The following is a 115,343-nucleotide window of genomic DNA, read 5'->3' on the forward strand; positions in this document are numbered from 1 at the left end:
ATTACGTTATATGCATTCAACAGGGGCATCAGCCTTTTTTGTTGTGGTATATATGCACATGATGCGTGGCCTTATGTATGGTTCGTACCAAAAACCGCGTGAATTACTATGGATCTTCGGTATGTTGATCTTCTTAGTATTAATGGCCGAAGCATTCATGGGTTACTTATTACCTTGGGGTAATATGTCTTACTGGGGCGCTCAAGTAATTATTTCGCTGTTTGGTGCTGTACCGATTATTGGTGATGATTTAACGTTATGGATCCGTGGTGATTACGTCATCTCAGGTGCCACTTTAAACCGTTTCTTCGCATTACACGTTATTGCTATGCCGTTGGTATTGGTTATTTTAGTGTTCTTGCATATCCTTGCTTTACATGAAGTCGGTTCAAATAACCCTGAAGGTGTTGACATTAAGAAGCCTAAAGGCAGTGTTAAACCTGAAGAACTAAGTAAGTTTACTTTCCATAAACAATACAGTGAAAAATACGATATTGTTGATGCAGTGCCTTTCCACCCTTATTACTCGGTAAAAGATATTATGGGTGTTGCTGGTTTCTTATTCTTATTTTGTTGGGTTATGTTCTTTGCACCAGAGGGGGGTGGTTACTTCATGGAAGCGCCAAACTTTACTCCTGCAAACGGCTTGAAAACACCTGAGCATATTGCACCAGTATGGTACTTTGGTCCTTTCTACACTATTTTACGTGTTGTTCCTGATAAGTTATTAGGTGCGGTTGCCATGTTTGGCGCTATCGTAATGTTATTTGCATTACCATGGTTTGACCGTGGCACAGTTAAATCTGTTCGCTATCGTTCAAAGTTACATTTAGTTAACTTGATTCAATTCGCGATTTGTTTTGTTGTTCTAGGTGCTTTAGGTACTATGCCAGCAACACCAGTAGCTAATTTAATTGGTGTCATTGCTAGTTTTGGTTATTTTGGTTTCTTTATTGCTTTGTGGTTCTACAGCAAAAACGAAAATACTAAACCAGTTCCAGAGAGGATTGCAGACTAATGAAAAAATTAATTATAGCCGCTACTTTCGGCATACTTTTCAGCGTAACGGCACTCGTGTCGTTCAGCGCTGTTGCTGCAGGGCCAAGTATTGAATTAGACAAAGCGAATAATGATTTATCGGATAAGGAGTCTTTGAAAAAAGGTTTTAAAACGTATCTCAATTATTGTTTAGGCTGTCATCAGTTACAATATCAACGTTACAATCGTACGTTTGTCGATTTAGGTATTGAAGAAGCTGATGGTGTTGCAAACTTCATGCCTACAGGTGATAAAGTTGGTGGTCACATTCTAAATACCATGCCAGAAAAAGAAGCGGCAAAATGGTTTGGTAGCGCGCCACCAGATTTAACATTAGAAGCACGTTTACGTAGCCCTGATTGGATCTATACTTACTTACGTTCTTTCCATATTGATGAGTCGCGTCCATTTGGCGTGAACAACACAGTATTTAAAGATGTTGGTATGCCGCATGTGTTACAAAATTTACAAGGCGTTAGTACTTTAACGGTAAGTAAAAAGCTTGATTCACACGGCGAAGAGCATGAAGTATCTACTTTATCACCAGCAATGGGTGGCAGTTTAACTGCTGAAGAGTATGATGTAGTAGTGCGTGACTTAACAAACTTCTTAGAATATGTTGGTGAGCCAAATAAACTTGAGCGTAAAGCGCTTGGTTATTGGGTACTAGCTTTCTTATTCTTCTTCTTTATTCTTACTTATTTCCTTAAGAAAGAATATTGGAAAGACGTACACTAAGTGCAATAAATTTCAGGGGTATTTGATAGTAAAATATCGAATACCCCTTTGTTAGTTTTTTTAGGAGGCTTTATGGCCGTAGCAGCAAATAAACGCTCTGTGATGACGTTGTTCTCTCATGCTGATGATATGTATAGTCATCAGACACGCATTGTTTTAGCAGAAAAAGGTGTTGGTGTTGACATCAACTTAGTTGATTTAGCTAACTTGCCTGAAGACCTATTGGACTTGAATCCATATGGTACAGTACCGACTTTAATTGACCGTGAATTAGCGTTATATGAAGCTAAAATCATTGTTGAATATTTAGATGAGCGTTTCCCTCATCCACCATTGATGCCTGTATATCCGGTAGCACGTGGTCGTAGCCGTTTATTGATGCACCGTATGGAACAAGATTGGTATAGTCTAACTAAAATCATCATGACAGGCAGCGCTGATAAAGCCGCTAAAGCTCGTCAAGAATTGAAAGAAAGTTTATTAAGTATTGCACCAATTTTAAATGAAGCACCATACTTTATGAGCGAAGAATACAGCTTAGTTGATTGTTATTTAGCACCATTATTATGGCGTTTGCCTGTATTTGGTATTGAATTAGTTGGTCAAGGTTCAAAAGAACTTAAAACGTATATGTTACGTGTATTTGAACGTGAATCTTTCCAAGCATCATTGACTGAAGAAGAGCGTGAATTACGCTTTGGTCACCCTGCATAATGGAAGATGCAACACCTAGCTCTATGAGTTCGAATAAGCCTTATTTAGTTAAGGCTTTCTATGAGTGGATTTCAGACAATGACCTTACGCCATATATCATGGTTGACGTTAATGTTTACGGTGTATTAGTGCCAATGAATTATGTCGCTGATGGACAGATTGTGCTAAATGTTGCGAGTTCAGCAGTTGGTACTATCGCATTAGGTGATAAAGCCATTGAATTTAGCGCCCGTTTTGGCGGTAAGTTAGAGCACATTACCGTACCTTATGGTGCGATAGGTGCTATTTACGCTAAAGAAAATGGTGCTGGAACTTCATTGCCTATTGAACATCCTATTGTGGATGAAGATGAGATAGTTGATGTGGCTCCGACAAAGCCAAAATCTACTTTAAGTAGTGTTGCTTCAACGGGTAGTGAGACAGAAAAATCGAACAAGCCCAAAGGAAAGAGTAAAGCAAGTTTGAAAATCATCAAATAGCTTTCACTGTTTACTTATAGTTAAATGACAAAAAACCGGAAGATATCACTGATATCTTCCGGTTTTTTTTGTTCGAAAAGTCGCGTTTTAAATATATTCAAAAGCTTTAAATACACGGCTAACACCGTTGATATTACGGGTTATTTCTACCACAATATCGGCTTCTTTCTTGGTGACTAAACCGAGTAGAAACACTTCGGAATTTTCCGTAACAACTTTGATATCTTTTGCGTTAACTTCGCCATTAGCCAGCAGAGCTGATTTGACCTTAGATGTTAGCCATATATCATTACTTCTGGTGGTTATAGCGATAGTCGAGCTAATACGAATCTGGTTATGTATAGTAATAATGTCAGGAACATCCTGAATTATTTTTATAGCAAGATCTCTTAAATAGGTATTAGGAGCTTGGCCAATCACTAAAACGGTACCGTTCATGCTAACTATATGTAAGTTGGTGTTATCAGATAATGCCTTTTGTTTATTTAATTCATTATGCGCAATAAACTCAATACTTTGATCGTCTATTTGTTTAACAAAAGTACGCCTATCGGCAACCATAGTTGCACCAGCAGTAACGGCTACTACGGTAGCAACAGCACAACCTTGTAGCGCGGAAATTAGCATCAATATCCCCGCTAATTGCACAGATTTATTTTTGCTTAATGTTAAGGGGGCTTTTTTCAAGGTCAACATTTATGAATCATCCTGCGGAAATAAAGTCGTATCAATTATTTCACACAAACTATGTAAAACAATTAAATGCACTTCTTGAATTCTTGAGGTTCTCGCTGAGGGTACACGTATTTCAACATCCCCCTCACCTAATAGACCTGAAATATCGCCGCCGTCAAACCCTGTTAAGGCAATGATCGGAATATCACGAGATACTGCACTCTCAATGGCTTTAATGACATTACGTGAGTTACCACTGGTAGAAATAGCTAATAAAACATCGCCATTATGGCCCAATGCTCTTATTTGCTTTGAAAATACTTCATCATATTGGTAATCATTAGCGATAGAGGTAATGGTAGAAATATCACTGTTCAGGGAAATTGCTGGCAGGCTAGGGCGTTCAGTTTCATATTTGTTAAGCAGTTGCGCACAAAAGTGTTGAGCGTGTCCTGCAGAGCCACCATTGCCGCATGATATGATTTTATTACCGCCTAATAAACATTGAACCATCATCATACCTGCATGCTCTATAGATGGGCCTATCGACTCGCTAGCGGCAATTTGCGTTTGTATGCTTTCAGTGAAATTATTTTTGATCTGCTCTAGCATGTAAAGTTGACTCCGCGACTATAGTTGAATGATGAATGCTAACAGGTTAAAAGGCATTTTTTAACCAAGTTACTTGTGGTTGAGTAATATCGCCTTCAAGCGCTATTACATCTATACGACAGGCCGTATTATATTCATTTAAACCGGCTTGATGCAGGTAAAATGTAACGCAATGCTTAATTTTCTTTTGCTTACTCACTGGGATTGCTGCAATGGCACCACCAAACATTATGTTCTTACGGTACTTTACTTCGATAAAAACATAAGTATCGCCTTCAAGCATAATAAGATCTATTTCACCTTGGCGAGAGTGAAAGTTTCTTTCTATTAACGTTAAGCCCAGCTCAGTTAGGTACTGCTCAGCATAAAGTTCAGTGATTTTTCCTTTATCTGTACTGGTGGCCTTTTTAGCCGAGGCATTGTTATTCCATAGCAATAGATACTACCTTATTACGTTTGTAAGCACCCCAAAGTAAACTACGCGTGAGAATATTATTATCATCTAGCTTTAGTACACCTGTTTGCCCCCAGTGCTGAAGGTAAGGTGCTTGCTGCATCAAAGGAATTTTATTTATTAGTTGGTAGCTGTCATAACCCATAGCAAATAAACGCGATAAACCATCACTGCGTTTTGGCCAAAGCTGTTGGCTAAGTGCTGACAACTCAGCGTTTTGCTCACCAGCTAACAACCAAGGGATTTCTGTAAAGGTCAACCCTTGCAAATCACTATTACTGCTATAATCACTTTGAGTACTATGACTACGAGAGCTAGCAAATACAGGGATGACATCTGCAAATGGACTGATGTTAACTGCAATATAAGGTTTTACTAATCGTGTCTGTTCTGGGGTACCAACGAGATAGATCATATCAATATCACGACGATTTCTAGTTTGCGTTTTTATACTCTGATTAAGTCGACTTTTAAGTTTATCAATTCTAATTTTACTCTTATTCACTGATAAACTGGCTTTAATATTATCTTGCATTTGAGAGCCGGTGTCATAATCGACAACCTCAATAGTATCACCTGTAATTCGCTTCCACTGTTTGGCAAAGGCTTGAGCAATACGCTTGCTAACAATGTTCTTTTGGCTTAATACAACAGGGCGCTTAAAGTTTTGACGACTCAATGTTACAGCCGCTTGTCTTGCTTCATCCTCTGGGCGCATTGAAAACACGGTATGCTGACTTGTTAGCGAAGTCTTAGTTGGAATATTCAACAATAGGGTATCAATGCCGTTAGAATTACTAGGCGTTTGTAAATAACTGTTTATCGCTGATTCACTGTCAATAGCGGTAATATAATCAATTGATTTATTCTGGTTATTGGTTGAATTTTTGACAGACTCTTCGGATTTATTAATATCAAATAAATCGCTACTGGCATTAAGTAAGTAGTCATTTTGTGCTTGTGTTTGCGCACTTGTGTAGCTGATATATTTGTCTACATTGGATTTAAGCAATGGTCCAATAACATAATCAATTTTTAGTGTTGATAATTCATTGGTTAAGCCATACCAATTCACGGTATTACTATCAATAAAATGCAAGGCTTTCGTTTTTTCGTTAGCAAAGCTAGCCAAAATCCCTTGTTGAATTGCTCGGCCAGCCGTATTCTGTTTTCCACTTAAGGGAAGGATTACAGCAATGTTTTCAATGTTTTTCGGGATAATAGCTTGAGCAGTCAATTGGCTGGCTATAACATTAGCAGGGTGCAATTTAAATTTATTTTTCCAAATGCTCAGCTGATATTGCATTTTCTTTTGATCATCACCAAATCTATTCGCTAACGTTGTGAGTTGTAACCAACCTTTACTATCGGGTGCTTTATCCAAAGCTAAAAGGCTCAGTTGCCATTGAGATAAACTCTGCAGATTACGCCAAATACTGTCAATTTGTTGTTGGCTCTGTGATGATTTTTGTGTAAAAGAAAAAGCAAGTAATTGTGCATTTAACGCTGAAATAGGTCTTTTTTGCTCTTGAAATACAGTACTTAATAACCGGTAGTATGTCGCGGTAAGTAGGATGTTATTTTCATTAGCAAATTGTTCAAGTTGATTGAGTTGCAGATGACTTTCAGTATAAAAACCAAGTTTTTGTAAGCTACTCGCCTTAATTAGCACTAGTTGAACTTTCTCATGGGTGTTGTGAGAAACTTGCTCGTCCATTAACGGCATAATTTTGTCAGCAAGCCAAAGTGCTTTAGGGTAATTTTGTTGCTGATAAAATAGCTTAGTTGCAATAAGTAATTCACCTATGGCAGCGTTGGTTTCTAATGTTTGCGCAAGCTCAATATGATGTGCTGCCGAGAGCGTACCTAAATCTACCGCAATCTCTTCAATCCCGGTGTTTGGTACCGTCTGTGTTTTTGGTTCGGGAACTTGCTTAGTGCTACAGCTTGCAATTAATGTGAGCAACAGAGCGGGTAAAACTCGAGATTTAATATAGTGTAAATGCATTGAAAAGTAATCTAATCCTGTTGGCTTAATCTTACAAGTAAGGATGCTGTTTTTAGCACATGAATAAATCCGTGCGTATTGTTATCAGTATGGGGTTATAATAAACGCCTACGAAGTTAGTCACAACTAATAAATACCCATGTTACTTCAAATTCCTGACACACGATTTTTGAGGTATCATAGGTATATGCCAAATGAGTGAAGTAAGTCTACATGAGTGAAACAACCTTAACACCAGCTACCCTTTATATTGTGGCAACCCCTATCGGTAATTTAGGCGATATCAGCCAGAGGGCAATTGATGTATTAACACAAGTTGATGTTATTGCTTGTGAAGATACTCGCCATACCGGTAAGTTGCTATCTGCCTTTGCGATAAAAAATAAAACCATGTCATTGCACGACCATAATGAGCGTCAACGCCAAGAGCAAGTGGCGAAGATGTTACAAGAGGGCAAAACTATTGCCTTAGTATCAGATGCTGGAACGCCATTAATAAGTGATCCTGGTTTTCATTTAGTACGACATTGTCGAAGCCTAGGCCTAAATGTTTCTCCTATCCCAGGAGCCTGTGCAGCTATTTCAGCATTATCTGTTGCCGGACTACCGACTGATAGATTCAGCTTTGAAGGATTTTTACCCTCTAAGTCAGGCGCAAGACAAGCGACTTTACTTGCCTTGGTTGATGAACCTCGTACCATGGTTTTTTATGACGCGCCTCGCCGTGCAATAGATACCGTTCGAGATATTGTTACTACCCTGGGTGGTGAACGCTATATCGTCATCGCTAGAGAGTTAACTAAAACGTTTGAAACTATCCATAGTGATAGCGCTGAAAACTTTCTTACTTGGCTTGAAGAAGACGCTAATCAGCTTAAAGGTGAGATGGTCTTGATCATCGAAGGTTATAAAGCTAAAGAAAATGAAATATCAGCAGAAGTGATTAATACATTGAAATTATTACTGGCTGAAATGAAGCCAAAAAAAGCCTGCGCAATTGCTGCTGAAATCTATGGTGTGAAGAAAAATTCCTTATATGAAGTTGCTTTAAGTTTGAAATCAGAAAGTTAAATCGTACTGATTAAACAAAGGTCGTGGACATTTCCCGTGAATAAGGTAAAATGCGCGCCGAGTTGACCAGACAATCGCTGGCTAGTTTACGTAAGTATTTCTAGCGGGAGGAAAGTCCGGGCTCCAATGAACAGGGTGCCAGGTAACGCCTGGGCGGCGTGAGCCGACGACAAGTGCAGCAGAGAGAAGACCGCCGATGGTTTCCTTAGGGATTCACAGGTAAGGCTGAAAGGGTGCGGTAAGAGCGCACCGGATTGCTGGTAACAGTAATTGCAGGGTAAACTCCACCTGGAGCAAGACCAAATAGGGTTTCATGATTATTGTTACGCAAGTTTCGATAATATAAGCGTGGTTCGCGTGGAAACCGGGTAGGTTGCTTGAGCCTTAGAGCGATTTAAGGCCTAGACGAATGATTGTCAGTTCATTTACTTTTAGTAATTGAGCTACAAAACCCGGCTTATATAGTGTCAACTCACCTATTCCAAGAAAAAACCTCTGCAGTAATGTAGAGGTTTTTTTTTGACAAAAATTTAGCTTAATAAATAAGTTAATACTTTTTTGACGTGATGTTTCAACTTTTTATGGTAAATTAACTTGGCAATCATTAACGTGTTGTAGGTAAGTTTGGTGAATAAGCTTTGGCCGATAGGTACTTTTAACGGCCACGCTTAACTGTGACAATATGTGGTGATTTGAAGTTTTATTAGATACGTGTAACCACCACTCTTTATTACCTAAGTGAAAGGCGCTATCTAACATTTTTAAATTCAAATTTTGTGCTCTCAACTCGTAATCCAAACCAACTAATGAGCCTATCACTGCATCAACTCGACCACGATTAAACATTTTCACCGCTTGACTGTAGCTTTCTACAGACACTTTATTCAACGATTCATCTTGGTCAAATTTATGTTCAAATTGCGCATTACGAATAACAGCAATAGCGGTCAAATTCTTTAATTCGCTATATTCATGTATAGGCGCATCAATAGCGGTTAAAACAATCACTTTAGACAAAGAAACAGGACCCATATAATCTACACTATCCGCAAGGATATTATTTTTGAAAATAAGCGCAAGATCTAACGTGCCAATGTCTAGACTGCGAATAATTCTTGCGTAAGGCAAGGGAAGTATCTCAACGGGGTAGTGTATTTTCTTAGTAATATTGGCCAGTACGTTAACAGCCACTCCCTGACATTTTTCGTCATCAGTAACAAAATAAAAAGGAGCGAAAGAGGGGACACTTGCTGTTAGTTTATCTTTGACTGAAAAAGCGACAGGTGAAGTAAGAAAACAATATAAAAGGAATAGATAAATTGTATAGCGGAGACACATTGCTGAATTTACCCTTAAATTTATGAGTGCTATGTATCATTAGTGTAGACAGTAGTTTAACTTTTACAGGAATAATTAAGGTATTTAACTGATAGTTATGAAAGTATTTATGCCGTAACGTAGGGTAACAGACTAACTTGCTAAGTATACTGAATTTTAAATTTTACTATTGCACCCTGATCAAATTACATGATAGCTTATTGTATTCAATATACAGTTAGGTGGTTGGATAATCAGTATGAATAAAAATAAAGTATTACTTGGTGTAATCTGTGCAGCAATAGCTACGGGTTTTATTTATAACCAACAAGAGTCAGCAAATGAATCTCAGTTAGGTGTTAATAGTGAGGTCATTGAGCAATCGAGCAAGTCAAAGTTAACTAATGCACTGGACAGTACCACGAATAAAGAAAGCATCACTGATGGTACTTTGGTAACAGCAGTAGCATCGGAAGAGTTGCAAGATGATAACGCTACTAGCTTGATTATTCCCTCTATTAGTAGTCAACAAAAAGTCAGTGTTTTGTCCAAAGCGGATAATAAACCGTCCGATCATTTCAGTGAAAATCAACCTAAACATCATGGCCATGAACACGACCAGCAAAAAAGACATCCAGAAGATAACTCAATCATCCCTCCAGGCGAGCCAAAAAAGCCCCTTCCTGAACAACAAAGTAAAGGCTAGTTTTTACTCTGTTAGCCGATAAGGACGTCGGTTATCATTATTATTCCTTTCATCAGTTCATCGTTATCATCTCCCATTATTGTTATTTAACGTACAAATAATACTTCTCATCTTATTTTTCATGAAAAAATCACACGATGTAACATGTTAATAACAAACGATAAATGCTTTATTAATAAACTACGAAATAATTCTTATAAATATAACTCTTGAATATTGTATACAGAATACCGTATAAAGTATCTTGGGGTGTATTTGAAAATATATTTCAACGAGAAAGGGATGTGCGCTTTAGATGTAATTACGGCAACAAAAAATATAAGAAGCTTAAATTACAACACGGACGAATTACCTAATCGCTATAATAAGAATAGGCTTAAGAAATATGAAACTAACAGCAAAGAAAACATTACTCGCTAGCGCGATATTTTTATCGTTGAATATAGGAACCGCTCAAGCTGCAGACTGTGTTGGTACAACCATTGAGCGCCAAGGCGAAGTACCAGCAAACCAAGAACAATGCATGACTGATTATGGACTTTATCTTTATGTTAACGTTCCTTACGAAAATAGCGACGTTACTATCACTACTTCCGGTGGTAGTTTTGACGGTAGCGATGCCGACATTAAGTTATACGATGGTGATGATTGGAGTGGTAATGTTGAACTAAGTAGCATAACTGCAGGTACTAACGAAGAGAGTATTTCTTTTGTCTCTCGTGCCGGTGACCGTTACTTTAAAGTTGATGGAAAAATTGATAAAGTTAGTCTTAACGTCACGGTTTCAGGTGGTGATATTCCACCGCCAATGGGTGATTATATTGATGATTATAATATCAATATCCCAGTAATTGTTGGTGCTGCCCCTATTGCTTCTAAGGCTGAATACGGTTCAACAATTGCCGCTGTTTTAGCGGCTAGTTACAGTGATTTTGAAGGTATAGCTAGTGCAGCAACCGATCCTATTAACGACGTTTCTGCCGCTATTCATTATCTTGCTAAAGCTGATGATTTAGCCGATGCTGATCTTAACCAATTATTATACTTTTTAGCATCTTATAAATATTATGGCCCAGCGATGACAGAGGCTAAAGCTTCTGCATTAAGTACTGCATTATTAGCTGTTACTCAAATGACAGACTTTATTTCCCCTGCTGGCAGTGTTATTCAAGAAGGTTATGCTGCGGCGTTATCTAATTTTCAACGAGGTGCTGGTGCCGCATATTACCATGAACAATTACCGCATTTATTAGCCATCATTCAATACTATTCAATACAAACTAACCCCTTTGGCATCAGTAATGCGGGTGATACTACAATGGCATTATTAGGCGCAATTGGATCAGGTGCTTATTATGGTGATGCGTCAGTAAAAGCGGCCTTTAATGCCGACATGCTCAATGTATTATCGGTAATACGTTCTTTTGCTTTTAATGGTGAAACTTCGCTTGATATGCGTTGGTCAACTGAAGATGATAGAAAATGGATACTACCTCACTCATTTATTGCCTTAGGTAAAATCTCATCGATTGCCACAGACGAAGCTAAAACTCGTTTTGACAGCACAGTATTAGAAGTGCGCGGTAAAGTAATTAATGATATTTCTGTTGAAACCACTGAAACTATTATTACTAAAAACTATTTAGAATCGGCCGGTCGTGCGTGTGAAGAAGGCGATGCTTTATTTGGTAGCTGTGTAGTACCGCCTAAAGAAGAAGATATCTTAACGGTAAGTCATGATTGTACAAGTAACATTACTATTCGTGCGCAAGCGTCAATCAGTCAAGCAACGCTTGATCAATCATGTGCTGACATGGCATTACAAGAAACTGAATTTCATGCGTTTTTCAACACTGCAGGTACCCCTGTCGCAGGCGATTTAAATGAGCATATTGAAGTTATTGCTTTTGCTAGTCCTGCCGATTACGAAAAATATGCACCAGAATTTTTTGGTATTTCTACTGATAACGGCGGCATGTATTTAGAAGGTACGCCAACAGCCCAAGGTAACCAAGCACGCTTTATTGCCATGCAATGTCCAGATGACTGGTTAGGTGGCTCTTGTCAGTATATTGATCAAATTTATAATCTAAGACATGAATTTGTTCATTATCTTGATGGCCGTTATAACAAAGCAGGCTCATATGGTACATTTGATCCAAACGCTGCATGGGCTGAAGGTATGGCAGAGTACATGGCCATGGGTAAAGATCATACCCGCACATTAAAGACCTTAAAGGGTGAAACGATTCCACCATTGTATAACATTATCTTTATGGGTTATGAATTCGATAACTTATACCCTTGGGGTTACTTCGCCATGCGTTATTTAGGTGAAGAACATAAAAATGAAGTCGATCTTATTAGTGCTACGTTAAAAGCAGGCGATAACGATGCTTATAAAGCTGCGCTTAAAGGTGCTGTAGAACGTACCGGTGCAGGTTTTGAAGCCTATATGTTGGCAAACTCTGAAACAGTTGCGCAAGTAGCCGCACAAATTCCAGCTCAAAATACTATTGGTAGTTGTGATTTAGTACAGCAATATGCACGTTATTTTGATGCTGAAAAAACTGACTTTACCTTTACTAATACTACCGATACGCCAGTGTCATTATTCTGGGTAGACAGTACAAAGGGCGAAACTAATTTCGGCAAAAATTATAACACCTTAAACAATGGTGATACTTACACATCATCTAGTTGGACGGTAGGCGATCGCATGATGTTATCTGATAACAACATGAATTGTTTAGGTGTTGCGGTAATGGCTGATAATAATAATAGCTTTATTATTGACGCAGAATTAGTGAAAAATGTTGTTGCAGAAGTTATTCCAACACCTGATCAATTAGGTAGTTGTGCACTAGCACAACCTCATTTGATTGGTGAAGTATCACATGAATTTACTATCACTAATGAATCAGATACAGCGTTGCGTTTATTCAGAATCGACAATACCAAAGGTTCAATTATTACCACCAGCGGTGCCACTGACTTCACGCATGGTTACGGTGTTTTAGCGCCAGGCGCAAGTTATAGTAATGATATTTGGTTTGGTGACCGTCGCTTGATGGTAACTGATAGCAGCTTAAACTGTTTAACTGTTGGTGTATTAAATAATGCAGTAAGTAACTATATTGTTAGCCAAGAAGTTGCAAATAATGCAGCAGCGCCAGAAGTTATTCCAGCGGCAAATGCCATTGGTAGTTGTGATTTGAAAGCACCACATTTAACGGGTCCTTTTGAAGCAGACTTCTCATTTGTAAATAACAGCGATAAACCAGTACGTGTTTATCGTGTAGATAATGTAACGGGTGAACTAAGTGAAAGCTTTGGTTTTACTACATTGCAAAAAGATGAGACTTACGACAGTGTTGCTACTTGGAAATGGTTTGGTAATCGCCGCGCCGCTATCACTGATGAAAGTGGTACTTGTCTAGGTGTTGCAGTAATGACCGAAGAAGAAACCAGTAATGATTATGTGATTACTAATGACTTAACGGGCGAACCTACGGGACCTGTAGACAGTGACGGGGATGGCGTAATTGATAGCGAAGATGACTTCCCTAATGATCCGACAGAAACAGTTGACTCAGATGGTGATGGTGTTGGTAACAATGGCGATAAGTTCCCTAACGATGCAACAGAATGGTTAGATAGCGATAATGATGGCACTGGTGATAACAGCGATCCAACACCAAATGGTGATGTTGATACTGACGGCGATGGTCATTTAGATAGCGTTGATGTTTTCCCTAACGATGAAACTGAATGGTTAGACTCAGATGAAGATGGACATGGCGATAACTCAGATGTTTTCCCTAATGATGCAACTGAATGGGCAGATTCTGATAATGATGGTTTAGGTGATAATTCTGACCCTTATCCAAATGGCGGACCTATTGTTGACGTACCTGATTGTGGTGTGGCAACTATTTCTAGTGGTAAGTTAACCCTTGAAACAACAGAATGTGTAGCGGGTAATGGTGGTTCGTTCTATGTTTGGGTTGAAGATGACAAGACTGACTTATACTTAACTACTGCTGGTGGTAATGGTGATGTAGCTATTCATTTCAACGCTGATACCTGGGCATCTTCAACAAATGCAGAAGTATCTTCTACAGGCTCGGCAACAACGCAAAGCTTAAAAGTAACGGCTAATCGAGGCTGGCGCTATATTTCATTAGCAAGTTCAACGAGCTACTCTGATGTAAGCTTTAAAGTGAGTTTGACGGGTAGTGATACAATTCCACCAGTTGAACCACCAGTAGAGCCGCCAGTAACGGGTGATGTTGTTAACGCTTGTGAAACTGACAGTGCATTTACCTACGGAGGTATTGAATCAGGTAAGGCGCTATGTACAGGTAATGGTCATAACAGTTATTACATCTATTTAGATGGCAGTGTTAGTAGTATTGAAGTTAATACTGCTCATGGTACTGGTGATGTAGAACTTTATACGGGTACAAGCTGGCCAACAGCTGCTAGCCATAACAATAAATCAACAACTTCAGGTACTACAGTACAAAGTATCACTGTTAATAACCCACCTACAGGTTGGTTTTATATTGCGGTTGAAAGCACTGGGACTGATGTTTCAGTACAGGTTGATGTGAAATAACTAACTACTTTATTACTCATTAATAGTAAGTAATGAATGAGTTAAGTATTTAACACTCAAATAGTAGACAGATGTTAACTAATAAAACGGGCCTTAGGCCCGTTTTTTATATCAGCTACTTTATCTTAAAATACGTTAGTAAAAATTTTACTAGGGTGGTGAGTTAAACGGTTTGCGATCTTATGTACTTTAGTTATTTTATTGTTATAGTGTTGTTATTGTTTCATTAAAAACCATTGTCATACGGGAGTGTATGCTTAAATATCTATTCAGCTCATTGCTCTGTATTTACCTGTTATTCACTTCTCAGGCAGTGGCAGAAGAAGCTAAAGTGCGAGTAATGGTTTATGTGTATCACCTACAACCGCCTTTAATTATCGATCTAGCAAGCAAACGAGGTTTATATTTTGAGTTCGTGGAACGCTTAAATAAACTAAGTGATAAGTATGAGTTTGAAGTCGCTTATATTCCCAGGAAAAGAATTGAACGCATGTTAGATAGTCAATCAATGCGCGGTGTTTTACTCGGTGTTAACCCTGTATGGTTCAAAGATAAAGATGAAACTCGCTACTTATGGACTTCTTCAATCATTAATGATCGAGATGAAATTGTATCCCTTCGAACTAAATCGGTTGAATTTAGTGGACCTGACTCGTTAGCGGGCAAAATTATTGGTGGTGTTAGGGGATTTTATTATTACGGTATTAATGAATTGGTCTCTGCTAATAGAGCAAATCGTGTTGATACCGTTAGTGAGCCGGATTTACTTACTATGCTAATAAAACAGCGCGTTGAAATTGCTATTATAGGTTCATTAACCTTTGACTACATGATTAAAAAGAATAATTGGCAAGAGAAATTTTATTTGTCGAATACTCCTCACGATATTTTTGAACGAAAAATCCTTATTCCCCTTAATATGAATAATGTCCATCGACACCTTCAAAAACTTACCAGCATTATTAAGCAAGATGAAGCGTGGAAAGCGAGTATTGTTAGATACCGATAGCTTTCTTTATTTTACTGGCAACGACATTGTGATTTTTGCACCGTTATCAGTATTCTCTATATTGAATTTTCCACCATGGTTTCGGGTTATTTCCGCGCATAGTGACAAGCCAATACCTGAACCATGGCTCTTAGTGGTATAAAAAGGCGTTAAAGCGTTATCTAAATTACCAAATCCGGGTCCATTATCTGTAATTTCAATCACTTGTTCAGTTTTATAAGGCCCCTGTGAACTCTCTTGTGGATAAAAAAGATTCACGTCAATTTCACAGTGCTCTTTGTCACAAGCTTCTTGCGCATTCTTGAAAATATTAATCAATATTTGAGCCATTTGTTGAATGTCAGCAAAGCATTGCCTGTTGCCTTGAAAAGTAATAGTACAGGGCTCGGTGATCATGGCTTTAGCCTCATCAAGCACTTCTTTTAAATCAAACCAGCTCGATTTTGGCATGGGCAGATGGCTTAATTGACTATATTGCTCAATAAAGCTAAGTAAGCGGTTACTACGCTGTCTGATTCTGCTTAGCACTAAGCGCACTTGATCTTCGTTAAAACTATCATTGCATAATAGCGTGTCAGCCATTGATGCCATTGGCGTTAAAGAATTACGCAGTTCATGGGCTAATACGCGAATAAGGTTTTGCTGGGTAACGCTTTGCTGCTGATGCAAGGGCTGTGAAATATCTAAGGCAGAAAAAATATGACATTGCTTTTGTTGAAAGAGGTAGCTGATACTTTGACATTGCCACTGTTGATCAAATTGGCTGTGGCTTAAGTTACCGTTATTCATAACAAAACCTAAATCTTCAGCATCGGCGCCAATAAGCATAGGTTGTTGGATTTTTTCTTTCATGGCGATATTGCGATAACTTAGCTGATTATTTTCATCAAATAAGCACACTGGAATAGGCCAAGAATCGAGAATATGGCTGAGTACATTTTCAAGGGTCTGGTTTTGCTGTACTTTGTGCGCGTTTCCTATAGCTAAAGCAGATATCTCTTGCTGTAATTCAGCCAATAAATTGTCTTGATGTTGGGCTTTAAAGCGCAGGTTGGTTTCACCTTCACGGATAACTTGCGTATAGGTAGTTAATTGCATAATGGCCTGTCGCCAAAAATGATAACAACGCCAAGCAAGCCATATCAAAGGGTAAGATAGAAAAAAAATTAAAGTAGCCGACGCTAATTTACTCCAGCCGATGTTGTAAGTTAATGCTGTAACTAAAGCGAGTATAACCAATACTGTGCTAGCTAAACCTAAGATCAGCCAATGTTCATGACTGAGCTTTAGGCTTAACTTTAAATTTAAGGGGGGTGTGGGCTTATTCATATTGTTTAGCCTGTTATTCGGCATGTTGAATAGCGAATTTTTCTAAACGCCGATAAAGCGCATTACGAGAAATATCGAGTAATTTTGCTGCCTCTATTACTTGACCACCAGATACTGCCATCGCTTTTTCAATCAACTGTTTTTCTGCATGTTCAAGGGGCTGTAATATTATCGTGTCGTTTGTACTCTCGGTGCTTTCTAGTAAGAGCTGTTGTGCCGTAATTTCATCGCCAGCAGTCAGTAATACAGCACGTTCAATCATATGACTGAATTCGCGAATATTGCCTGGCCAATTATGTTGATTCAACTTACTTAGGGCACAAGCACTAATCGTTAACGCATTTTTACGGTACTTAACACTAAATTTAGTGATAAAGCTTATTGCCAAGGCTTCAATATCTTCAAGTCGTTCACGCAAAGGTGGAATGGTAATAACGAGAGTATTTAAACGGTATAATAAGTCTTGGCGAAAAGCTTGTTCACTGACCAATTGGTTTAAATCGGCATTGGTTGCACTAATTAAACGAACATCAGCGACTTGAGTTTGGCTTGAACCTAAAATTTCATATTGGCCTGTTTCTAAAACGCGTAACAATTTAGGTTGCAGCGTTAGTGGTAGCGAGCCTATTTCATCAAAAAACAAAGTACCTTTGTCAGCGAGCTGAAAGCGTCCAACGCGATTTTGTTTAGCATCAGTAAATGCACCTTTTTGATGGCCAAAGAGTTCACTTTCAAATAAATTTTCAGGGATCGCAGCCATGTTTACGGTGATGAGTGGTGCATGCTGGCGTGATGATAATTGATGAATACGCTCAGCAAGCAGTGATTTACCGGTACCATTTTCACCTAATATTAATATATTGGCATCCGTTGGTGCTATTTGCTCTATCAGGGTTTCAATAGCCTGCATGCTAGGTGATTGGCATACCCAGGTTTTTTTATTCTCAGGAGCGAGTAGTTGTCGATAACCTTGATTTTGTTCTTTTACCTGAGAAAAACTTAGTTGTTGTTTTATACTATTTAACAGTTTAAGTTTATTCCATGGCTTTTCTATAAAGTCACTAGCTCCTTTTTGTAACCCTTGTACCGCGAGTTCGATTGAGCCCCAAGCAGTCATGAGTATCACTGGGATATTTAACGGTTGTAACTGTTCTAAAATGGCTAATCCTTCTTGACCACTGGTGGTGTCTCGAGAAAAATTCATATCCAGTAGTACTAAATCGGGCTGCTGTCGGTTACTTTGAATGATAATTTCTTTAGCGTTAGCGGCTTCAATAATTTGGTAACCTTCGGCGCTTAGTAATAGGTTTAAAGCCAAACGAATATCTTCATCATCATCAGCAATTAAAATAGTGGCATTTGACATAAGGGTTTCCATAAATATTGAAGGGCTAGCTTTATTCAGATTAAAGCAAAAGAAATAAAAAGGAAACGAGGTCAGTCGTTTCCTTGGGTATATACCCAAGTAACTTGAAGATGCTAGTTTCAGGATGCCTGCGCTAATCATGTTCAAGACGTCTACTTTTATTAATGGTCATTTCCTTAAAAAAGGAGATAACGAAGTACATGGTTAGCTCAGACATCCCCGCAGGGCTGGTTTAAAAACGATTTATACAGCGTTATTGATTTCGACAATGGAACGACCATTCTCTTCAATCAAAGCCTTGCCTAAATACGTTTTTAATTCCAGCTGAATCCGGCATCTTCATGTTGCTTGGGTATATATGTTGATCTTAGTATGCCAATTACTCTAGTGGATTGGCTAGCAATAACGTAATAAAGGCCCTGTTTATCGGGCATTTATTACTTAGCTAACAATTATGCATTCACTATAATATTGCTTAGGTGATTATTCTGCACGTAGCGCCTGCATAGGATCGCTGCTAATCACTCGCCATGCGGGCATAATTACCGATAAAATAACAATAATGGTCAACGCTGCATCTAATAAAGCCATAGCTAACCAGTTAAAATCAGGTAACATCTCTAAGTTTTGTGATACTTGTTGATAACCAAAGACAGAGACAATAAAACCTAATCCCAAACCTATTACTAACATAGATAACGCATCTTTAAGAATAAAGTTAACTAATCTCGCTTGTTTAGCACCAGTTGCCATACGCACAGCCAGTTCATATTTTCTATGATTTGTGGTCATTTGTGTTAAACCTGCAACACCAATAGCCGCAAGGAAAAGTGTTAATCCCGTCATGGCGAGCACTATCCACAAGCTAAGACGTTGGTTTAATGTTTGTCTCTGTTTAATATCGGCTAATGATTCGATGGTTAAGTTAGTTAAACGCGGAAATTGACGTTTAAGCTCGCTTTCTAGCATCACTGGCGTAATGGTTTTTCCTGTTGGTAACATCACAGTAAATTGCATGGTAGTGCCAGGCCCTACTCGATGAGAGTATACTGAAGGTAAACCTAATGGCTCAGCAATACCTGTTTGGCTTAAGGTATTGGCAACTACACCGGTAACAATTGACGGCGGGGTGGAATCATCAGCACTCATTTGAATAGTTTTACCAATAACCTCTTGGTAGCTTAATGTTGAAAATAAGGTTTTGGCCATATTCTCATCAATAACAATTCTATCTTCATCATTATCAATCTGTGCTTGGCTTACATTTGCGCCCGCTAGCATAGGAATGTTAAAGGCAGAGAAATAATTTGGACCTAAAGTTTTTATTTGATGAATAACTCGCACACCAGATTCTTCATCAAGAAAGGCATTTACCCTTAAAGAATCTGATAGTGGGCCATAGTTAGGCACAATCACCTGGCTATCAGGTACTTGTTGTTCTATTAAGTTGGATAAGCCATCAAGTAATTGTTTCGCTTCGCTCTTGCCATAAGAGTCAAAAGTATTTAACTGGGTAACGTATTCTTCATCGCTAACCGTCATACCTATTTCATAACTATTACCGATATCGTAGCCAGTGTCTTGATATACCGCTTGATAACTTTGCATAGCGATCATCACCGAGGCAGTAAGTAGAACGGAGGCTATTGATAATTGCAAAACCATTAACACACGGCTCAACCACTGATTACTTTGTGCTTGAATACCTTTACCACTGCTATTTAAATTATTACCTAACGCCTGTTTATCAATATCAACTAATGCGAGGGAACTAAACAGTACACTTAGCGCTAATATGATGGTGATTGAAGCAAGTATGGTGGTGCTATTAATACCAATGTCATCCATCATAGGTAAGCTATCACCGGCAATTAGCGGTAAACTTCTTATTGCCCAACCGGTCACTAATAAACCGGTTAACGCCGCTAAAATAAAGCTAGGTAGGTTCTCAAGTAATACCAGTAATCTCACTTTTGTTAGGCTTGCACCTAAGCTTATTTGAATGGCAAACTCTTTAGTTCTGCCTTGGTAATGAGCGATAAATAAATTCAGTAAGTTAAGGGTCGCCATTAATAATAGCCCGATAACGGCTGCAAATAAGGCAGTAAGCAGACTTTCAGTTTCACCTAACATATTACTACGATAGCTACTGCTCTTCGCTTCTTTTTTGGTGTTGGTAATAAAATCCAAAAACATTTGTACTTGTTCACCATCGACATTTCGGGTGACATAATCTTCTAACCAAGCATCAACTTCTGCTTGAGATGGTAACTGTGCTTGGCCATTTGCAGACTTTAGCAGTAGGTTATCAATCTCATTACTAATATTGCCGACATTATCCGTTTGCGACTTTACTTTGGCTAAACTGGCAATAAACCAGACCTGTTGCGGTAAAATTGCTTGGTTACTTTTAATCGCCATAACATCTTCAATGACACCGGCAACGATATAATTTTTATTGGTAATAGTGACTTGTTTACCGATGACAGATTTAACGCCAGCAAAAGCACTTTGCCAAAAGCTTTGAGAAATCCACACATACTTTTCGGGTGATTCAACAGTGACATTATCACCCAGTATCAACTGACTGCCTAAAACCGAAAGAATGTTACTTGAAGCATCATAACGGGTAGTCGCAAACGTGGTGTTGTTTACTACAACATCTTGCTCAGAAGGAGCAATACCCGCCCATTCACCTAAGTCGCTAAAATGTTCACTAAAATCGACTAAGCGATTCATGTTCCAGTAAGAAACACTCAAGGTATCTGACATTTTAAAGCGATAGTCAAACGTTTGCAGTGAAGCCTCGTTTTTAACCCCTTGTAATGGTTGATACAGCAAGGTTGATGAAATTGAAATAACGCTAAGTACAGCACCTAAGGTTAAACCAAGGGTTAATATTAACGGTACACTTAAGCGAGGCAATAAAAATATCCGCGTTATGCCTTGAACTAAGGATTTTTTGAATAAACTCATGCAACCCCCTGCAATGTCTGTTCATTATGCTCAGCGCTTTGACTCGCGTTGATTTCGGAAACAATTTGACCATCAAGCAACTGAATTTGACGACTAGCGCAGCGTGAATAACGGCTATCATGGGTAACCATGACAATGGTTGAGCCGTTTTTGTTCAGTTGTTCTAACAATGACATGACTTGGTCGCCGTTTTTACTATCTAAGTTACCTGTCGGCTCATCAACTAATATCAAGTCAGGCTTGCCTACTAGAGCGCGAGCAATGGCAATACGTTGTTGCTGACCACCAGAAAGCTGATTAGGTCGGTAGTGTTGTCTATGTAGCATATCAACTTGTGTTAATACCGTTTCAACTCTGCTTTTAATCTCGCTTTTAGCACAGCCTCTGTGCTCGAGTGGTAATGCAACGTTTTCAAACACAGTTAAATTGTCTATTAAGTTGAACGATTGAAATACATAACCAATATGCTCATTACGAATTTGGGTGCGTTGGTCAACCTTTAAACCCGTGGTAGCAATGTTAGCCAGTTGATATTCGCCTTCACTGGCTGAGTCCATTAAGCCCATAATGGATAATAAAGTCGATTTACCACAACCAGAAGGACCCGTAATTGCAACAAATTCGCCTTGGTTTATTTCTAAACTAACACCTTGTAGGGCATGAGTTTCTATTTGTTGACCGTCGTAACGCTTGTGGATGTTTGACATGGTAACTATATTTTTCATGTTGTTTTCCTTAATTTGTTTAGCTGCGGCACTATAATTTAGTGCTGAGAATTATTTTTTTTATTCGGTTTTATTATTCGATAATCAAAAGTTGTGGGTATTTATTGTATTGTTGGGTATCACTACTGACTATCTGCTCGCCAGGTTGTAACCCTGCAGTGATAATTAATTTATTTTTTGATAATTCGCCAAAGGTGACTTCTCTTTGGATTAATGCGTTGTTAGTGTCGCGGACAAACAGACTTTGCTTGCTACGTGGTCTAAAGCCAGGTACTTGATCTATGTAGCTAATGCCTTGCTGGTGTTGAATAAATACTTGTGCTGATATTGATAACGCTGGGCGAGCATTGGAAGTTAATACTTCATCAATAACAGCTTCAGCAAGCACTGAACCGTTGCTAACAACACTTTCAATACGTGTGATGTGGGCTTTGATAATGCCTTTTTGCGTATCAATTAAAACAGGAGCGTTGATGTCTATTTGATCGGCTTGGTTTTGCGGTAACCGTAAACGGGCTATTAGTTCTTCATCACTACCTACTTTGGCTAATGACTCTCCAAGCTGAACACTTTGACCTAATTCAATCTCTAAGGTTTGCAGTGAACCGTTAATGCCTGCTTTTACCTTCATGTCGTCAAGTTGCTGTTCAAGTAAGCTAACTTGCGCGCGTTGTTGTGTGATGGTGATATCGCGCTGAGTAAGTTGATAGCCTTGCATCTCGATAAACTGTTTGTATTTTTTATTTTCAAAACCAAGCTTTCTACTTTCTTGTTTAACGGCTAACTTGGCGCGTTGTAACTCTATTTTTGAAGAAACCCCCAAATCCATCAGGTTTTTATTTACCGATAATTCAAGCTGTGCTTTTTCAATTTCAGCTTCAATGTCTGCAATGCGACCTTGATAATTTAAACGTTCACTTTGTTGTTCGTACTTAAAGGCTTCTCTTTGCGCTAACTGTTGAGCAAGTTGGCCATTGGCTGCATTTACTTCTTGTACTAACTTAGGGTTTGATAAGTGTAAAATGACGGTGTCAGGCGTTACTTTAGTGCCAGGGCGAACTAAAATCTCAGACACTTTGCCTAATGCCGGCGCTGTTAATAAGCGCTCTTTTGCTGAAGCGAATTCGCCATAGGCATTTGCATAAATATCTAAGTCGCCTTGAACTACCGTTTGAAAGCTTAATTGGCTTAAAGCAATAGATTTTGTTGCTTTACCACTGACGCTATAACCGGCATAACCCATTAAGAGGGTAAAGCTGGTGATAGCAGCCCACTTTTTCCACGGTTGTTTTTTAGTTAGTGCAATTTTCATAAATGTTCACTGTTATTTATACTTGATGACAGAAGTAATGAAACAATCATGCCAATATATTAATACTCATAAAATCAATATGTTGGTGTCTTAGTTGTTTTAATTAAGTAAAAGTCTGTTCGATTTTAAAAGTTAAATGTTCGAAAGTGATTTTTACGCTGGTTTTATGGAAGGCTGTTATAGCAAGTTATCTCTGACGGATAATTGTCTATTTATGAAAGCCTTAATAATGCTCTTTGTAAGGCGGTGTAATGTTATCTTTTTACTAGATGAAGTAACGTTACTTCAATGATATTGAGCGAACAAGCTGAAGTTTTGCTGCAACACGGTTATGATATGAGACACTGGAAATAGCGATTAAAATTGCACTTAAGTTAGGTTTAACGAGCAATTTTATTGGTTATAAGATGAAGAGCATAAAATATGACCGAAACGCTACCGATAACGATAAAAGTAAATAACGATTTATTCGATAAATTTTCCAAATTAAAATCCGTAAGCAATAAACTTGAAGCACAATTCAACTTTCAAACGCTAACGGCTAATTGGTATGGCGATGAAGATGATATTTTAATTATTCAATTATGCTTAGAAACACCAGAAAGTTTCAAACAACGCCAAGAAGAACTAGAGCAGTTATCGCCAAGTGAAGTGAGTATTAGTCATTTCTCTGATGATGTTGTTAGTTGTTTTAATAAAGACGAACAACAATTACTTTGCACCATAGCAATTACCAGCTCAGAGTTGGATTTATTAGTATTACAACCGAAATTATTAGCAGGGTTCATAGAAGCAAAGTTGCGTAAAGTACTTAACCTAATTGCACAACAGCAATCTTTGGCAAGTATTTAACTTCTAACGGCGTTGTTTAAAGGTAATGAAAAGTAATGGCTATTAATACTTCACGCTTAGATCGTTTGATTAGTGAACTATGTCAAATTAACAAAAAAAAAGTACGTTTGATTCTGGCGCAGCGGCGGATAACTGTTGATGGTGTAATCGCAGTTGATATTGATCAGATCGTTGACCAGTTTTCTCGTGTTGTTATGGACGACGAGGTACTGCAAGAAAATCAGCCACATTATATTATGCTGAATAAACCTATTGGCGTGGTTTGTGCGACCAAAGATGACAAACATAAAACGGTGATTGATTTACTCACTGGACAGTTTGACCAAGAAACTAGAGATAGTTTACATATTGTTGGACGACTTGATTTAAATACTTCAGGGCTGGTGTTACTCACCAATGATAGTCGGTGGTCTGAACGGCTAACATCACCTGAACATAAAGTATCAAAGTGCTATCAAGTGACGCTAGAAAACCCTTTAACAACAGAATATATAGATGCTTTTGCTCAAGGTATGTATTTTCCTTATGAAAAAATAACGACGAAACCAGCAATATTACGCATTGTTTCTACTTTTGAGGCTCAAGTCATCTTAACTGAAGGGCGTTACCATCAAATAAAGCGTATGTTTGGTCGTTTTCGTAACCCTGTGATTGGTTTACATCGTCACTCAATAGGGCAATTAACGTTAGATGAGACGCTTAAATGTGGTGAAAGCAGGCTTTTAAATGTATCTGAAGTGATTGATATAGGTAATTAATGTAAGTGATTAAAAAACAATCGAAAAAAACTGTTTTTTGTACTAACAAATTGATATTACTAAGAACAATTTAGGTACTCGCAATTTAGTGCTGCTTGGGTATAATGGTTTGCAGTAATAAGTTGTTTCTCAATGTAAATGGAATAGTTAACTAAATGAATAAATCAATACTTTTATCACTTTCAGTCGTCACACTTTTAGCCAGTTGTTCAAGTGTTGAAAATTCTTGTGAGGATGTCACCTTAGCCTCTGAGCAAATTCAAGAGTGCCAGACGCTACATAAACAAATTATTAATGCTAAAAGTGTGATTATCCGTACAGAATTAGACCGTCGTTATCAACAAGACTGTGTCGAAATACGTTATTACCGCGATGAAAAACAAGCAGCGATCTGTGGTAATAAACATAAGATTAAAGAAGTTATAAAGTCGGTTGAAGCCGAATCTAAGCAATAAATAATTAAACGGTATGATAACTTTGGAATCTGATAATCAAAAGGCTAACACTCTAAAAGGCCAAAAAAAGCATATACCTACCAATGAGGTAAGTGTTGCTGAGTTGACAGAGGAAATCGATTTTCTTGCACAGAAAAATACTGATTTACAGGCACGTTATACCGCATTATTTAAACTCAACCAGCTATCTCAAGAATGTAATGAGCTTGATAGCTTTTATCCGCAGGTCCATAAAACTATTGCTTCGTTAATGACTGCGGAAAATTTCTTCATTGTTCTTTATGATCAAACGTTTGAAACCTTAGAGTTTGTTTATTTTATTGATGAAAAAGATGAAAAGCCGTCCGGCATCATCGATTATCAAGATTACGAAGGCTCATTTACCAACTTAGTCATTGAATCAAAGCAACCTTTACTCTTAACACCAGAATTAGAAAAACAGCTTTTTGATAATTATAAAATCAAACAGTTTGGTGCCCGAGGCACTGACTGGCTAGGCGTGCCCTTACTGCAAAATGGGCTAGTGATCGGTATTATTACCATACAAAGTTATGATGAAAAAATTCGTTATAATGAAAATGATTTGAACCTACTGACCTTTGCCGCTCAGCATATTGTTGGTGCCATGGTGCGCTTACAAGATCAGCAACGTTTGAAAAATGCCGTTAATGCGCGTACTAAAGAGTTGATGGCGCAAATTCGTGAACGAGAAAAGTCTGAGTTATTACAAGAGTCTTTATATCGAATATCCGAATTGACCATGGATGTCGAGCTAGATATAGACACCTTCTATAGTAAAGTGCATAACATTATTGGTCAGCTGATCAATGCAAAGAACTTTTTTATTGCCAAGTATGAACAAGTAAGCAACACCTTAAATTTTTCCTATTATGTCGATGAACATTCGTCTGATTTAGTGACTGATTTACAGCCAAAAAATCTGTCCAATCTTTATTCAGAGTTAGTATTGCGACGTCGTGAAACTGTCTTACTTAGCTATCAAGAAATGATGAGTTTACATCTTGAAGGTGAAACGAGAAAACCACAAGACGACATACATTCTTGGTTAGGCGTACCATTGATTTACTCAGGCCAATTACTGGGCGTTATGGTTTTACAGAGTTATCATTATAAAACCACTTATAATCAACAAGACGCAGAGTTGCTTAACTTTGTTTCTAACCATGTTTCGGCTGCGATTAAACGTAGAGAGCTGGCTGACTTTGAACGACGAAGTCATGAGTTATTAGAGCAACAGGTTAAGTTACGAACACTGGCTCTTGAAGATGAGATTACCCATCGTAAACAAGCAGAGAAATTATTACAGCACACAGCAGCCCACGACAGTCTAACAGGGTTACCTAACAGAACTGTATTTCTTGATTTGCTCAATCATGCGATTGCCTGCGATAAACGTAAAGATGACTTCTCATTTGCGGTATTATTTTTAGACTTAGACCGCTTTAAAGTAGTTAATGATAGTTTAGGGCACCATGCGGGCGATGTATTATTGAAAATAATTGCCCGAGAATTATTATCAATTGTTCGCAATAAAGATACCGTTGCTCGCTTAGGTGGTGATGAGTTTGTTATTTTAATTGAAGATTTAGCTTCAAATGATGAAGCTTTTGAAGTTGCGCAGCGAATCACTGAATTTCTCGAGCAACCTTTTACTATTGATAACCAATTAGTGTATACCGGTACAAGTATTGGTATTTCATTTAGTAATCAACGCTATGATGATGCTAATACTATGCTCAGAGATGCTGATACAGCAATGTACCATGCCAAAGACAATGGTAGAGGGCGTTATGAAGTTTTTGACGATAGTATGCATCAGAAGGTACAAAATGCGTTAAGTCTTGAAGCTGATATTCGAGAGGCGATTGGTTGGCAGGAGTTTATTCCTTATTTCCAACCAATCCTTAAGCTGGATAACCAAGAGCTTAGAGGTTTTGAAGCCCTCGCTCGCTGGAAAAGTACCAAGCGTGGTTTTGTCTATCCGAATGACTTCATTCCGCTGGCTGAAGACACAGGCTTAATACAAGAAATTGATATGCAGATTATTGAGAAATCTTGTCAGCAGTTGAAAATTTGGCAAAACGAATTAGGCTGTGATGACCTTTATATCAGCTGTAATTTATTCTCCAAACAATTTTTTAGTACCACTTTACCGCAAGACATTGAAAAGATTTTAACAGATACTGGTTTAGCGCCTCATAACCTTCGGGTTGAGTTGACTGAACGCGCCTTGTTAGAAAACGCCGATATCGTGCTGACTAATATGCAAGCCTTGAAAAAAATGGGTGTTAAAATACTACTAGATGACTTTGGTACGGGTTACTCAAGTTTAGGTTACTTACATCGATTCCCCATTGATGTACTAAAAATAGATCGCTCTTTTATCAGTAATGTTCACGAACATGACAACCATAGGGCTATTATTAGGACTATTGTTGATTTAGCTAATAACTTACAAATGTCTACCGTTGGAGAAGGCATTGAGAATTTAGCCGATGCTGAGTTGTTACAACAAATGGACTGCGTATACGGGCAGGGCTATTACTTTGCCAAGCCTATGTCGTCTCAAGATACAACAGACTATATTATTGAACAAATAAATAAGTAATTACCTTGCCTAGCTATAGATAAGCCATTAAAAAACCAATATACAGTATATTATACTGACTTATTGGCTTTCTTCCGTATAAAAAACAATAAAAACCCAAAAATAACCAACACATTCTGTGGTTGTTCTCTTAGAATGCGCTTATAAATTTCATACTGTCATTTGCTAATAAAATTACTATTTATAGCGAATAATACTATAACTAAAGCAGGAAACAACCTGCTTGCATTTGAGGATATAGCCATGCTCTTTACTGGTTCATTAGTTACAGATTGCCCGATCAGACAAAAAATTCGTGAATTCTACCGTATTGACGAAAATGTTGCCGTTGACCACATATTACCTGCTGCGGAAGTAAACGTAAGTGCACGAAGTCGTGCCTGGGATCGAGCTCGTAAGATGGTATTACAAATTCGTCAAGACCAAGAAGGTAATGGCGCTATTGACTCACTACTTAATGAATATTCACTTTCTTCTGAAGAAGGTGTGGTATTGATGTGTTTAGCTGAAGCGTTATTGCGTGTGCCAGATAAACATACTCAAGATGAGCTTATTCGCGACAAAATATCTCAAGGTAAGTGGAGCTCGCATTTAGGTGCAAGTGACTCTATTTTTGTTAATGCCTCTTCATGGGGATTATTACTTACCGGCTCTATGGTTAATTACGCTGATAAACGTAAAAAAGAGCAATTCGGCTTATTGAAAAAAACGGTTGGTCGCTTAGGCGAGCCCGTTATCCGTAAATCAATGAACTACGCCATGAAAGTGATGGGCAAGCAGTTCGTTATGGGTGAAACCATCAAAGCCGCTACTGAACGTGCAGCGACTAAAGAGCAGCAAGGTTATGTGTACTCTTACGACATGTTAGGTGAAGGTGCACGTACTATGGCTGATGCCGATATGTACCTTAAAGCCTATGAAAATGCTATTACCGCTATCGGTGAAGTTGCTGTCGCTTCGGGTAAAAATGACCCGCGCAAAGTACCTGGTATTTCAATTAAGTTGTCTGCTATTCATCCTCGTTATGAGTTCTCTCATCAAGGTCGTGTAATGGCAGAAATAGTACCTAAATTAAAGGCACTATGTTTACAGGCTAAGCAATACAATATTGGCTTAACGGTTGATGCAGAAGAGTCTGAGCGTTTAGATATCTCACTAGATATTATTGAAGCGGTATTTACTGATACTGAGCTTGGTGATTGGCAAGGTTTTGGTATAGCGCTGCAAGCTTACCAAAAACGCGCCATTCATGTCGTTGATTGGTTGCGTGATCTAACATTGCGTACTGAACGAAAAATGATGGTACGTTTGGTTAAAGGCGCTTATTGGGACACAGAAATTAAAAATGCTCAAAAAGATGGCTTAAGTCATTTTCCTGTGTTTACCCGTAAGTCATCTACTGATGTGTCTTATCATGCTTGTGCAAATAAGTTATTAGAATATCGCGATACTATCTATCCACAATTTGCTACGCATAATGCTTATACGGCAGCCACTATTGTAGAGCTAGCAGGTGATGATAAAGCGGGTTTTGAATTCCAATGTTTACATGGCATGGGTGATTCTTTATATGACCAGATTGTTAAAGATGAAAGTATTCAATGTCGCATTTATGCACCAGTAGGTCATCATGAAGATTTACTTGCCTATTTAGTACGTCGTTTATTAGAAAATGGTGCTAACTCTTCATTTGTTAATGCCATTGTTGATGAATCACAGCCTGTTGAGTCATTACTAGAAGATCCGGTAGAAAAAACTCAACGCCTTAAGCTTAAGTACAATAATCAAATCATCAAACCTATTGATCTGTACCAAGGTGAAGGTGAGAAAGGGCGTGATAACTCTAAAGGTCTAGATTTAACTGATGTTAATGAAATTACACCATTAAAAACATCTTTAGATACTTGGTTTGTTGATCATTTATTAAATAAAAATGATGTGCCTGAAGGGGCTAACGCGGTAATGAACCCGGCGAATCGAAGTGAAATTATCGGTTACCATCGACATGCTAGTAAAGATGATATGTTGGCGATGATTGATAATGCTGAAGTAGCTTTTACTACGTGGTCGAAAACCCCCGTAGCAGAGCGTGCAGCATTACTTTGTCGTATCGGTGATATTTTAGAACGCCATATGGATGAGCTTATTGCGCTTTGTATCAAAGAAGCCGGTAAAGTTGCCCAAGATGGTATCGATGAAGTGCGTGAAGCGGTAGATTTCTGTCGTTATTATGCTGCTCGTGCTATCGAATTAAGTGAAGATGACAGACTTGAAGCACGTGGTGTGGTGTTATGTATTAGCCCATGGAACTTTCCGCTTGCTATATTCTTAGGTCAAGTTGCTGCGGCAATTGCTACCGGTAATACGGTATTAGCAAAACCAGCAGAACAAACCGGCTTAATTGCCCTGCGTGCTATTGAGTTGATGAAATCAGTAGGCTTACCTCAAAACGTAGTACAAGCCGTTATTGCACGCGGTAGTGCGGTAGGTAGTACCATTATTCCTGATTGCCGTATTCAAACGGTAATGTTTACCGGTTCAACCGAAACAGGCACACATATTTCACAAACCCTAGCCGAGCGTGGCGGCGATCAAGTACCATTCATCGCTGAAACGGGTGGTCAAAACTGTATGATTGTTGACTCAACGGCGTTGCCTGAACAAGTAGTTGATGATGTTATCTCATCGGGTTTCCAAAGTGCTGGTCAACGTTGTTCTGCTATGCGTGTACTCTTTTTACAAGAAGATATTGCAGATAATGTTATTGCTATGCTGCAAGGTGCATTGGCTGAATTGCATGTGGGTAATCCTGCAAAATTAAGTACCGATATTGGTCCTGTTATCGACCAAAAAGCACTTGATGCTTTAAATGCACATAGCGATTATATGAAATCACATGGCAAGTTATTATACCAATGTGAATTTTCTGACGATGTGGTAGATGAAGATGGTCATTTTTTCTTTGCACCTCGTTTGTATGAAATTGATGATATTAACGTATTACAAAAAGAAGTATTCGGTCCTTGCGTGCACATTGTTCGCTTTAAAGGTGATGAAATAGAAAGTGTTGTTGATAAAATTAACGGTACTGGTTTTGGTTTAACTATGGGTATTCATACTCGTATAGAACATCGAGCTTATGAGTTAGCAAGATTGTCACGCGCAGGTAATATTTATATTAACCGTAATATGATTGGCGCTATTGTTGGTGTTCAGCCCTTTGGTGGTCGAGGTCTTTCAGGAACAGGCCCTAAAGCCGGTGGTCCAAACTACTTAACGCGTTTAGTGAAAGAAAAATCTACACCTGATGAAGATAAATTCAATGCTACACCAGAAAAGTTAGCTACCTTAACAGGTAACGCAGCAGATAAGCATGAAGCAACACGCATCATGGATAAAGCACATTGGGCAGAAAAAGACTGGCGTTTAACAGAATTAAATACCCGTATTTCTTGTGTTCGTCAGTTACTGGCTAAAATTGCTCATGTTGGTATTGTTGAAGATTTAGCTGACGATTTAAATGTAACATTAGCCGCGGCACGTTCGCAGCTTATTGATATTGAAAAGCGTTTGAAAAAACCACAACAATTACCTGGTCCAACGGGTGAATCAAATATTATTTATTTGGAGAATCGCGGTAATATCATTTGTTATGCAGATGAAAATGTAAGTTTCCATTTCTGGGTACAGTCAATTGTAACCGCGCTTGCTACAGGTAATACTGTTATTGCCGTTGTGTCTGATTTATTTTATCAAGAATCATTGGTATTTAAAGATAAGTTTGTTGCCACAGGCGCAGATAAAGATGTTTTTCAAGTAGCGAGACAATGTCACTTAGAGACAATGTTAGCTCACCCAGCTTTATCTGGTGTTGTTGTAGATAGTGGTTGTGAGAGTAAGCATTATGTTAGTGATCAATTGGCACAACGTCATGGCGCTATCTTGCCGGTAATCAGCTCTGAATATTTTGATAACATGATACAACGTTTAGTGACTGAAAAGACGGTGAGCATCGACACAACCGCTTCAGGTGGTAATACTTCACTGATGACACTAGTAGAAGAAGATTAATGTACTTGGTATAACTAGTTGAATAAGTTGTTTAGTCATTAACTAAGCAGCTTGATTAAATAAAAACGCGAATGTATACCTTAAGGTAGCATTCGCGTTTTTTTTTGTTTTTTTTTGTTTTTTTTTACTATTTTTACTGCGTTTACTATGGCAGTATCCAATATCTTCCCTACTAAGTATTGTAATTATGGGTAATAACAAAACAAAACCCTTAGATCGTATTGATCTAATGATCCTTTCTACCTTACAAGCCGATGGCAGAATTTCAAATGTTGATTTGGCGCAAAAAGTAAGTCTAAGTGCTAGCCCCTGTTTAGATAGGGTAAAGCGTCTAGAAAATGAAGGCTATATTGAGCGCTATGGTGCTTTTTTAAATGCCAGAAAACTAAATTATGGTATGAGTGCTTTTGTGCAAGTTAATTTAAGCAAAACAACTTCTGATGCTTTTAAACGATTTAATAAAGAAGTCGTCACTATAAAAGAAGTTGCCGAATGTCATTTAGTGGCTGGTGGATATGATTATCTGCTCAAAATTCGCTTTGCGGATATTGAAAACTATCGGTTAGTGTTAGAAAAAATTGGTGGATTAACTGATATCGCGCAAACAACAACGTACATAGTAACCGAGCATATAAAGCAAGATGGTGGTGTACCGTTCAACTAATGTTCTTTTGGTAAGGTTTCAAGATAAAGCTTTTGTATTGAATAGTTTCATTAAAATTTAAATAGTATTGTTAAGCTGATAAGGTTTTGCTATATATTTAAATTATTTACATTTAATAAGCTGACTTTAAGAAACTTACTTTTAAGGCTGCTAATTCTGAGGATAACTATGAACGCACATGATTATGCATCACAAGCTAATGGCTCATTTGCTTTGCCAGATGCATGTTTTAAAGTAAAAGAATTAATGGCTGATGAAAGTTCTGAAATTTCTGATTTCGCCGGTGTTATTGGTATTGACCCTTCCATGACTTCGCGTTTGTTGCAAATAGCTAACAGTGCTATTTATAGCTTTCCCGGAGAGATTAGTACCATTTCTCGCGCTATCACCATCATCGGAACACAAGCCATTTATAATATGATGTTGGTTGATGTCGCCGCTTCTGCTTTTAAACACTTTGAAAATCAAGCCATAGACTTAAAGCGTTTTTGGCGTATGAGTGTTTATTGTGGTCTAGCTTCTAAGAACCTCGCTATTAGTGCTGGTATCCGTGATATAGAGCGTTTATTCGTGGCGGGTTTATTGCAAAATTTTGGTGAGTTATTAGTCGCTAAAATAAGTCCTGACGTTGCTCAGCATTGTGAAAAGTACGATAAAAGCCAGTTGCCTTGGCAGTTGCAAGAAAACACCTTAGGTTTTACCTACACGGACATTTCTGCTGATTTGTTAAAAATCTGGCAAATACCTGAAAAAATAATATTACCTATTCGTCACTTTAATGCGGCATCATCGATAGAGATTAATAAGGATGTAAAGATCTTAAATCTCGCATCACGATTGGCACTCATTGATAGTCACAGCGCAGAATTTACTTATGATGATGTGATTGATGAATCTTTATGTCGACCTTTAGGGTTATCAGTCGATGATTTAACACAAGCCGCTGAATTTGCTGGGAAAGAAGCGACAAGTATTTTATCTATTATGAATCCAACACTTTTTTCTAAGTAATTTCAGTAGGTTAATCTTATACATTGGTTTGATTTATGACAATTAAGTTAGTTGAATTATTTTTATTTTTTGGGGGATGTAATTATTAGCGGCTTATTTTTAAAGGGATAGCCACATTAAATACTTCTTGGTAAGCTCGGTTAAAGTCGACTAAATCTGTCTTATCTAAATATCGAATATGGGCATGATAAAATGGATAACTACGATAAAGCTTTTGTAGTTCTGTATTAATGTCCTCGATAATTCTTTGTCCTAATGAACCCTTATGGCAGGCAACATAACCAACGATATAATCACTAGAACTCGTTATAGGTAATGAGCCTATTTCTATCTCTGATGAGAGGTTACTTAATGTTTCACTCATATCAAATGGATAGTCAATCATATAGTCAATTCGGTCTTTTAATAGCATTCGTACCAGCGACTTTGTCGCTTCATCACCTCTCCTAATCACTAGGTTATGCTTTTCTAGCGAATTGATTTCAGCATCTATGGATACGCCGTAAGAGCGTCCCTTCTCAATACCTAAATTGTATGTAGATTTACCAACGAACAATGAAGGTAATGATATTGATTGCGTATTTTTGTTAAAGATTTTTTGTGACAAATTACTAAGTTTAGCTGTTTGTTTAAAATAAAGGCGTAAACCTAAGGCAATATTGAGCGGTAAGCTGTAAATATTATCTTTCAATCGATCTGGTGTCTTCATTCTGTTAGGAGCACAACTATTAGGTAGCTTTTTTAATAATCTAGCGATACTAGGACTTTGAGCGTATTCAATGTTGAATTGATATTGAGATAGTGCTGTCATTAATAATCGATTAGTGTCTGCTAGGGCTGATAAAGGAACACTTATATCTTGAGTTAATTGTGCGGATGTTTTTGCACTATCGGTGAACCAATGTATTTTATCTTGTGCATAACCATTAGCGCTATAACCCAAAAAAAATAGCAGAGGGATAATGTGTACTAATTTTTTCATGAAGTGATGAACCTATAAACTTAGTTAAATATAGTTTTACTTTATAAAGCGAGAAACGTGAAGATAGGAAAACTTAAAGCAGTATGCTTTATTTTAACCCTCGCTTATGAGCGTACTCAAGTTAACTTTACAATTTTTAAAAATAGTATTTTCTTGGTAATAGAAAAGCTTAGCTAAAAAGAAGACAAAGCCAGTAAAGCTTGTTAGCATCGAGAGTTCAAGTTTATCACGTAATACCAAACAGATTAATTTATTTGTCAACTTAGAGTTACATTAGCGAGCTTAAAACAAGCAAAATTAATTAAACATAGTTAGTCTATATTTCATTCATTTTGTGATGTTATTAGTTTGCTAATGAGTTCCCGAAGGGCGAGTTTAAAAGGCTTACATGCGGCGTTATTGATTTTGACAAGGGAATAACCATTCTCTTCAATCAATGCCTTGCCTCTAAGCCTTTTAATTCTCGCTAAGTGGCCAATTAATTAGTCCGGTTGGGTATATAATAATTATAAAAAAAAGGGTAAGTATGTCGGCTTCTAGAGAGCATTTTAGCTCACGCATTGGCTTTATTTTAGCCGCCGCGGGTTCTGCAGTAGGTATCGGTAATTTAGTTGGTTTTCCGGTTAACGCCGCTAAAAATGGTGGCGGAGCATTCTTGTTAATGTATGCGCTTTTTGTGTTTCTTATTTGTTTACCTGTGATGATTGCTGAAATGGCTGTTGGTCGTAATACGGCTAAAGAACCTGTGGGCGCATTCAAAACTTTGAGTAAAGGTAGCAAACTTTGGGGAGCAGCAGGCTTTTTAGGCGTATTGACTCCCTTTATGATTGCTGTTTTTTATATGGTGATCACTGTTTGGATTTTTGGTTATATTGCGTTAACAGTTACTGGCCATTTAGACTACTTAGCAAGTGATGCAGGTTTTGGCGAGTTTATTAACAGCCCGTACCTATACGTTGCTTTAGTTGGTGTGGCAGGTATTGTTAGTTTTATTTTGGCCGCAGGGGTCAAAGACGGTATTGAAAAAGCAGCCAAAATATTAATGCCAGCCCTGCTTGGTATGCTAATTATTATGGTTTTATTTGTATTGTCTCTTGATAATGCCATGGCAGGTGTTACCTTTTTCTTAGTTCCTGATATTAATAAAATAACGCCAAGCGTAATTAACGGTGCTTTATCACAAGCCTTTTTCTCATTGTCTTTAGGTATGGGAATATTACTAACCTATGGCTCATATATAAATAAACAAACCAATATCCCTAATTCCGCTAAATTAGTGGCTATTACAGATACTGGTGTGGCTTTTATTGCTGGTTTGATGATTCTACCTGCGGTATTTTCATTTAACCCTGAAGTTAATCCAAGTGAGCTAAGTGATAGTTCAGTTTCATTGATTTTTACCTTTCTACCGAAGATATTTTTAGCGCTACAAGCGTCTCTTGGCTATGTTGGTGCGAGTGCTGTCGCTGCATTCTTTTTCTTATTAGTTTTTTTTGCCGCAATCACTTCGTTAGTTTCTATTATTGAAGTACCGGTCTCATATTTAGTGACTGAGAAAAAGCACAGTCGTAAAAAGGCATTAGGCTACTTAACGCTCACGGCAGGTGTTCTTACTTTATGTGCAACAGCATCTTTTGGTATGGTGCCATTCTTTACCGAGTTTACCTCGTATGCTGGCGGTACTAAGTCATTATTCGATGTTATTTATGATGTGTTTTACGATACGATTTTACCGCTTAACGGTTTCCTATTGTGTGTGTTTGTTAGTTATCGCTGGAAGAAAAAACAATTGTCAGAAGAGTTAAGTATCGGTAATGAGAACTACAAAGGTTCATGGGTAGAAAAGTATATTAACTTCTCACTTGGTACTTTTATCCCTGTTATTGTATTGCTTATATTTGTTAATACCGTGGCAACAAAGTTTTTTGCAGTTAATCTTTTTGGTTTTTAGCTGGCATCAATCCTTATAAGAAAGAGCTTTTTCTTTATACTAAATGGTATGAAACGCTTTAACTAATTTAAACACCTAATGATATCAATGTTATTATTAGGTGTTTTTTATTATTAATTATCCGATACCATAACCATGATTGAACATATTACCAGCACTGACTTTACCGATGTCCAACGACTATTTCATGGTCGAGGGCATGCATATCCTAACTTGAGCCACATTAATGTTGATTGGTTCTCTCCTGTTATTCTTATCACTTTATATCAAGCTGTTGATAGTGAATGGCTTGCTGTACAAGCAAGTGCATTAAAAGCCCTGATTAAGGAATGTCGCTCCGTTCAAGTACAGCATCGCTATGAAAAGTTTGCACCTACTGAATTATTACTTGGAGAGCAAATAAATCATACAATCGTGAGCGAGCAGGGACTTAATTATCATATCGAATTTGGCAAGGCACAAAATAGTGGCTTGTTTTTAGATATGAGTAATGGCCGACAATGGTTAAGACAGCGTGCTGAAGGGAAGAATGTGCTAAATCTTTTTGCTTATACGTGTGCTTTTTCTTTAAGTGCCATTGCGGGTGGTGCTAGTAAGGCTGTTAATATCGATCTAAGTAAATCGTCATTAAGTAAAGGTAGAGAAAATCACCAACTTAACAAGTTGGCGAAAAAAGAAGGTAAGCAAGTTATCTTTGAAGGGGTAGATATTTTCAAATCTAATAGCCGTATTAAAAAATATGGCCTTTATGATATTTTAGTGTGCGATCCTCCGTCATTTCAAAAAGGTAGTGTTAATATTCAGCGTGATTACGCTAAAATAATTCGCCGTATCCCACAGTGGATGAACCCCGGCGCTACATTGATGTTATGTTTAAACTCCCCTGATTTAGATGACAACTTCTTAAAAGAGGAAGTTGCGCGTGAATGCCCTGATTGCCACTTTGAACAGCGACTTGAAAACCCAGTCGTATTTAAAGAAGCACATGAAGGCAAGGGTCTTAAAGTCTTGATTTTTACTTATCAGCCTAAATAACACTGTGGGTTAGGGCTATAGGATTTATAATTATATGAATTAGCTCTATATGAGATAGAGCTATGTTTGGCTAATTAATCTATTGCCTTTATCCGCCAAAATCGGGCGAACCTTGGTATACCAGCATCGGTAAGTCCGTTGTATTTAAAAGTGATGATAGTGCCAATTTTTGGTGGGTTGGCACGCTGATAATCACTAAACCCCGATCCGATTTTGAAAGCTATACCATCTACCGTTTTGACTTCAATTGCCCCAAGTAAGTCTTGATACTTACCTTTGCCTTTAGTATGACCAACCACGATTGCTTCTGCATCTTGATGTTTCTTTAATTTCATCAAGGCGACGTTTCGGCCTGTTTTATAGTGAGCACTGGCGAGATGTAGCATAAGACCTTCGCCTTGCCCTGCTATGACTTCATTAAGTTTGTTATCAAGTTCGCTTATCTCTTTAAGTTTGACTTGGCTAATCATCGCTAAATAAGGAGAGGGGACTTGTTTTAATAAACGCTGCATTTTATGTACTCGTTTATTAAAATCGCCTTTATTTTTAGGAAGATCAAACATCATAAAGCGTACATTTTTCCAACAACTTATTGTTTTGTCTTCTTCAGCGCTATGCTTGCTTACACAGGACTGCAATGCTTGGAATTTTCCTCTATCAAGCCATAGTTCACCATCAATAGGTAATTTAGGCCAATATTGAGTAAACCAACTTGGGCTGTTAATTAAATTTCCCTGGCGTGTGAGTAATTTCTCTCCATCCCAATAGCCACGGACACCATCAAGTTTTTCCGAAACATAATATTGATTGATATTGGGGACTTTCTTATATGTCACGCCATGCTGGATCTTAGGTTTGATAACTTGCATAGTCTGTTGTGCAGTTAAAGACTTATGTACGGTAAAAGCTAGAACAAATAAAACCAATAAATAATACTTTTTCATCATTAACCTCCATGTAAGTCCAAACCTTTTGATTATTGTTAGGTGCTCAACAGATCAATCTGATTTGTATAATGTGATACTGGTAAAAAGTAAAGTTTAGTCTATATTTTAGCAATGGAGATCTTAATTATTAAGGTCAATGACTGAGCTTTATACGGCGAAGTTAAGGAAATTTAGCAAGGATTGCTATAATGAAAAAACTTACTCCCCTCGTTGTCTTGTGTTCAGCTTTTGTGATGTTTTCTTTTGCATATAGCTCAGCTGTATTTGCTAAAAAACGATGTAAGCCTTTTCTGGAGAAACTGCATAAGATTCAAACTATGCAACGTAAAGGTTATTCTTTAAAACGAGGCGAAAACTTAAGGGCTAAAGAAGATAAAGCGAGAGATAAATGGTGGCAGTGTGAGAATAGTTCTAAAGCAAAATTTAAAGCCAAATATGGAGTAAAAAAAAAGAAAGCTAAAAAATATAAAAATAAAAAGACAGTGGTAAATAAGACTTATTATACCAAAATGAAGAAGACATCAGCCTACCCACAACATAAGGTGACAACGTTTAATCAAGGGAGTGCAATTGTTATTAAGTCAAAGTATCAAGGAGATAAAATGCTTTCTTGGTTAGATTTTTATCATAAACCGATTAAATGCCAACGTCCTAAAAGTATGTCTATATTCGCCTATTGCAGTGAAAATAAATTACAACAACAAGGCGAATTTGAAAAAACATATCGTGATTAATAGCCGTTTGATTAAGTGGAACTGATCTAGGTCATCTCACTTAACTAAATATTGAATTTAAGACGCGTAACTTGTTTTACTTTCTCGGTACTGGTTAACCATGGCGTCTATTGACTCTTGTTCATATGAACGAAGACCGCTCAATAACATATGTTTTTTACCGTGGCCAATCACTTCACCGTTTGATAATAAATCAAACTCAAGCCAAGCATCACCACGCTTGCCATCAATACTTAAACTAGTTTTAGCCAGCTTTAGCGTAACTGATTCAGCATCTAAGGTATGTAAATCGATAGACATTGATTGGTACATAACCATTGGGCGCGCAGGGTTGATCATAACACTATTTTCTGACATTAATTTGACCAATATATCGGGAAAAGTATGTCCAGAAAAGTCTACATAAGCTTTTGTTAGTGCATTAATTAGTACTGGGTTATGTGTGGATTCACCGCTAACACTTACGCTTAGGCAGGTTTTATCTTTATCATCTTTAATATCAAAGCTGTTATCAATTTTCTGTGGAAAAGTGAGGTTAACATTGTCACTAACCATACCTGAAAAGTCGAAGGTCATTTTTTTATGAAGCCCCGACTTAGCGATAATGATTGAAAAAAGTAAATCGCCAGGCACACAAAAGCGTTTAGCATCAATATTGTGCAACGGATTAAAATCATCAGCCACTTTTTTGGCAAAGTCACTGCCTTGTTGGCGAGTGAAACTGATTTTATCAGCGTTAAGTGGGCAATAGCTCTCAATAAACATTTCTTTTATAGACATCAGATACAACTTTATTTTTGAGGAAAACATATTCGATCGCAGCAGTCTAACAGTACTTTGACGCTAAATCGAAAAAAAGTGCATATATCTAACTAAGCAGACCAGTCAGGTTTTGTTATACTCGCTGGCCAGTTGCTCTTTCTTGAGTTTAGTGAGGTGCCTGATTTGATACTCTTTTTGGCAAGCAGTGCTTTTGTTGCTTGCTTCTTCAAGGTAAGCCAAGCTGACGGGTCGCCTTGCTCGTGTATATTTTGCGCCAAGTTTACTGTTATTATGTTCATCTATACGACGATGAATATCTGTGGTTACACCAGCGTATAAGCTATTATCGTTACAGCGTAGTAAATAAACCCACCAAGTGCCTGTTTCACTGCGTTTTGTCATATTGCGCGATTTTAAATAGACTAAAGATAAACTAATGGTAAATAAAAGTGCTTGAGATATCAAACAATGTCAGTTTAGCTGATTGGGAAGTAGAACTTACTGGAATAAGGGCCACCGGCAATGGAGGCCAGCGAGTAAATAAAGTTGAAACCGCTATACACTTACGTTTTGATATCAAGCGTTCAACATTACCTTTAATATACAAAGAACGATTATTAAAGCTATCAGATAGTCGAATCTCAAGTGAAGGCATTATTATAATTAAAGCCCAATCATTTAGAACTCAGTCAATGAACAAAGATGATGCACTCAAGCGACTTAAAGAATTAATTATATCAGCTATGATAGTTCAAAAATCCAGACGAGCAACCAAACCTACTAGAGGTTCTGTGCAAAGACGTTTAACAGGAAAGTCTAATAGAAAAGATGTTAAACAAACACGAAAAAAAGTGCAGCTGTAGTCAATATTAATTTACCCTCACGCAGTGAAATGAGTTTTGAGGTTTTATTCAATACCCGAACGAATGAAATATAAATACCTAATATCTAAACGACATAAAATAGAGAGCAACCATGCCAATCAGTGACATCGGTGCAGTAGAAAAACTTACCGCACAACTTGATAGTAATAATTTAGTTCAGTATCAACTACCTTTGGTTAGTCTTAATGGTGATGGTACTAAACAGAGTATTGAATTAAATCCTTTAATAGGTAAAGAAATAAGTTTACATTTCTCAGGTACTATTGCCTGTAAGCACTGTGGCAAGCGCACTAAAAAAAGCTACTCTCAAGGATATTGCTATCCTTGTATGGCTAAACTTCCTCAATGTGACATGTGCATTATGAAGCCAGAAACCTGTCATTTTCACTTGGGTACATGCCGAGATTCCGAATGGGGTGAAAGCAACTGTATGGTTGATCATTATGTTTATTTGGCTAATAGCTCAGGTTTGAAAGTTGGTATAACACGACACACTCAATTACCTACTCGCTGGATTGACCAAGGTGCCTGCCAAGCCTTACCTATATTTAAAGTGAGTACTCGCTTGCAATCTGGGCTAGTAGAAACTGCATTAGCAGAATTTATTAGTGATAAAACTAATTGGCGTGCCATGTTGAAAGGTGAACCCGAGCCATTAGATTTAAAGGCAAAAGCTGAAGAGTTAATCCCTGAGATTAGTTTACGCTTATCGCAACTTAGACTTAAATTTGGTAGTGATGCTGTTCAGGAGCTAAATGAAAGTGTGCAAGAAATTAAATACCCAGTAAGTCAGTACTTAACTAAAATAAGCTCTTTTAATTTTGATAAAACTGATACGGTTACAGGGGTGTTGTTAGGTATTAAAGGTCAGTATTTAATTTTTGATAAAGGTGTTATAAATATGAGAAAGTTTAGCTCATATCAGATAAGTATTGACTATTAGTCGTTTGAACTTGAGAATATATCTTTATGTTTCGCCGAAGAGCGGATATATTTACTTAGTAACTTATATGTCAAATTATAGACCGTTGTATTTAAGGTAAAAGAATGACCGCAGATGATTATGTAGAACAGGCCAGTGAGATTTTTGTCTTATCAGATTCTTTTATTAGAATTAGAGAATTAATTGATGATGAAGCATCGACTATCGATGATATTTCAGAAGTAATCCTGATCGATCCTGCGCTTTCTGGAACGGTATTAAAGCTGGCAAATAGCCCTTTTTTTAATTATCCGGGTAAAATAGATACCATTTCGAAGGCTGTTTTAGTATTGGGTATTACTGAAGTTTATAACCTTGTTATTGCCTATTTTACTACTGAAGCATTTAAAAAAATTGATGCAAACCAAGACTATCTTGATGAGTTTTGGATTAAAAGTGTTGATTGTGCATTATTGATGAAGTTTCTAGGTACTAGCCTAGGTATTGTTCATGCGGAGCGTCTATTTATTTTAGGATTATTGCATAATTTAGGTGAATTAGTTGTTCAACAAGTTGCTACGGAAAAACAGAAATCTTGTGAAAGTCAGGATATTAATTTATTACCCTGGTTGAAGCAGCAAGAAGTTTTAGGGTTTACTTTTGGACAATGTTCTGCCGAATTATTAAAACAATGGCAACTGCCTTATAGCATTTTTGCACCTATTCGTGATCAGGATGTCGAAGACTTAAGTCAATACAACGCAGAAACGCAGCTGTTATATGTAGCTAAACGTATAATGAGCAGAAATCAGGTATTTAAAGGCCAAGACTTAGATTATAGTGACTTATTAACTAAAGAAGAGCTAGCTTTGCTTTGTATTGATAAATCGATGATAGACAATGCTGTTGATTATTGTGACTTAGAGCGTTTAGGTTTACTGTCAATTTTAAATCCTAAGGCTTCAATGCTTTACTAGTGGTCAGTAGTAGCGTTTAACCGTAGCAGGCAGTGACTTTTAATTATCCCAAGCCCGATAAACACACGTTTATCGGGCTTTTTAATGGATAAATTATTAAGCCTAGTTAGGATTATATCGGCCTTGGCTTAGAATATTATGGGGATCTAAGCTGGTTTTGAGTTGATCGACTGTTTGCCAGAAATCACTGTCTTTATTAAGTAACCACTGTTGTTGATCGATACTTAGACGATAGGGTACAAAGCCTTTTTTTAGCCCTTCTTCTACCAGTTCTTTTAAGCAATTATGAGCATCAGTAACTGCCTGGGCGTTACTCAAGTCAAAGACTATCGGAATTGTGCTATCAACGCAGTCGTGTTTAAGGTTAGTGAAAGTGATAAAAGGCTCAATATTAAACTTCGGGCATGTTTCTCTAATAAAGTTAACAAACTCTCGCATTTTATTTGCTTTCATTGTTATCAAAGGAGCATACCAGAGTAAACCGCAACCATCTTTTCCTGGTGATAATTTATCTTTGTCGAAACCTTGGGCACCTTTATGGCGCCAATAAGCGAGTTTTAAAGCAACTTTGTTAGGCTTACCTAGCATAATCTCCTTACCCTTATTAAATGAATCAAGTTGCTCTGCTACTTTAGCTATAATCGGTATTTTAATGATTAACCAATCAGGTAGCTTATTAATAACTTTGTTAGTTAAAACAATAGCAAGGCTATTTGAATATACTCGCTTGCATGGTAGTTGCTTAAAGATAACATCTATTTCTTTTTTTACTGCACTGACAACGCCTACGCTGCCGTAGATGCTGCCGACAATAGTCCAGCTAGGGGCTTGTAAATCGTTAGCTAACGTTTTGATTTCTTTATTGTTCATTACTTGATGGGTAGCGTTTCCCTTTGGGTTTCGGGCAAACATTGATAATAACCGCCGTTGATCCATTAAGTTAATTGAGCCAACGATACCTTCATAGTCTTGTAATACTTGTCTGATTAAGGGCACCGCTTCTTCAAGTAAGGCATCATCTTGCATCTGGATAAAAAAAGAAGTGAAATCAGCTTTTTTTTTGGCCAAACGAATAGTCATCTGGCTAACTATGCCAAGGTTAGATTGAGTAAATAGTCCCTCTAAATAAGGGCCAAGACCCCATTTAAAGGTTTTATCAACAAACTTATCATCACTGGCATCTAATTCATTGACGGCAGACTGATAAGGCCTGCCATTGGCCCAATAGCCTTGAATACTGGTTACTGCACTGAAATGGTCGGTATAAGGTGTTATGCCGTAACCTCGCTCTAACGCATTGGCTAATATGGAGCAATCGGGACCAGCCCCCGTCACAGGTACCATATAATCATGATTATTTAACTGCAAATAATCACTCAGTTGTTGCTGAGTGACCCCAGGTTCAATCGTTACTAAGCCAAGTTCACTGTCGAAGTGCTTTATATCGGTTAACTTACCTAGATCGACAAGAATAATGTTTTTGCTTAACCCAGCTGGCTGGCTAGTACCGTAACCCCAGTTTTGTCCTGTGCTAATTGGGTAAAGGGAAAACGCGAGCGTTTCATCTATCGCACATTGATTGGCTAAATCAAGTAGTGCCTTAATTTCATAAGATTGAGTAAGGGTGATAACGGCCATTAACCTTCTTTGTTTCTTATCAAAATATTCTAAGCCCTCAGTGCCAAGCATAAAACGCGAAAGTTTTTGAGGATCAAAAGATAGACTTGAATCAGTAGCTAATACTTTTTCAATAAGGGCGATAAGTTTTGGTGGCATAATAGATGCTTAGCGGCTATCCGCTGTTAAGTTTTATTAACTTTGTTTAGGTTAAGTCTAGTTGATTCAATTGTAGGCAAATGTCTTTTTCAATAGTTTTATAAAGGCTTTTAAAACCAGGTGAAAGGTTCTTCATAAAAATTTCAGGATTAATATAATAGGGGGCGCGTAAGCCGTGATAGTTAACAGGCTCTCCGAGTTGCTGAAAGGTAATACCAATAAACTTCATGCTGCGGGCAAGTCTTGGCTCCATCATGACATAAACATGGCGAATACCGGTATTCATGCCCATAGTCGCTGCGGCCATATATAATCCTATGGCGATGAAGGGGAAGCAACGTAACTCAGTTTCTGAATAGCTAATTTCACTAATAACCCCTGTTCCTGAGCCCTTAAAGCTATCGGCTTTACGACGCCTAAAATCAGACTTAACGGCTAAACGTGATATCTCTGCTATTTCAGCACGATTAAAGCGTTTAGGGCTAAGGTTTTCATTAGTGATTGATCCCATACAATATTTTTCAATAGGAAGTAATTCATTAGGACCATTTGAAGTGACTAAGCGTACGCAACTAGTGAATGTTTCAGAAGGTATATGTTTGATTAACGAAAAAATTGATTGATGATCAAACTCATCTGTTTCTTGACCATTATCTCTAACATCTTCAAATGCTAGTTCCTCACAGTAAACATTATGACGAATTTTAAATGCTTCTTCTTTTAATGCTTGGTCAACGGCAACATGAGGTTGCAAAAACTCAGTAAAATGATCTGAAATACTGTGCGCTTCTCTACTCGCCTTAGCGGAGACAATTTTTTTAGTGATATCACCAATAATAGGTGTTTCTAGCAATCGTTTATTCCAGCTCATTTTTATTCCATAATGAAATTGTAAATAATCAGGCTAGTATCAGTATAGTCGGTAAGCGAACTTATCTGTAATTAATGCTTAGATAAGATTTAAGGTAATAACTAAGGTATTACCTTACATGGTTTTTAAAGTAATATTTCACTTACTTGTGGCTGGCTAAGGAAATCTTTTGGGCTGGCTGAAGCGCCATAGGCACCAGATTGAAATACGACAACATAATCGCCGATACTTGCTTCGGGTAACATCATTTTGTCGGCTAAAATATCAAGGGGGGTGCACTATGGCTTATAAGCTCGTGAACAAAAGTAGTCATTTATCATCCTGAAAATTTAATATAGCTCAGCGGAGCAGGACTATTATGACTGTGAAAGCATTACATAGGCAAGTAGGAGATAAATTTAATAGCTATAATTTAATGTGCTATATCATGGGTTGCCATATCGATTTTTAGTGGAATAACTTCCATGGCCGTTTGAAAACCTATTTTATATAACTGATGTTTTTCTTCTTTGGTCATTTTAAAATCAACAGCGGAATACTCGCCAATATTTATCACTATAGTATTGTGCCAAAAATGTTCGTTAATATATTCACGTGAAATGGTGGTCATGAAGGTTCGAATGAGTAAGGTAACGTAATTAAATATAGGGAAAAAACCATTGACACTTAAGTTGTCATATTCATGCTCTCCTCGTAAACGAAAGCAAAGTACAGGCGTACCTTTATGATCCCAATCTCTATGCAAAGCATCTTCAGATAGAATACTGCCATCCACCATGATGCGTTTACCAAAAGGTTTGAAACTAAAAACTAAGGGAATTGACATAGAATACCGCACGGCTTGTGATACTTTCATATCAGGAGTCAACTCAGCATCAAAAATAACAGGCTTGCCATTAGTAACGTCTGTTGCAACGATATGGAGATTCTTTTCAAGCTGAGAAAAAGTTTTTCCCTGTAAATGCTCATCTACCCAACGTTCAAAAGCATCGCCGGAACTTAATCCGCCATGACGGATTAGCTTAAGAAGAGAGAATTCACGAAACTGATTGTAGTTCGTTTTTAAGGCAATTCTTTTTATATCGTTTAACGGTAAACCTGCCGCATAAAAGCTGGCAATAATACTGCCACCTGATACTCCGACTAAATCATCAAATTTAATATCGAGCAACTCGAGCGCTTTTAACACACCTAAATGTGCAGGGAGTCGAGTACCTCCACCAGCAAATATCGGGACGATAGCTTTATTCATTTAAGCTCCTTAACAGCAAGGATAGGACTGAAAGTCTATTTTTATTAGCAGACTCAAGCCTTAATTATGAACAAAGTTAGCAATATAGCGAAGAATATTGTTTGCCTATCACCATCTGAAAGCATTTTCTATGCAATAGAGTTTAAGGTAGTATTTGTTTTCGATAACAAATATCGGTTATTTTACTTAGGAAAAATTATGTTTAGACATATAGCGTTATTGCTAATGACTGTTTCTTTATTTACGCCAAACGCTCAAGCGGAGTTTGTTGACGTTGTTGCTAAAATCAAGCCTTCAGTGGTTGGCATAGGTATACATACCCCGACCAGCCGACCTCAAAATATTTTACGCGGCACAGGGTTTGTTATTGGCGATGGCCGTTACATTGTTACTAATGACCATGTATTGCCAAGCTTATTAAATGAAAGCTTATTACAAAAAATGGCAGTTTTCATTGGTACAGGCAGAAACGCTAAAGTACGAGAAGCTGAAATTGTTGCAACGTCAAGCTTATATGATCTCGCTATTTTAAAGATATCTGGACCTGCTTTACCTGCTATGCAATTAGCAAGTAGTGATTTCTATGCCGATGGAAGTAGCATTGCTTTCACCGGCTTTCCCATTGGTGGTGTTTTAGGCTTATACCCGGTAACTCATCGAGGCATTATAGCCAGTATTACACCAACGGTTATACCTGCAGTTTCTGCACAGCAAATAAATTTAAAAATGCTTAAACGTATGAAAAACCCTTATTTAGTTTATCAACTTGATGCAACGGCTTATCCTGGCAATAGTGGTAGTGCGATGTATGATATGAAAACAGGTAAAGTGGTGGGCATAATCAATAAAGTTTTTGTACAGGCAACTAAAGAAGCGGTTATTAGTAATCCTAGCGGTATAACTTATGCCATTCCTGTAAAGTATTTACATCAAGTGCTTCGAGAAAATAACATTAAATTATAGTCAAACGGTCTCATTGATACTTTTAGTATTAACTTGCCGTTCTAATTTTATTAATACAAATATTATTCGCTAATAGCGATGGATTTATTGATATTCGGAATGTGATATAAACGGGATAATGGTACTAACTCGATACCATGTAACTTCAAGGTAGGGATCAACTTATTTAGTGTTGCCATTGTTTCAGGGTGCGGGTGGGCGATAGCTATAGCCGTTTGATGTTTTTGAGCGAAGTTAATGAGTTGCTTAAACTGCTGACTAATATACTCATCAGTTAATTCATTATCTAAAAAAATATGCCTTGCTTTTACCGGTACGCCAAAATCATTGGCAGCTTGCTCTGCTTTTGAATGAGGACTCGTTTTACTGTCTAAAAAAAGTAGATTGTTCTGTTTTAAAAAAGCCATAGTCCAAGCCATGGGTTGGTAAAGTTGGGTGAGGTAGCTACCCATATGGTTATTAATGCCAATGGCAAATGGGATCTCTGCGAAAGACTCCGTTAAGCTTTGGCTAAATGCTTGCTCATCCATATTACTTGTTAGCGCACCAGGACCTAATTTTTTGCTATTTTCAGACTCCATTGGAATATGAATTAAAACATCGTGATGAGCATTATTTGCTTGAACGGCAAGTTTTCTACCATAGGTAGTATGGGGGAGAAAAGCATAAGTAATTGCCCCAGGTAACTTTAATGCATGTTTGTCGGTGTAGCGATAGCCCATATCATCAATGATGATAGCAACTCGATTAGTTTGGGCGTTACTTTGAGCATTGAATGACATCAAAATAATTATTAAAAATGAACGTATAGAGATGATTTTGAAAAGAGTATTTAGCACTGAGTATTATGTCTCTTTTTAATTATTATAATAAAGCGTAGCAGTTGTTTATACCAATTCCAATAAGTTTTCTCTCACTCAGCGAGAGTTAAAAGTCTTAGAGGCAAGGCATTGATTGTAAAGAATGGTACTCCCTTCTCAAAATCAATAACGCAGCATATAAGTCTTCTAAACTCGCCCTTTGGGAGCTTTCCAGCGGTTCGATAACCGCACAGAATTTCTTTCATATAGAGTGACTATATGCAAAAAATTCTATTTGTTCTCAAACGGCTGGTAAGCTCTGAGTGGGAACAAACTTAATGGACTTGGTATTGGTTAAAAAATATAAAGTTTTAACCTAATTAAGTAAAGAGATTACTTACTGTTAAGTTGTTTTGTTGATAAATATTGTTTAACAGACCTTCAATACTTACCGACACCAAAGCTTAGGGTTGAGAGCTTTGCCTTTATGGCGGATTTCAAAGTAGAGACCTGATTGTTCTAAACCACCACTTTGCCCAATTAAAGCAATGGGCTCTCCTGTTTCAACACGATCACCGACAGATTTTAATAAGGTTTGGTTGTGAGCATAAAGACTCATGTAGCCATTACCATGATCAATCACAGTTAATAACCCATAACCTTTCAGCCAATCTGAAAATAGTACGGTGCCATTATGAATAGTTTGTACTTGTCTACTAATTGGCGCCGAAATCAAGACACCTTTCCACTTTAAATAACCTTGCTTTCTCGTGCCAAAACGGTGCAGCATACGGCCCTTAACAGGCCAAGATAATTTATGTTTCAACTTACTTAAACCGGTTAAATTTATTTCGGCTTGGATAATTTCGCTTAATTTCTTTAGGGCTTGGTTTAAGTTGTTTTCTTCTGCTTTTAGTTTGTTCAATTGCTGCTGGCTAGAAAGTAATTTACGGCCAAGTTTTTTCAGGGTTTTACTTCGCTGTGCCTTACTGCTTCTAAATTGGGCATCTTGCTGCAATTGCTCGCCTTTGAGTTGTTGCAAGTATTCAATCTGAGTTTGATGTTCAGTACTTACTTCTAGGAGTTGTGCGATGGTCGATTGAAAGTTATCTATTTCTTTTGTTCTTGCTTGGTTTAAGTATTGATAATAGCTGATGGTACGCTGTATTTTTTCACTTTGGTCTTGGTTTAATAATAGTTTGAGATAGTCATGTTGGCCGGTAGTATAGGCTGCTCTAAGCTGCTGTGCCAGTAGATATTCCTGCCTCTTTTTTGCAATGCTTAACTGTTTTTTCTCAATTGCTAATATCGATATTTTATCTTGAGTAGTACTGAGTTCTCTTTCTATTTTATTAATAGCTTTGGCTACTTTTGAGATAGCTAAATCATCAGTTTTTAGTTGCTGTTCTAAGCTACTACGTTGTTTGTTAGCATCAAAAATATTAGATTCTTGTTTGGCAATGGCTTTTTGAACATCGCTGAGTTTATCACGGCTTTGTTGTTGCGCATTTTCATTTTGGTTACTTTGTGCTGCTTGCGAAGGGAAAGCAAACAACAAGCATAGTATTACTAAGCTTGTTGTTATATGCGATAGGTGCTTATTTGCTAAATACGTGTGGATAAACAATCTCATAATCGATGATGGTAATAAATCAAAAGCCAATATATCACTTAGCTTATTGATTTAATATCACTTAGTTTATGCGGTATACCCGTACCACTTGAAGATGCTCGTTTCAGGAAACCTGAGCGGATCATAATCAAGGCACATTTTTTTATTAAGGGTTATTTCCTTAAAAACCAATGTAACGACGAGTATGTTTTGCTCTGGTTTCCCCAAGGGCTGGCTTATAAACGCTTTATGCTACGTTATTGATTTCGACAATAACGTAGCATGGATGTAACTTATTAGAGAATGCAGGAGCATATTCTCCTGAATAACTATTCTCTTCAATCAATGCCTTGCCTAAAGGCGTTTATAATTCCAGCTGAAGCCGGTATATTCAAGTTGAACGGGTATTCATATTACTCAGTTAACTGCATTAGCACTGAGCCAGTCATTTCTTTAGGTTGTTCCATGCCCATTAAATGTAATACGCTTGGCGAAATATCACTTAATGTGCCAGTAGCTGCTGGCGTAGCATTTCGGCCAACATAGATAAGCGGTACGGGTTCACAGGTGTGAGCTGTATGTGCTTGACCTGATACGGGATCTTGCATTTGTTCTGCGTTGCCGTGATCTGCTGTGATGAAACATTCACCGTCGTTATTTTTTAATGCTTCAACCACACGGCCGACGCAAGTATCAACTGCTTCACAAGCTTTTACGGCAGCATCAAAACTTCCAGTATGGCCAACCATGTCGCCGTTAGGATAATTACAAACAATAAAGTCATACTTTCCACTTTCAATGGCGCCAACGAGTTTATCGGTAAGTAGCGTTGAGTTCATTTCAGGCTGTAAATCGTAAGTGGCCACATCAGGTGAAGGTACTAAAATTCGGTCTTCGCCAGTAAATTCATCCTCTTGACCGCCACTAAAGAAAAAAGTGACATGGGCGTATTTTTCCGTTTCAGAAATACGTAATTGAGTTTTATTATTTTTAGCTAACCATTCACCCATTACGTTATTGAGCGGAGTAGGAGCAAAAGCTGATGGTGCATCAATATTGGCAGAATATTGTGTCAACATCACAAAGTCACTTATTGCGGGAACATTTTTTCGTGTAAAGCCATCAAAGTTTTCTTCGGTAAAACATCGGCTAAACTGGCGTGCACGGTCAGCTCTAAAATTCATAAAGATTAATGCATCACCATCATTTATCTTAATGCTTTCACCTGATGGTTTTGTGATCGCGCTAGCGCCAACAAACTCATCATTTTCATCACGTTCATAGGCATCTGAAAGCGCATCTAAGGCACTATTATATTGATGTAAACCTTCGCCACTAACCATCAAGTTATAAGCTGCTTCGACACGATCCCAACGTTGATCTCTATCCATCGCATAATAACGACCAATAACAGACGCTATTTGGCCTTCAGCAGCATCGTCTTCACTAAATAGCGCAGAAAACTTTTGCTGTGCTCTCTCTAAAGAAGCTTGAGCACTGCGCGGCGGTGTATCTCTGCCGTCTAAAAAGGCATGTAAGTAAACTTTTTTAGCTCCACGGTTTTTAGCAAGTTCCATCATGGCGAAGATATGCTCTTCATGGCTATGAACGCCACCTGGAGAAAGTAAACCGAAAATATGCACCGCTTTATTACTTGATGCCGCGTTATCTACTGCCTGGCACAACGTAGGGTTTTCAATAAACTCACCATCACTTATCGCTTTAGTGATACGAGTGAAATCTTGATAAACAACACGGCCGGCGCCTAAGTTCACATGACCTACTTCAGAGTTACCCATTTGTCCATCGGGTAGGCCTACGGCCATGCCTGAAGTATCAATAAGCATATTTGGGTAATTGGCTTTTAAATCATCTAATACCGGTGTGTTAGCTTGAAGAATAGCGTTTGAACTCGTTTCTTCTCTATATCCCCAACCATCTAGAATCATCAGTACCGTTGATTTTTTATTCGCCATTGTTTTCCCCGTTAAATTTAGTGTTCTTCATTTTATGGGAAAGTACTATACACCCTCAGATTGGGTTATTCACTAAGGATTTAACATAGAAATGTTCCACGTAGGGTTACTAGATTTTGGTTAAAGGTATATATCTAAGTCTTACACTATGGATTTTAAATGACTTATCCAACGTTAAATAGAACAACAATGGGTAAACTATTATCCGACTTAAACTTATTTTAATTCCCTCTGAAATATCAAACTTTGAATGCTAGTGGGTATACGCTCGCAATTCTAGGTGATTTGCGTATAATGTGCCGATTCGAATTTTGATAAAAAAGGTCTTTTATTTATGGAACAATTAATTGCTTTCGCAAGCAGTAATGGCATGTTGAGCGCTGTTTGGGTTGCCCTAGTGGTAATGATACTCGTAACAACAATTAAAATGAAAATGTCACCGATTAAGCAAATTAGTACGCAAGATTTAACTTTTTTGATGAATAGAGAAGAAGGCGTTGCACTTGATATCCGTAAGGAAAAAGAGTTTAAAGCTGGCCATATTCTTGATGCAATCAACTTACCAAGTGAAAAAATAAGCAAAAATGGCCTTACTAGTCTTGAAAAACACAAAGACAAACCCATCATTGTAGTATGTGCTGCCGGTATGAGCGCTGTACAAATTGCTAATGATTTGTTTAAAGGTGGTTTTACTCGTGTTAGCGTACTTAAAGGTGGTATGAATAGCTGGACTGGCGCAGGCTTACCTGTCGCTAAATAGTACTTTTCACTATCCATCAAAATAGTAAATAAAGAGTGATAAAATGGCAAAAGTTGAAATATATACCAAAGCATACTGCCCTTATTGTACTCATGCTCTTGCCTTATTAAAAAGTAAGTCGGCAGATTATAATGAAATTAAGATTGATGGTGATATGGCTATGCGTAGCACTATGATCGAACGCAGTAATGGTAGTTATACAGTGCCACAAATATTTATTAATGATGTGCTTGTTGGCGGTTGCGATGAATTAGTCGCTTTAGAAAGAAATAACCAATTAGATGGGCTTCTCGAAGCTAAATAGCAATAAATTCAATAAGTAATAATAAATTCAATTAAAAAAACTATAATAAAGGAGCCTCTCATGGCCGAAGAAAATGAAGTAGAGAACAGTGAAGCAGCACAACAATCTCCAGAGTTCGCAATTCAACGTATTTATACTAAAGATGTTTCTTTTGAAACGCCTAATTCTCCAGCTATATTTCAATTAGATTGGAAACCAGAAATTAAATTAGATCTTGATACGCGCTCTACTAAGTTAGCTGATAATACGTATGAAGTTATTTTATCAGTAACGGTTACTGCTACAGTAGAAGATAAAACTGCCTTTTTAGCTGAAGTACAACAAGCAGGTATCTTTACTATTGGTAATTTACCTGAAGCGCAATTAGCTCATACTATTGGTGCTTTTTGCCCTACAACATTGTTCCCATATGCTCGTGAAACTGTAGCAAGTTTAGTAAATCGTGGTTCTTTCCCACAATTTAATTTAACGCCTGTTAACTTTGAAGGCTTGTATGCTTCTTATGTGCAACAACGTGCTACACAAGAAAATATCGCACAAAGCAGCGAAACACACTAATCATAATACCGAAAATAACATTAGCTTATAAATAGGGTTGTATATGTCTTTAGCTGCGAAAATCACAGTGCTTGGGGCCGGGTCTTATGGCACCGCCTTAGCAATCTGCTTAGCCCGAAATGGTCATGAAACACTATTGTGGGGTCGTGACGCTGATCATGTCGCCGCAATGAAGCAAGATAAAGAAAACAATAAATATCTTGCCGACTGCCCTTTTCCTGGAAACTTGATTCTCGAAAGTGATTTAACAAAGGCCGTGCAAGCGAGCGATAATATACTAGTTGTTGTGCCAAGCCATGCGTTTGCCGATATGCTTAAGAAAATTAAGCCTATGTTAACGGCTAATACTAAAATTGCTTGGGCTACTAAGGGTTTAGACCCTCAGACAGGTGATTTATTGCAAAATGTAGCTAGAACGGTTCTTGGTAATAACGTGTCTTTAGCTGTGTTATCAGGACCTACTTTTGCTAAAGAAATGGCTTCAGGTTTACCTACTGCTATTTCATTGTCTTCTGAAGATGATGATTTTGTCGCTGAATTATCTGACTTACTGCATTGTGAAAAACGCTTTCGAGTTTATTCTAATAAAGACTTTATTGGCGTACAACTTGGTGGTGCGGTTAAAAATGTTATCGCTATTGCCGCAGGCATCGCAGATGGCATTGGCTTTGGTGCAAATGCGCGTACTGCGTTAATTACCCGAGGATTAGCTGAAATGACCCGTTTAGGTTTAGCATTAAATGCTGAGCCAGCTACTTTTATGGGCATGGCGGGTTTAGGTGACTTGGTACTTACTTGCACTGATAATCAATCGCGTAACCGTCGATTTGGTTTAGCACTAGGTCAGGGTAGTGAAGCAGAACAAGCTATTGCTGATATTGGCCAAGTAGTTGAAGGTTACAGAAATACGAAAGAAGTGTATATGCTAGCGCAGCGACATGGTGTGGAAATGCCAATTGTTGAGCAAGTATATCAAGTGCTTTATCGCGGAAAAGATGCAAAATTAGCTGCTGCTGATTTACTATCTCGTGATAAGAAATTTGAATAATCACTTTATTCTATAAAGAGATATTGTGAAGAAACACACAAAAAAAGCTGTAAATCGGAGCTACTTGATTTACAGCTTTTTTATTAGCGTATTACTTTACCTATCTTAAAATGCACTTCTTATACCGCGTTAGGAAAACCTAGCTGACGCCACGCATCGTAAACGATTACTGCCGCTGCGTTTGATAAATTCATACTACGACTCTCTTTTAGCATCGGAATTCTAATTTTATCTTTATCAGGGATTTGTACACGCACTTCTTCAGGTAAGCCAGCTGTTTCTGAACCAAACAATAAATAATCACCGGCTTCAAAGTTGACGTCACCATAGAAGTTATTAGTTTTGGTGGTAATCGCTAATACTCGCTTTGGTTGCTCTTTCTCCATGAAAGCATTGAAGTTTGCATGGCGCTGAATCGCTGCAAATTCATGGTAATCTAAACCAGCTCGACGTAGTTTTTTATCCTCTAAATCAAAACCTAATGGCTCTATTAAGTGCAAACGAAAACCTGAGTTTGCGCATAAACGGATTATATTACCGGTGTTTGGCGGTATTTGTGGTTGAAAAAGAACAACATCTAGCATAACAATCATCATGTGGTAAAATTTTTGTTATTATAACCAATAATAACTTTCAGTTCTTAATTTTTCTCCAAGGATCCGGCATGGTTACAAAAAACTCAACAGACGATTATGCATTTTGGGTGCGTTTAGCCGCTATATTTTCTACCTCTACCGCTTTAATCTTAGTGGTGATAAAACTGTATGCTTGGCTGGTAACTGACTCAAGCGCCATGCTGGCTTCAACTACTGACTCTATTTTAGATTTATTTGCTTCAATTATGAGTATTGTTATTTTACGCTTTGCTTTAGCTCCTGCAGATAAAGAGCACAGTTTTGGTCATGGTAAAGCTGAAAGTTTAGCTGGCTTGGTGCAAGCTTCATTTGTACTTGGCTCTGCCATTATACTTATTTTTAATGGTGTATCTCGACTCCTTAATCCGCAGGTGATTGTAAAGAGTGAAGTGGCTATCTGGGTAACAATCATCTCTATTGTCTTAACGCTTATATTGGTTGTTTTTCAACGCTACGTAATAAAGCGCACAGGCTCCATTATTATTAGTGGTGATGCATTGCATTACCAGTCTGATATATTCCTCAATCTAGGGGTTTTAGCGGCAATTATATTGAGTCAGGGGATATGGTTACAAGCAGATGGTGTTTTTACCATATTAGTAGCGCTATATCTTGTTTTTGGTGCGGGTCAAATTATGGTGCAAAGTGTTTCGCAATTAATGGATAGTGAATTAAGTGATGAAGAATTAGCCAAAATTAAAACGATTGTTTTGAGCCATAAGCAAGCCATAGGCATTCATGAATTAAGGACAAGGCAATCGGGAGTACAAAAATTTATTCAATTTCATTTAGAGCTGAGTGATGATTTATCGTTGTTGGAAGCACATAGCATTGGCGATGAGATTGAAGCCGGAATTTGCAGTGCTCTCGCTCCTTGTGAGGTATTTATTCACCAAGACCCTACTTCAGTAGTGCAAAATGAACAGTAAAAATAAGTTATAGCTTACAGCCGTTACTATTCATGAGTGCTAGGGCTGTCATTTTGAATAGTAAGCTGTGAAATAATCTGCTAGTTGTGCTGTTTAAACCAAGCAATACTTTGTGCTACTGCTTGGTTTCTATAATCATCCGTCTCAAAAAACAACTCATGGTAGGCATGCTCAATTCTATTGGGTAGTCCGCCTGGACACGACTGTGGTTGTGACGCATATAATTGCTGACAAAAATCATTTTGTGCTTGTTGGCAAACTACGGTATCGCTACCAGCTTGCAGTAACAAAATAGGAGTTTTAAGTTGAGATATCTGAGCAAAGATTTCTTTTTGAGCTGCGATACACTCTGCTAACCAATGAGTAGTCACACCACCTAGTTGGATCCGTTTATTATTTTTATACAAATCGACAAAGTGTCTGTAACGGTGCTTTGAGTGTGTAAGTTTATTTTCGGTAAAACTAACAGAGGAATAGTTCTTTTGTCCGATAAAATACCAAGGTGTTTTACTGATAATATTATTGAGTCGGAGCTTAATAGTTACCAGTGCTTTTGCTATGTTCTGGGGTATTAAAGCAGAATAAAACCCTAACATAGGAGATGATATAACTGCCGCTTTAATTGTATAGGGAAAATTTTGCATAAAACGTGTTGCAATGGCGCCACCCATTGAGTGTGCCAATAGGTAGGGCTTTTCTGAACATTGTTGAGTAACTATATCCTCAATAAAACACTGTAAATCATCGATGTAATGTTGAAATTTAGTGACATAACCTTTTTCCCTATTTGGCAGAAGTCGCCCAGATAACCCTTGACCTCGGTGGTCAATAATAAAAATATTATAGCCTTGATGGTATAAATCAAATGCTAACTCTTGGTATTTTAAGTAGCTTTCACATCGGCCGGGCACAACGACTATCGTTTGGAGGTCAGTCTGTTTTTGAATGAACTGGGCGTAATGGATGTTTACTTCGCCTACTCCAGAAAATGAGTCAAATAACCCTTGCTGCCAAAAGTAAGTGATTTTATCGGGAAGCTTATCCTTGAGGTTTTCTTCTGGATTAAATGGATGGTATTTACTCAAATATATCCCCCTTCTATATCAAATTACCTTAATGTACTTTGGATATAGATCAACTTGAATGTCAGTATTTAATGGCGATTAGGCGTGTAAGCTAAAAGAGAATATTTTGGTCATCTTACTTTCAACTTTACGGTTGTTTTTTGTCGCAGGAGTAAATCTCCATTTTCGGATCGCTGAACGAATAGCGGATTTAAAATATACAAGCTTACTTTGCTGGGCGAAATTAATATCAATTACCCTACCACTCTTATCTATTGTGAAATCTACTGTTACTTCCATTTCAATGCCTCTACGCTTTGCAAGGCTTGGGTATATTGGATTAACAGAATTCAGTAACTTAGCTTCTAATGTATTTGGTATCGGTAATGTCTCATGCTTTGATTCTATTATTTGGCTAGTTTCATTTGGCTGACTTTTTAGGTCTCTAGTATTATGGGAAGCTTGATACAGATTATTTTGCATTGACAAAGTGTTGATTTCTTCATTATAGGTGAGTTGGCGATATGGATCTTCTTTGATTTTTAAGCCTTTATCATATGCAAGTGATAATTGCTTATTTCCCTTTTTAAAAGGTTCAAGTAAGACAGTATCGACACTTGTTTTTTCAGTTGTTATCGATGGTAAAATCATTTGGGTTTGTGCTGGTATAACTGCCAGTTTTTTCTTGCTAGCGCTTGAGCTTAAAATGTCTTCTACTTCAATAGCTGCAGGTGTTACAGGTGAGAGTAGGGCAATTGTTTTATTTGTATCCAACATGTTTACGGTCAAACTAGTCTGTTTTTCTTCATATCTAAATTTTGTTTTTTGATCTTCATCAGCCGTTGTCGTTAGCTGTCTCTGCAGAGCTATTTCTTTTACGGTTTCAATAAAATCTTCTTTGTGGTTGGGCGTTAAAGGCTCAATAGCCGCTGTCGTTAGTGTGATTTCTTGTTCTATTCCGTAGTCAGATATGTTTTGATAATTGCTTTTCTCTACAAGAAAGCTCGGAGTCGGTGTATTTGTTCGACTTAATAATTGCTGAGCTATTGAGTCATTTTTTAGTAGGGTACTTTTTCTTGTTATATCGGCTTTATTTAGGCCGATTACGCTCATATTTGCACTGATAGCGCCCTTGTTAAGAGTGTCTTGCCACGGGAATTGATTATTTAGCTGCTGGGCAAAAGGCATTGTTAGTAATTGATTAATACTCAGTAATGTTAGCGTCAAAAACAAACACATGGCAGCAAGAAATTTACTGGTATTGTTCGTTGGTGCACAGTGATGATCAACAAGCCTAAGTACTCTGGTCTTTAAATCACCTCCAGATGCAGCCATAGCCATAGTTGGAATGGTATGGAAGTGATTTTTTGAACATAAAGAAGCGGTATCGGTCAAAGTATGTGCGTACGCTATTGCATATCCACAATGCTCCACAGCAATGTCATCGCTACAATATTCACGCTCGTTACGCATTTGCTTGCCGATCCAATGCACACTTGGATGAAAGAAAAATAGCAATTCAATAAGTGTTTGCAAAAAATTAACTAAATAGTCATGACGACGAATATGTGCAAGTTCGTGCAAAATAAGCATTTCAAGTTGAGCTGAGTTTAACCCTGTCACCATACTTGCGGGTAATAACACTACCGGCTTTAACCACCCTATAGCCATGGGAACTTCAGCTTTTAAGGAAATAAGTAATTTTGGCGTTTTAGTTAGCTTTATCTGTTTGGCTAATTCATCAAAGCGCTTACTCAGTGCCGAAGATGGAGAAACGCTCGAAAAGCGGGGCAAATTATTTACATTACGAATCTCAATAAGTAACTTACTGGCAAGGATCGTAATTGTAGCCAACCAAAATAATGAAAGATAAGGCAATGAGTGGGCTAATATCGAAGGCAGTAATTCTTGATAAGTAAATAAAGGGTTTTGCTGGGTTAACTCATTCACTAAACTCGTGAGTGGGATAGGGCTTAGGTTACTATTCATGCCTGAACTTGTGTCAGGGTAGACCATGGTATAGGTTAGTACAGCAAGTACGCCGTTTGCTAACATCGCTAAGGTAGCTAAGGTATATCGTAATTTTGATTTGTTTTTATCAACTATAAATAACAAAGACTTTAAGATAAGCGCCACGAGTAAACCTTGCCATAAAAAATGCACTAGGGTTAGCGATAAGCTATATAAAAAAGGGCTGTTAAATAATTGCTCAAACATAGTTAAAGTTAATTTTACTCTTTATTGTCTAGAGAGTTTAATAACTGGCGAATATCATTAATTTCTTCATCGCTAGTTGAATCATCGATAGCGCGCATCACTAACTTTGAAGTTGAGCCACCAAAAGCTTTAGTTATTAAGTCTTTAATCAGTGATGATTGCGTTTGTGTTTGACTGTTAGCTGTAGCATAAATATGAGCACGATTACTTTCATCTCGGATGACCAGTGATTTTTCATGCATAATTTGGAGTATTTTTAATACGGTGGTATAGCCAGTCTTTTGTGTAATACTTACTACATCGTGAATTTGTCTTACCGTTGCAGGACCCATCTTCCAAAGCACATTGAGTAGTGTTAACTCGGCTTCTGTGGGTTTGACTGCAGAATTTTCATGCGCCATGTACATATCCTTATTCGATAGTTTTATAAGTTAGAGACTAAATACGAATGCGATCGTATTTAGTCTTAGCTTATATCGAGTACAGTAAATGAGCAACCGTTTTGTTTGGTGACTATTTATTGGTAACTATTTTTCGCCCTTATTGAGGCTAGCATAAAGCTCGCCAAGACGAGTGACAGTCCCCGGTCCAGCATTTTCTGCAAATTCACTAATCATTTTAGGTGCGAAGGTGCTCACAACGGTTGAACCTAGCTTAAATCGACCCATCTCATCACCTTTATTAAAGGTAATCGCATCTTCTCCATCTTTAGGGTATTGCCATCTGAATATATCTTTTCCTGCCGGTGGAGTGATAGTGCCACCCCAAGTTGTTTCTATGCTGGCAACAATCGTTGCACCAACCAATACCATGGCAAGTTCACCCATTTCAGTATCAAAAATGGCAACAACACGTTCATTTCGAGCAAAAAGATCAGGCACGTTTCGAGCGGTAAGAGGATTAACTGAAAATAGCTCCCCTGGAACATAAATCATTTCACGTAAAGTAGCTGCCATTGGCATATGAATACGGTGATAATCTTTTGGTGCTAAGTAGATACAAGAGAACTTTCCACCTTGAAAAGGTGCTGCTGTTTTTTCATCACCGCCTAGTAAAGAGCTTAAGCTGTAATTGAAACCTTTTGCTTGGATAAGTTGCCCGTCGATAATGTCACCTTGTTGGCTAATCGCACCATCAACGGGATAACATATGGCATTTTCACTACTATCAATAGTTCGAGCACCTTCTTCTAATTCACGGGTGAAAAAGTTATTAAAGGTATCAAAGTCGCTAGCCTTTTTAAGCTTGGCTTCATTCATATTGATACCATAAGACTCAATAAAAAGCTTGATAAGCTTAGTAGTCAACCAACCCATTTTTGCAGCCGCTAATTTACCTACTAAACGTGAAATAGCGTGTTTAGGCATGATGTACTGCAAGGTGATTTTAATTTTATCGCTAAGATTATTTTGTGAAGACACTCATTTTTCCTTAATTATTAAAACGTGAGGTTAATTTATTATCATTGAGGCTAGCTAATATACGTTGAAAGCTTGCTAGGCGAGCAGGATTGATTTCTTGCTTTTCTCCTGCCGCTATTAGGGCACAGCCAGGGTCTGTTTGATGCTTACAATCTCTAAACTTGCACAAACCAAGAAAGTCGGAGAACTCAATAAAACCATGACAAACTTGTTCTGGCGTTAAATGCCATAAACCAAACTCGCGAATACCAGGTGAGTCAATTAAATCACCACCTTCATTAAAGTGGTATAAGCGTGCTACGGTAGTGGTGTGTTGCCCTAAACCTGAGTTATCTGAGACTTCTTTTGTTAGTATCCCTAAATCTGGCATGAGGGCATTAACTAACGTTGATTTGCCAACACCTGATTGACCAACAAAAATACTAGTGTGCTGTGTAAGTTGCATTTTTAGTTCGCTTATACCATCACGGGATTTACTACTCGCGTAAAGTACTTGATAACCAATATCTTTATAAATTTTTAGTTGTTTAGCTATTTTCTCTTGTTCCCCAGCGCTAATACTGTCTAATAAATCAGTTTTATTGAGTACAATAACAGGCGTAATACCCGTTTGCTCTGCAGCCACTAGGTAACGGTCAATAATATCGCTATTAAAAACGGGCAACACAGAAGAAACAATGAGAATTTGACTGATATTTGCCGCGATAGGCTTAACACCATCATAAACATCGGGACGACTTAGTACAGAGTCACGCTCATGAACGGCCTCTATTATACCTGTGATGCTATGCTGAGTTTCTCTGCCCAGACGCCAAAGTACTTTGTCTCCACAGACAAGCGAGCCAATAGAGCGACGTAAATTACAACGGTATATTTCACCAAGTTCGCTTTCGACATCTGCATGTTGTCCAAATCGACTAATAATAACGCCTTGCTGAGGAGTGCCTAAGTCGTCATCTTCCCATTGCACTTTATCTTTATTTTTAGTGGTTTTACCATGTAATCTATTATCATGATTGGCTTTAATGCGCCTTTGCTGACCTTTGGTCAGTTTTTTTACCTTAGACAAGTGACTTATTCATACGATTTAATTTGATCCAACATTTAATTTTGACCCGACTTGGTTGTAACGGGTATATACCCGTTATCAATCAAGATGCATGTTTCAGAGTGCTTGAGCAATTTCAATTCAAGGCGCTGTGATGAAATAATGGTTATTCCCTTATAAATCACAGCAACGATGAAGTGATTTTGCTCAAGCGCTTCTTCGATGGGTTTAAAATGACTTTATACGGCGTTAAATAATTAAACCATAGAATGACTATGCCTAAATAATTTGCCTTGCTTAAAGTCATTTTAATTCCCACTGAAATCCTGCACTTTGAGTGGTAACGGGTATATACTAACAATTATATACCAATGTTTATGCATTTTTTTTTAAGGGAAGTTTATGGCGGGTAATGATAACAATTTAATTTGGCTTGATTTGGAAATGACAGGATTAGAGCCAGCAGAGGATGTGATATTAGAGATCGCTATCATTATCACCGATAGCCATTTAAATACCTTAGCGCAAGGACCAATATTTGCCATCAATCAAAGCGATGATGTGTTAGATAATATGAGTGAGTGGTGTATTGAACATCATGGAAATTCTGGTCTCACTCAACGTTGTCGTGACAGCAAGGTGAGCTTAGCGCAAGCAACTGAGCAAAGCTTAGCTTTTGTACAAGAATGGGTACCTCAAGGTAAATCACCTATGTGTGGTAATAGTATTGGCCAAGATAGACGATTTATTAATAAGTATATGCCTGATTTTGAAGATCATTTTCATTACCGTAATATTGATGTTAGTACTATTAAAGAGCTGGCAAGACGTTGGAAACCAGAGGTCTTAAAATCGGTAGTTAAAATTGGCGCTCACTTGGCGCTAGATGACATCAAAGAGTCAATATCTGAGTTAAAAGTATATAGAGAGCTTCTCTTCAAACTATAACTTGAACCCTGCTCTACATCTATAAGTAGAGTAGGTATAACATTAAATATACAAATTATTTAAGGCATGAATAGCTATTATCGTGCCGCTTCCTATTTTTGAGTATTATCAATGAAAAATGTAGCCACTTACCTAGTGCTCTTACTGATTAATATCGGCCATATAAATTACAGTAATGCTGCTAGCACAACAGATAACAGTATTAATGCTGATCAACAATTAGCTAGTATTATCCAAGTTCATGAAGAATTCTATCTAAAATCAAGCCCATTCAATCAACCAGATGTTGTGGGTAATAACGCTAAATTACCCGATTTGTCGGCAGATTCTTTACATGCTAAGTATCAGCAAGGTTTGTCTATTTATCAGCAGTTAGCCGCATTAGATAATGAAAAGTTAACACAAGAAAATCAGATTAACTTATCGGTACTTGTATACAGTTTAAAAAACAAGCTAGATAGTTACACCAATAAAGAGCATTACATGCCTCTTACTGCAGAGTCAGGGTTTCATGTCTGGATAGCAAATATCTCAAAGCAAGTTGATTTTAAAACCTATAAGGATTATCAAGATTATCTAGCACGTCTATCGGCTCTTCCTCGATATTTTGACCAACAAATCCATTGGATGAAACTAGGACTGAAAAGTGGAATTAGTCAGCCTAAAATAGTGCTTGAGGGATTTGAACATTCTATTGCGGCTTACATAAAAGAAAATATTTATGAGAGTAGTTATTATTTACCTTTTAGCAAAATGTCAGCTTTTATTACCCCTAGCCAACAAGATGACTTGCAGCGAAGAGCTAAGCAGATTTTAATCACTAAAGTTATGCCGGCATATCAGGCCTATTATGACTTCATGGTTAATGAATATCAGCCTAATGCTCGTGATAATATTGCCGCTAAGTCACTTCCTAATGGTAATGAATATTATCAAAATAGACTAGAGCACTATACCACTTTACCTATGACGGCAATGCAAGTTCATCAACAGGGACTGTCTGAAGTTAAGCGTATCAGAGCCGAGATGGACGAAATCATCGAACAAGTTAGTTTTGAAGGTAGCTTCAGTGAGTTTGTGCAATTTTTACGTACCGATCCCCAATTTTATGCCACGACACCAACTGAGCTATTAAAAGAAGCCTCCTTTATTGCTAAGAAAATGGATGCCAAATTACCTAAATTATTTAAGACGTTACCAAGAACTCCATATGGTGTAATGGCTGTGCCTGCTAATATAGCGCCTAAATATACAACAGGACGATACGCAGGATCATCACGAGATGACCAACCGGGGAATTACTGGGTCAATACTTATAGATTAGATCGTCGACCACTTTATGTTTTAACAGCACTGACACTTCATGAAGCAGTACCAGGTCATCACTTACAAATATCGTTAGCAAAAGAGATGAAGAATGTAGCGAAGTTTAGAAACAGAACCTACATCTCTGCTTTTGGTGAAGGTTGGGGCTTGTATTCTGAATACCTAGGTATAGAAGCAGGTATGTATGAAGACCCTTACCATAACTTTGGTCGTTTAACGTATGAAATGTGGCGAGCCTGTCGCTTAGTTGTAGATACAGGTATGCATACGCAAGGCTGGAGTCGCACTCAAGCAATGGATTTTTTAGCTAATAATACCGCCTTATCACTGCATAATGTAAAAACGGAAATAGATCGTTATATCTCATGGCCAGGGCAAGCGTTATCTTACAAGCTGGGTGAGTTAACCATTAAGCGTTTACGAAAAGAAGCAGAACAAGCTTTAGGCGAGGATTTTGATTTACGAGATTTCCATGACGAGTTATTGATGCGTGGTTCAATGCCATTAACTATGTTGGATAAAATAATAACGCATTATATTAGTGAGAAAAAATCCCTCGTTCAACAATCTAAAAATACGGGGTAATACTATTTGGAATGAAAGTAACGACGTTGTTGGATCGTTAGGGTATTTGAAGATGATCACTTATTTAGAGCAATTGGTATAACTACTTTTATAAAGTGCCTGATATAGAAATATGCTGTGTTAGGCTCTAGTAGTTTACTACGATGAGTTATTTCTTTTATATAAACAGGAAAGAGTTGTTATATTGAAAATAAAGAGGGGGGCGACGCAAAGAGAACGGAAGAAACAGATAGTGAGCTATCGAGTTGAGATAAGCCCCCACTATATCTAAACTTGGCAGTCCCGCTATCATAGGTTTCCCTTTAGACCGGTAACTTTGCGTCTCTAACTTTCATTAGATTTGCCCTTAGCAAGCTTTGAAGCTCAACTACAGTTATTATAGGATGAATTCTATAAATGTAAACAGAAAATACTATTTTTGTTTACCTTTATAAGGTAAATATAGTAAAAAGTAATATTAGGTTGCACTGTATTGTATCCAATACTTTGTTTTTCAATAACTAATGGTATGAATATGGCGATAAAACGGTTATTTCTTTTCATGACTTTTCCTTTTAAAGTGCAATTATTGTCTTTTTTTATAGTGACTGCAGCCTTTGCACAGTCATCGCCTGAGCAAGCGATACTGAGCAATCAAGTGCAGAAATTATTAAAAGTAAATGATGAAATGGTTGATAGGGATACAGTGAAATACCTATTGGAAAAAATCATTAATAATCGACAACATTACTCAAATGATATCCTCGCTAAAGTCTATTTACTTTCAGCAAGGGGAGCTAGTAAGCAAGGAAATATAAACCAAGTATTCGAGTTTGCTCAACATGGCTTAGCAGTGAATAGTCTAGATAAAAAAGTTAAATTAGCGTTATTGCTGAAGTTAGCTGATGTTTATATTGCCAGGAAGCATTATAAAAAGTTACTAGAATTAACCCAAGTAGCAGTAAAAAATAGTGAAGTTACAGGGAGCATTAAGTATCAATTACTTTCGTTAAGTTATCGCAGTGTCGCGTTGTCAATGTTAGGAAAGCACCAAGGTGCTTTAGCTGATTTACAGCAAGTCGAACAGGGGATCAGTAAAAGTGAATTGACAGAGTATATAGAATTATTGACTATTTTAGCTTTGGCCTATCATCATCTAGGTGATTATCAAACATCGTTAACTATGCAATTAAAAATATTGAAATCAAAATTTGAAATGGGACAAAAAAATAATATTGCTCAAACCTATTTATACTTAGGTTATGCCTACTTTAATTTGCAGCGCTTTGATGATGCATATAATGCCTATTGGGAATCTAAAAAGGCAGCTCAAAAGAGCGATAGTCCTATTAATGTTGCTCATGCAAATAAGGGATTAGGCCTTACCTTAATAAAACAAAAACAATTTCATCAAGCACTTGTGCCTTTACAGCAAGCAATAGAAATATTTTCCCAACATAATATTCAATCTGAACGTATAGAGACTTCTGTGGCTTTGGTAAGCGCAAAGTTGAGCGTTAAGCAAACCCTTGATGGTTATAACTTATTAATTGAAGTAATAAAACTTCTTGATGGCAAGGATATCTCATTAAAGTATGCAGGTTTTTATCGAATGGTTGCTGAAATGCACTTTGTGAAAAAAAACTATCAAGTTGCTTATCGCTGGCAAGAAAAGCATAGTCAAGTCTTGCTTGATAAGCTTAAAGACAAGAATAAATCCTCCCAAATAGTGCAAAGATTTCCTTTTTTAGCTTTGGGGCAGGCACTTAAAGTAGAGCCAATTGAAGAGTCGAAAAGGCTAGCGGTAAAATTGGCAGAAAGTAGTGAGCTGTCGAGTAGTTTTACTGAAAAGTATCAAAAACAAAGAGTCATCATCACAAGTTTGTCGGCCTTAGTTTGTTTATTATTAGTCACCTTAGTGGGCTTCTTTTTGAGATTAAGAGCACAAAAAATGAACCTGGCCTATGAAGAAATGGAAAAACCCAGTTATGCAATAGCTGCTCCCATGCAAACAAAGTTTAATTATCAATTAGCCTTTCAGAAGGCAAGACAGTTTAAATACTCTCTAAATGTTGGTTATCTTATTGTAGACAATTGGCAGGAACTTGTTTTTCACTTCAATAAAAAAAGCATCAATGAGGTGACGAAGGAAATCGCCAGCCTTATCAATGATCACATATCTGAATTTGATTATGCGGGCTTGCTAAATGAGGGGGAGTATCTGTTATTATTTGAGCATCAAAGTAGTCAAGAAGTCAGTGTTAAACTCGATAATCTGGTGCAAGCTATAAATACACGAGCTTTTGCCAACTTAGGCGATTTTTCAGTAACGATGAAATACTCGTTGAATACTCCTGATTTTAAAGATATTGACCCATATCTCTTTTTGGCACGTATTGCTGAATCTGTTAATATCGAGCAAGTTAACCAGTCTAAGGTATCGTAATGTTTTTTGTTTTAGTTATAACCGTTGTTTTTGTCTTCATTAGTATCTACTTCTTTTTTCGCGCAGAAAAACTGCAAAGACAGCTAATAAGTCAGCAACGTGAAAGTTTGGCCACCCGTAAGGAAAATAAATTATTAGTGGAGTCTATTACACTCGTTGCCACGCGAGAGCAAGAGTTCTCTAAAGCAAAATTACAACGTTTAAAAGCGTATGCTAAAGCCAACGATGACGAACAACTTTTGCTACATACAGAATTAATCAGTCCATTAATTAACAATTACAGCATTGTATTTAGGGAGTGTCTAAAAGGAAAAGGTCGACTAAAATCGGTTAGCCAGAAGTGTTTTGCAAACCAGGATAGTTCGGCTTATAAAAAATTCGTAGCATTGATAGTAACCAGCGATAAAAAATTAAAACGTTATTGGTCTAGTGATAACCTCAACGGGTTCCTGTTTTTAGTTGATGCTCTGCTTACAATAGATGAAGGTAACTCCAGTCGACCTATCAAAGACAAGAAAAGTAATTGTCATTCCTAATATAACAGCTTAATAACGTGGTATATCTGTACAAAAGGTCATATTTTTAATAGGCTAGGGCATTACTTTGATGAAATTTCCTAGGATGGGGGGTTAAATATGAGTCGTTTTAACGCCAAGTACATTTTACTATTTATTATTCTTATTGTAATTGTTGCTCTATCTACGCTTTTTGCACAACAATACAGTGAAAATTTTCCGATCAGCTTGATTGCTATTATTAGCTATCTTGTTGCGGTTATCACCGCGACTGTTTTAGCTCTATTATTCATTCAAAAATCATTCAGTTCAACGGTTGTAAAAGCGGATACTGAAATTATTAGTGTTGAAGAGCTGTTTTCTTATACCCATGATCCTACCACTAACTTACCAACAGCACAGCAAGCTCAAAGAACTTTTGAAGCGGCCATCAAGTCTAACACGGGACAACGTTATGCTACTGTGGTCTTCAAACCAGTTAATTTCCAGCAAGTAAATAGTTTATTGGGCCATCATAATTCTGACTTGTTATTATTACAGCTTGCATACTGTTTACAGCAAAAAATCTCTGATAATGTAAGTTTGTTAAGTTTTGGTTTTAGTCCTGAGCCTGTCCGTATTGCTCGTTTACAGAGTTTACAATTTTTGGTGGTATATAACTTAACCGATAGTCGATTTGATGATGAAATTATGCTTGATGAACTCTGTCATCAATTAGCTGACTCTGTCCCTAATGCTATGAGTTTTAAGAGTTTCTCTTTGAATTTTGAACTCGCTTTTGGTATTGCTATTTCAGGTGAACATGGCGATAACTTTGATGAAATTATCGCCCATGCAGGCGATGCTTTATTAAATGGTTTACAGAAACAGCAAGCCATTAATTATTTTGATAAAAAAAGTATTGTTTATAACCAAAGTCAGCTCGCTAGGATGGAGGCAATACGTCAAGATATTAAAGAAGAGAAGTTGTTTTGTTATTTACAACCACAAGTCAATATTAATAACCACAATATTGTAGGCTTCCAATTGAGGGTTCATTGGTATGAAAGTGAGCTGGTTAAACCATTAGAACTCTATGATTTTTCCGAGCTTGCTGAGCATAGTGGTGAATTGTATCTATTGACAAAGCAGATGTTAAAACAAGCATTTAATACTCTTGAAAGTTTACACAATATAGGCGTGTATCAACGTATTTCTGTTACTTTGTCTAGTGCAAGTTTATTTGAGGTGGATCTAGTCGATTACATCGAGACAAAACTGCAACAGCATAAAATATCAGGTAAATACTTAATGATTGAATTGAGTGAAAATGTAATGATTAGTGCGAGTAACCGAGTAAAAGTCATTATTGATCAGCTTAAGTCATTGGATATAAAAATTTCTATTGCCAATTTTTCAGGTAGTTATGAGTCGTTACGTTATGTAAGGAAAATGGCGATTCATCAACTTAAAATCAATTGTCAGCAATTAAGTAACGACAGTAGTAATCGAGTAGATAAGGCAATAACTAATGCACTTGTTACTTTAACTCGTAGTATGAAAATCCCCCTTGTAGGCACCGATATTGATAGGCATGATGCGTCAGAAGCTTATATAACTATGGGTGGAGAGTTAATTCAAGGAGATATTATTCATTCAGGAGTTGTTCCTGACGAAATAGAAATATGGTTAGAGAAATGGTACTTACAGCACCCAGGATCTATCCCTCCAGAAGCGAGACCATCTATTTATTAGTCCTACTTTATTCAATATCGAGTACTTCTTGTGATCATATACTCTCGGTATTCTCAGCATGGATATGGCCATCAGCGAACACGGTAACCTCGGTAGAGTTAATGGCAGCATTTATTGCTAAATACTTTGCTTACTTACCTATAGCAGTTGTTACCATTAATGATTGGTTAGGAATGTCGATATATTCTACAAATCGACACTGCTATAACAAATCATCCATTCCTAGTCGTATTCTCAGCACATTGTGTAATACTTACATTAATAGGCCCTCTCAGTATTGAGTCGCATCAATAGTATCAACTGAACTGAACTAAACACCTATAATACAGGTGGTTAGCTGAGAGGTAAGAGACCTTTTGTTATAAAATAAAGAGTTCAGCTAATGTATAATTTTCTGATGAAATAAAATCTATTATATATTTTATTTCATTTACGGGTATTACTTGAATTTAAAGGTAAAAGCCTTTTTAATAGCACTAATGATTTGGCACTAGAACCAAACACACTTTAAAAGTATATTCGTTCAAAAAGGTACATTAATAGCCATGATTAAAGTTGTATTATGATCGAATTTATAACACCCCGGACATTTCTTTTTTCGACGCAAGCCGTGGTTTTTTCAGTGCTATTATTTGTTTTTTATACTTATTATCGTACATTTCTTCGTAAATACGTTAAATATTGGTTAGTAAGTATTGGCGCGCTATGCCTTAGTTATTTAATCAAATCTATTATACCTTATTCTACTAGCCACCTTTCAAGTGATTATTGGCTGATTCTAGCGGAATTACTACTTCAGATTTTCCAATATTCCTTCCTGATTTTCCTTGGGTGTGGCGTTTTTAATGCAAAAACGAATAAGGAAATACCTCCGAAGATATTAAGGGGAAGTCTCGCTGTAATTGTCGTACTCAGTATTGTCACTACAGTATTATTTGCCTTTGATTCCAGCCAAGCATTTAACCATTTTTATTTAACCGTTAGCCTCCCTAGTTTTATCTTTGGTTGCTCTTTCTTTTCTTTAGCCAGCTACCTTTTATTTGATAAAAAAAGCTATTTTTCAAGTAAAGTCTTAATGTATTTTTCGGCCACGTTTGGCTTACGGTACTTAATATATTCTTTTATATCCATTGTGGCTTTAACAGAACCCTGGTTTCGTCAACTAGAGTCATTCCTATTGTATTTTGATGTTGCTGCACATAGCATCCTTGGCTTTACTTTACTCATTTGGATGCAAGGTGCTGAAAGGTTTGCAGCTTTAAATGCTATAAATAGAGCACAATACCTTGGTAAACATGATTCATTAACGGGAGCACTTAATCGTGAGCAAGTGATGGCGAAGTTGTCAGATAAAATGCTTGAACTGACACAGACAAATAAAGTAAATAAGAGCCAAGTAAAGCTGGCAATTTTTTTACTAGATATAAAACAGTTTAAATTTATCAATGATACTTATGGCTTAAAAATAGGGGACTATATTCTTGGGGAGATAGCCAATCGTCTAAATCATAGTGTTTTCATTCCACAAGCGGTAGGTCGTTTAAGTGGTGACTCATTTATGTTTGTCATTGAATTTGAACAGCTATCGCATGTCGATCGAGCCGTAGACCACCTTCATGAACTTATTGAACGTTGTTTCCACTATGAGCAGCAAGAAATAAAAATTCAAGCTAGCGTCGGATATTGCTTTTATCCAGGTGATGCCGATAAATCAGAAGATTTACTACAAAAAGCTAACCTTGCGCTGCATCATGCAGAAACCAATAATATACCAACAGTTGCTTTTGAAGACGGTATGCAAGCACAAGGTAGACATTTAGTCTTGATGGAGAAGCAGTTAAGATTGGCATTAGAAAATGATGAATTTATTTTATATTATCAACCGCAATTAAACTTATTAACGAATAAGCTTGAGGGTGTCGAAGCGTTAGTGCGTTGGCAGCACCCTGAGAAAGGCGTGCTTCCGCCGAGTGAGTTTTTATCTGAGATGGAAGCTTTGGGTATGCATAATGAATTTGATAACTATATTTTAACCAAAGCCTGCCAAGCAAGTGAACGCTGGTTTAAATTATATCAACGTCGTGTAGCTATTGCTGTGAATATAACCGCTGTTGAATTTCAAGATGAGCAACTGGTTACTAATATGCAAATGTTATTGCAAAAATATGGTATCCCTTCTAAATATATTGAATTAGAGATTACTGAAAACGTTGTTATGACTGATATTACTAGGGCAATGAATAGTATTATTAAATTGCAAAGCATGGGTATTAAAGTATCCATTGATGATTTTGGCACAGGCTATTCGTCTTTGGCCTATTTACGAGACTTGCCGATAGATAAAATAAAAATTGATCGAAGCTTTATTCAAGAAGTGGAAAGCAATGATTCAGATCTTACTATCGTTAAGTCCATGATCGATCTGTCACATGGATTAGGTAAAAGAGTTTTAGCTGAAGGTGTTGAAACAGTAGAACAACTCAATTTACTACGTCATTTAGGCTGTGATGCAGTACAAGGTTATTATATTAGCAGACCACTGCCTGAAGAAAAATTGGCGCGGTATCTTGAAAGGAAATAGGTTAAATAAAAGTTATACCTAAGCTTATAAACTCCAATTATTTAATCAAATAACTCTCCTTAATTAGCTCTCAAACAATAAAGTAATAGGCATGTATATTGTAATCACGAGCATGTCTGGGATTTTGCTATTATCTAAAAATAAGCAGTATTTAACGATAAGTTATCAATAAACAAACAAAAAACAAAAAATTAAAAATTAAAAATTAAAAAGTATAAAAGTATAAAAATATAAAAATATAAAAAAATATTAACAAAAATCTGATAGTTACCGATACAGGTCTATACTAGAAGGAGGAAGGCTGAGTAGGTTTCCTTTTTCTGTTGTATTTTGTATTTCGCTGTCTTCATAGCAATACACTACAGAGGAAAGGTAAAGTTACATGGGCTAAGGATAAGCTAAATTTTCCACTATCAATTTTTATATTATTTAGATTAAACTTTAAAGGTAAAATTCTATGCTCATAAAACACAAACTAATCATTAATACCGGCATCCTAGTGTTGGCAATGAGCCTAATGCTAGTATTACTGAATTATGCAAGTTCAGCATTACAACATGATATATCGATTGCAAAGGGTATAGGTGATATTAAAGCTTCTGTACTTGAATTAAGGCGTGAAGAAAAAGATTTTTTTGCCCGTAAGAATCTGAAGTATGATGATAAGTTTCAAAGTAAAATAAAGGAAGCTCACTTTCAAATTAAGCGATTATCGTCAGACTTTACAGATATTGGTTTATCAATACCAGAATTGGCTAGTATGGGTAATATTCTTACTCAATATCAAACACAGTTTACTAACGTTGTTACCTTGCAAAAGAAAATCGGCCTAGATGCTAAATCTGGCTTGTACGGGGAACTTCGTGCTGCTGTTCATAATGTGGAAGAGCTTATTGGTAATGATGATTACCGTTTACGAAGTGAAATGTTACAACTGAGACGTAATGAAAAAGATTTTATGCTACGTCTAGATGATAAATATGTAGATAAACTTAAAAGTAATGTTAGTAAGTTACTTAGCAGTGTTCAATCGAGTAATTTTTCGTCCTCTAAAAAGCAGGAAGTTAGTAAGCTTACCAAAGATTATCAAACCGCTTTCTCCAATTTAGTTATGGCTCAAAGAGAGTTGGGTTATAACGAAAAAATGGGCGTAATCAAGGAAATGCGTAGTGTAGTTCATCAAGTTGATAATGAACTTAAAAAACTATTAACTAAAAGTGAACAGGCAGTGCAAGACAGTGTGAGTTATGTAAATACTCTAGCTTACAGTTTGTTTTTTATTGTGTTATTGGTGGCTTTAGCGAGTGCTTGGTTCGTTGGCAAAAGTATCTTAGATCGAATTAGCAACTTACAACTTACCATGAACAAAATTGCTCAGAGCAATGATTTAACCACTGAAATAGACGTTAGCGGTGGTGATGAACTCTCTGAAATGGCTAAAGTATTTAACCATATGTTAACTAATTTTCGTTCACTTATTGTTGAAGTCAATCACTCAGTTGTCACACTTAATACCGCAACAGGTAGCTTGGCTGAAAATATTTATAACGCCAATGAAGGTGTTGAGACTCAAATGCAGCAAACAGACCTTGTTGCTACAGCGGTCACAGAAATGGTCGCAACGGTAGATGAAATAGCGACTAATACTCGAGAAGCAGCTCATAAGGCCGAGCTAACAAATAGCAATGCTGGAAAAGGTAAAACAGGGGTAGAGCAAACAATAAAACAAATAGGTCAGCTATCTGCGAAATTGTTAGATTCAGAAAATGTAGTCAAGGAGTTAGAAAAAGAAAGCATCACCATTGCCTCAGTATTAGATGTTATTCGTGGTATTGCTGACCAAACTAACTTACTTGCTTTAAATGCCGCCATTGAAGCTGCTAGAGCGGGTGAGCAAGGTCGAGGCTTTGCTGTTGTTGCTGATGAAGTCAGAACGCTTGCGAGTAGAACTCAAGACTCAACTCAAGAAATTGAAACCATCATTGGTCTATTGCAAAAACGTACTCAAGAGATTGTAATCTTAATGGCGCAATGCCGTAATCAGGGAAAAGAAAGTGCGGAGCAAGCGAGTTCAGCCGGTGCTATGCTCGATGAAATAGCACAAGACGTTTCGCTAATAATGGAAATGAATAGTACTATAGCCACTGCCATCCAAGAGCAAAGTACTGTTGCCTCAGAAGTTAATCAACACGTAGTGATGATCAGAGATGTGACAGAGCAATCAGGTAACTCAGCGAAACAAAATGAGCAGATGAGTGAAGAGTTGTCTCAACAGGCACAAGTGCTAACGACAGAAGTGAGTCGCTTCACAGTTTAAACTAATGTGTAGACTTACCTTGGAAATGATGTAAATAAAAAAGCCCTAACTCTTTTGAAGGTTAGGGCCTTTTTTATTGGGCTGAAAACATAAAGCGATTATATTGAGTCGACTAAATTAGCTAATTATAACTGTTTAAAATTAATCATAGTTTCACGGGAATGACCACTGGTCTTCAGCTCATTTAAGTAACTCTGCCAACGAATCTCATATTCCAAAGCTAATGTTTGGACATAGTCTTCACTATAAATAGCGCTATGTTCATCATCAAAAATAAAGCGATAACCATGCTTTGCGACGCTCTCAATGTTGACTAACAATATATCCTTTTTATGAGCGGTAACTTGACTGGTCTTTGGTTTTTTAGTTGAGTTCGCTGGGGAGCTAACACGCAAATATTCAAAGCTAAGTTGTGTGTTTTTTATCGCTGCACTAGCTGAGAACTCAATAGTCAGATTATGTAGGGTATTATCTATAATAAAACGGGCTATTTTCATTGCAGTAAAGAACCTTTTATTTTATTTAGCTAAGATAATTTTTGATTATCTTAGCTAACACCAGACTACTAAAGAATAAATCGACTCAAATCTTCATCTTTAACGACTTCACTTAATATTTTAGTAACATAAGCTTTATCTATGCTGATCACTTCACCACTGCGTTGGTCTGCATTGAATGATAAATCTTCTACTAAACGCTCCATCATAGTATGTAAACGACGAGCACCAATGTTTTCAGTAGTCTCATTAACTTGCCAAGCCGAATCTGCAATAGCTTTAATACCATCATCGGTAAAGGCAACCGTAACACCTTCAGTTGCGAGTAATGCAATATATTGTTCAGTAAGTGAAGCAAAAGGTTCAGTTAGAATACGAACAAAATCATCAGCTGTTAGTGCTTGTAATTCAACACGAATTGGCAAACGACCCTGTAGTTCTGGAATAAGGTCAGATGGTTTTGACATTTGAAAGGCGCCTGAGGCGATAAACAAAATGTGATCAGTTTTAATCATACCGTGTTTAGTACTGACCGTGGAGCCTTCAACTAATGGTAGTAAATCGCGTTGGACGCCTTCACGAGAGACATCGCCGCCGCCTGAATTCTCAGCACGCTTACATATCTTGTCAATTTCATCGATAAAGACAATGCCGTTTTGCTCTACCGCATAAATAGCTTTTTGCTTGATGTCATCGTTATTAACAATTTTAGCCGCTTCTTCTTCTTGCAAAGCTTTAAGGGCATCTTTAATGTTAAGTTTACGTTTGTTGGTTTTATCACTAGACATATTTTGGAACATGTTTTGTAATTGAGAAGTCATATCCTCCATGCCTGGCGGAGCCATTATTTCAACACCGGCAGAAGGTGCAGCTAAATCAAGTTCAACTTCTTTGTCGTCTAATTTACCCTCACGTAATTTTTTACGGAAAATTTGACGAGTATTGCTATTACTGCTTTCTTCATCATTACCAAAGCCATCACGTGCAGGAGGTAAAAGCACATCTAAAATACGTTCTTCAGCGGCTTCTTCAGCAAGATGTTTTACACGATCCATTTCATTTTCTTTGACCATTTTTATTGCCATATCAGCAAGGTCACGAATAATGGTTTCAACTTCTTTGCCTACATAGCCCACTTCGGTGAACTTAGTCGCTTCCACTTTAATAAATGGCGCATTGGCAAGTCTAGCTAAACGGCGAGCAATTTCAGTCTTACCAACGCCGGTTGGTCCAATCATAAGGATATTTTTAGGGGTGACTTCGTTACGTAAACCCTTGTCTAATTGCATTCTACGCCAGCGATTTCTTAAGGCGATAGCAACAGCGCGTTTGGCGTCACTTTGGCCAACAATGTGGCTATCTAATTCATGAACGATTTCACGTGGGGTCATATCTGACATTATTTATTCCTCGTTACTACCTGAGGAGTACTTAACTCAGACTCAGGTAATATATTAATCAATTTCAACTTAGAACTATAGTTCGTCTATAGTCTGTTCTTGGTTGGTAAAGACACAGATATTGCCAGCGATAGTAAGTGATTTTTCTACTATTTCTTTAGCACTTAACTCTGTGTTTTCTAAGAGGGCAGTCGCCGCAGATTGGGCAAAATTACCACCACTACCTATGGCTATAAGGTCATGCTCAGGCTGAATAACATCGCCATTACCGGTAATTATTAAAGAGGCTGTTTCATCGGCAACGGCTAATAAGGCTTCAAGTTTTCTTAAGGCTCTATCACTTCGCCAGTCTTTAGCAAGCTCAACGGCAGCTTTAGTTAAATGCCCCTGGTGTTGCTCTAATTTACTTTCAAAACGCTCAAATAAAGTAAAAGCATCGGCTGTACCACCGGCAAAACCGGCGAGTACTTTACCATTATATAAACGGCGAACTTTACGGGCATTGCCTTTCATTACGGTATTGCCAAGTGATACTTGACCATCTCCGCCAATAGCCACTTTGCCATTACGTCTTACTGAAACAATAGTAGTCACATTAACCTCATCTTAACTGAATTCTTTGATGTTAATGTAATTGGGGTATTTATGGATTTTTCAAGGATTGAGGGGAATAATTAATAGTATATCCCCGTTCAACTTGAAGATGCAGGACTCAGCTGGAATTAGAAACGCCTTTAGGCAAGGTATTGATTGAAGATAATGGTTACTCCCTTTTCAAAATCAATAACGCAGCATAAAGCGTTTCTAAACCAACCCTTTGGGGAAGGCTGAGTAAATCATACTCTGCGTTGTATTTCTTTTTAAGGGAATAACCCTTAATAAAAAAATACGCCTTGATTATGAATCGCTCAGACTTCCTGAAACGAGCATTTGCAAGTGGAGCGGGGATAAGTCTTGTTACTACCACCCCCAAATTTGGCAACCATTGATATTATTACGTTTGAGTTTATGTTTATGCTTTTCTGCTTGGCGTTTACGAGGGTATGGACCTAAAAATACTTTATGCCAAAGACCACTTGTACCCGTGACACTTTTCACTTGCGCTTCAAGGCCTGAAAAGGCGATGCGAGCTTTTAACGTTTCGGCTTGTTTGGCTGTTCTGAATGAGCCACATTGCATTTTATATGGGCCTTTTTCTTTGACCTCATATTGGCCCACTTCAATTTCTTTAGTTTCTAAATCTTTAACGTAAGTCCATTTTTCTTTAGGTAGCTCAGGTAATTCGTCTGCTCTATTTTTAGCTTTGATTTCTGTCGTGACTTTAACTGGCTCAACTAGTGGCGTTTTAGTACTTGGATCTGTCTTTAGTGACCATAAACCATAGGAAAATGCAGCAATTAGCATTATAAGTAATAGGCTAATCAATTTCGATTTAAGTGGAATTCCACTAGCGTTTTTAGGTGATTTTTTACCATTACGGGTATTCTTTTTCTTTTTTGCAGGTGCGCGGGAAACGTAATCTTGATTAGCCATGAAATAGGGAGAGTCGCTAAGGGGGAAATTTTAGCTAGTGTAACCGAGCTAACATGAAAAAACACGATTACCTTAGGCTTTTTTGTTACCAGTTTAAATCAATGGGATCGATATCTAAGCTCCAGCGTACTTTACCTTGCCATTCATTCTTGGGTATCAATGCCAGTAGCTGTAAAATTCCGTGGTGCAATTCTTTTCGCGATTTCGCTTGAATGATCAAGTGATACCTAAATTTACCTGCTTTTTTCTCCATTGCTGCAGGGACTGGTCCGGCAAACTCACAACCGGTTAGTGGTTGCTGAGTTAGTGCTCGTAAAAATTTTTCTGGGTAAGAAGGATAATTTGCATCAGCCCGCAACAAGGCTTGAAAAGTAAAAGGTGGTAGTCGTGCCTGTTTTCGTTCAGTCAGTGCTTGATGAGCAAAATGGTGGTAGCCATTGTGTACTAAATCTTGCAATAAAGGATGATCTACAAAGTTACTTTGCACTAATACTTTACCTGGTTTACTAGCACGACCGGCACGTCCCGCTACTTGAATCAGAAGCTGCGCCATTTGTTCACTGGCACGAAAATCAAAGCTGAATAAAGCACCATCAACATCGAGTACCGCAACTAAGGTTACATCGGGAAAATGATGCCCTTTGGCGAGCATTTGAGTACCCACTAATAGTTGATGTTTTTTATCACTCACTTCCTGTAGTAACTTTGCCAATTCACCCTTTTTTCGAGTACTATCTCGATCTATACGTACAATAGAACTGTCAGGGAATAACTCTTCTAAGCGTGATTCTAATTGCTCTGTACCTTGACCTAATGGCGCTATACGAACGCTGCCACAACTTGGACATTGTGGAGGTATGCGTCTTTGACTGCCACAGTGATGACAAATAAGCAGCAGTTGTTTTTGATGTAAAGTATAAGGCTTATCACAACGTTGACAATCAGCAAGCCAATGACACTCCTGGCAATTGATTGCGGGTGCATATCCACGTCTGTTTAAAAATAATAATACTTGTTCGCCGCGTGCTAAGGTTTTTTTCATTTCATGCTTAAGTGTACCAGACAAGCCAAATTCAACTTGTTGTTGGTTCATATCAATAAGCGCAATTTTAGCTTTAATACTTTTACCGGCACGATTATGAAGTTGATGGTAGCTATATTTACCTGACAACGCATTTTGTAAAGACTCAAAGCTTGGCGTCGCGCTGCCCAAAACAATAGGAATATCTAGCTGTCGAGCGCGAAGAATAGCCATATCTCGACCATGGTATCGAAAACTATCTTGTTGTTTTAATGATGAGTCATGTTCTTCATCAATAATAATTAAACCGAGGTGATGTAAAGGTGTAAAAATTGCCGATCGCGTGCCAATTACAATGGCAGCACAGCCTTGTTGAGCGCTTAACCAAGTGGCAAGGCGTTCTTTATCATTTAGCCCAGAATGATGCAGAGCAATAGGTACGTTAAATCGTTGCTCAAAACGGCTTAATGTTTGTGGTGTTAAACCTATCTCCGGCACTATCACTAATACTTGTTTGTTATTGGCAAGTACATCTTCCATGGCTTGTAAATAGACTTCAGTTTTACCACTGCCGGTAACGCCATCAATCAAATGGCAAGAGAAGCTTGCTAGAGAGCTGTTTATTGCGCTGACGATGATCGCCTGCTCACTGGAAAGCACTAACTTATCAGCTTGGTTGAGTGTATCTTCTTGCCAAACAAATTGGCTAACAACTTGCTCTTTTTCAATGATCAAATCTTTGCTGTGTAAAGCGTTCAACTGTGCTTTGTTATAACCCAAAGTACGAAGCTCAACCCAGCTGATGCCATGATGGCTGTTAATCATTTGATAAAGGTCATATTGTTTGGCGGCTTTCTTCGCTAACTTAGACACTAGATCGGCGCTGTTTTCACTTGGCGCTTGTGCTTGCCATACCATAGGTGGGCTTAAGCTTATATTTTCTATTTTTCTGAGTAATATAGGTAAAGCTTGTTGGAAAACATCGCCAACGGGGTGATGATAATAATGAGCGCATAATTGTAAAAAACTAACCAGTGACTGACTTAAGTTAAAGTTATCATTCAGGCGACCAGCTATGCTTTTAACTTTCCGCACGTCGAAATTACATTGTGCTTGTGCGTCGATAACAATACCAATAACCTTGCGCGAACCAAAAGGAACAGCAACACGCTCACCCACTTTAATTGCAGGTAAACTGAGTGTTTCAGGCACTTGATAGGTAAATAGCTGTCGCATAGGGACAGGAATAGCAACTTGAATGTATTGTTCGGGCACTTTTAATCAGCAGGCTTGGTTATCAATAGTTAGCACTATTTTGCCCGCTGTAATCAATACTGCCAAGTAACAATGCAGCTTTCTTTCTAAATAACGCTAATAAGCCCTTTTTTAGTCAGTTTACGCTGATTTATGTTGCAGTTATTTAGGCTATCATTTATTATTCGCCCCCATTAATTTTTAACTACGTATGGTGCTTGGCATTTCGGTTTTCTTAATCAAATAAACTCTTGAGAGGTTATTTTTTAAAGGTAAACAATAAGTAAATGGCTAAGTGGCGATACGCCCAATTTCTCTTTAAAGAGATAGAGGTTCCCATGAAAAAAGATATTCATCCTAAATACGTTGAGTTCAATGCTACTTGTTCTTGTGGTAATGTGATCACTACTCGTTCTACTGTAGGTAAAGACCTTCATTTAGACGTATGTTCTGCTTGTCATCCATTCTACACTGGTAAGCAAAAAGCTGCTGAGACCGGTGGTCGTGTTGATAAATTCAACAAACGTTTTGCTGCAATGGGTAAGAAGTAAATTCTTATTAATTAGCAAAAAACGTAAAAAAGCGCCTTTTGGCGCTTTTTTTGTGTCTGTAAATTGATGACTGTTCTCTCCGTATAAGCTCAGATATTAATTTATCTAAACGTGTAGACATAAAAAAGCCCAGACAATAAATGCTGGGCTTTCTGTTAAATCAATAAGTTGTTAAACCTTAAGTGCTTTGTTTATCATCAAGCTAATATAAGCATCTTGCGCTTTTACTGCTGTATCTTTACCAAAGCCCATAGAAGAGCTCTTATCTAAAATCTCAGTAAGCTGACCTAGTGCCGCTGCTTTAGCTAAGTTGTCGTAAGATGATGGTTTAGCTACACCGGCAATATCAATGAGACGTTTCACATACTCTACTTGAATATTACGGCTAGTAGAGCTACTTTTTTTACTATCAACAAAAATTGCAGTGGTTAAATCACCCATCACAGCGGTTAGCGAATAGTCATTTCCGTATAAACTCGTATCTGAAATACGCTTTAATACGTTTTTATGTAGCAGTTGGTTTAATACCGACTTTTGCATATTCAAAATCATATCATGCGCTTTAGGATCTTCATTTTTACTGTAATAATTAAAACCACGGCGTTGGTGCTGCATATAGCTGTACAGAGGCTGCATGCTTTCTAAAGTATCACCGGCGAACACATAACTTGTTAGGGCTTGCATAGCGGCTTGCTGTCTTTCTTTAGGTACAGGCGTATAAGGCAAGCTTTGTTCAGTATTGCTATCAACAACGTTACGCTCAACATAAACACCACCAATTTGACGAGAAATAACATCAGCTTGGCGCTTGTATTGGCCAAAGAGTGAATTGGCTGAAATTAATAATTGTTGATGTGACTGACCATCAACTAACGTTTTATCTTTTAACTCACCCAGTAAATCTTGAATCAAAAGCATGCGGTCAGCAGCATAAGCAACAGGGTTAGATGATAAATCTCCTGTCATAATACGTGGATCTATATGGCGACCTGGAGCGCGCATATCATCAGCATCATTACCAAAGGCTAAACCTTTCTCAGCAGAGCGGGATAATATTTTAGCTAAACGTTCAGCTTCTTGCTCTGGATTTTCAAGGGCAACTGAATAACCGTAGTTAATAGCCCAATCGTCATATGGACCTGGTTCAGTATGAAAGTAATCACCTTGTGTCGTGCCTTTAGGAGCAACATTAATTGGTGCATAATCCATTACCGAGCCAGTTAATATACCTTGAGTCATCGATTTATCATGGATTTCTTTTTCATCCCACATAATTGATGCTTTCATGTTGTGATTTAAACCGAGTGTATGACCAACTTCATGGAGGACTAGATGACGTAAGCCTTCTGTTAAAATGGCTTTATTTTCAATATCACTGCCGTTTGACATACTCTGGCCAAGTAAGAATCCTTGCTGTAACTCATGACCTGCACTACAGTTCAATGCATTACTAGATCTAGGTGTTTGTTGCATCTCTTCTTCTGAATCACTAAAACCTATGCTTGCAGCGCCTTGGCTATATAAACTGCTATATATCCAACGATTTTTCATAAATACAAATTCAAGCATGATATCCGCGCCTAACATCTCACCTGTTAATGGGTTGGCTAAAGACGGTCCATAACCACCAAAACGAGGTTGAGGTGAAGAAGTCCAACGCAATACATTATATTTTAGATCGCCAGCTTGCCAGGTGGCATCATCAGGCTGAATTTTAACTTGCAAGGCATTTTTAAAACCGGCTTTTTCAAAAGATGAGTTCCATGCTAATACTGCCTCGCTAATTGTGTCACGCCACTCTACAGGCGTGGTGTTTTCAATCCACCAAACGATAGGTTCAACAGGCTCAGATAAAGTCGCACTTGGATCTTTTTTTACTAAATTCCAGCGATTAATGACATCTTTATAAGGAGCCCAGCTACTTGAGGTCATTTGATCATATTGAGTACCAAAATAACCAATACGGGCATCTTCATAACGTGGAGAAAACTCTTCTTTAGGCAATTCAATGAACGAGTGTTGCAACTTAATGGATACCGAACGTGGGTCGGAAACCGCGTTAGAACCATAGACACTTGGATTAGGATTGTTGAAGACATAATCGACAACAATATCAACATTATTATCGTAAGCGCGTTTAGTTAAAATTCGCGACTTCTTGCTATTTAATTTACCTACTTTAAAGCGTTTTTTAGCTTTTTTATCATCAACACGTGCCCAAGGAGATACTTTATGAAGCGCTTCACTTAAGAAAAGTTTGTCGACCTTTAAAGCTATTTGACCATCTTCTACTTTTTCAATTTTTAAACTAGCTAAAACCGCTTCACTTATATTGGCTTCTTTCGCGCGACTAAGTGGGTTGTTTTCATCAAATTGGTAGCGAGACGTTTTCGTAATGATGTCGACACGCTCAAAGTAACGTCTAAACTCAATAATTTTCTCACCACGGTAACCACCACGAAAATGGCCTGCATCAGCTAAGCCATCAACAGTTTGTGCAAAATGCAAAAAAGGTTTATCTAATTGACTCTCATCAAGCAGCATTAAGGTTTCACCAGTCTTTTTATCTTGATAAAAATCAAATAAGCCTAATGTTGCTGTTTTCTTCTCAATCATTTGTTCAATCGTTTGGTCTTTCTTTTTATCTTTATCTTTTTTAGTATCATCGGCGAATGCTATTTGGCTACTGCCTAAAGCGAGTGTAAGTGCTATGGCGAGACTGGTTAATTTCATTGAAAATCCTTGGGATATGCTTTTCTTGTTATAGTTATGATAATTTACCCGTGATTTCAGGGAAAGTAACTAAGCAAACTCAGCAAAACGTAACAAGATGTTGCTGTTTAGCTGTGTAAGGTTCACATAGAATTTTTAAACTTTATAAAATACTCTTTAAACCTTTTTATCACGTTAGGTATCTTAGTTAATATCGAACATTGTTTTAGACAACTATATTAGAGAATTATTTTGAACCAGAGAGAGGCTTTAGCATTTGGATAGCCAAATAAATAAAGATAAAAAAGTCATTGATGGCAAAGCATTATTTAGTGCGAACAAAATGAGTGCTAATAAAAATCATGGCTCTGATGATATTGACGGTGAGCAGGCCTGGATAGCACAAGCTAAGCAGGGCTCACAAAGTGCTTTTTATCAGCTCTATGAAAAACATCACCGGCAAATTTATGCGTTGTGCTGGCGAATGCTGGCAGATAAAGACAGTGCAGAAGATGTATGTCAGGAAGTTTTTGTGGTGCTGTGGCAAAAAATTAATAATTTTCGTGGCGAAAGTAAGTTTAGTACTTGGCTACATAGTGTTGCGACAAATGTAGTATTAGGGCATTTACGTAAACATAAAAACTGGTTGCAGCGTGTTTTTAGCATTGAAGAGCAAGGCACAAATATGGCAGAGCCTAGTGTTAGTTTAACTGATGACTCAACGCTGATGATATTAGATCAGCATATTGCCCGTTTACCAGAACGAGCACGGTTAGTTTTTGTTTTGTTTGCTGTTGAAGGGTATCGCCATGAGGAAATTTCGAAGATGTTAAAAATGGCGGTAGGTTCAAGTAAATCGCAATACCACAGAGCAAGAAATTTACTACAAGAATCATTAATGGCTAGTGATTGTATATCGGTTGAGGAGGAGATGAATCATGAGTAAAAAGATATCTCAAGGCAAGGTAACTTCAGCGAATGGAATTTCAGAAAAATCACTCGCACAGCAAGTAACAAATTTACCGAATGAAATGGCACCAGAGCGAGATTTATGGCCAGGTATCGAGCGAGCGATCAGCCATAAGAGTCAGCAAGTAACCACTGATAAGCAAAGTAATATTTTTATTCCAAGTGCTTGGGCAGCTTCAATTACAATGGTGATATTGATGTCTTGGTTTACTTTTTCACCCACTATAAGTGAAAAAGATGCCACTGCCTTAGTGAATACGCAAGAAGAAAACCGTGTTACTCAAGGGCAGTTAGTTGATTTTATGCAAAAAAACTTTCAGCAACAAAAGCAGACATTATTAGTAAGTTATGGCCAACCGACCGTTGATAAATTACCGCCAGCAATGCAAAAAGAATTAACGCAGCTAGCTGATGCCAGATCATCCATAAGAAAAGCGCTGCTAACGGATGAAAATAATGCCGATTTATTGAATTTATTAGACTTTACTCAGCAGCAAGAATTGAAGTTGTTGCAACAATTATATCGCCAATATCAAGTGATTTAGCTAAATAGACGTTACTAAAGCAGCGTTAACTAAGAGTAACATTTACTCAAAGCAGAATGAGCTAAACACAGTATTAAATACCCAAAGAAGAGGTTCCTATGAACAAATTAACAAGAAAAATACAACAATGCGCAAATATCATCACAGCGGTATCTTGCTTACTATTAAGTGCACAGACATACGCAGCGACAGAAATTGCAGAAAGCTTACCAAGTGATAATGTCACTAACATATCTATTAATAACCACAGTGGCTTAATTAATGTTGTCGGCTGGGATAAAGATAAAATATCGGTTACTGGCACTTTAGATGATGATGCAGAAAAACTTATTTTTGAACAAAAAGGTGCTCAAGTTCTTATTAGTGTTGAATACCCTAGAATGGATAATTGGAGCGCTGATGGCTCAAAAATAACTGTTTTTATGCCAAAAAATATTCGCATGAAATCGTCAAGTATTTCTAGCGATATTCATCTATCAAACTTACATGGTGGTGTTGAAGTTAAAACCGTTAGCGGTGATGTTTTGGCAAAAAATGTAACACAAAGTGTTGAACTCAACAGTATTAGTGGCAATATCAACACTGATAAATTATCAGGTAAGGTATCGTTATCTGCAGTGAGTGGCGATATAAAAGATACTGACTCCACTGGGCGGTTAGAGATTAGATCAGTCAGTGGTGAAGTTTTTACCAATAGCCAAGCCAAGGAAGTCTTTTTTAATAACGTTTCAGGTAGAAGTAAGCTTAATTTAGCTGATGTTATGGAGCTTCGTATAAGAACTGTTAGCGGTGATTTAAAAGCAAAAGTAACGTTAAATGAGAAAGCATTACTTAAAGCGTCAACGGTAAGTGGTGATTTAACATTTACTTTTCAAAAGGGTATTGATGCTGACTTCAGCCTTAAATCAAGTGTTGGCGGCGACATAGACAATAACATCACTCAAGATAAAACAGAGCATGATGAATATGGTCCAGGTGCTAAGTTAAACTTTCAAACCGTTAATGGTAGTGCTTTAGTTCGAGTATCAACGGTTAGTGGTAACGTTGAGGTTAGTAGTAAGTAATCCATTAGTATTCTATTAGGAATCTATTTACCCATAATGCCCTTTTTTGGATAAACTTTTATATTCCCAAAGGGCAAATTCTGCTACATTAGCAATCCTTTTTTAGATACTCGCCTGTGTTGTTTTACCTTGCTAATAGCAAGAGTCAAAGCAAAAATTAAGACAAGCGCGAGTATGGTGATGTAGCAGAGTAGGGTTAAGGTAATGGCCGACAAAAAGCCACGTAAATTTGCAAAAGAACAGCAATTCATTCGAGATAAACAGATCGATGAATTAAAAGTACCTCCACACTCATTAGAAGCGGAACAATCGGTTCTTGGTGGACTGCTACTTGATAATGAAACGTGGGATCGTGTTGCTGAGAAAGCCGTTGCCGCTGATTTTTATAGTCGCTCACATCGCCTTATCTTTGAAACTATTGGCGCATTAATTGAGTTAGGCGAACCGGTTGATTTAATTACCCTTTCCGAAGCTTTAGAAAACGATCAAAAACTTGATGATGCTGGTGGTTTTGTTTATCTCGCCGAGATGATGAAAAATACGCCAAGTGCAGCAAACATCGCCGCTTATGCTGATATTGTACGTGAACGTGCAGTAACGCGTGAAATGATCAGTGTTGCCAATGAAATTGCTGAAGCAGGTTATGATACCCAAGGTCGAAGCAGTGCTGATTTACTCGATTTTGCTGAAACCAAAGTTTTTGCTATTGCTGAAAAACGTGCCAATAAAAATGAAGGCCCTGAAAGTCTTAATTCAGTATTAGAAAAAACCGTTGATAGAATCGAAAAGCTTTGTTCAACACCATCAGGTGGTGTTACCGGTGTACCGAGTGGTTATGCTGATTTAGATAAAATGACAGCCGGTTTACAAAAGTCTGATTTGATCATTGTTGCTGCTCGTCCATCGATGGGTAAAACAACCTTTGCGATGAACTTGGCTGAGCATGCCGCGATGACACAAGAACATCCCGCGCTTATTTTCAGCTTAGAGATGCCAGCAGATCAAATCATGATGCGTATGTTAGCCTCCTTAGGACGCATCGATCAAACCAAAATTCGTACCGGTCAGTTAGAAGATGAAGATTGGGCTCGCCTTTCTTCAACCATGGGTTTGCTCATGGAAAAAGGCAAAATGTTCATTGATGATGCTGCTGGTTTAACGCCGACAGAAGTTCGTTCAAGAGCGCGAAGAATACATCGAGATCATGGCGGTATCAGTTTGATCATGATTGATTATTTACAATTAATGCGTGCACCACAATTCTCTGATAACCGTACCTTAGAAGTTGCAGAAATTTCTCGTTCACTCAAAGCCTTAGCGAAAGAATTAAAAGTACCTGTTGTTGCACTATCTCAGTTAAACCGTGGTTTGGAGCAACGTGCAGATAAACGACCAATTAACTCAGATCTACGTGAATCAGGTTCAATAGAGCAGGATGCTGATTTAATCATGTTTATTTATCGTGATGAAGTTTATAACGATGATAGTGAATTTAAAGGCATGGCAGAAATTATTATTGGTAAGCAACGTAACGGACCGATAGGACGTGTACCCCTAACTTTCCAAGGTAAGTATTCCCGTTTTGATAATTATGCCGGACCGCATGTCCTAGAAGAAGACTAAACTTATAGCTAAATAGCACTCATCTTGTCGTTGTATGGTCCAATATAGGCGTTAAAAGTACTTATTGACTAACGTCAACTCAGTGCTTTTTCCTTTAACTTGAACCGTACAACTTAAAGCTGAATGCTATTATTGATAAGTAAATTTGAGAATGACGTCATTGAGGTTAGGCTATTGTAAATTAAGCCTAGTAGTTAAAGGTAAGTTATTATAGATGAATCTTTCAGTGGTCATCCCCGTGGTATTTTAGTCGGGGATCCAGTTTGTTATCGTTTATACCTCTAAATCATAAATTCAAGGGAATAACGCCTGTTTAGTTAGGTTAATCAGGCCTGACGACTCAGCACTCTACTCGCCATTAATGGTAACTACAATCGTGCGGCTACCTGCATGGTTTCTATGTTCACCTAAATATATCCCCTGCCAGATTCCAATATTTAATTGCCCATGACTAATCGACAAACTAAGACTATTACCTAGCAAACTGGCTTTTATGTGGGCTGGCATATCATCATCACCTTCATATGTGTGCTGATAATAAGGTGCTCGTTCAGGCACAAAGTGATTAAAGTGCGCTTCCATATCTGAGCGTACTGTCGGGTCAGCATTTTCATTAAGGGTAATGGAGGCAGAGCTATGTTTTATAAAAAGGTGAAGAATGCCACAGCTCACTTTACTCAGCTCTGGTAGCTGGTTTAGTATTTCTTCAGTGATTAAATGAAAACCACGCTTTCTCGCTTTCAATGTAAGTTCAGTTTGATTCCACATGGTTTATCTCATATTTTATGATGATTATTTATTGTTAGCTAACATATAAGTTCGCAAATTCTTTGATGGCTTCAGGCAGTAGCTTTTCAATCATGGCTATCTGCTTACTATTTTTATCATAACGGGCATAAAGCTTTTTATGAATACCTGTTTCTCCTAAGCGCATACAATGAAAAAGTGATTGCTAGATAAGGCTTGAGGCTAACCAATCAGGCAAAGTAGCCACGCCCATGTTTGCTGAGATCATTGGTAATACCAAGTACATTAATTTATTGACCACTTAGCGAGAATTAAAAGGCTTAGAGGCAAGGCATTGATTGAAGATAATGGTTATTCAGGAGAATGTGCTCCTGCATTATCTAAGAGGCTACATCCGTGTAGCGTCCTTATCAAAATTAATAACGCCGCATATATGCCTTTTAAACTCGCCCTCGGGAGTTTATTAGCAAACTGATAACTGCACAAAATTAATAAAATATAGAATAACTATGTTTAAGTAATTTTGTTGGTTCTAAGCTCGCTAATATAACTCTAAGTTGATCAATAAATTAGTGTAATTGGTATAACATATCCTTACTTGATGCGTTGATGAACAAGCCTATCCCAATGATTTAGATTCTAGTGTTTACGATATTCGTTCACCGAATGTAGCAGAAAAAAGCACCTTAGCGATTAGCTAAGGTGCTTTTAGTTTCATATTTTGTCTGTAAGCTAATTAGACATAACGCTAATAAATTAATCTAGTTCGTGTAACCAGGCCGCATGACGTGGAGCACGTTTAGTTACTGACCATTCATCAATCATGTCGTGAGCGACTCTGTTAAGTTCTTTATATTGTTCGCTAGTACCAATATCGACAGCAAGCTCTAAACGGTGACCGTTAGGATCAAAGAAGTAGATAGATTTAAATATACCGTGATTAACGGGTCCTAGAACATCAACACCCTTACTTTCAAGCTCTTCTTTAGCGGATACTAATTCATCATAACTCGCAACTCTTAGGGCAATATGCTGTACCCAAGCTGGCGTATTTTGATCTCTGTCCATGGTTGGAGAGTTAGGTAATTCAAAAAAGGCCAATACATTTTCATTTCCTGCATCGAGGAAAATATGCATATAAGGATCGGGTGCTTTAGTTGAAGGTACTTCATTTTCAGCAATAGCGAGCACTAAATCCATGTTTAGCTTGTCTTTGTACCAAGTTGTTGTTTCTTTTGCATCTTTACAACGATAGGCAACGTGATGAATTTTTTCTATATTAATCATGATCAGGACTTCTATTAAAATAGCTTATGAGGTAATTTTAATCATAAAGCGACCTATTAGGCTAATTTAAACCTAATTTAGTAAAATACTATACGTCAGGGGGAGTTGACGGCTGTACAAAAATAATTACAGCCGTAGAGATGAAAGCGTTTAAAGAGCTTAATTAAGCTTCAAGTAAGTTAAGTTACGCCAGGATTACTGTTTTATCACCATTGACGCAAACGCGTTGTTCCGCATGAATTCTTACCGCATGACTCAATGCTGTCGCTTCTAAATCATGACCCATATGTACCATTTGCTCTATGGTAAAAGTGTGATTAATTGGCTTTACTTCTTGCGCGATAATAGGTCCTTCATCAAGGTTAGCCGTTACATAATGGGCAGTGGCTCCAATAACTTTAACCCCACGAGCATGCGCTTGGTGATAAGGGCGAGCACCTTTAAAACTAGGTAAAAACGAGTGATGGATATTAATGGCTTTACCTTGTAATTGTTGGCATAAACCATCAGAGAGTATCTGCATATAACGGGCTAATACTAATAAATCGACCTTAAGCTCTCTCATCAAATTGGTAATTTGAGCTTCTTGCTCTAGTTTAGTTTCTGCATTTACCGGTAAATGATAAAAGGGCACTTTATGCCACTCACTTAACGCCTGACAATCTTGATGATTAGAGATAACGCCAACGACATTGATGGGTAATACACCCGATCGCCACTTTGTCAGTAACGACACTAAACAGTGATCGTCTTTTGATACCGCAATAAGAATATTGGGTACATCCTCACGTTTACGCAATTGATACTGCATGGCGAGCGGTTTTGCTAATTCATCTAATGCTTCAACAAACTCACTACTTGAAACGGTTAAGTTACGATCATCAAAGGCAATACGTGAAAAAAACGTTTCACTATATGGGTCACTGTACTGAGAGGTTTCGGTAATAAAAGCACCGTGTAAAAACAGGCTTTGTGATACTTTGGCTAAAACGCCACTATTGTCAGGGCATTGCCAAGTTAAAATGTAATGGGTGGCTAAAGACATAACGAGCTAATTCTTAATGAGTATTGTAGCCATCATTAGATATTTTTCGTTGTAATGCCAGTGTTTTAATAGCTTGTCTGGCTATATCTTATAGAATGAATAGCCAGCTAAGCAAATGAATCTGTCGAACTAGTTCAAATCATCTGATTCAAATGAATTCTGAATTTTAATTTTATTTTTAATATAAAGCTGCTCAACCTTTTCTCTCGCCCAGGGGGTTTTACGCAGAAACTTTAATGTTGATTGAATACTTGGATCATCAGTAAAACATTTAATTTTGATTGTTTTACCTAACGCTTCAAAGCCGAAGTAGGCTTCTAGTTCAACAACGATGGTCTTTAGTGTTAGGCCGTGAAGAGGGTTGTAAGGCTGGTTATCCATTATTTATTCCAATAAGTAACATTAATACTAGTTATTGAGAACTAGCAGTAGTCTGTAAACAAAAAAAACACAATAACAAGAGTATATCATTATTGTGTTTTTATTGGGATATAGCTTAGTTTTTAACGTTATAATTACTTAGAAATGTTAGCTAAAATACTTTGTTAATTCGTCATTGCCACCAATGTGTTTTCCGTCAATAAATATTTGTGGTGTAGTATCTGCATTTGAAATAGCACGCATTGCTGTAATCGTTGTATCATCGCCTAATACCAACTCTTCATACTGTAAGCCTTGTTCAGTTAATAACGCTTTGGCTTTAGTACAATGTGAACAACCATGTTTAGTGAAAATTGCTACTTCTGTTTTTTGAACTGCTTCAGGGTTTATGAAGTTAAGCATAGTATCAGCATCAGATACTTCAAACGGGTCGCCTGGTAAATCAGCTTCGATGAACATTTTTTCAATAACGCCATTTTTAACTAACATAGCATAACGCCAGCTACGTTTTCCAAAACCTATCTCAGCTTTATCAACTAATAAACCCATGCCTTGAGTAAACTCACCGTTACCATCTGGAATAAAGCTAATTTTGTCGGCATCTTGGTCTTTTGCCCAAGCATTCATAACAAAGGTATCGTTTACAGAAACACAAACAATTTCATCAACACCATTAGCAAAGAATTTAGGTGCTAATTCGTTATAACGCGGTAAGTGAGACGATGAACATGTTGGGGTAAATGCACCCGGTAATGAAAAAACTACCACCGTTTTATTCGCAAATATATCGTTATAGTTGCGTGAAATCCATGTGTCATCAGCTATGATTGGAAAAGTGACTGAAGGGACTTTTTGACCGGTAATATCAGTAAACATAATGAAATCCTTTATGGGTTAATTGTATTTGTTCTGCGAGTAGCTGCTTAGCTTAACTCGTTAAGATGAAGCTATTATGATAGCTCAACTAATTTAAGTAAAACAGATTAAATCTATCATTACGATAGTTAATACCTATCAACAATGGTAAGTGGCATAGCTAGTTTAATAATGAGCAAGCTAAAAGAATTCCATCTATCCTTGCTCACAGTAACTAACGCATGATAAATTAGCGCTTGCAAAGTTGTATATACAATTTGGTTAGTGGCCAATTTTAGGGGATAATATGAATACAAGTTATGACTTAGTCACGGGTAACATTGGTATGTTAATTAGCATGCCGCATAACGGGCAATTAATCCCCGACAGTATCGCAAGTAATATGACAGCTACGGGTCATCAGGTTCCTGATACTGATTGGTATATGGATAAGCTCTATGATTTTGCTCAAGATCTTGGTATTTCGATTATTAAACCTAAATATAGCCGCTACGTTATCGATTTAAACCGAAACATTGATGGCGTAAATTTATACCCAGGAGCGAACAGCACAGAGCTTTGCCCAACCACAGCATTTGATTTGTCGCCATTATATATCACCGGGCAAGAACCCGATGAAGCTGAAGTTCAGCGAAGAATTGATGGTTACTGGCAACCTTATCACCAAGCATTGAAAAATACGCTGGCTGAAATGAAAGTTAAATATGGCAAAGTTGTCTTACTTGATGCTCACTCAATATTGTCACAAGTACCACGTTTTTTTGAAGGACAGTTACCCGATTTTAATTTTGGTAGTGCAAATGGTGAAAGCTGTAGCGCGGAACTGATTAATAAAATAGCCCAACTTGACCTTTCTCCTTATTCTAGCGTAGTAAATGGTCGTTTTAAGGGCGGTTACATCACACGTGGTTATGGCAACCCGACAGAAAATATTCATGCTGTTCAGTTAGAGTTATCACAACATACCTATATGGATGAGCCTAGCGATCAATACAATGAAGAAAAAGCAGCTAAAGTAAAAGAAAAGTTACAGACATTTGTGCAATGCTTAGCTGATTTCACTCAAGATAAGTAACGCTAAAGCAATAATATACTGATAAATCAGCAACAATATTAATAGAGAAATTTAGTAGAGCAATATGAAACTATACGCAGAAAATATTTTATTAAATGATGGTTGGGCAAGCAATCAAACCATTACTATTGAGCAAGGTATTATTACGGCTATCGAAACTGGCATGGTTGAAGGTGCAGAGATAGCTAAAGGGGCCGTCATTCCTGGTATGGTCAATTGTCATTCTCATGCATTCCAACGTGCTTTTGCTGGTTTTAGTGAGCAAGGCAGTGAAGGGCAAGACAGTTTCTGGACTTGGCGAAAAATTATGTATCAATTTTTAGCTCAGTTAACTGATATTGATGCAAAAAATATTGCTAAGCAGCTATATATTGAAATGCTAAAAATGGGCTATACCCGCGTCGCTGAATTTCATTATTTACATCATGATATTGATGGTAGTTCTTATAGATCTAATACTTCTGAAGTCAACACCTCAAAAAAGAGTAGCGCAGGCTTAGCTACCATGGCAAAAGCCATTTTTGATGCGGCACAAGAGTCCGGTATCGGTTTAACGTTATTGCCTGTTCTTTATCAACACAGTGGTTTCGGTGAGCAAACACCGAGTGATGGCCAAAAACGATTTATTAATTCTACCGGACAGTTTAACCAGTTAGTTAGTGATTGCTTTACCTTAAGTGAACAATACTCGAATACCAATATTGGTATTGCGCCACACTCTTTACGTGCAGTTGATAAAACATCACTACTAAGTGCAGTAAAAAACGTACGTAGCTTAGATAACCAAGCACCTATCCATATTCATATTAGTGAACAACAAAAAGAGGTTGATGATTGCTTGAGTCATTTCGGTAAAAGGCCGGTGCAATGGTTACTTGATAACGTAGAGCTTGATAAGCATTGGTGTTTAATTCATGCCACGCATATTGATGAATCTGAACGAAAAGGTATTATCGCTAAACAAGCTATTGTTGGTATTTGTCCTACTACGGAAGCTAATTTGGGTGATGGTATTTTTCCAACCACTGAGTTTCTTAGCGAAAAAGGCACTATTGCTATTGGCTCTGATAGTCATATCTCAGTAAACCCAATTGAAGAATTACGCTGGCTTGAATATACCCAACGTCTTATTAAGCAGCAACGGGCTATTTTAGCTACCGATGAACAAGCTTCAGTTGGACAAAATTTATGGCAACAAGCGGCTCAAGGTGGTGCTCAGAGTACTAACAGTAATACCGGGTGTTTAGCTATTGGTAAACAGGCGGATTTATTAGTACTGGATAAGGATAAAACCAAGTTATTTGCTAATGCTAAGCAACACTTACTGGATAGTGTTATTTTTGCTAGTCAGCAAAATCCTATTTCGGATGTGATGGTTAATGGGTTGTGGCAGGTAATAGATCAACAACATCTTGACCAAGAAAAAACTAGCGATAACTTTGCTAAACTATTAGTTAAGCTATCTGCTAGTTAGTATTGGCATAAAGAGCATGCTTTAATCTAGGGGTTAAAGCATGCTTGTGTAGCGGTTTATGGTTGCGCAAACTTTCTTTTCATTAGTGATATGAAAAACAATGTCTCTTTGTTCTGTCTTACAGACAGATAAGTAAAATGATTTAACATTTTTCCTTGATGAAGTGATCTCTAGTAAGTGCTCAACTTCTATTTCAGAAAAATTATCGAGCTCACTTTTTAAGTCTAGATAAATTTTATCGGCCTTCAAACGTACTTTTGTATCACCAAACTCACTGAAACCATCCTGTAAAACAGCTATGCCGTCATTATAGAACTTGGTCACTTCCTCGTTAGGGTAGAAATGTAAATAGACTGCGGCAGCCACGATTAAGATCAATAAATGCTTCATAATATGTCATATAATAAATTAGAAGAGAGGATTTTATATTAATTAGACCGTTTAAGGTATAATTATTAGCAATTGTACGATTTTGTTAATAAAATCATTCTCTTTTTGATACTAGCTAGCTTTTTTTAGTCATCCGCTAGTAGTTACTTTTCGCTTATCAAGGATTCATCGTGAGAGCAGACGACCAATCATCCTCAACGCCTAAGACAAACAAGGCGGTGGTAGAACAACATATCCCCATTAAAAATGTAAAAATCCATGGTAGTAAAAATACCGGTAAAGAACGTTATAAACCAGGTGATCAAATATATGTACGTAAAGTTTCTGGTTTGTTTCAGAAGCTAAGACAGCGTATGAATTTGGTGTATTTTGCTTTCTTTTTAATGCTTCCTTGGCTTCAGTTTAATGGTCATCAAGCGGTATTGTTTGACATAAGTGAACAGCGTTTCACCTTATGGAGTCTGACATTATGGCCTCAAGATTTAACCTTACTTGCTTGGTTCAGCATATTTGGGGCATTTTTACTGTTTTTTGTTACCACTTTCCTCGGACGAGTTTGGTGTGGTTATATGTGCCCGCAAACTGTGTGGACTTTCATTTTCATTTGGTTTGAAGAAAAAATTGAAGGGACCGCTAATCAACGGAGAAAACTAGATGGGCAAAAAACGAGTAGTAATAAGGTGATACGAAAAACCTTAAAGCATGCTGCCTGGCTGTTATTCTCCTTATTTACAGCGATGACTTTTGCGGGTTATTTCTCTCCAATGCAAGATTTATTTGTCAACGTTTTTACCTTAGATACCAGTGTGATGATGGCAGGTGTTTTAGCTTTCTTTACCTTTGCCACCTATGGTAATGCGGGTTGGATGAGAGAAACAGTTTGTTTGCATATGTGTCCCTATGCGCGTTTTCAGTCAGCGATGTTTGATAAAGATACTCTTACGGTTTCGTATGATGCTAAGCGTGGTGAGAGCCGAGGTCCTCGTGGCCGTAAACAAGATCATAAGGCTATGGGGTTAGGGGACTGTATAGACTGTAATTTATGTGTTGAAGTTTGCCCTACCGGTATAGATATTCGTAACGGATTACAATATGAATGTATCAATTGTGGTGCCTGTGTTGATGCCTGTTCAGGTGTGATGAGTAAAATGAATTATGCACAAGGTCTGATTCGTTATACTACAGAGCATGAATTAAAAGGTAAGAAAGTTAATCTAGTACGCTCTAAACTCATTGGTTATGCAGTATTATTGGTTATTATGAGTACTATGTTAGTGCTTGAAATTGTTAATCGTGTGCCGTTATCTTTAGATATCATTCGAGATCGTACTGAATTGGCAAGAGAGAAATTTAACGGTGAAATTGAAAATGTTTACACCTTAAAAATACTTAATATGTCGCAAACAGATAATACCTATAAATTGTCAGTGAAAGGTATTGATAATACGATATGGCATGGTAAGCAAGAAGTAACCGTTGAAGCAGCGACTGTTTATACATTGCCAATTAGTATCTCGGTTGACCCTTATGAACTGGAAAAATATATGAGTAATATTACTTTCACCGTTGAACAAATTGCACCGGAAGGTGAGGCGAAAATCGAGCAAGAAAGCCGATTTTTCAATAAACGCTAATGGCATCATTTGATTTTAGTGCCTTGTCACCAGACTTAATCATTGATGGCATAGAGAGTGCTGGTTTTAGTGTTGATAGTGGTTTGTTAGCGCTTAATAGCTATGAGAACCGTGTTTATCAATTTCACGATGATAACTTAGTTAAATACGTAACCAAGTTTTACCGACCACAGCGTTGGCAGCTTGCGCAAATAAACGAAGAACATGAATTTTCTTTTGAGTTAGAAGAGCAAGAATTACCGATTGTTGCGCCACTTAAAGTTAATGGACAAAGTTTATTTGAATATCAAGGTTATCATTTTGCCGTTTTTCCTTGTCGAGGTGGGCGAATTTTTGAGGTTGATAATCTTAATCAGTTAGAATGGATGGGACGTTTTATTGGCCGAATTCATGCTGTTTCATCACAAAATGACTTCATACAGCGACCAAGTTTTAATAGCGAAGAGTTACTCTATCAAGCTCGTGAAAGTATCATAGCCTCAAATTATGTCCCCAAAAGTTTAACAACTCCCTTTTTTACCATTTTAGACCAAGTGATTAAGGTGGCTGCTGAGCAGTATCTACCTGCCAAGGATATGCAGAAAATTCGCTTACATGGGGATTGTCATGCAGGTAATATTTTATGGCGCGATGAAGGACCTCACTTTGTTGATTTAGATGATTGTCGAACGGGTCCTGCAATTCAAGACCTTTGGATGATGTTATCAGGCGATAGACAACAGCAGTTGTTACAACTTGATACACTATTAATGGGGTATGAAGAGTTCTTTACGTTTGAAAATGACCAGCTTCTCTTGATAGAATCATTAAGAACTATGCGAGTCGTTAATTACATGGCATGGTTATGTAAACGTTGGCATGATCCTGCGTTCCCACAAAATTTTCCTTGGTTTAATACTGAGAAATATTGGGAGCAGCAAATACTGATGCTTAAAGAGCAAATGTCAGCTTTGCAACAACCACCGTTAAGTTTGAATAACTTTTAGCCTTCATAAGTAATAATAAATAAGTAATATAAATTACTTATTTTTGTTACTGTAATTAGGTAATTTTACTTTAGGAAATAATAATGAATAAAATACTAAAATCTCTTTTGTTAATGCCGTTGTTGGCTTTATCGTTAAACGCAGCTGCTGCACAATACACTGAGGATGAGCACTATACTAAAGTGAATGATTCGGTAACGAAAAAGAAAGAAGTGAGAGAGTACTTCTCAGTATATTGTGGTCACTGTTTTAAGTTTGAGCCTATCATGCACGGTCTTAAGAAAAGTTTACCTAAGGATGCTTCATTTGAACGTAACCATGTTGATTTTCTAGGTGGAGCTAGCAAAACAATTCAAGCAATGATCACCAAATCAATTGTAGTGGCTGAACAATTAGGCGACACAGATAAATTAGTTGGTGCAGTATTTAACTATATTCATGTACAACGTGCGGTAATTACCTCAGAAAAAGACTTAAGAAATATCTTTGTTTTAAATGGTGCTGATGGTGATAAATTTGATAAGTTGATGAAGAGCTTTAGTGTGAACTCAAAGGCTAAATCATTGAAGAAATATCAAGAGAATATGACAGCTAAACGTGTATTGACTGGTGTTCCAACGATTATCGTGAATGGTAAGTATAAAATAGATGCGACTAAATTAGATAAAAATAATTTTGAGCAAGACTACCAAAACTTAGTGAAGTATTTACTTGAATTAGACTCATAAGAACTATAACGGGTAACGTTTAGTTAACTATACTTGCTTGATAGTGCTACTCAATTAATTAAAGTGAGTAATACCAATGGTCTTAATCCGTTTGGTATAATTTAAAAAAGGCAGACTGTATCTTTACAGTCTGCCTTTTTTATAGCTAAAACATTATTAGGCTATCGATAGTTGACGTTAGTTTAGCCTCAGTTAAAGGTTAGTTAGATAATTCGGTAATCTTTACTTTGGTCTCTATCGCATTACCTTGTCGGTAAATCTTAAAGGTCAGTTCGGTATTAGGTTGAGTTTCGGCAATAATATCTAGGGCATCAGCAACACTCTTTATAGGAGCATCATCAATCTGATAGACCACATCATCCACTTTTATTCCAGCCGCTTGTGCGGGACTATTATTCATGACTACTTCGACAATAAAACCTTTTAACTCAGTATTGTAATTGGTCGTGGAAATGCCTAACCAGCCACGTACTACTTTGCCATTTTCGATAATTTGACGCATCACCTTGTAAGCCAATTGATAAGGCACGGCAAAGAATATGCCTTGAATGCTTAATTGTGGATTTGACTGGGTAAACTTTCTTGAATTGATACCAACTAAAATACCATTACTATTAATAAGTGCGCCACCGGAGTTACCTTCATTGATAGCAGCATCCATTTGCAAAAACTCTAAATAACTGGTGTTGCTCAAACCATTACGACCAGTGGCACTAATAATACCCTGAGTGACGGTTTGGCCTAAATTTAATGGGTTACCAATGGCAAGAACGATATCGCCAACGAGTGATATTTGTTGCTCTCTTTGTGGGATTACTGGCAGATTGCTCGCATTTACTTTTAGCACGGCTAAATCAGTGTAATGATCAAAGCCTATCAATTCTGCCGGGTAGATCTGACCATTTTGTAGAAGAACCTGAATAAGGTCTGCTTGGCGAATTACGTGTAAGTTAGTTAGAATATAACCATGGGTGTTCATAATCACCCCTGAGCCTAAACGAGTGCTTTTACGAGCTTTACGGCCATATTGTGGATTTACTTCAATTTGTTCAGAGTAAATGTTTACAACGGCAGGACTGGCGATACTGACAGCCTTGGCAAAAGATAATGGCGTTTGTTGTGCTTGGCTACCTTTAAAAAGACTGGTAGCTAAACTGGTCTCGTTTAAGCCAGGAACTAATCCGGGCATAAGGAGTAATAACACTACGGCGAGCAGTACACCGTAACTTATTGCTGTAATTATATATTTTATTGAGGAGAAGAGTTTCAAAGGTTATCTTATTTTATGTTGTACCAATATTTTCAGTGTAACATAAAAAAAACTGATTACATTGAGTTCAACCGAGGCAAGTTAGTTGAACGCGATGTAATCAGCTTTAGATATTATTTACTTATCCGCAGTATTGTTAACGGATCATTATGTACTGGGAATGATTATCCCTAACAATGTTCAATGCTAATACACCACTTTTATCTTTGAGATAATCACGTAATTGAGCGATATCTTTGATACGACTGCGGTTAACGCCAGTGATAATATCACCCGCTTGAAATCCTGCCATTTGAGCTGGGGAGTCTTCGGCAACTTGTTCGATGATAATTGCCTGCTTTTTAGTATCATTTTCTAATTGAGCGCCATCTAACATAGAGTGAATGCTAGCTGCGGCAATATCTGCACTTTGATCCTGCTTTAACTTAACGGTAAAGACTTTATTATCACCATCTCTTATCACCGTTAACTTAACTTTTTTATTTGCGCCAATTGAACCTATTTTAGCACGCAGTTCAAAGAAGCTCTTTATTGCTTTACCATTCATAGCAATAATAACATCACCCGCTTTAATACCCGCTTCATCAGCAGCAGAGTCAGGCATTACCTGCTCAATAAAACTACCTTGACTAGTTTTTAGCTCCATTGCTTTAGCAATTTCGCTGTTAACACTACGGCCAGATACACCAAGGATACCGCGATGGACTTCACCAAACTCAATGATTTGTGTAACAAGGTTGTGCATCATATTACTTGGAATAGCAAAGCCAATACCGACATTACCGCCACCAGGACCTAATATCGCCGTGTTAATACCTATTAATTCACCACGTAAGTTAACTAGTGCACCACCTGAATTACCGCTATTAATTGCAGCATCGGTCTGAATAAAGTCTTCATAATGTTCAATATTTAAGTTGCTACGTCCTAAAGCACTAACAATGCCCGATGTTACTGTTTGCCCTAAGCCAAAGGGACTACCAATCGCAACAGTGAAATCACCTACGCGTAGATTATCGGAATCTGCTAGCTTCATTTCTTTTAAGTTTTCAGCGTCAATTTGCAATAAAGCAATGTCACTTTTCGCATCACTACCCAATTTTTTAGCTTCTATCTGACGACCATCTTTTAGAGTGATCATAATTTTGTCAGCATTTTCTATGACATGGTTGTTCGTGACAATATAACCTTTGTCGCTATCAATGATGACACCTGAGCCTAGCCCTCGAAAAGGTCGTTGTTGCGCTTGATTTTGTCCTTTGTTACCAAAGAAAAATTTGAAAGCATCAGGAACATTTTGTTGCTGTACCTTATGGGTGCCTATTACAGAGATACTTACTACGGCTGGGGTAACATGTTCAAGCATAGGAGCCAAACTCGGCATTACATGACCACCGACTTGAGCGGGTAAGTTTGCGAGGGCTGGGGCGCTAGTAAGTGCTAAAGTGGATGAAAGTAATGCAGCACTGATGACAATAGATAATTTAGAATATTTTGATGATGTAGATAGTTTTAATGACTTTTTCATACTTAAGAACTCTCCGAAATTAACAGTTAAAAAAAGTTAACTGTTGCACAGTTAACTTTAATATCCATTACTAATCAATATGTACTTTCCTACACATTGACGGTAAAGGGGATATATAATTACTATTAAATAGACTGAACTAAAAGGCTTTAGTTCAGTAAATCATGTCTCAAATCATACTGTAGTTGTAACTTTTTGTTTCTGGTCAGCAAATAAACCACTTGGATTACCTGAATAATCAAGTGGAGCTTCAGTCATGCCTTCAGCTGTTTCAGAACTACGTTTTTGATGACGTAAAGTCGCTGTTTGCGCTAATTGTTGTTGAGTTTCAGCAGAAAAAAATGGCATACCTTCAACTTCTGCTGTTGTTGCTTTTTGCAGTAATTGGGTACTTTCTTGCATTTGTTTCATTGCCGTTTGGCAAGTATTATTCATTTGGTCAAGTAACTTAGCAGAACTCGATAAATGCTCGGCAACATCAAGCTTATATTGGTCTAAAGCGGTTTCACTTTTAGTAACTTGGTCCGCTAATTTACGTTGCTCTTGGCTTGTGTTAGAAAGAAGACGAGTTGCGAAAAAACCACCAATTCCGCCGATGATAAAAATAACGAGAGCGATTACTACATTCATAGGGTGTACCTTACATTGTAATTAGAAATTAAATATGTTGCCGAGATAGATTATACTACCATCAAAACAATTTACTTAGTAAAAATATCGTGGCAAAAGTGACTTTTTCAAGTGTATTTTTACGCATTAATAATTGATTAAAATTAATATAGGTTCTCAATGATAAAGCTCTCTCCTCTAGATAAGTATAAGCAAGATTTAACCAGAGATGATTTTCTTTTTGATGCAGCACAAGAAAATGCTGTTATTCACCTGCAACGTTTATATGATGACTTACAAAATAAACCTTTAGCGGTTTCGGGTTTTAAAAAAGTACTTAATCGTTGGAAAAAAGTTTATAAAAAACAAGAAGCGCAACCTGTTAAAGGTTTGTATTTTTGGGGCGGTGTCGGTCGAGGAAAAACCTATTTGGTTGATACTTTTTTTGACAGCTTACCTTTTAATAATAAAATGCGCGTGCACTTTCATCGTTTCATGCACAGAGTTCATCAAGAGCTTAAAAGCTTAACCGGACAATCTGATCCACTAAAAATCATTGCTAAAAAGTTTGCTGCAGAAACACAAATTATCTGTTTCGATGAGTTTTTTGTATCAGACATCACTGATGCCATGATTTTAGGTACATTGTTTGAGGAGTTATTTGCTCATAATGTAACCTTAGTCGCGACATCTAATATTATTCCAGATGAACTTTATCGTAATGGTTTGCAACGTGAGCGTTTTTTACCGGCTATCAGACTAATCAATGAACATACTCTCATCGTTAATGTTGATAGCGGCGTTGATTACCGTTTAAGAACCTTAGAGCAGGCGGAAATATTCCATTACCCCCTTGATGCCCAAGCGGATGAAAACTTAAAACACTATTTCAAACAACTATCGAGCGATGAGGGTAAAGCAGGGCAATTTATCGAGATTCATAATCGTCCATTAGAAACCGTTTTAATGAGTGATGGCGTGGTGTATTTTGATTTTTCTGTACTTTGTGAAAGTGCACGTAGTCAAGGTGATTATATGGAGATTAGTCAGCTATATCACACCGTGTTAATGGCTAATGTGAAAGAAATGGGTCCTGACACGGATGATACTACTCGCCGCTTTATTGCCTTAGTTGATGAATTTTATGAACGTAATGTGAAGTTAATTATGTCGGCAGAGCTGCCGTTAGAAGATTTGTATAGTGGTGGACGCTTAGCATTTGAATTTAAACGCTGTTTAAGTCGTTTACAGGAAATGCAATCACATGACTATCTTGCCAGTGAACATCTTCCATAAACGATAGTGCATCACTGAAGAAAGACATTATAAAATCCAACGATAAAAGTAACAAAAAAGCCCGAGTCATTAATGAGTCGGGCTTTTTATTATTTGTAAATTAGTCTCTAATTCTAGCTATAAAATTTAGAGCTAATATGCCAATATTTAGTACATTAAGGTATAAAGTTTTCTACGAAATTTAAGTGCAAGAGGATCGCCATCAGGTAATGCTTTTAAGACATCTAGAAAGAGTTCTTTGCTTTTGTCCTTTGTGCTCTCATCTCCAGCTTGAACAAGTCGGAACAATATCGTTAGTGCTTCTTCTTGGCGATTAACTTGACTGTACTGCGCCGCAAGTTGCTGATTCAGGCTGACATCATCAGGTATTTCTTTAATTTGTGCTTCTAAGGCTTTTATTTCAGGCGAATTCTCTGCCTGCTCAGCTAATTCTACTTTTGCCATTAATGCTTGATATTCACTATCTTGGTCAACCATCATAATCGTGTTTAATAATGCTTTCGCTTCAGTGGTTTTACCCGTTTTTAAGTAAACATCAATTAACACTAACTTAATATCAGCGCGACTATTATCAACGTCATAGGCTTGCGTAATAGCATTTTGTGCATCAAGTAACTGGTTGTCGTTAAGAGCCGCTTTCGCTTGTTCAAGTAAAACATCTTCCTGCTTAGGCAAATGTTTATCTAAAAATACCGCGATGCTTTCATCATCTTGTGGTCCAGAAAGACCATCAAGAGGTTGGGCATCTTTGAGTAATATCGCTGTTGGTACGCCTTGAATACCAAATTGTTGAGCAATTTGTCCTTGGCTTTGACAGTCAACTGTCGCCAACGTTATATGCTCACTTAAATTTGACAATTTAACGGCTAGTTTATCTCTTAATTCAACACTTTCGGGTACTTGTTCTGCCCAAAAGCTAACAAGTACTAACTTGTTTTTTGATTCTTCAACAACCATTTGCTGAAAGTTATCTAGGGTAATGGCAATCATATTTGTATTCTCGAATGTGTTGGTAATATGTTGATAATCATGTTTTCAACAGGAAATTGGTGCTGTTTGCATTGTCGATTTACGAAACTTAGGCAAGGTGAAATTTAGCCTAAGATAAACCAAAGTAAGCCAACACCTAGAATTAAGCGATAGATAACAAATGGCATCATCCCCAATTTTTCTAATAAAATAAGGAAATAATGGATACATGCATAGGCGCTAAAAAATGCTATTAAGCTGCCTAAACCCATGGCAAACCAATCGACACTTTCTGTTGATAAAACTAATTTTAACGTTAAATAACTACCTGCCATCGCGATAGCAGGGATAGAAAGTAAAAATGAAAAACGAGCAGCATTGTCGCGGCTTAAACCTAACATCAAACCAATTGTCATGGTAATGCCTGAACGTGAAGTTCCCGGAATTAACGCTACAGCTTGTGCTAAGCCAATTAACATTGCACCTTTAAGGCCTAACTTATCCATAGGTTTATGTTCAGTGCGATTACCGGCTTTAATATCAGCAAAACCTAACAGGAAACCAAAGAGTAATGTCGTTAAGGCAATGACTAAAGCAGAGCGTAAATTTTCTTCGATAAAGTCTTTACCTAATAAACCAAATAAACCCGCTGGAATAGTAGCAAGTAAAATCCACCAAGCTAATTTGCCATCAAAACTGCTACGACCTTTCTCTGGACCAACGCCAACAGTACCTAACCAGGCAACCGCCATAACGCCGACTTCTTTACGAAAATAAATCATTACGGCCAGTAAAGTACCAACATGTACAGCAACGTCAAAACCTAAACCTTGATCTTTCCAGCCTAAAATTTGTGAAGGCAAAATTAAATGCGCGGAACTTGAAATAGGTAAAAATTCGGTCAAGCCTTGCAATAATGCAAGGATAAATATTTCTAAAGTGCTCATGTGTCGTTAGTCGTCCTTTAACTTTTTTGATGGAGTAAATATGCTACTTTACCAGCAGTTAGCGACAATGCTAAGTTGCTGGCTAGTTTTGTTATAACCGTGCCATAAATCTCGATAGTTTTGTTTTGAAATTGGGTGGGCAAGCTCAGGTGCAACTTGACTCAGAGGCCATAATACAAAAGCATTCTTAGTGATTTCATCACGAGGAAGTTGTGCGGGCGAGTCAATAATCAAATCATCATATAATAACAAATCAAGATCTAAGCTACGTGGGCTAAACTTTTTAGCGCTATGGTCACGACCGTGAGAAAACTCTATTGCGCGTAATATTATCGCGACTTGCTCAACACTCTGTGAACAGTTAATGCCAATGACCATATTATAAAAAGCAGCACCATTAAATCCCACAGCTTCACTTTCAAATAATGAAGACAATGTTAACTGTTCAAAAGGCAGACCAAATTCTTTGGCTAATGAGAGTAGACCTTGTTTAACATAATGCTCACGGTCAATATTAGTGCCCAATGATATATATATTTGAGCCATTAAGTTGAAGACTCAGTGGTTTTTTTGCCACGTTCTATTTCTACACCAACGGTTTGTGCATTATGTACAGCGCCAGGTTTGCCAATACTAAGCCTTAACCATGGGATATGATATTGCGTCATCAAATAACTCGCTAAGCGTTCAGCAAGTGTTTCAATTAAGTCAACGGGGTTGTCGTTAGCAAAGCGTTCTATAGCCACTGAAATATCAGCATAATCTAACGTTTTAGCCAACTCGTCATTTTGCGCCGCACTTGCTGTATCCCAACCCATGGCTAAATCTATGACCAAGGTTTGCTTTATTTCTTTTTCCCACTGAAAAAAACCAATAGTGGTTTGAATACTTAAACCCTTAATGAACACCTTATCCATGACTTACCTATAATGCTGTGAAATACTGTTAGAAGAATTATTTGTATTAACTATTTGCAGTAGTTATGCAATTGTTACAAAATAAGGGGCGATTTTACCTGCGAAGCGCTAGAAAAACTAGCAGAGATGCAGATAGAATAAGAATTCCCTTTATTATACTCACTAATGGATTTGTTACTTAGATGTTACTACTCATTTTCACTATGATCATTGCCGCTTATTTAATAGGCTCTATCTCGAGTGCGATATTAGTCTGTAAATTTTTAGGATTACCGGATCCAAGAACGACGGGATCGCAAAATCCGGGTGCAACAAATGTATTGCGCATGAGCAATAAGCTTACTGCTGCAACAGTATTATTTTTAGATATTGTTAAGGGCACTATCCCTGTGTGGGGCGCTTATTTTTTAAAAATTGATGCGTTGTATTTAGGCTTAATTGGCGTATCTGCTTGCTTAGGCCACATGTATCCCATATTTTTTAACTTTAAAGGGGGAAAGGCCGTAGCTACAGCACTGGGAACTTTACTTCCTATTGGTTTTACGTTGGGGGGATTATTAATTCTAACGTGGGTATTAGTGGTTAAGTTTAGTAAGTACTCTAGCCTAGCGGCCATTGTCACCGTATCTCTCGCCCCACTTTATGTTTACTTTTTAAAACCGCTCTATGTTTACCCAACCTTGATGCTTAGCGCGTTGATAATCTTTCGCCACCGAGAGAACATTAAACGTTTATTAAACGGCACTGAAAGTAAAATCACTCATAAAATTTAGATAATCATCTATGAACGTCATTAATAAGTCACCCATAGGCTAATGCATACAGGTGATTTTTTCGCTCTATGCAGTTGCTACTTTACTGATGGAAGTGAATCCAAAGCCCATCGAGGGTTGGCTTTAAAGGTTAAGTCAGCATCTGTGCCCGCTTTTAAACGTTGCATACCAGCATAAGTAATCATTTAGTCCCGAATATGAGTAGTGCAAAATTCAGGACGTACTATCGTTACTTTTTGGTTACTTTACTGATGGTAGAGAATCTAGCGCCCAGCGCGGATTAGCTTTAAAAGTTAAATCAGCATCTGTGCCCGCTTTTAAACGTTGCATACCAGCATAAGCAATCATTTAGTCCCGAATATGAGTAGTACAAAATTCAGGACGTACGATAGTTATCTTGCTTACAATTTTACTGATGGTAGAGAATCTAGCGGCCAACGGGGATTAGCTTTAAAAGTTAAGTCAGCATCGGTGCCAGCTTTTAAGCGTTGCATGCCAGCATAAGCAATCATGGCGCCGTTATCAGTACAAAATTCTGGACGAGGGTAAAAAACACTACCGCCCAGTTTCTTTGTCGTTATCGCAAGTTGCTCTCGCAAAGCTGTATTTGCGCTTACACCACCAGCAATAACTAATCGACTTAACTTTTCTTGTAGCAAAGCGCGTTTGCACTTTATTGCCAACGTATCTACTACTGCTTGCTGAAAAGCATGGGCGATATCAGCATGAGTTTTTTTCAATTGGTCTGCAGATAAAGCAGGCTCAATATTAATACACTGCTTACGAACTAAAGTACCAGCTGCTGTTTTTAAACCACTAAAACTAAAATCTAAACCAGGTCTGTCTGTCATAGGACGAGGTAATTTAAAACGACCTGCTTCACCACTTTCAGCCATCTTGGATAGAGCAGGTCCACCAGGATAGTCTAAGCCTAGTAGCTTAGCTGTTTTATCGAAAGCTTCACCAGCAGCATCATCAACGGATTCGCCTAAGAGTTTGTATTCACCGATAGCGTCAACACGAACTAACATAGTATGTCCGCCAGAAACTAATAACGCGACAAAAGGAAACTCAGGAACATCATCTTCAAGCATGGGAGCTAATAAATGGCCTTCCATGTGGTGTACAGGAACCGCTGGTAAATCCCAACCATAAGCCAAGCTTCGACCAATTGAGCAACCTACTAAGAGAGCACCAACTAATCCTGGGCCTGCAGTATAAGCAACACCATCTAAATCTTGAGGCGTAAGATTGGCATCGGCTAATACTTGTTTAATTAAAGGTATCGTTTTACGAACATGATCTCTTGAGGCAAGTTCAGGTACTACACCACCGTAATCGGCATGAACAGCTATTTGACTATATAAACGATGAGCGAGTATGCCTTCAGGACTATCTCCTTGGCCGTCATCATAAATGGCGATGCCAGTTTCATCACAAGAAGTTTCAATACCCAAAATACGCATAAATATACTCTCAAAAAAAGCTTAAAAAGAAGGCTCAAAAATACGGTTCAAAAAATAGGAACAGTAACCAACAATCACTAATCGCAATACGAGTAACTATTGGCGAGGCAATTTTACTGTGTTTATAAGATAGACACCAGCTGATTTTAATCCTGAAAGAGCGATAGCCCTTAAATTAACCTTTACATTAGTGATGGCTTAGCAGTAGAATACGACACCAAATTTTTAATAGAGTGGGTGTAGATGAGACAAATATTGCAAATAATTGCATTATTCAGTCGAAATCAGTCGCCAATTTATATAGCTACCCTAAGGTAATAAAGTACATGCCAGTAATTAAAGTAAGAGAAAACGAACCATTTGACGTTGCATTACGTCGTTTTAAACGTTCATGTGAAAAAGCAGGAATCCTTTCAGAAGTTCGTCGTCGCGAATGTTATGAAAAGCCGACTTGGGAACGTAAACGTAAGAAAGCCGCTGCCGTTAAACGTGCTGCGAAAAAAGTTTCTCGTGAGAACGCTCGTCGCGTTCGCATGTACTAAGAATTATCTTAGTATAACTACTCTAAGAGATTGATATAGATGTCACTTCTAATACAACTCAAAGATGAAATGAAAACTGCTATGCGAGCTAAAGACAAATTACGTCTTGGTGTAATTCGCATGGCAATTTCTGCAATCAAGCAAGCAGAAATTGATCATAAAACCGAAGCAACTGATGAGAATATCATTGTGATTTTAACCAAAATGGTTAAACAGCGCAAAGAGTCCATTAAGATGTTTACTGAAGGTGGTCGTGATGAATTGGCAGAAAAAGAAGCAGAAGAAGTTGTTGCTTTAAACTTTTTTATGCCACAGCCGCTTAGTGCAGAAGAAATTAATGAATTAATAAGCAAAGCAATTGTTGAATCTGGAGCAGCCTCTATGGCTGATATGGGTAAAGTAATGGCAGTGTTAAAACCTTTAATGCAAGGCAAAGCTGACATGGGCGCTGTAAGCGGTCAAGTAAGAGCAGGTCTTCAAGGTTTATAGTCGGGCTTTATAGCTACCACTATATTTAGTGCATTAAATAAAACCGTAATCGCCTAGGCTATTACGGTTTTTTTATGCCTTTTTTTTATGATGCGGAATAAATTTTATCTCGCTGGAATTTAAAATAGTCAGCTACATTCTTACTCGTATTGTGTAGAATACGCAGGTAATACCAAACGGATTAATTTATTGGTCAGCTTAGGTCTTCATTAGCGAGCTTAAAACAAATAAAATGACTTAAACATAGTTATTCTATATTTCATTCATTTTGTGAAGTTGTCAGTTTGCTAATGAGCCCCCGAAGGGCGAGTTTAAAAGGCTTACATGCGGCGTTATTAATTTTGACAAGGGAATAACCATTCTCTTCAATCAATGCCTTGCCTCTAAGCCTTTTAATTCTCGCTAAGTGATCAATAAATTAGCCCGATTGGTATAATATTTTTCCTTTAACGGTGACGCTTAAACATTATGGCTGGACGCATTTCTCGACAATTTATTGATGACTTACTCAGCAGAGCAGATATTGTTGATCTCGTTGATGGCCGAGTACCGTTAAAAAAGGCGGGTAAAAACTACCAAGCCTGTTGCCCATTTCATAATGAAAAATCCCCCTCGTTTACTGTAAGCCAAGATAAACAGTTTTATCACTGCTTTGGTTGTGGCGAACACGGCAATGCTATTTCTTTTTTGATGGAATTCGATCGTCTTGATTTTGTTGATGCAGTTGAAGAGCTTGCTTCCCATTGCGGAATGGAAGTGGTCCGAGAAGAAAATACTGCCAGTCCAGAGGAACAACGTCGACAGCAACAAGTTTACCAGCAAAAACAAGATGACTATGAGCTAATGTCGCAAATTAGTCGTTTTTTCCAGCAGCAATTAAAAGTGGCTAGTGATAAAGACAAAGCTATCGACTATTTAAAAGCTCGAGGGCTAAGTGGCGAGGTTGTTAAGCGCTTTGGTATTGGCTACATAAGTGACGCTTGGGACGGTATGATGAGTAGCTTCTCACGTAATGGTCAAGCTAATCAGCAATTAATTGATTTAGGTATGGCCATTGCGGGTGATAAAAAGCGACCTTATGATCGCTTTCGTGGTCGTATCATGTTTCCTATTAGTGATAAACGTGGACGAGTCATTGGCTTTGGTGGGCGCGTTTTAGGTGATGAAAAGCCCAAGTATTTAAACTCGCCAGAAACACGTGTGTATCATAAAGGCCAAGAGCTTTATGGTTTGCATGAAGCCAAACAAGCCAACAAACAGCTTAAGCGTTTAATTGTGGTTGAAGGTTATATGGATGTCGTGGCGTTAGCACAACACGGTGTTGATTACGCTGTTGCATCGCTAGGTACAGCGACTACTTTTGAGCAATTACAAACATTATTTCGTACTGTGCCCGATGTTATCTGTTGTTATGATGGCGACAGAGCCGGGCGTGAAGCTGCGTGGCGAGCAATGGAAAATGCCTTACCGCTTATTCGAGATGGCTTTTCGTTAAAATTTGTTTTTGTACCAGATGGTGAAGATCCTGACTCTTTAATAAGAACTCAAGGGCAAAAAGCTTTTGAAACAATTATTGATAACGCCATGCCGTTATCCAAATTCCTTTTTGAGCAACTCATGCAGAAAGTTGATATGAGCTCCCTAGAAGGAAGGTCAGCTTTAGTTGAGTCATTCCAACCGTATTTATCAAAGCTGCCTGCTAGTACTTTAAAAGACGCCATGATTAATGAAGTAGCTAATAATTTTGGTACCGGTAGCGAGCATTTTCTTGCAAAGTTTACCAAAAGTTTACAAGGTGAAGTTGTTAAGTCACCCGTTAAAGTAAGCACAAAAGTAACACCCGTGAGGTTAGCACTTGCTTTATTGTTAGAGCATCCCCATATAGCAAATAGCTTAGGTGAAATTAGTGTGTTGCAGCCGCTAACGGCACCAGGAATACCTTTGTTAATGCAGGTACTTGGTGTGTGTCAGCAAAACCCTGATATTAAGTCACCGCAATTGCTTGAATACTTTCGTGGTACTGAGCAGGGATCACAATTAGCAAAGTTGATGTGTTGGCAGCACCATGTAGAAGCTGATGCAGCAACTGATGTTTTTCTTGATAGTATTGAGAAGTTATTGAATAACTTTGTTGAGCAGCGAGCTGAAGTATTATTACAAAAAGCACGCGCTGGACAAATGACAGCTGAAGAAAAGCAAGAGTTACAAGCAATACTAAATGCTTAACTGTTAGTTTTAGCTATACTTAGCAAGCATCTTCAGATGCAGCGAGTATTAAATAAGATAAGAGCTATTATATAGCTTGAAATGTTAACAAGCGATTAAGACAGCATATTAGCTGGTAAATGTCTTTGAAATTCGCTATAATTTCCGGCTTTATTGCGTCATTTATTAGCTTTTACTAATGTATAAAGCGCATATTTTACATCCCATATTTATAATATACAGGTGGACACTCGTCAATGGAACCAGCCCCTCAATCAAGACTTAAAGACCTGATAACCAAAGGTAAAGAACAAGGTTATTTAACGTTTGCGCAGGTTAATGATCATCTTCCACAAGACATTATCGACTCTGATCAAGTTGAAGATATCGTTAGTATGATTAACGATATGGGTATTCAAGTATTTGAAAACGCTCCTGATCAAGATACCTTGATGATGAGCGAAGGTAATACTGATGAAGATGCAGCCGAAGCAGCAGCACAAGCGCTTGCAACGGTAGAGAGTGAAATTGGTCGAACAACAGATCCTGTACGTATGTATATGCGTGAAATGGGTACTGTTGAACTTCTAACGCGTAAAGGCGAAATCGTCATTGCTAAGCGTATAGAAGAAGGTATTAAAGAAGTTCAGCGCAGTGTTTCTGAATATCCGCCAGCGATAAACTTTTTATTAGATATGTGGGATAACTTCGAAGCAGAAGAAGTTCGCTTAACTGATATTATTATTGGCTTTTTAGACCCAGATGCCGAAGATGAAGATGTACCTGCTGCAGCGACTCATGTTGGTAGCGAACTTTCTAAAGAAGATTTGGCTAATGAAGATAGCGAAAAGAAAGAAGGCGATGAAGAAGAAGACGAAGAAGAAGAAGATACTGGTCCAGATCCAGAGCTAGCACGTGAAAAATTCACTCTGTTACGTGAAGCTCATGAGAATGCTACCAAAATAGTGGATCAGAAAGGCCGCGGTCATAAAGATGCTCAAGAAGCTATTGATGCGGTTGCTGAAGTCTTTAAAGAATTCCGTTTAATCCCTAAATTATTTGATAAGTTAGTCAAAAACATGCGTAGCATGATGGACAGATTACGTGTTCAAGAACGTTTAATCATGAAGCATTGTGTTGTTGGTGCTGGCATGCCTAAAACGACGTTTATCAAAATATTCCCAGGTAACGAAACGTCAAAAGAATGGTTTGAAGCAGAAAAATCTGCCGGTAACCCATACTCAGCTAAGCTTGGCGATGTTGAGCATGATGTAGAGCGTTGCATCTACAAACTGAATCAAATTCAAGAAGAAACAAACTTAAATATTCACGGCATTAAAGACATCAACCGTCGTATGTCTATCGGTGAAGCGAAAGCTCGTCGTGCGAAAAAAGAAATGGTTGAAGCTAACTTACGTTTAGTTATCTCCATTGCGAAGAAATACACTAACCGTGGTTTACAGTTCCTTGATTTAATTCAGGAAGGTAACATCGGTTTAATGAAGGCCGTTGATAAATTTGAATACCGTCGTGGTTATAAGTTCTCAACTTATGCTACGTGGTGGATCCGTCAGGCAATTACTCGTTCTATTGCTGACCAAGCCCGTACCATTCGTATTCCTGTGCACATGATTGAAACGATTAACAAACTAAACCGTGTTTCTCGTCAAATGTTACAAGAAATGGGTCGTGAGCCTACGCCAGAAGAATTAGCTGAACGTATGGTTATGCCTGAAGACAAGATTCGTAAAGTATTGAAAATAGCTAAAGAGCCAATTTCAATGGAAACGCCAATCGGTGATGATGAAGATTCACATTTAGGTGACTTTATTGAAGATGGTAGTGGCGAACTTCCGGTTGATTCAGCTACTTCAGAGAACCTAAAAGGTGCTACTCATGAAGTTCTTGCAGGGTTAACAGCTCGTGAAGCTAAAGTACTGAGAATGCGCTTTGGTATTGATATGAATACTGATCATACTCTTGAAGAGGTTGGTAAGCAATTTGATGTAACACGTGAACGTATTCGTCAAATTGAAGCGAAAGCGTTACGTAAGTTACGTCATCCATCTCGTTCAGAGCAGCTTAAAAGTTTCTTAGATGGTGAATAAAAAATAGTATTTAAAATACAGTTTTAAATACAGTTAAAAAAGAGTAAGTTAGTCATTCTAACTTACTCTTTTTACATTCTAAGATAGGAACTTTTATGCGCATTATATTCGCTATTGCTTGCACTCTTGCCACCATCTCTATGCCTTCCATTGCAAAACAAGCACTTAACGTAGAGATTACCCCATTGATTGGCTATCGCTTTGGTGGTGATTTTGATACGACTCAAGATGAGGTTCACAATAGAATAGAGTTAAGTGATGGAACAAGTTACGGTCTATTAACCGCTTGGTCTTTTGATCGAAAGCGACAAGGTGAATTCTTAATAAGCCATTATGATACTGATTTCTCAGAGTCGGGTGATTTTTCAGCAAGTAATACCGGTCTTGGTATTACTTATGCCCACCTTGGCGGCAATGTTCAGCTATCAGATGGTGTCGTTCCTATTTATGCTACCGGCGGTTTTGGGTTAACTCACCTTGCTCCCAAAGATGACCAACTCAGTGATGAGACACGATTTTCAGTTAATATTGGCTTAGCGTCGAAAATTGAATTGAGTGAACGTGTTAGCTTAAGGTTCGATAGCCGCGTTTACGGAACATTTTTTAACTCCGATAGCGCAATATTTTGTGATGTTGAAACTTGCGCAATATATATTTCTAGCGATATTTGGTTTCAAACTGAAGTGAGTGTCGGTATAACTTATCGTTTTTAGCGCTTATCTGTGCTGGTTTGTTTAAGAAATGAGCGTTCAGTAAAAAAACACGATTATTTAAAGTTCATTAGGTGACAACAAAATAAAAAATGCTTATACTGCACCCGCTTTGTTAGTTCACTCATTTGATTGCACTAATTAAGATATTAGAATAGAACAGGCCATACATGTGAAAATGGGCCTTTAGCTCAGTTGGTTAGAGCATCCGACTCATAATCGGCAGGTCCGCAGTTCAAGTCTGCGAAGGCCCACCATTTTCATCATGTAGTACAACCCTTTCGGTCAGTTTACTCAAAGTTAAATTTCCTTACCTCAAAGTTCCGGTCCATGGCTGGTATCAAATTTTTCTGTATGTTGCTCAAACCTCGACGACGGCGACAACGAAACTACTAAAAATTATTTATATTCCCCCATCACCTATTTTTTTCAAAAAAGTTAACCATCTGATAGAACTTACTTCAAAGCACATGAATAATTCTTAGTATTATTTTTACTTAGTGAGTTAATAAAAAACCCTTAAAAATATCTGATTACCCCATTAAGAAGTACATAGTTAAAGTTGAACAGAGTATTAGCTTACCGTTGATATACTTTCACCCAACAGCCTCACCCAAACGCATTTTAAAAGCCCCAAAAAATTTAGCTAATCATTGACGTCGTCGTCGCCAAAAAACTAGTGAGAATTAGCAGAATGAACCAGACACCTAGCTCACTGAAATACGCCACAGCTAAATCCTAGTACATACTGAAAAGAGTTTCTAAGCTGTTTTTAGCAAAGTTAGAAATCGGGTGTATCAACACCAACAGAAAAATGTACCTAAAAAGCAGATAGTCTTGTCGCCGCAACCTCGGGAAACAGTAAAAGCTATTTCTGCTCAAATCCATTGACCAAATCGTTGGCTATTTCTCCATGTGCTTTGTAAGACATGTCTGCAATTTGAGGTAGAAACTCTAACCACCTTAGCTATCAAAAGTGATGTAACATCATGAATAGTCGGTCTATTAATCGTCAACGAAAGTAGTAACCATAAAAAAGACAATTGTTTTTATATGTAACCATATGGCCCAATTAGTCGAAGTGACGTATTATTATCACAGCTAGGAAGCGCGGGGTTACAGGAAGTGACTCAATTGTCAGGGAATGGAATTAGACAGATACTAGGATAGTGTCAAAGAGAAAAACCAAGGATTGGTTCGCTAGGATGGCGATAGTATTACAGGGCTTAATACTAGATTAAATGGATTTGCAGTGGTCAGGGAATGAATAAAG

Annotated in this window: 98 protein-coding genes, 1 tRNA gene, 1 other RNA gene, 1 pseudogene and 1 riboswitch (1 of these 102 cut by a window edge); of the genes and pseudogenes, 53 read left to right on the forward strand and 48 right to left on the reverse strand. The window is 37.6% G+C overall.

Annotation, left to right across the window (positions count from 1 at the left end; genetic code table 11):
• From CXF85_RS07150 to CXF85_RS07165, 4 genes are all read left to right on the forward strand, one after another.
• A protein-coding gene (locus tag CXF85_RS07150) for a cytochrome b (protein WP_198555523.1) crosses the window boundary here: on the forward strand, positions 1 to 1,018 show its 3' portion. It extends 260 nt beyond the left edge of the window; only the last 1,018 of its 1,278 coding nucleotides appear in the window; the start codon falls outside the window, past its left edge; it ends in the stop codon at positions 1,016 to 1,018.
• Complete coding sequence (locus CXF85_RS07155; RefSeq protein WP_101227817.1) at positions 1,018 to 1,776, forward strand: cytochrome c1; 759 nt, start codon at positions 1,018 to 1,020, stop codon at positions 1,774 to 1,776. Before CXF85_RS07150 ends, CXF85_RS07155 begins: the two co-directional genes overlap by 1 nt.
• Positions 1,777 to 1,848: 72 nt before the next feature.
• Positions 1,849 to 2,490, forward strand: a complete 642-nt coding sequence (sspA, locus tag CXF85_RS07160) for a stringent starvation protein SspA (RefSeq protein WP_101227818.1) — start codon at positions 1,849 to 1,851, stop codon at positions 2,488 to 2,490.
• Positions 2,490 to 2,969: a ClpXP protease specificity-enhancing factor gene (locus tag CXF85_RS07165; RefSeq protein ID WP_101227819.1), complete on the forward strand. Its 480-nt coding sequence runs from the start codon at positions 2,490 to 2,492 to the stop codon at positions 2,967 to 2,969. The genes sspA and CXF85_RS07165 overlap by 1 nt, the downstream gene beginning before the upstream one ends.
• Before the next feature lie 87 nt (positions 2,970 to 3,056).
• On the opposite strand, the gene CXF85_RS07170 is transcribed toward CXF85_RS07165, so the two are convergent.
• Genes CXF85_RS07170 through CXF85_RS07185 form a run of 4 tightly spaced genes read right to left on the reverse strand, consistent with a single transcriptional unit; the run spans position 3,057 to position 6,718 of the window.
• Positions 3,057 to 3,665: a BON domain-containing protein gene (locus CXF85_RS07170; RefSeq protein WP_101227820.1), complete on the reverse strand. Its 609-nt coding sequence runs from the start codon at positions 3,663 to 3,665 to the stop codon at positions 3,057 to 3,059.
• Positions 3,666 to 4,256, reverse strand: a complete 591-nt coding sequence (locus CXF85_RS07175; RefSeq protein WP_101227821.1) for a phosphoheptose isomerase — start codon at positions 4,254 to 4,256, stop codon at positions 3,666 to 3,668.
• Between the two features lie 46 nt (positions 4,257 to 4,302).
• Positions 4,303 to 4,692 (reverse strand): YraN family protein, encoded by a 390-nt coding sequence (locus CXF85_RS07180; RefSeq protein ID WP_101227822.1) that lies wholly within the window; start codon positions 4,690 to 4,692, stop codon positions 4,303 to 4,305.
• The gene (locus tag CXF85_RS07185) at positions 4,679 to 6,718 is read right to left on the reverse strand and encodes a penicillin-binding protein activator (RefSeq protein WP_101227823.1); all 2,040 of its coding nucleotides are present in this window, start codon (positions 6,716 to 6,718) and stop codon (positions 4,679 to 4,681) included. The genes CXF85_RS07180 and CXF85_RS07185 overlap by 14 nt, the downstream gene beginning before the upstream one ends.
• Positions 6,719 to 6,931: 213 nt before the next feature.
• On the opposite strand from CXF85_RS07185, the gene rsmI reads away from it, so the two are divergent.
• Both rsmI and rnpB read left to right on the forward strand, forming a co-directional pair.
• Positions 6,932 to 7,789 (forward strand): 16S rRNA (cytidine(1402)-2'-O)-methyltransferase, encoded by an 858-nt coding sequence (gene rsmI, locus CXF85_RS07190; protein ID WP_101227824.1) that lies wholly within the window; start codon positions 6,932 to 6,934, stop codon positions 7,787 to 7,789.
• 58 nt (positions 7,790 to 7,847) lie between these two features.
• An RNA gene (gene rnpB / locus CXF85_RS07195) (RNase P RNA component class A) lies at positions 7,848 to 8,268 on the forward strand.
• 100 nt (positions 8,269 to 8,368) lie between these two features.
• On the opposite strand, the gene CXF85_RS07200 is transcribed toward rnpB, so the two are convergent.
• Positions 8,369 to 9,127 carry a substrate-binding periplasmic protein gene (locus CXF85_RS07200; RefSeq protein WP_101227825.1) on the reverse strand — a complete coding sequence of 253 codons (759 nt, stop codon included), beginning with the start codon at positions 9,125 to 9,127 and terminating at the stop codon, positions 8,369 to 8,371.
• A 238-nt stretch (positions 9,128 to 9,365) separates the two neighbouring features.
• Between CXF85_RS07200 and CXF85_RS07205 the strand changes: the two genes are divergently transcribed.
• The 3 genes from CXF85_RS07205 (at position 9,366) to CXF85_RS07215 (ending at position 15,442) form a co-directional block, all read left to right on the forward strand.
• Positions 9,366 to 9,812, forward strand: a complete 447-nt coding sequence (locus tag CXF85_RS07205) for a hypothetical protein (RefSeq protein WP_101227826.1) — start codon at positions 9,366 to 9,368, stop codon at positions 9,810 to 9,812.
• Between the two features lie 385 nt (positions 9,813 to 10,197).
• Positions 10,198 to 14,433: a collagenase gene (locus CXF85_RS07210; protein WP_101227827.1), complete on the forward strand. Its 4,236-nt coding sequence runs from the start codon at positions 10,198 to 10,200 to the stop codon at positions 14,431 to 14,433.
• 253 nt (positions 14,434 to 14,686) lie between these two features.
• The gene (locus CXF85_RS07215; protein ID WP_157829041.1) at positions 14,687 to 15,442 is read left to right on the forward strand and encodes a hypothetical protein; all 756 of its coding nucleotides are present in this window, start codon (positions 14,687 to 14,689) and stop codon (positions 15,440 to 15,442) included.
• A 6-nt stretch (positions 15,443 to 15,448) separates the two neighbouring features.
• On the opposite strand, the gene CXF85_RS07220 is transcribed toward CXF85_RS07215, so the two are convergent.
• The 5 genes from CXF85_RS07220 to CXF85_RS07245 form a co-directional block, all read right to left on the reverse strand.
• Positions 15,449 to 16,771: a sensor histidine kinase gene (locus CXF85_RS07220; RefSeq protein WP_101227829.1), complete on the reverse strand. Its 1,323-nt coding sequence runs from the start codon at positions 16,769 to 16,771 to the stop codon at positions 15,449 to 15,451.
• A gap of 13 nt (positions 16,772 to 16,784) precedes the next feature.
• Positions 16,785 to 18,137, reverse strand: coding sequence for a sigma-54-dependent transcriptional regulator (locus CXF85_RS07225; RefSeq protein WP_101227830.1), 1,353 nt, complete (start codon positions 18,135 to 18,137; stop codon positions 16,785 to 16,787).
• Between the two features lie 483 nt (positions 18,138 to 18,620).
• Entirely contained in the window at positions 18,621 to 21,113 is a 2,493-nt protein-coding gene (locus CXF85_RS07235) for an ABC transporter permease (RefSeq protein ID WP_101227831.1), read from the reverse strand.
• Positions 21,110 to 21,838: an ABC transporter ATP-binding protein gene (locus CXF85_RS07240; protein ID WP_101227832.1), complete on the reverse strand. Its 729-nt coding sequence runs from the start codon at positions 21,836 to 21,838 to the stop codon at positions 21,110 to 21,112. Before CXF85_RS07240 ends, CXF85_RS07235 begins: the two co-directional genes overlap by 4 nt.
• 73 nt (positions 21,839 to 21,911) lie before the next feature.
• A complete protein-coding gene (locus CXF85_RS07245; protein ID WP_101227833.1) occupies positions 21,912 to 23,150 on the reverse strand; it encodes an efflux RND transporter periplasmic adaptor subunit in 1,239 nt (412 codons plus the stop codon).
• 423 nt (positions 23,151 to 23,573) lie between these two features.
• Here CXF85_RS07245 and CXF85_RS07250 point away from each other — a divergent pair, with 423 nt between their 5' ends.
• From CXF85_RS07250 to CXF85_RS07280, 7 genes are all read left to right on the forward strand, one after another.
• Positions 23,574 to 24,002: a hypothetical protein gene (locus CXF85_RS07250; protein ID WP_101227834.1), complete on the forward strand. Its 429-nt coding sequence runs from the start codon at positions 23,574 to 23,576 to the stop codon at positions 24,000 to 24,002.
• Between the two features lie 35 nt (positions 24,003 to 24,037).
• Positions 24,038 to 24,760, forward strand: coding sequence for a 16S rRNA pseudouridine(516) synthase (locus CXF85_RS07255; RefSeq protein WP_101227835.1), 723 nt, complete (start codon positions 24,038 to 24,040; stop codon positions 24,758 to 24,760).
• A gap of 155 nt (positions 24,761 to 24,915) precedes the next feature.
• A complete protein-coding gene (locus tag CXF85_RS07260; RefSeq protein ID WP_101227836.1) occupies positions 24,916 to 25,215 on the forward strand; it encodes a hypothetical protein in 300 nt (99 codons plus the stop codon).
• 22 nt (positions 25,216 to 25,237) lie between these two features.
• Positions 25,238 to 27,844: a sensor domain-containing phosphodiesterase gene (locus tag CXF85_RS07265; RefSeq protein ID WP_101227837.1), complete on the forward strand. Its 2,607-nt coding sequence runs from the start codon at positions 25,238 to 25,240 to the stop codon at positions 27,842 to 27,844.
• Between the two features lie 243 nt (positions 27,845 to 28,087).
• Positions 28,088 to 31,915, forward strand: a complete 3,828-nt coding sequence (gene putA, locus CXF85_RS07270) for a bifunctional proline dehydrogenase/L-glutamate gamma-semialdehyde dehydrogenase PutA (RefSeq protein WP_101227838.1) — start codon at positions 28,088 to 28,090, stop codon at positions 31,913 to 31,915.
• A gap of 187 nt (positions 31,916 to 32,102) precedes the next feature.
• Positions 32,103 to 32,579: an Lrp/AsnC family transcriptional regulator gene (locus CXF85_RS07275; protein WP_101227839.1), complete on the forward strand. Its 477-nt coding sequence runs from the start codon at positions 32,103 to 32,105 to the stop codon at positions 32,577 to 32,579.
• Between the two features lie 168 nt (positions 32,580 to 32,747).
• The gene (locus tag CXF85_RS07280) at positions 32,748 to 33,590 is read left to right on the forward strand and encodes an HDOD domain-containing protein (RefSeq protein WP_101227840.1); all 843 of its coding nucleotides are present in this window, start codon (positions 32,748 to 32,750) and stop codon (positions 33,588 to 33,590) included.
• An 85-nt stretch (positions 33,591 to 33,675) separates the two neighbouring features.
• Here the strand turns inward: CXF85_RS07280 and CXF85_RS07285 are convergent, their stop codons facing one another.
• Positions 33,676 to 34,572, reverse strand: a complete 897-nt coding sequence (locus tag CXF85_RS07285; RefSeq protein WP_101227841.1) for a hypothetical protein — start codon at positions 34,570 to 34,572, stop codon at positions 33,676 to 33,678.
• Between the two features lie 526 nt (positions 34,573 to 35,098).
• Here CXF85_RS07285 and CXF85_RS07290 point away from each other — a divergent pair.
• Positions 35,099 to 36,523, forward strand: a complete 1,425-nt coding sequence (locus CXF85_RS07290) for a sodium-dependent transporter (RefSeq protein ID WP_101227842.1) — start codon at positions 35,099 to 35,101, stop codon at positions 36,521 to 36,523.
• A gap of 135 nt (positions 36,524 to 36,658) precedes the next feature.
• Positions 36,659 to 37,558: a class I SAM-dependent methyltransferase gene (locus CXF85_RS07295; protein WP_101227843.1), complete on the forward strand. Its 900-nt coding sequence runs from the start codon at positions 36,659 to 36,661 to the stop codon at positions 37,556 to 37,558.
• Between the two features lie 74 nt (positions 37,559 to 37,632).
• On the opposite strand, the gene CXF85_RS07300 is transcribed toward CXF85_RS07295, so the two are convergent.
• On the reverse strand, positions 37,633 to 38,505 hold the full coding sequence (locus CXF85_RS07300) for a DNA ligase (RefSeq protein WP_232771110.1): 873 nt from the start codon (positions 38,503 to 38,505) through the stop codon (positions 37,633 to 37,635).
• 188 nt (positions 38,506 to 38,693) lie between these two features.
• On the opposite strand from CXF85_RS07300, the gene CXF85_RS07305 reads away from it, so the two are divergent.
• On the forward strand, positions 38,694 to 39,239 hold the full coding sequence (locus tag CXF85_RS07305) for a hypothetical protein (RefSeq protein WP_198555525.1): 546 nt from the start codon (positions 38,694 to 38,696) through the stop codon (positions 39,237 to 39,239).
• A 57-nt stretch (positions 39,240 to 39,296) separates the two neighbouring features.
• Here CXF85_RS07305 and CXF85_RS07310 read toward each other — a convergent pair whose 3' ends face one another.
• Together CXF85_RS07310 and CXF85_RS07315 are read right to left on the reverse strand one after the other, a co-directional pair.
• Positions 39,297 to 40,019 (reverse strand): DUF3581 family protein, encoded by a 723-nt coding sequence (locus CXF85_RS07310; RefSeq protein WP_101227845.1) that lies wholly within the window; start codon positions 40,017 to 40,019, stop codon positions 39,297 to 39,299.
• A 105-nt stretch (positions 40,020 to 40,124) separates the two neighbouring features.
• Complete coding sequence (locus CXF85_RS07315) at positions 40,125 to 40,403, reverse strand: GIY-YIG nuclease family protein (protein WP_101227949.1); 279 nt, start codon at positions 40,401 to 40,403, stop codon at positions 40,125 to 40,127.
• A 47-nt stretch (positions 40,404 to 40,450) separates the two neighbouring features.
• On the opposite strand from CXF85_RS07315, the gene arfB reads away from it, so the two are divergent.
• From arfB to CXF85_RS07330, 3 genes are all read left to right on the forward strand, one after another.
• Positions 40,451 to 40,864: an alternative ribosome rescue aminoacyl-tRNA hydrolase ArfB gene (gene arfB, locus CXF85_RS07320; protein ID WP_101227846.1), complete on the forward strand. Its 414-nt coding sequence runs from the start codon at positions 40,451 to 40,453 to the stop codon at positions 40,862 to 40,864.
• 112 nt (positions 40,865 to 40,976) lie between these two features.
• Positions 40,977 to 41,828, forward strand: coding sequence for a DUF2797 domain-containing protein (locus CXF85_RS07325; protein ID WP_101227847.1), 852 nt, complete (start codon positions 40,977 to 40,979; stop codon positions 41,826 to 41,828).
• A 104-nt stretch (positions 41,829 to 41,932) separates the two neighbouring features.
• Positions 41,933 to 42,784, forward strand: coding sequence for an HDOD domain-containing protein (locus tag CXF85_RS07330; protein ID WP_101227848.1), 852 nt, complete (start codon positions 41,933 to 41,935; stop codon positions 42,782 to 42,784).
• Positions 42,785 to 42,886: 102 nt separating this feature from the next.
• Here CXF85_RS07330 and CXF85_RS07335 read toward each other — a convergent pair whose 3' ends face one another.
• The 4 genes from CXF85_RS07335 to CXF85_RS07350 form a co-directional block, all read right to left on the reverse strand.
• Positions 42,887 to 44,560, reverse strand: a complete 1,674-nt coding sequence (locus tag CXF85_RS07335) for an FAD-binding protein (protein ID WP_101227849.1) — start codon at positions 44,558 to 44,560, stop codon at positions 42,887 to 42,889.
• 46 nt (positions 44,561 to 44,606) lie between these two features.
• Positions 44,607 to 45,431, reverse strand: coding sequence for a PEP-CTERM/exosortase system-associated acyltransferase (locus CXF85_RS07340; RefSeq protein ID WP_101227850.1), 825 nt, complete (start codon positions 45,429 to 45,431; stop codon positions 44,607 to 44,609).
• A gap of 125 nt (positions 45,432 to 45,556) precedes the next feature.
• Positions 45,557 to 45,679, reverse strand: a complete 123-nt coding sequence (locus tag CXF85_RS23285) for a hypothetical protein (protein ID WP_269801160.1) — start codon at positions 45,677 to 45,679, stop codon at positions 45,557 to 45,559.
• Between the two features lie 164 nt (positions 45,680 to 45,843).
• Complete coding sequence (locus CXF85_RS07350) at positions 45,844 to 46,683, reverse strand: patatin-like phospholipase family protein (RefSeq protein WP_101227851.1); 840 nt, start codon at positions 46,681 to 46,683, stop codon at positions 45,844 to 45,846.
• Between the two features lie 198 nt (positions 46,684 to 46,881).
• Between CXF85_RS07350 and CXF85_RS07355 the strand changes: the two genes are divergently transcribed.
• Positions 46,882 to 47,646 (forward strand): S1 family peptidase, encoded by a 765-nt coding sequence (locus CXF85_RS07355; RefSeq protein WP_101227852.1) that lies wholly within the window; start codon positions 46,882 to 46,884, stop codon positions 47,644 to 47,646.
• Between the two features lie 62 nt (positions 47,647 to 47,708).
• Here the strand turns inward: CXF85_RS07355 and CXF85_RS07360 are convergent, their stop codons facing one another.
• The 3 genes from CXF85_RS07360 to gpmI form a co-directional block, all read right to left on the reverse strand.
• Positions 47,709 to 48,428, reverse strand: a complete 720-nt coding sequence (locus CXF85_RS07360; RefSeq protein WP_232771111.1) for a divergent polysaccharide deacetylase family protein — start codon at positions 48,426 to 48,428, stop codon at positions 47,709 to 47,711.
• 466 nt (positions 48,429 to 48,894) lie between these two features.
• The gene (locus tag CXF85_RS07365; RefSeq protein ID WP_232771112.1) at positions 48,895 to 50,004 is read right to left on the reverse strand and encodes a murein hydrolase activator EnvC family protein; all 1,110 of its coding nucleotides are present in this window, start codon (positions 50,002 to 50,004) and stop codon (positions 48,895 to 48,897) included.
• A 467-nt stretch (positions 50,005 to 50,471) separates the two neighbouring features.
• Positions 50,472 to 52,034 (reverse strand): 2,3-bisphosphoglycerate-independent phosphoglycerate mutase, encoded by a 1,563-nt coding sequence (gene gpmI / locus CXF85_RS07370; RefSeq protein WP_101227854.1) that lies wholly within the window; start codon positions 52,032 to 52,034, stop codon positions 50,472 to 50,474.
• Positions 52,035 to 52,368: 334 nt separating this feature from the next.
• On the opposite strand from gpmI, the gene CXF85_RS07375 reads away from it, so the two are divergent.
• From CXF85_RS07375 to gpsA, 4 genes are read left to right on the forward strand one after another with little or no spacing between them, the layout of a single operon-like run.
• A complete protein-coding gene (locus CXF85_RS07375) occupies positions 52,369 to 52,794 on the forward strand; it encodes a rhodanese-like domain-containing protein (RefSeq protein ID WP_101227855.1) in 426 nt (141 codons plus the stop codon).
• 43 nt (positions 52,795 to 52,837) lie between these two features.
• Positions 52,838 to 53,098 carry a glutaredoxin 3 gene (gene grxC / locus CXF85_RS07380; RefSeq protein ID WP_101227856.1) on the forward strand — a complete coding sequence of 87 codons (261 nt, stop codon included), beginning with the start codon at positions 52,838 to 52,840 and terminating at the stop codon, positions 53,096 to 53,098.
• 60 nt (positions 53,099 to 53,158) lie between these two features.
• Complete coding sequence (secB, locus tag CXF85_RS07385; RefSeq protein ID WP_101227857.1) at positions 53,159 to 53,656, forward strand: protein-export chaperone SecB; 498 nt, start codon at positions 53,159 to 53,161, stop codon at positions 53,654 to 53,656.
• A 43-nt stretch (positions 53,657 to 53,699) separates the two neighbouring features.
• Positions 53,700 to 54,704 carry an NAD(P)H-dependent glycerol-3-phosphate dehydrogenase gene (gpsA, locus tag CXF85_RS07390; RefSeq protein WP_101227858.1) on the forward strand — a complete coding sequence of 335 codons (1,005 nt, stop codon included), beginning with the start codon at positions 53,700 to 53,702 and terminating at the stop codon, positions 54,702 to 54,704.
• A 119-nt stretch (positions 54,705 to 54,823) separates the two neighbouring features.
• On the opposite strand, the gene trmL is transcribed toward gpsA, so the two are convergent.
• On the reverse strand, positions 54,824 to 55,288 hold the full coding sequence (gene trmL, locus CXF85_RS07395) for a tRNA (uridine(34)/cytosine(34)/5-carboxymethylaminomethyluridine(34)-2'-O)-methyltransferase TrmL (protein WP_101227951.1): 465 nt from the start codon (positions 55,286 to 55,288) through the stop codon (positions 54,824 to 54,826).
• 80 nt (positions 55,289 to 55,368) lie between these two features.
• On the opposite strand from trmL, the gene CXF85_RS07400 reads away from it, so the two are divergent.
• A complete protein-coding gene (locus tag CXF85_RS07400; RefSeq protein ID WP_101227859.1) occupies positions 55,369 to 56,268 on the forward strand; it encodes a cation diffusion facilitator family transporter in 900 nt (299 codons plus the stop codon).
• An 80-nt stretch (positions 56,269 to 56,348) separates the two neighbouring features.
• Here CXF85_RS07400 and CXF85_RS07405 read toward each other — a convergent pair whose 3' ends face one another.
• The 5 genes from CXF85_RS07405 to rsgA all read right to left on the reverse strand — a co-directional run bounded on the left by CXF85_RS07405 (position 56,349) and on the right by rsgA (position 62,039).
• Positions 56,349 to 57,353, reverse strand: a complete 1,005-nt coding sequence (locus CXF85_RS07405; protein ID WP_101227860.1) for an alpha/beta fold hydrolase — start codon at positions 57,351 to 57,353, stop codon at positions 56,349 to 56,351.
• A 78-nt stretch (positions 57,354 to 57,431) separates the two neighbouring features.
• Complete coding sequence (locus tag CXF85_RS07410; protein WP_101227861.1) at positions 57,432 to 59,549, reverse strand: M56 family metallopeptidase; 2,118 nt, start codon at positions 59,547 to 59,549, stop codon at positions 57,432 to 57,434.
• A gap of 14 nt (positions 59,550 to 59,563) precedes the next feature.
• The gene (locus CXF85_RS07415) at positions 59,564 to 59,950 is read right to left on the reverse strand and encodes a BlaI/MecI/CopY family transcriptional regulator (protein WP_101227862.1); all 387 of its coding nucleotides are present in this window, start codon (positions 59,948 to 59,950) and stop codon (positions 59,564 to 59,566) included.
• Positions 59,951 to 60,076: 126 nt separating this feature from the next.
• The gene (gene asd / locus CXF85_RS07420; protein WP_198555527.1) at positions 60,077 to 60,970 is read right to left on the reverse strand and encodes an archaetidylserine decarboxylase; all 894 of its coding nucleotides are present in this window, start codon (positions 60,968 to 60,970) and stop codon (positions 60,077 to 60,079) included.
• Between the two features lie 10 nt (positions 60,971 to 60,980).
• A complete protein-coding gene (gene rsgA, locus CXF85_RS07425) occupies positions 60,981 to 62,039 on the reverse strand; it encodes a small ribosomal subunit biogenesis GTPase RsgA (protein ID WP_101227863.1) in 1,059 nt (352 codons plus the stop codon).
• Between the two features lie 381 nt (positions 62,040 to 62,420).
• Here rsgA and orn point away from each other — a divergent pair, with 381 nt between their 5' ends.
• From orn to CXF85_RS07460, 7 genes are all read left to right on the forward strand, one after another.
• Positions 62,421 to 62,966, forward strand: coding sequence for an oligoribonuclease (gene orn / locus CXF85_RS07430; RefSeq protein ID WP_101227864.1), 546 nt, complete (start codon positions 62,421 to 62,423; stop codon positions 62,964 to 62,966).
• A 111-nt stretch (positions 62,967 to 63,077) separates the two neighbouring features.
• Complete coding sequence (locus tag CXF85_RS07435; RefSeq protein WP_101227865.1) at positions 63,078 to 64,877, forward strand: DUF885 domain-containing protein; 1,800 nt, start codon at positions 63,078 to 63,080, stop codon at positions 64,875 to 64,877.
• Positions 64,878 to 65,149: 272 nt separating this feature from the next.
• Positions 65,150 to 65,232: riboswitch (cyclic di-GMP riboswitch) on the reverse strand.
• Between the two features lie 204 nt (positions 65,233 to 65,436).
• A complete protein-coding gene (locus tag CXF85_RS07440; protein ID WP_232771122.1) occupies positions 65,437 to 67,302 on the forward strand; it encodes a tetratricopeptide repeat protein in 1,866 nt (621 codons plus the stop codon).
• A complete protein-coding gene (locus CXF85_RS07445) occupies positions 67,302 to 67,838 on the forward strand; it encodes a hypothetical protein (RefSeq protein ID WP_101227866.1) in 537 nt (178 codons plus the stop codon). The genes CXF85_RS07440 and CXF85_RS07445 overlap by 1 nt, the downstream gene beginning before the upstream one ends.
• A 99-nt stretch (positions 67,839 to 67,937) precedes the next feature.
• Complete coding sequence (locus CXF85_RS07450; RefSeq protein WP_101227867.1) at positions 67,938 to 69,551, forward strand: EAL domain-containing protein; 1,614 nt, start codon at positions 67,938 to 67,940, stop codon at positions 69,549 to 69,551.
• A 1,132-nt stretch (positions 69,552 to 70,683) separates the two neighbouring features.
• Positions 70,684 to 72,132, forward strand: coding sequence for a putative bifunctional diguanylate cyclase/phosphodiesterase (locus tag CXF85_RS07455; protein WP_198555529.1), 1,449 nt, complete (start codon positions 70,684 to 70,686; stop codon positions 72,130 to 72,132).
• A gap of 457 nt (positions 72,133 to 72,589) precedes the next feature.
• On the forward strand, positions 72,590 to 74,449 hold the full coding sequence (locus CXF85_RS07460; RefSeq protein ID WP_101227869.1) for a methyl-accepting chemotaxis protein: 1,860 nt from the start codon (positions 72,590 to 72,592) through the stop codon (positions 74,447 to 74,449).
• Between the two features lie 125 nt (positions 74,450 to 74,574).
• Here the strand turns inward: CXF85_RS07460 and CXF85_RS07465 are convergent, their stop codons facing one another.
• The 5 genes from CXF85_RS07465 to priA form a co-directional block, all read right to left on the reverse strand.
• A complete protein-coding gene (locus tag CXF85_RS07465) occupies positions 74,575 to 74,946 on the reverse strand; it encodes a gamma-butyrobetaine hydroxylase-like domain-containing protein (RefSeq protein ID WP_101227870.1) in 372 nt (123 codons plus the stop codon).
• Between the two features lie 68 nt (positions 74,947 to 75,014).
• Positions 75,015 to 76,346, reverse strand: coding sequence for an ATP-dependent protease ATPase subunit HslU (gene hslU, locus CXF85_RS07470; RefSeq protein WP_101227871.1), 1,332 nt, complete (start codon positions 76,344 to 76,346; stop codon positions 75,015 to 75,017).
• 75 nt (positions 76,347 to 76,421) lie between these two features.
• Positions 76,422 to 76,940, reverse strand: coding sequence for an ATP-dependent protease subunit HslV (hslV, locus tag CXF85_RS07475; protein WP_101227872.1), 519 nt, complete (start codon positions 76,938 to 76,940; stop codon positions 76,422 to 76,424).
• A 366-nt stretch (positions 76,941 to 77,306) separates the two neighbouring features.
• Positions 77,307 to 77,879, reverse strand: coding sequence for an SPOR domain-containing protein (locus tag CXF85_RS07485; RefSeq protein WP_101227874.1), 573 nt, complete (start codon positions 77,877 to 77,879; stop codon positions 77,307 to 77,309).
• Positions 77,880 to 77,964: 85 nt separating this feature from the next.
• Positions 77,965 to 80,175, reverse strand: a complete 2,211-nt coding sequence (gene priA, locus CXF85_RS07490) for a primosomal protein N' (protein WP_101227875.1) — start codon at positions 80,173 to 80,175, stop codon at positions 77,965 to 77,967.
• Positions 80,176 to 80,492: 317 nt separating this feature from the next.
• Between priA and rpmE the strand changes: the two genes are divergently transcribed.
• Positions 80,493 to 80,705, forward strand: a complete 213-nt coding sequence (gene rpmE / locus CXF85_RS07495; RefSeq protein ID WP_101227954.1) for a 50S ribosomal protein L31 — start codon at positions 80,493 to 80,495, stop codon at positions 80,703 to 80,705.
• Positions 80,706 to 80,876: 171 nt separating this feature from the next.
• On the opposite strand, the gene CXF85_RS07500 is transcribed toward rpmE, so the two are convergent.
• On the reverse strand, positions 80,877 to 83,438 hold the full coding sequence (locus CXF85_RS07500; RefSeq protein WP_101227876.1) for a zinc-dependent metalloprotease: 2,562 nt from the start codon (positions 83,436 to 83,438) through the stop codon (positions 80,877 to 80,879).
• 322 nt (positions 83,439 to 83,760) lie between these two features.
• On the opposite strand from CXF85_RS07500, the gene CXF85_RS07505 reads away from it, so the two are divergent.
• From CXF85_RS07505 to dnaB, 4 genes are all read left to right on the forward strand, one after another.
• Positions 83,761 to 84,363 carry an RNA polymerase sigma factor gene (locus tag CXF85_RS07505; RefSeq protein WP_101227955.1) on the forward strand — a complete coding sequence of 201 codons (603 nt, stop codon included), beginning with the start codon at positions 83,761 to 83,763 and terminating at the stop codon, positions 84,361 to 84,363.
• Entirely contained in the window at positions 84,356 to 84,931 is a 576-nt protein-coding gene (locus CXF85_RS07510) for a hypothetical protein (protein ID WP_101227877.1), read from the forward strand. Before CXF85_RS07505 ends, CXF85_RS07510 begins: the two co-directional genes overlap by 8 nt.
• A gap of 98 nt (positions 84,932 to 85,029) precedes the next feature.
• The gene (locus tag CXF85_RS07515; RefSeq protein WP_101227878.1) at positions 85,030 to 85,995 is read left to right on the forward strand and encodes a DUF4097 family beta strand repeat-containing protein; all 966 of its coding nucleotides are present in this window, start codon (positions 85,030 to 85,032) and stop codon (positions 85,993 to 85,995) included.
• 204 nt (positions 85,996 to 86,199) lie between these two features.
• Complete coding sequence (dnaB, locus tag CXF85_RS07520; RefSeq protein ID WP_101227879.1) at positions 86,200 to 87,618, forward strand: replicative DNA helicase; 1,419 nt, start codon at positions 86,200 to 86,202, stop codon at positions 87,616 to 87,618.
• Positions 87,619 to 87,966: 348 nt separating this feature from the next.
• Here dnaB and CXF85_RS07525 read toward each other — a convergent pair whose 3' ends face one another.
• From CXF85_RS07525 to CXF85_RS07550, 5 genes are all read right to left on the reverse strand, one after another.
• Entirely contained in the window at positions 87,967 to 88,386 is a 420-nt protein-coding gene (locus CXF85_RS07525) for a secondary thiamine-phosphate synthase enzyme YjbQ (RefSeq protein WP_101227880.1), read from the reverse strand.
• A gap of 735 nt (positions 88,387 to 89,121) precedes the next feature.
• Positions 89,122 to 89,652: a VOC family protein gene (locus CXF85_RS07535; protein ID WP_101227881.1), complete on the reverse strand. Its 531-nt coding sequence runs from the start codon at positions 89,650 to 89,652 to the stop codon at positions 89,122 to 89,124.
• A gap of 184 nt (positions 89,653 to 89,836) precedes the next feature.
• Positions 89,837 to 90,697, reverse strand: coding sequence for a formyltetrahydrofolate deformylase (gene purU, locus CXF85_RS07540; RefSeq protein WP_101227882.1), 861 nt, complete (start codon positions 90,695 to 90,697; stop codon positions 89,837 to 89,839).
• A 129-nt stretch (positions 90,698 to 90,826) separates the two neighbouring features.
• Positions 90,827 to 91,078, reverse strand: coding sequence for a VF530 family DNA-binding protein (locus CXF85_RS07545; protein ID WP_101227883.1), 252 nt, complete (start codon positions 91,076 to 91,078; stop codon positions 90,827 to 90,829).
• A gap of 147 nt (positions 91,079 to 91,225) precedes the next feature.
• Positions 91,226 to 91,954, reverse strand: coding sequence for a glutathione peroxidase (locus CXF85_RS07550; RefSeq protein ID WP_101227884.1), 729 nt, complete (start codon positions 91,952 to 91,954; stop codon positions 91,226 to 91,228).
• A gap of 286 nt (positions 91,955 to 92,240) precedes the next feature.
• Between CXF85_RS07550 and hutG the strand changes: the two genes are divergently transcribed.
• Both hutG and CXF85_RS07560 read left to right on the forward strand, forming a co-directional pair.
• The gene (hutG, locus tag CXF85_RS07555) at positions 92,241 to 93,029 is read left to right on the forward strand and encodes an N-formylglutamate deformylase (protein WP_101227885.1); all 789 of its coding nucleotides are present in this window, start codon (positions 92,241 to 92,243) and stop codon (positions 93,027 to 93,029) included.
• 64 nt (positions 93,030 to 93,093) lie between these two features.
• Positions 93,094 to 94,503, forward strand: a complete 1,410-nt coding sequence (locus tag CXF85_RS07560) for a formimidoylglutamate deiminase (protein WP_101227886.1) — start codon at positions 93,094 to 93,096, stop codon at positions 94,501 to 94,503.
• Positions 94,504 to 94,536: 33 nt separating this feature from the next.
• Here the strand turns inward: CXF85_RS07560 and CXF85_RS07565 are convergent, their stop codons facing one another.
• A complete protein-coding gene (locus CXF85_RS07565; RefSeq protein WP_101227887.1) occupies positions 94,537 to 94,893 on the reverse strand; it encodes a hypothetical protein in 357 nt (118 codons plus the stop codon).
• A 170-nt stretch (positions 94,894 to 95,063) separates the two neighbouring features.
• On the opposite strand from CXF85_RS07565, the gene ccoG reads away from it, so the two are divergent.
• From ccoG to CXF85_RS07580, 3 genes are all read left to right on the forward strand, one after another.
• Positions 95,064 to 96,527, forward strand: coding sequence for a cytochrome c oxidase accessory protein CcoG (gene ccoG, locus CXF85_RS07570; RefSeq protein WP_101227888.1), 1,464 nt, complete (start codon positions 95,064 to 95,066; stop codon positions 96,525 to 96,527).
• Positions 96,527 to 97,513, forward strand: coding sequence for a serine/threonine protein kinase (locus CXF85_RS07575; protein ID WP_101227889.1), 987 nt, complete (start codon positions 96,527 to 96,529; stop codon positions 97,511 to 97,513). Before ccoG ends, CXF85_RS07575 begins: the two co-directional genes overlap by 1 nt.
• An 83-nt stretch (positions 97,514 to 97,596) precedes the next feature.
• A complete protein-coding gene (locus CXF85_RS07580; RefSeq protein ID WP_101227890.1) occupies positions 97,597 to 98,241 on the forward strand; it encodes a thiol:disulfide interchange protein DsbA/DsbL in 645 nt (214 codons plus the stop codon).
• Between the two features lie 199 nt (positions 98,242 to 98,440).
• Here the strand turns inward: CXF85_RS07580 and CXF85_RS07585 are convergent, their stop codons facing one another.
• The 3 genes from CXF85_RS07585 to CXF85_RS07595 all read right to left on the reverse strand — a co-directional run bounded on the left by CXF85_RS07585 (position 98,441) and on the right by CXF85_RS07595 (position 101,669).
• Entirely contained in the window at positions 98,441 to 99,511 is a 1,071-nt protein-coding gene (locus tag CXF85_RS07585) for a trypsin-like peptidase domain-containing protein (protein WP_101227891.1), read from the reverse strand.
• A gap of 136 nt (positions 99,512 to 99,647) precedes the next feature.
• Entirely contained in the window at positions 99,648 to 101,039 is a 1,392-nt protein-coding gene (locus CXF85_RS07590; protein WP_101227892.1) for a Do family serine endopeptidase, read from the reverse strand.
• A 174-nt stretch (positions 101,040 to 101,213) separates the two neighbouring features.
• Entirely contained in the window at positions 101,214 to 101,669 is a 456-nt protein-coding gene (locus tag CXF85_RS07595) for a YhcB family protein (RefSeq protein ID WP_101227893.1), read from the reverse strand.
• Positions 101,670 to 101,828: 159 nt separating this feature from the next.
• Between CXF85_RS07595 and zapE the strand changes: the two genes are divergently transcribed.
• Entirely contained in the window at positions 101,829 to 102,944 is a 1,116-nt protein-coding gene (zapE, locus tag CXF85_RS07600) for a cell division protein ZapE (RefSeq protein WP_101227894.1), read from the forward strand.
• 147 nt (positions 102,945 to 103,091) lie between these two features.
• Here zapE and CXF85_RS07605 read toward each other — a convergent pair whose 3' ends face one another.
• From CXF85_RS07605 to folB, 4 genes are all read right to left on the reverse strand, one after another.
• Entirely contained in the window at positions 103,092 to 103,934 is an 843-nt protein-coding gene (locus CXF85_RS07605) for a tetratricopeptide repeat protein (RefSeq protein WP_101227895.1), read from the reverse strand.
• A gap of 104 nt (positions 103,935 to 104,038) precedes the next feature.
• Positions 104,039 to 104,860, reverse strand: a complete 822-nt coding sequence (locus tag CXF85_RS07610; protein WP_101227896.1) for an undecaprenyl-diphosphate phosphatase — start codon at positions 104,858 to 104,860, stop codon at positions 104,039 to 104,041.
• A 48-nt stretch (positions 104,861 to 104,908) separates the two neighbouring features.
• Positions 104,909 to 105,406: a 2-amino-4-hydroxy-6-hydroxymethyldihydropteridine diphosphokinase gene (folK, locus tag CXF85_RS07615; RefSeq protein ID WP_101227897.1), complete on the reverse strand. Its 498-nt coding sequence runs from the start codon at positions 105,404 to 105,406 to the stop codon at positions 104,909 to 104,911.
• Positions 105,406 to 105,777, reverse strand: coding sequence for a dihydroneopterin aldolase (gene folB / locus CXF85_RS07620; protein WP_101227898.1), 372 nt, complete (start codon positions 105,775 to 105,777; stop codon positions 105,406 to 105,408). Before folB ends, folK begins: the two co-directional genes overlap by 1 nt.
• A gap of 182 nt (positions 105,778 to 105,959) precedes the next feature.
• On the opposite strand from folB, the gene plsY reads away from it, so the two are divergent.
• Complete coding sequence (gene plsY / locus CXF85_RS07625; RefSeq protein ID WP_101227899.1) at positions 105,960 to 106,550, forward strand: glycerol-3-phosphate 1-O-acyltransferase PlsY; 591 nt, start codon at positions 105,960 to 105,962, stop codon at positions 106,548 to 106,550.
• A gap of 240 nt (positions 106,551 to 106,790) precedes the next feature.
• On the opposite strand, the pseudogene CXF85_RS23405 reads toward plsY, so the two are convergent.
• Both CXF85_RS23405 and tsaD read right to left on the reverse strand, forming a co-directional pair.
• Positions 106,791 to 106,898 (reverse strand): annotated as a pseudogene (locus tag CXF85_RS23405) (tRNA (adenosine(37)-N6)-threonylcarbamoyltransferase complex transferase subunit TsaD); the annotation flags it as partial.
• A 53-nt stretch (positions 106,899 to 106,951) separates the two neighbouring features.
• A complete protein-coding gene (gene tsaD, locus CXF85_RS07635; RefSeq protein ID WP_101227900.1) occupies positions 106,952 to 108,016 on the reverse strand; it encodes a tRNA (adenosine(37)-N6)-threonylcarbamoyltransferase complex transferase subunit TsaD in 1,065 nt (354 codons plus the stop codon).
• 326 nt (positions 108,017 to 108,342) lie between these two features.
• Here tsaD and rpsU point away from each other — a divergent pair, with 326 nt between their 5' ends.
• The 6 genes from rpsU (at position 108,343) to CXF85_RS07665 (ending at position 114,327) form a co-directional block, all read left to right on the forward strand.
• Positions 108,343 to 108,558 carry a 30S ribosomal protein S21 gene (gene rpsU / locus CXF85_RS07640; protein ID WP_076420232.1) on the forward strand — a complete coding sequence of 72 codons (216 nt, stop codon included), beginning with the start codon at positions 108,343 to 108,345 and terminating at the stop codon, positions 108,556 to 108,558.
• 39 nt (positions 108,559 to 108,597) lie between these two features.
• A complete protein-coding gene (locus CXF85_RS07645) occupies positions 108,598 to 109,047 on the forward strand; it encodes a GatB/YqeY domain-containing protein (protein ID WP_101227901.1) in 450 nt (149 codons plus the stop codon).
• Between the two features lie 468 nt (positions 109,048 to 109,515).
• The gene (gene dnaG, locus CXF85_RS07650) at positions 109,516 to 111,273 is read left to right on the forward strand and encodes a DNA primase (protein ID WP_101227902.1); all 1,758 of its coding nucleotides are present in this window, start codon (positions 109,516 to 109,518) and stop codon (positions 111,271 to 111,273) included.
• 236 nt (positions 111,274 to 111,509) lie between these two features.
• Positions 111,510 to 113,360, forward strand: a complete 1,851-nt coding sequence (gene rpoD, locus CXF85_RS07655) for an RNA polymerase sigma factor RpoD (RefSeq protein ID WP_101227903.1) — start codon at positions 111,510 to 111,512, stop codon at positions 113,358 to 113,360.
• Positions 113,361 to 113,455: 95 nt separating this feature from the next.
• Positions 113,456 to 114,073 carry an outer membrane beta-barrel protein gene (locus tag CXF85_RS07660; RefSeq protein WP_101227904.1) on the forward strand — a complete coding sequence of 206 codons (618 nt, stop codon included), beginning with the start codon at positions 113,456 to 113,458 and terminating at the stop codon, positions 114,071 to 114,073.
• Positions 114,074 to 114,250: 177 nt separating this feature from the next.
• Positions 114,251 to 114,327 (forward strand) — tRNA-Ile (locus CXF85_RS07665).
• Positions 114,328 to 115,343: the final 1,016 nt, after the last annotated feature.

The sequence above is a fragment of the Colwellia sp. 75C3 genome, assembly GCF_002836255.1.
Taxonomy (GTDB): Bacteria; Pseudomonadota; Gammaproteobacteria; order Enterobacterales; family Alteromonadaceae; genus Colwellia.

Excerpts from the sequence above, each read along its gene's own strand:
- CXF85_RS07155 (WP_101227817.1), top strand. The coding sequence starts at position 1,018 with ATGAAAAAATTAATTATAGCCGCTACTTTCGGCATACTTTTCAGCGTA.
- sspA (WP_101227818.1), top strand. The coding sequence starts at position 1,849 with ATGGCCGTAGCAGCAAATAAACGCTCTGTGATGACGTTGTTCTCTCAT.
- CXF85_RS07165 (WP_101227819.1), top strand. The coding sequence starts at position 2,490 with ATGGAAGATGCAACACCTAGCTCTATGAGTTCGAATAAGCCTTATTTA.
- CXF85_RS07170 (WP_101227820.1), bottom strand. The coding sequence starts at position 3,665 with ATGTTGACCTTGAAAAAAGCCCCCTTAACATTAAGCAAAAATAAATCT.
- CXF85_RS07175 (WP_101227821.1), bottom strand. The coding sequence starts at position 4,256 with ATGCTAGAGCAGATCAAAAATAATTTCACTGAAAGCATACAAACGCAA.
- CXF85_RS07185 (WP_101227823.1), bottom strand. The coding sequence starts at position 6,718 with ATGCATTTACACTATATTAAATCTCGAGTTTTACCCGCTCTGTTGCTC.
- rsmI (WP_101227824.1), top strand. The coding sequence starts at position 6,932 with ATGAGTGAAACAACCTTAACACCAGCTACCCTTTATATTGTGGCAACC.
- CXF85_RS07200 (WP_101227825.1), bottom strand. The coding sequence starts at position 9,127 with ATGTGTCTCCGCTATACAATTTATCTATTCCTTTTATATTGTTTTCTT.
- CXF85_RS07205 (WP_101227826.1), top strand. The coding sequence starts at position 9,366 with ATGAATAAAAATAAAGTATTACTTGGTGTAATCTGTGCAGCAATAGCT.
- CXF85_RS07210 (WP_101227827.1), top strand. The coding sequence starts at position 10,198 with ATGAAACTAACAGCAAAGAAAACATTACTCGCTAGCGCGATATTTTTA.
- CXF85_RS07215 (WP_157829041.1), top strand. The coding sequence starts at position 14,687 with ATGCTTAAATATCTATTCAGCTCATTGCTCTGTATTTACCTGTTATTC.
- CXF85_RS07220 (WP_101227829.1), bottom strand. The coding sequence starts at position 16,771 with ATGAATAAGCCCACACCCCCCTTAAATTTAAAGTTAAGCCTAAAGCTC.
- CXF85_RS07225 (WP_101227830.1), bottom strand. The coding sequence starts at position 18,137 with ATGTCAAATGCCACTATTTTAATTGCTGATGATGATGAAGATATTCGT.
- CXF85_RS07235 (WP_101227831.1), bottom strand. The coding sequence starts at position 21,113 with ATGAGTTTATTCAAAAAATCCTTAGTTCAAGGCATAACGCGGATATTT.
- CXF85_RS07240 (WP_101227832.1), bottom strand. The coding sequence starts at position 21,838 with ATGAAAAATATAGTTACCATGTCAAACATCCACAAGCGTTACGACGGT.
- CXF85_RS07245 (WP_101227833.1), bottom strand. The coding sequence starts at position 23,150 with ATGAAAATTGCACTAACTAAAAAACAACCGTGGAAAAAGTGGGCTGCT.
- CXF85_RS07250 (WP_101227834.1), top strand. The coding sequence starts at position 23,574 with ATGACCGAAACGCTACCGATAACGATAAAAGTAAATAACGATTTATTC.
- CXF85_RS07255 (WP_101227835.1), top strand. The coding sequence starts at position 24,038 with ATGGCTATTAATACTTCACGCTTAGATCGTTTGATTAGTGAACTATGT.
- CXF85_RS07260 (WP_101227836.1), top strand. The coding sequence starts at position 24,916 with ATGAATAAATCAATACTTTTATCACTTTCAGTCGTCACACTTTTAGCC.
- putA (WP_101227838.1), top strand. The coding sequence starts at position 28,088 with ATGCTCTTTACTGGTTCATTAGTTACAGATTGCCCGATCAGACAAAAA.
- CXF85_RS07275 (WP_101227839.1), top strand. The coding sequence starts at position 32,103 with ATGGGTAATAACAAAACAAAACCCTTAGATCGTATTGATCTAATGATC.
- CXF85_RS07280 (WP_101227840.1), top strand. The coding sequence starts at position 32,748 with ATGAACGCACATGATTATGCATCACAAGCTAATGGCTCATTTGCTTTG.
- CXF85_RS07285 (WP_101227841.1), bottom strand. The coding sequence starts at position 34,572 with ATGAAAAAATTAGTACACATTATCCCTCTGCTATTTTTTTTGGGTTAT.
- CXF85_RS07290 (WP_101227842.1), top strand. The coding sequence starts at position 35,099 with ATGTCGGCTTCTAGAGAGCATTTTAGCTCACGCATTGGCTTTATTTTA.
- CXF85_RS07295 (WP_101227843.1), top strand. The coding sequence starts at position 36,659 with ATGATTGAACATATTACCAGCACTGACTTTACCGATGTCCAACGACTA.
- CXF85_RS07300 (WP_232771110.1), bottom strand. The coding sequence starts at position 38,505 with ATGATGAAAAAGTATTATTTATTGGTTTTATTTGTTCTAGCTTTTACC.
- CXF85_RS07305 (WP_198555525.1), top strand. The coding sequence starts at position 38,694 with ATGAAAAAACTTACTCCCCTCGTTGTCTTGTGTTCAGCTTTTGTGATG.
- CXF85_RS07310 (WP_101227845.1), bottom strand. The coding sequence starts at position 40,019 with ATGTCTATAAAAGAAATGTTTATTGAGAGCTATTGCCCACTTAACGCT.
- CXF85_RS07315 (WP_101227949.1), bottom strand. The coding sequence starts at position 40,403 with ATGACAAAACGCAGTGAAACAGGCACTTGGTGGGTTTATTTACTACGC.
- CXF85_RS07325 (WP_101227847.1), top strand. The coding sequence starts at position 40,977 with ATGCCAATCAGTGACATCGGTGCAGTAGAAAAACTTACCGCACAACTT.
- CXF85_RS07330 (WP_101227848.1), top strand. The coding sequence starts at position 41,933 with ATGACCGCAGATGATTATGTAGAACAGGCCAGTGAGATTTTTGTCTTA.
- CXF85_RS07335 (WP_101227849.1), bottom strand. The coding sequence starts at position 44,560 with ATGCCACCAAAACTTATCGCCCTTATTGAAAAAGTATTAGCTACTGAT.
- CXF85_RS07340 (WP_101227850.1), bottom strand. The coding sequence starts at position 45,431 with ATGAGCTGGAATAAACGATTGCTAGAAACACCTATTATTGGTGATATC.
- CXF85_RS23285 (WP_269801160.1), bottom strand. The coding sequence starts at position 45,679 with ATGATGTTACCCGAAGCAAGTATCGGCGATTATGTTGTCGTATTTCAA.
- CXF85_RS07350 (WP_101227851.1), bottom strand. The coding sequence starts at position 46,683 with ATGAATAAAGCTATCGTCCCGATATTTGCTGGTGGAGGTACTCGACTC.
- CXF85_RS07355 (WP_101227852.1), top strand. The coding sequence starts at position 46,882 with ATGTTTAGACATATAGCGTTATTGCTAATGACTGTTTCTTTATTTACG.
- CXF85_RS07360 (WP_232771111.1), bottom strand. The coding sequence starts at position 48,428 with ATGTCATTCAATGCTCAAAGTAACGCCCAAACTAATCGAGTTGCTATC.
- gpmI (WP_101227854.1), bottom strand. The coding sequence starts at position 52,034 with ATGGCGAATAAAAAATCAACGGTACTGATGATTCTAGATGGTTGGGGA.
- CXF85_RS07375 (WP_101227855.1), top strand. The coding sequence starts at position 52,369 with ATGGAACAATTAATTGCTTTCGCAAGCAGTAATGGCATGTTGAGCGCT.
- grxC (WP_101227856.1), top strand. The coding sequence starts at position 52,838 with ATGGCAAAAGTTGAAATATATACCAAAGCATACTGCCCTTATTGTACT.
- secB (WP_101227857.1), top strand. The coding sequence starts at position 53,159 with ATGGCCGAAGAAAATGAAGTAGAGAACAGTGAAGCAGCACAACAATCT.
- gpsA (WP_101227858.1), top strand. The coding sequence starts at position 53,700 with ATGTCTTTAGCTGCGAAAATCACAGTGCTTGGGGCCGGGTCTTATGGC.
- trmL (WP_101227951.1), bottom strand. The coding sequence starts at position 55,288 with ATGCTAGATGTTGTTCTTTTTCAACCACAAATACCGCCAAACACCGGT.
- CXF85_RS07400 (WP_101227859.1), top strand. The coding sequence starts at position 55,369 with ATGGTTACAAAAAACTCAACAGACGATTATGCATTTTGGGTGCGTTTA.
- CXF85_RS07410 (WP_101227861.1), bottom strand. The coding sequence starts at position 59,549 with ATGTTTGAGCAATTATTTAACAGCCCTTTTTTATATAGCTTATCGCTA.
- CXF85_RS07415 (WP_101227862.1), bottom strand. The coding sequence starts at position 59,950 with ATGGCGCATGAAAATTCTGCAGTCAAACCCACAGAAGCCGAGTTAACA.
- orn (WP_101227864.1), top strand. The coding sequence starts at position 62,421 with ATGGCGGGTAATGATAACAATTTAATTTGGCTTGATTTGGAAATGACA.
- CXF85_RS07435 (WP_101227865.1), top strand. The coding sequence starts at position 63,078 with ATGAAAAATGTAGCCACTTACCTAGTGCTCTTACTGATTAATATCGGC.
- CXF85_RS07445 (WP_101227866.1), top strand. The coding sequence starts at position 67,302 with ATGTTTTTTGTTTTAGTTATAACCGTTGTTTTTGTCTTCATTAGTATC.
- CXF85_RS07450 (WP_101227867.1), top strand. The coding sequence starts at position 67,938 with ATGAGTCGTTTTAACGCCAAGTACATTTTACTATTTATTATTCTTATT.
- CXF85_RS07460 (WP_101227869.1), top strand. The coding sequence starts at position 72,590 with ATGCTCATAAAACACAAACTAATCATTAATACCGGCATCCTAGTGTTG.
- CXF85_RS07465 (WP_101227870.1), bottom strand. The coding sequence starts at position 74,946 with ATGAAAATAGCCCGTTTTATTATAGATAATACCCTACATAATCTGACT.
- hslU (WP_101227871.1), bottom strand. The coding sequence starts at position 76,346 with ATGTCAGATATGACCCCACGTGAAATCGTTCATGAATTAGATAGCCAC.
- CXF85_RS07485 (WP_101227874.1), bottom strand. The coding sequence starts at position 77,879 with ATGGCTAATCAAGATTACGTTTCCCGCGCACCTGCAAAAAAGAAAAAG.
- rpmE (WP_101227954.1), top strand. The coding sequence starts at position 80,493 with ATGAAAAAAGATATTCATCCTAAATACGTTGAGTTCAATGCTACTTGT.
- CXF85_RS07500 (WP_101227876.1), bottom strand. The coding sequence starts at position 83,438 with ATGAAATTAACCAGTCTCGCCATAGCACTTACACTCGCTTTAGGCAGT.
- CXF85_RS07505 (WP_101227955.1), top strand. The coding sequence starts at position 83,761 with ATGAGTGCTAATAAAAATCATGGCTCTGATGATATTGACGGTGAGCAG.
- CXF85_RS07510 (WP_101227877.1), top strand. The coding sequence starts at position 84,356 with ATGAGTAAAAAGATATCTCAAGGCAAGGTAACTTCAGCGAATGGAATT.
- CXF85_RS07515 (WP_101227878.1), top strand. The coding sequence starts at position 85,030 with ATGAACAAATTAACAAGAAAAATACAACAATGCGCAAATATCATCACA.
- dnaB (WP_101227879.1), top strand. The coding sequence starts at position 86,200 with ATGGCCGACAAAAAGCCACGTAAATTTGCAAAAGAACAGCAATTCATT.
- CXF85_RS07525 (WP_101227880.1), bottom strand. The coding sequence starts at position 88,386 with ATGTGGAATCAAACTGAACTTACATTGAAAGCGAGAAAGCGTGGTTTT.
- CXF85_RS07535 (WP_101227881.1), bottom strand. The coding sequence starts at position 89,652 with ATGATTAATATAGAAAAAATTCATCACGTTGCCTATCGTTGTAAAGAT.
- purU (WP_101227882.1), bottom strand. The coding sequence starts at position 90,697 with ATGTCTTTAGCCACCCATTACATTTTAACTTGGCAATGCCCTGACAAT.
- CXF85_RS07545 (WP_101227883.1), bottom strand. The coding sequence starts at position 91,078 with ATGGATAACCAGCCTTACAACCCTCTTCACGGCCTAACACTAAAGACC.
- CXF85_RS07550 (WP_101227884.1), bottom strand. The coding sequence starts at position 91,954 with ATGTTTACTGATATTACCGGTCAAAAAGTCCCTTCAGTCACTTTTCCA.
- hutG (WP_101227885.1), top strand. The coding sequence starts at position 92,241 with ATGAATACAAGTTATGACTTAGTCACGGGTAACATTGGTATGTTAATT.
- CXF85_RS07560 (WP_101227886.1), top strand. The coding sequence starts at position 93,094 with ATGAAACTATACGCAGAAAATATTTTATTAAATGATGGTTGGGCAAGC.
- CXF85_RS07565 (WP_101227887.1), bottom strand. The coding sequence starts at position 94,893 with ATGAAGCATTTATTGATCTTAATCGTGGCTGCCGCAGTCTATTTACAT.
- CXF85_RS07575 (WP_101227889.1), top strand. The coding sequence starts at position 96,527 with ATGGCATCATTTGATTTTAGTGCCTTGTCACCAGACTTAATCATTGAT.
- CXF85_RS07580 (WP_101227890.1), top strand. The coding sequence starts at position 97,597 with ATGAATAAAATACTAAAATCTCTTTTGTTAATGCCGTTGTTGGCTTTA.
- CXF85_RS07590 (WP_101227892.1), bottom strand. The coding sequence starts at position 101,039 with ATGAAAAAGTCATTAAAACTATCTACATCATCAAAATATTCTAAATTA.
- CXF85_RS07595 (WP_101227893.1), bottom strand. The coding sequence starts at position 101,669 with ATGAATGTAGTAATCGCTCTCGTTATTTTTATCATCGGCGGAATTGGT.
- zapE (WP_101227894.1), top strand. The coding sequence starts at position 101,829 with ATGATAAAGCTCTCTCCTCTAGATAAGTATAAGCAAGATTTAACCAGA.
- CXF85_RS07605 (WP_101227895.1), bottom strand. The coding sequence starts at position 103,934 with ATGATTGCCATTACCCTAGATAACTTTCAGCAAATGGTTGTTGAAGAA.
- CXF85_RS07610 (WP_101227896.1), bottom strand. The coding sequence starts at position 104,860 with ATGAGCACTTTAGAAATATTTATCCTTGCATTATTGCAAGGCTTGACC.
- folK (WP_101227897.1), bottom strand. The coding sequence starts at position 105,406 with ATGGCTCAAATATATATATCATTGGGCACTAATATTGACCGTGAGCAT.
- folB (WP_101227898.1), bottom strand. The coding sequence starts at position 105,777 with ATGGATAAGGTGTTCATTAAGGGTTTAAGTATTCAAACCACTATTGGT.
- plsY (WP_101227899.1), top strand. The coding sequence starts at position 105,960 with ATGTTACTACTCATTTTCACTATGATCATTGCCGCTTATTTAATAGGC.
- tsaD (WP_101227900.1), bottom strand. The coding sequence starts at position 108,016 with ATGCGTATTTTGGGTATTGAAACTTCTTGTGATGAAACTGGCATCGCC.
- rpsU (WP_076420232.1), top strand. The coding sequence starts at position 108,343 with ATGCCAGTAATTAAAGTAAGAGAAAACGAACCATTTGACGTTGCATTA.
- CXF85_RS07645 (WP_101227901.1), top strand. The coding sequence starts at position 108,598 with ATGTCACTTCTAATACAACTCAAAGATGAAATGAAAACTGCTATGCGA.
- dnaG (WP_101227902.1), top strand. The coding sequence starts at position 109,516 with ATGGCTGGACGCATTTCTCGACAATTTATTGATGACTTACTCAGCAGA.
- rpoD (WP_101227903.1), top strand. The coding sequence starts at position 111,510 with ATGGAACCAGCCCCTCAATCAAGACTTAAAGACCTGATAACCAAAGGT.
- CXF85_RS07660 (WP_101227904.1), top strand. The coding sequence starts at position 113,456 with ATGCGCATTATATTCGCTATTGCTTGCACTCTTGCCACCATCTCTATG.